The 115,343-nt window shown below is 42.5% G+C and carries 109 protein-coding genes, 2 tRNA genes, 1 other RNA gene and 3 pseudogenes (2 of these 115 only partly in view); 59 read left to right on the top strand and 56 right to left on the bottom strand.

Annotated features, from left to right (window positions below; all coding sequences use genetic code 11):
• The 3 genes in view from purB to DMB45_RS01320 are tightly spaced (at most 44 nt apart) and all read left to right on the top strand, a layout consistent with a single transcriptional unit that may run on beyond the window.
• Positions 1-233, top strand: the end of a protein-coding gene (purB, locus tag DMB45_RS01330; RefSeq protein ID WP_041503841.1) for an adenylosuccinate lyase. Its footprint begins 1,105 nt before the window's first position; 233 of the gene's 1,338 nt are visible here — the last part of the coding sequence; the start codon falls outside the window, past its left edge; its stop codon occupies positions 231-233.
• 44 nt (positions 234-277) lie between these two features.
• On the top strand, positions 278-2,101 hold the full coding sequence (locus DMB45_RS01325) for an ABC transporter ATP-binding protein (RefSeq protein WP_041503842.1): 1,824 nt from the start codon (positions 278-280) through the stop codon (positions 2,099-2,101).
• A gap of 2 nt (positions 2,102-2,103) precedes the next feature.
• Positions 2,104-2,979 (top strand): 7-cyano-7-deazaguanine reductase, encoded by an 876-nt coding sequence (locus tag DMB45_RS01320; protein WP_041503843.1) that lies wholly within the window; start codon positions 2,104-2,106, stop codon positions 2,977-2,979.
• Between the two features lie 47 nt (positions 2,980-3,026).
• Here the strand turns inward: DMB45_RS01320 and DMB45_RS01315 are convergent, their stop codons facing one another.
• The 3 genes from DMB45_RS01315 to DMB45_RS01310 all read right to left on the bottom strand — a co-directional run bounded on the left by DMB45_RS01315 (position 3,027) and on the right by DMB45_RS01310 (position 4,448).
• The gene (locus DMB45_RS01315) at positions 3,027-3,641 is read right to left on the bottom strand and encodes a porin family protein (protein ID WP_041504960.1); all 615 of its coding nucleotides are present in this window, start codon (positions 3,639-3,641) and stop codon (positions 3,027-3,029) included.
• Positions 3,642-3,904: 263 nt separating this feature from the next.
• On the bottom strand, positions 3,905-4,063 hold the full coding sequence (locus DMB45_RS14665; RefSeq protein ID WP_154665525.1) for a hypothetical protein: 159 nt from the start codon (positions 4,061-4,063) through the stop codon (positions 3,905-3,907).
• A 118-nt stretch (positions 4,064-4,181) separates the two neighbouring features.
• Complete coding sequence (locus DMB45_RS01310) at positions 4,182-4,448, bottom strand: TIGR03905 family TSCPD domain-containing protein (RefSeq protein WP_041503845.1); 267 nt, start codon at positions 4,446-4,448, stop codon at positions 4,182-4,184.
• 224 nt (positions 4,449-4,672) lie between these two features.
• Here DMB45_RS01310 and DMB45_RS01305 point away from each other — a divergent pair, with 224 nt between their 5' ends.
• The 10 genes from DMB45_RS01305 to DMB45_RS01260 all read left to right on the top strand — a co-directional run bounded on the left by DMB45_RS01305 (position 4,673) and on the right by DMB45_RS01260 (position 16,719).
• On the top strand, positions 4,673-5,518 hold the full coding sequence (locus tag DMB45_RS01305; RefSeq protein WP_041503846.1) for a PepSY-like domain-containing protein: 846 nt from the start codon (positions 4,673-4,675) through the stop codon (positions 5,516-5,518).
• Positions 5,519-5,700: 182 nt separating this feature from the next.
• A complete protein-coding gene (locus DMB45_RS01300; protein ID WP_052634705.1) occupies positions 5,701-8,484 on the top strand; it encodes a TonB-dependent receptor in 2,784 nt (927 codons plus the stop codon).
• Positions 8,485-8,494: 10 nt separating this feature from the next.
• Positions 8,495-9,694 carry a DUF4876 domain-containing protein gene (locus DMB45_RS01295; protein ID WP_041503847.1) on the top strand — a complete coding sequence of 400 codons (1,200 nt, stop codon included), beginning with the start codon at positions 8,495-8,497 and terminating at the stop codon, positions 9,692-9,694.
• An 18-nt stretch (positions 9,695-9,712) separates the two neighbouring features.
• Complete coding sequence (locus DMB45_RS01290; protein ID WP_041503848.1) at positions 9,713-10,924, top strand: DUF4876 domain-containing protein; 1,212 nt, start codon at positions 9,713-9,715, stop codon at positions 10,922-10,924.
• Between the two features lie 3 nt (positions 10,925-10,927).
• Complete coding sequence (locus DMB45_RS01285; protein ID WP_041503849.1) at positions 10,928-12,457, top strand: DUF6850 family outer membrane beta-barrel protein; 1,530 nt, start codon at positions 10,928-10,930, stop codon at positions 12,455-12,457.
• Between the two features lie 191 nt (positions 12,458-12,648).
• Entirely contained in the window at positions 12,649-13,173 is a 525-nt protein-coding gene (locus tag DMB45_RS01280; RefSeq protein ID WP_041503850.1) for a hypothetical protein, read from the top strand.
• Between the two features lie 167 nt (positions 13,174-13,340).
• Positions 13,341-14,030, top strand: coding sequence for a response regulator transcription factor (locus DMB45_RS01275; RefSeq protein WP_041503851.1), 690 nt, complete (start codon positions 13,341-13,343; stop codon positions 14,028-14,030).
• A complete protein-coding gene (locus tag DMB45_RS01270; protein WP_041504962.1) occupies positions 14,027-15,310 on the top strand; it encodes a sensor histidine kinase in 1,284 nt (427 codons plus the stop codon). Before DMB45_RS01275 ends, DMB45_RS01270 begins: the two co-directional genes overlap by 4 nt.
• Positions 15,311-15,416: 106 nt before the next feature.
• Complete coding sequence (locus tag DMB45_RS01265) at positions 15,417-15,857, top strand: PepSY-like domain-containing protein (RefSeq protein ID WP_041504078.1); 441 nt, start codon at positions 15,417-15,419, stop codon at positions 15,855-15,857.
• Between the two features lie 28 nt (positions 15,858-15,885).
• The gene (locus DMB45_RS01260) at positions 15,886-16,719 is read left to right on the top strand and encodes a PepSY-like domain-containing protein (RefSeq protein WP_041503853.1); all 834 of its coding nucleotides are present in this window, start codon (positions 15,886-15,888) and stop codon (positions 16,717-16,719) included.
• A 270-nt stretch (positions 16,720-16,989) separates the two neighbouring features.
• Here the strand turns inward: DMB45_RS01260 and DMB45_RS01255 are convergent, their stop codons facing one another.
• Genes DMB45_RS01255 through DMB45_RS01245 form a run of 3 tightly spaced genes read right to left on the bottom strand, consistent with a single transcriptional unit; the run spans position 16,990 to position 19,874 of the window.
• The gene (locus tag DMB45_RS01255) at positions 16,990-18,171 is read right to left on the bottom strand and encodes a transglutaminase-like domain-containing protein (RefSeq protein ID WP_041503854.1); all 1,182 of its coding nucleotides are present in this window, start codon (positions 18,169-18,171) and stop codon (positions 16,990-16,992) included.
• Position 18,172: 1 nt separating this feature from the next.
• A complete protein-coding gene (locus DMB45_RS01250; RefSeq protein WP_041503855.1) occupies positions 18,173-19,168 on the bottom strand; it encodes a dihydroorotate dehydrogenase-like protein in 996 nt (331 codons plus the stop codon).
• A gap of 37 nt (positions 19,169-19,205) precedes the next feature.
• Positions 19,206-19,874 (bottom strand): YggS family pyridoxal phosphate-dependent enzyme, encoded by a 669-nt coding sequence (locus DMB45_RS01245; RefSeq protein ID WP_041503856.1) that lies wholly within the window; start codon positions 19,872-19,874, stop codon positions 19,206-19,208.
• 160 nt (positions 19,875-20,034) lie between these two features.
• On the opposite strand from DMB45_RS01245, the gene truA reads away from it, so the two are divergent.
• The 5 genes from truA (at position 20,035) to DMB45_RS01220 (ending at position 24,176) form a co-directional block, all read left to right on the top strand.
• Positions 20,035-20,784, top strand: coding sequence for a tRNA pseudouridine(38-40) synthase TruA (gene truA, locus DMB45_RS01240; RefSeq protein WP_041503857.1), 750 nt, complete (start codon positions 20,035-20,037; stop codon positions 20,782-20,784).
• A 10-nt stretch (positions 20,785-20,794) separates the two neighbouring features.
• A complete protein-coding gene (locus tag DMB45_RS01235) occupies positions 20,795-21,991 on the top strand; it encodes an Lnb N-terminal periplasmic domain-containing protein (RefSeq protein WP_110688377.1) in 1,197 nt (398 codons plus the stop codon).
• Between the two features lie 54 nt (positions 21,992-22,045).
• Positions 22,046-22,118, top strand: a tRNA-Phe gene (locus DMB45_RS01230).
• A 493-nt stretch (positions 22,119-22,611) separates the two neighbouring features.
• Positions 22,612-22,866, top strand: a complete 255-nt coding sequence (locus tag DMB45_RS14830; protein WP_237143267.1) for a hypothetical protein — start codon at positions 22,612-22,614, stop codon at positions 22,864-22,866.
• Between the two features lie 101 nt (positions 22,867-22,967).
• Positions 22,968-24,176 carry an ATP-binding protein gene (locus DMB45_RS01220; protein WP_059026023.1) on the top strand — a complete coding sequence of 403 codons (1,209 nt, stop codon included), beginning with the start codon at positions 22,968-22,970 and terminating at the stop codon, positions 24,174-24,176.
• A gap of 440 nt (positions 24,177-24,616) precedes the next feature.
• Here DMB45_RS01220 and DMB45_RS01210 read toward each other — a convergent pair whose 3' ends face one another.
• Positions 24,617-24,967, bottom strand: a complete 351-nt coding sequence (locus DMB45_RS01210) for a DUF3795 domain-containing protein (protein WP_110688425.1) — start codon at positions 24,965-24,967, stop codon at positions 24,617-24,619.
• Between the two features lie 18 nt (positions 24,968-24,985).
• Complete coding sequence (locus DMB45_RS01205; RefSeq protein WP_110688376.1) at positions 24,986-25,393, bottom strand: pyridoxamine 5'-phosphate oxidase family protein; 408 nt, start codon at positions 25,391-25,393, stop codon at positions 24,986-24,988.
• 283 nt (positions 25,394-25,676) lie between these two features.
• On the opposite strand from DMB45_RS01205, the gene DMB45_RS01200 reads away from it, so the two are divergent.
• On the top strand, positions 25,677-26,474 hold the full coding sequence (locus DMB45_RS01200) for a LuxR C-terminal-related transcriptional regulator (protein ID WP_110688375.1): 798 nt from the start codon (positions 25,677-25,679) through the stop codon (positions 26,472-26,474).
• A gap of 30 nt (positions 26,475-26,504) precedes the next feature.
• Here DMB45_RS01200 and DMB45_RS01195 read toward each other — a convergent pair whose 3' ends face one another.
• Positions 26,505-27,089: a hypothetical protein gene (locus tag DMB45_RS01195; RefSeq protein WP_041503859.1), complete on the bottom strand. Its 585-nt coding sequence runs from the start codon at positions 27,087-27,089 to the stop codon at positions 26,505-26,507.
• A gap of 135 nt (positions 27,090-27,224) precedes the next feature.
• Between DMB45_RS01195 and DMB45_RS01190 the strand changes: the two genes are divergently transcribed.
• The 13 genes and pseudogenes from DMB45_RS01190 to DMB45_RS14975 all read left to right on the top strand — a co-directional run.
• Entirely contained in the window at positions 27,225-29,300 is a 2,076-nt protein-coding gene (locus DMB45_RS01190) for a HelD family protein (RefSeq protein ID WP_110688374.1), read from the top strand.
• 116 nt (positions 29,301-29,416) lie between these two features.
• Positions 29,417-29,617 carry a helix-turn-helix domain-containing protein gene (locus tag DMB45_RS01185; protein ID WP_041503861.1) on the top strand — a complete coding sequence of 67 codons (201 nt, stop codon included), beginning with the start codon at positions 29,417-29,419 and terminating at the stop codon, positions 29,615-29,617.
• A gap of 2 nt (positions 29,618-29,619) precedes the next feature.
• Positions 29,620-29,949, top strand: a complete 330-nt coding sequence (locus DMB45_RS01180) for a HipA N-terminal domain-containing protein (protein ID WP_041503862.1) — start codon at positions 29,620-29,622, stop codon at positions 29,947-29,949.
• Positions 29,950-29,951: 2 nt separating this feature from the next.
• On the top strand, positions 29,952-30,959 hold the full coding sequence (locus tag DMB45_RS01175; RefSeq protein WP_041503863.1) for a HipA domain-containing protein: 1,008 nt from the start codon (positions 29,952-29,954) through the stop codon (positions 30,957-30,959).
• Positions 30,960-31,172: 213 nt separating this feature from the next.
• A complete protein-coding gene (locus DMB45_RS01165) occupies positions 31,173-34,094 on the top strand; it encodes a hybrid sensor histidine kinase/response regulator transcription factor (RefSeq protein WP_181416476.1) in 2,922 nt (973 codons plus the stop codon).
• Between the two features lie 242 nt (positions 34,095-34,336).
• On the top strand, positions 34,337-34,555 hold the full coding sequence (locus DMB45_RS01160; RefSeq protein WP_110688373.1) for a hypothetical protein: 219 nt from the start codon (positions 34,337-34,339) through the stop codon (positions 34,553-34,555).
• A gap of 148 nt (positions 34,556-34,703) precedes the next feature.
• Complete coding sequence (locus DMB45_RS01155; protein ID WP_041503866.1) at positions 34,704-35,987, top strand: hypothetical protein; 1,284 nt, start codon at positions 34,704-34,706, stop codon at positions 35,985-35,987.
• Between the two features lie 12 nt (positions 35,988-35,999).
• On the top strand, positions 36,000-36,482 hold the full coding sequence (locus DMB45_RS01150) for a hypothetical protein (protein ID WP_041504968.1): 483 nt from the start codon (positions 36,000-36,002) through the stop codon (positions 36,480-36,482).
• A gap of 6 nt (positions 36,483-36,488) precedes the next feature.
• Entirely contained in the window at positions 36,489-37,766 is a 1,278-nt protein-coding gene (locus DMB45_RS01145) for an OmpA family protein (RefSeq protein ID WP_110688372.1), read from the top strand.
• A gap of 160 nt (positions 37,767-37,926) precedes the next feature.
• Positions 37,927-38,562 carry a zinc-ribbon domain-containing protein gene (locus DMB45_RS01140; protein WP_237143266.1) on the top strand — a complete coding sequence of 212 codons (636 nt, stop codon included), beginning with the start codon at positions 37,927-37,929 and terminating at the stop codon, positions 38,560-38,562.
• Positions 38,563-38,601: 39 nt separating this feature from the next.
• Positions 38,602-39,363 carry a hypothetical protein gene (locus DMB45_RS01135; RefSeq protein WP_041503869.1) on the top strand — a complete coding sequence of 254 codons (762 nt, stop codon included), beginning with the start codon at positions 38,602-38,604 and terminating at the stop codon, positions 39,361-39,363.
• Positions 39,364-39,607: 244 nt separating this feature from the next.
• Entirely contained in the window at positions 39,608-40,084 is a 477-nt protein-coding gene (locus tag DMB45_RS01130) for a zinc ribbon domain-containing protein (protein WP_200889853.1), read from the top strand.
• A gap of 33 nt (positions 40,085-40,117) precedes the next feature.
• A pseudogene (locus DMB45_RS14975) lies at positions 40,118-40,183 on the top strand (zinc-ribbon domain-containing protein); the annotation flags it as partial.
• A 14-nt stretch (positions 40,184-40,197) separates the two neighbouring features.
• Here the strand turns inward: DMB45_RS14975 and DMB45_RS14820 are convergent.
• Positions 40,198-40,509, bottom strand: a complete 312-nt coding sequence (locus tag DMB45_RS14820) for a hypothetical protein (RefSeq protein ID WP_235375094.1) — start codon at positions 40,507-40,509, stop codon at positions 40,198-40,200.
• 75 nt (positions 40,510-40,584) lie between these two features.
• On the opposite strand from DMB45_RS14820, the gene DMB45_RS01120 reads away from it, so the two are divergent.
• Complete coding sequence (locus tag DMB45_RS01120) at positions 40,585-41,673, top strand: zinc ribbon domain-containing protein (protein ID WP_110688371.1); 1,089 nt, start codon at positions 40,585-40,587, stop codon at positions 41,671-41,673.
• Positions 41,674-41,770: 97 nt separating this feature from the next.
• Here the strand turns inward: DMB45_RS01120 and DMB45_RS01115 are convergent, their stop codons facing one another.
• Positions 41,771-42,559 (bottom strand): NYN domain-containing protein, encoded by a 789-nt coding sequence (locus DMB45_RS01115; protein ID WP_041504085.1) that lies wholly within the window; start codon positions 42,557-42,559, stop codon positions 41,771-41,773.
• A 156-nt stretch (positions 42,560-42,715) separates the two neighbouring features.
• Here DMB45_RS01115 and DMB45_RS01110 point away from each other — a divergent pair, with 156 nt between their 5' ends.
• Complete coding sequence (locus DMB45_RS01110) at positions 42,716-43,573, top strand: AraC family transcriptional regulator (RefSeq protein WP_041504086.1); 858 nt, start codon at positions 42,716-42,718, stop codon at positions 43,571-43,573.
• A gap of 111 nt (positions 43,574-43,684) precedes the next feature.
• Here the strand turns inward: DMB45_RS01110 and DMB45_RS01105 are convergent, their stop codons facing one another.
• Entirely contained in the window at positions 43,685-44,041 is a 357-nt protein-coding gene (locus tag DMB45_RS01105; RefSeq protein WP_041503872.1) for a winged helix-turn-helix transcriptional regulator, read from the bottom strand.
• A gap of 151 nt (positions 44,042-44,192) precedes the next feature.
• Between DMB45_RS01105 and DMB45_RS01100 the strand changes: the two genes are divergently transcribed.
• Complete coding sequence (locus DMB45_RS01100) at positions 44,193-44,720, top strand: DJ-1/PfpI family protein (RefSeq protein WP_041503873.1); 528 nt, start codon at positions 44,193-44,195, stop codon at positions 44,718-44,720.
• A 127-nt stretch (positions 44,721-44,847) separates the two neighbouring features.
• On the opposite strand, the gene DMB45_RS01095 is transcribed toward DMB45_RS01100, so the two are convergent.
• Entirely contained in the window at positions 44,848-45,108 is a 261-nt protein-coding gene (locus DMB45_RS01095) for a hypothetical protein (protein ID WP_146216405.1), read from the bottom strand.
• A gap of 286 nt (positions 45,109-45,394) precedes the next feature.
• Between DMB45_RS01095 and ung the strand changes: the two genes are divergently transcribed.
• Positions 45,395-46,057 (top strand): uracil-DNA glycosylase, encoded by a 663-nt coding sequence (gene ung / locus DMB45_RS01090; RefSeq protein WP_041503875.1) that lies wholly within the window; start codon positions 45,395-45,397, stop codon positions 46,055-46,057.
• Positions 46,058-46,184: 127 nt separating this feature from the next.
• Here the strand turns inward: ung and DMB45_RS01085 are convergent, their stop codons facing one another.
• Complete coding sequence (locus tag DMB45_RS01085; RefSeq protein ID WP_041504087.1) at positions 46,185-46,964, bottom strand: alpha/beta fold hydrolase; 780 nt, start codon at positions 46,962-46,964, stop codon at positions 46,185-46,187.
• Positions 46,965-47,072: 108 nt separating this feature from the next.
• Between DMB45_RS01085 and DMB45_RS01080 the strand changes: the two genes are divergently transcribed.
• Together DMB45_RS01080 and DMB45_RS01075 are read left to right on the top strand one after the other, a co-directional pair.
• Positions 47,073-47,345 carry a zinc ribbon domain-containing protein gene (locus tag DMB45_RS01080; RefSeq protein WP_041503876.1) on the top strand — a complete coding sequence of 91 codons (273 nt, stop codon included), beginning with the start codon at positions 47,073-47,075 and terminating at the stop codon, positions 47,343-47,345.
• Positions 47,346-47,483: 138 nt separating this feature from the next.
• Positions 47,484-47,557 (top strand) — tRNA-Asp (locus DMB45_RS01075).
• Positions 47,558-47,832: 275 nt separating this feature from the next.
• Here the strand turns inward: DMB45_RS01075 and DMB45_RS14815 are convergent.
• The 4 genes and pseudogenes from DMB45_RS14815 to DMB45_RS01055 form a co-directional block, all read right to left on the bottom strand.
• Positions 47,833-47,997 (bottom strand): annotated as a pseudogene (locus DMB45_RS14815) (ribosome small subunit-dependent GTPase A); the annotation flags it as partial.
• On the bottom strand, positions 47,994-48,845 hold the full coding sequence (locus tag DMB45_RS01065; protein ID WP_082027487.1) for a class I SAM-dependent methyltransferase: 852 nt from the start codon (positions 48,843-48,845) through the stop codon (positions 47,994-47,996). The gene DMB45_RS01065 and the pseudogene DMB45_RS14815, both read right to left, overlap by 4 nt.
• A 506-nt stretch (positions 48,846-49,351) precedes the next feature.
• The gene (locus tag DMB45_RS01060; RefSeq protein ID WP_041504088.1) at positions 49,352-50,254 is read right to left on the bottom strand and encodes a hypothetical protein; all 903 of its coding nucleotides are present in this window, start codon (positions 50,252-50,254) and stop codon (positions 49,352-49,354) included.
• A gap of 589 nt (positions 50,255-50,843) precedes the next feature.
• Positions 50,844-51,452, bottom strand: coding sequence for a MarC family protein (locus tag DMB45_RS01055; protein ID WP_041503880.1), 609 nt, complete (start codon positions 51,450-51,452; stop codon positions 50,844-50,846).
• Positions 51,453-51,706: 254 nt separating this feature from the next.
• Between DMB45_RS01055 and DMB45_RS01050 the strand changes: the two genes are divergently transcribed.
• From DMB45_RS01050 to DMB45_RS01035, 4 genes are all read left to right on the top strand, one after another.
• Entirely contained in the window at positions 51,707-52,102 is a 396-nt protein-coding gene (locus DMB45_RS01050; RefSeq protein ID WP_041503881.1) for a hypothetical protein, read from the top strand.
• A 61-nt stretch (positions 52,103-52,163) separates the two neighbouring features.
• Entirely contained in the window at positions 52,164-52,787 is a 624-nt protein-coding gene (locus tag DMB45_RS01045; protein WP_041503882.1) for a DedA family protein, read from the top strand.
• 5 nt (positions 52,788-52,792) lie between these two features.
• Entirely contained in the window at positions 52,793-55,735 is a 2,943-nt protein-coding gene (locus DMB45_RS01040; RefSeq protein ID WP_041503883.1) for a calcium-translocating P-type ATPase, PMCA-type, read from the top strand.
• Between the two features lie 95 nt (positions 55,736-55,830).
• On the top strand, positions 55,831-57,114 hold the full coding sequence (locus DMB45_RS01035; protein WP_110688370.1) for a hemolysin family protein: 1,284 nt from the start codon (positions 55,831-55,833) through the stop codon (positions 57,112-57,114).
• A gap of 54 nt (positions 57,115-57,168) precedes the next feature.
• Here DMB45_RS01035 and DMB45_RS01030 read toward each other — a convergent pair whose 3' ends face one another.
• From DMB45_RS01030 to DMB45_RS01005, 6 genes are all read right to left on the bottom strand, one after another.
• Positions 57,169-57,699, bottom strand: coding sequence for a hypothetical protein (locus DMB45_RS01030; RefSeq protein ID WP_041503885.1), 531 nt, complete (start codon positions 57,697-57,699; stop codon positions 57,169-57,171).
• 90 nt (positions 57,700-57,789) lie between these two features.
• Positions 57,790-58,152, bottom strand: coding sequence for a hypothetical protein (locus DMB45_RS01025; protein WP_146216404.1), 363 nt, complete (start codon positions 58,150-58,152; stop codon positions 57,790-57,792).
• 168 nt (positions 58,153-58,320) lie between these two features.
• Positions 58,321-58,689, bottom strand: a complete 369-nt coding sequence (locus tag DMB45_RS01020; protein ID WP_041503887.1) for a NifB/NifX family molybdenum-iron cluster-binding protein — start codon at positions 58,687-58,689, stop codon at positions 58,321-58,323.
• Entirely contained in the window at positions 58,649-59,263 is a 615-nt protein-coding gene (locus DMB45_RS01015) for a DUF134 domain-containing protein (protein WP_070807456.1), read from the bottom strand. The genes DMB45_RS01020 and DMB45_RS01015 overlap by 41 nt, the downstream gene beginning before the upstream one ends.
• A 121-nt stretch (positions 59,264-59,384) precedes the next feature.
• A complete protein-coding gene (locus DMB45_RS01010; protein ID WP_041503888.1) occupies positions 59,385-59,690 on the bottom strand; it encodes a GNAT family N-acetyltransferase in 306 nt (101 codons plus the stop codon).
• A 151-nt stretch (positions 59,691-59,841) separates the two neighbouring features.
• Positions 59,842-60,699, bottom strand: a complete 858-nt coding sequence (locus DMB45_RS01005) for a bifunctional methionine sulfoxide reductase B/A protein (RefSeq protein ID WP_394341847.1) — start codon at positions 60,697-60,699, stop codon at positions 59,842-59,844.
• Positions 60,700-60,941: 242 nt separating this feature from the next.
• Here DMB45_RS01005 and DMB45_RS01000 point away from each other — a divergent pair, with 242 nt between their 5' ends.
• Positions 60,942-61,547 (top strand): recombinase family protein, encoded by a 606-nt coding sequence (locus DMB45_RS01000; protein ID WP_041503889.1) that lies wholly within the window; start codon positions 60,942-60,944, stop codon positions 61,545-61,547.
• 90 nt (positions 61,548-61,637) lie between these two features.
• A complete protein-coding gene (locus tag DMB45_RS00995) occupies positions 61,638-62,345 on the top strand; it encodes a HesA/MoeB/ThiF family protein (protein ID WP_041503890.1) in 708 nt (235 codons plus the stop codon).
• A 15-nt stretch (positions 62,346-62,360) separates the two neighbouring features.
• Here the strand turns inward: DMB45_RS00995 and DMB45_RS00990 are convergent, their stop codons facing one another.
• Positions 62,361-63,002, bottom strand: a complete 642-nt coding sequence (locus DMB45_RS00990; protein ID WP_041503891.1) for a Crp/Fnr family transcriptional regulator — start codon at positions 63,000-63,002, stop codon at positions 62,361-62,363.
• Positions 63,003-63,137: 135 nt separating this feature from the next.
• Here DMB45_RS00990 and DMB45_RS00985 point away from each other — a divergent pair, with 135 nt between their 5' ends.
• A complete protein-coding gene (locus tag DMB45_RS00985; RefSeq protein ID WP_110688368.1) occupies positions 63,138-63,974 on the top strand; it encodes an ATP-binding protein in 837 nt (278 codons plus the stop codon).
• A gap of 30 nt (positions 63,975-64,004) precedes the next feature.
• Positions 64,005-65,657: a hydroxylamine reductase gene (hcp, locus tag DMB45_RS00980; protein ID WP_110688367.1), complete on the top strand. Its 1,653-nt coding sequence runs from the start codon at positions 64,005-64,007 to the stop codon at positions 65,655-65,657.
• A 141-nt stretch (positions 65,658-65,798) separates the two neighbouring features.
• On the opposite strand, the gene DMB45_RS00975 is transcribed toward hcp, so the two are convergent.
• The 5 genes from DMB45_RS00975 to DMB45_RS00955 form a co-directional block, all read right to left on the bottom strand.
• Complete coding sequence (locus DMB45_RS00975; protein ID WP_041503894.1) at positions 65,799-67,085, bottom strand: glucose-6-phosphate isomerase; 1,287 nt, start codon at positions 67,083-67,085, stop codon at positions 65,799-65,801.
• A 15-nt stretch (positions 67,086-67,100) separates the two neighbouring features.
• Complete coding sequence (locus DMB45_RS00970) at positions 67,101-67,688, bottom strand: bifunctional nuclease family protein (RefSeq protein ID WP_110688366.1); 588 nt, start codon at positions 67,686-67,688, stop codon at positions 67,101-67,103.
• An 86-nt stretch (positions 67,689-67,774) separates the two neighbouring features.
• Entirely contained in the window at positions 67,775-68,983 is a 1,209-nt protein-coding gene (locus DMB45_RS00965) for an L-serine ammonia-lyase (RefSeq protein ID WP_041503896.1), read from the bottom strand.
• 103 nt (positions 68,984-69,086) lie between these two features.
• An RNA gene (rnpB, locus tag DMB45_RS00960) (RNase P RNA component class A) lies at positions 69,087-69,433 on the bottom strand.
• 48 nt (positions 69,434-69,481) lie between these two features.
• On the bottom strand, positions 69,482-70,072 hold the full coding sequence (locus DMB45_RS00955; protein WP_041503897.1) for a YqgE/AlgH family protein: 591 nt from the start codon (positions 70,070-70,072) through the stop codon (positions 69,482-69,484).
• A gap of 71 nt (positions 70,073-70,143) precedes the next feature.
• On the opposite strand from DMB45_RS00955, the gene DMB45_RS00950 reads away from it, so the two are divergent.
• The 3 genes from DMB45_RS00950 (at position 70,144) to DMB45_RS00940 (ending at position 72,461) form a co-directional block, all read left to right on the top strand.
• Positions 70,144-70,725, top strand: coding sequence for a DUF4294 domain-containing protein (locus tag DMB45_RS00950; RefSeq protein ID WP_041503898.1), 582 nt, complete (start codon positions 70,144-70,146; stop codon positions 70,723-70,725).
• 217 nt (positions 70,726-70,942) lie between these two features.
• Positions 70,943-71,953 (top strand): DNA polymerase III subunit delta, encoded by a 1,011-nt coding sequence (holA, locus tag DMB45_RS00945; protein WP_041503899.1) that lies wholly within the window; start codon positions 70,943-70,945, stop codon positions 71,951-71,953.
• A 19-nt stretch (positions 71,954-71,972) separates the two neighbouring features.
• Positions 71,973-72,461, top strand: coding sequence for a D-glycero-alpha-D-manno-heptose-1,7-bisphosphate 7-phosphatase (locus DMB45_RS00940; RefSeq protein ID WP_041503900.1), 489 nt, complete (start codon positions 71,973-71,975; stop codon positions 72,459-72,461).
• A 95-nt stretch (positions 72,462-72,556) separates the two neighbouring features.
• Here the strand turns inward: DMB45_RS00940 and DMB45_RS00935 are convergent, their stop codons facing one another.
• From DMB45_RS00935 to DMB45_RS00890, 10 genes are all read right to left on the bottom strand, one after another.
• Complete coding sequence (locus tag DMB45_RS00935) at positions 72,557-74,176, bottom strand: IS1182 family transposase (protein WP_235375085.1); 1,620 nt, start codon at positions 74,174-74,176, stop codon at positions 72,557-72,559.
• A 188-nt stretch (positions 74,177-74,364) separates the two neighbouring features.
• Entirely contained in the window at positions 74,365-75,648 is a 1,284-nt protein-coding gene (locus DMB45_RS00930) for a hypothetical protein (protein ID WP_041503901.1), read from the bottom strand.
• 21 nt (positions 75,649-75,669) lie between these two features.
• Positions 75,670-75,873 (bottom strand): hypothetical protein, encoded by a 204-nt coding sequence (locus DMB45_RS00925; RefSeq protein WP_041503902.1) that lies wholly within the window; start codon positions 75,871-75,873, stop codon positions 75,670-75,672.
• A gap of 16 nt (positions 75,874-75,889) precedes the next feature.
• Positions 75,890-77,263 (bottom strand): RagB/SusD family nutrient uptake outer membrane protein, encoded by a 1,374-nt coding sequence (locus tag DMB45_RS00920; RefSeq protein ID WP_110688365.1) that lies wholly within the window; start codon positions 77,261-77,263, stop codon positions 75,890-75,892.
• Positions 77,264-77,281: 18 nt separating this feature from the next.
• The gene (locus DMB45_RS00915) at positions 77,282-80,695 is read right to left on the bottom strand and encodes a SusC/RagA family TonB-linked outer membrane protein (protein WP_082027488.1); all 3,414 of its coding nucleotides are present in this window, start codon (positions 80,693-80,695) and stop codon (positions 77,282-77,284) included.
• A gap of 456 nt (positions 80,696-81,151) precedes the next feature.
• Positions 81,152-82,372, bottom strand: a complete 1,221-nt coding sequence (locus tag DMB45_RS00910; protein WP_041503905.1) for an alanine dehydrogenase — start codon at positions 82,370-82,372, stop codon at positions 81,152-81,154.
• A 19-nt stretch (positions 82,373-82,391) separates the two neighbouring features.
• A complete protein-coding gene (gene tsaE, locus DMB45_RS00905) occupies positions 82,392-82,811 on the bottom strand; it encodes a tRNA (adenosine(37)-N6)-threonylcarbamoyltransferase complex ATPase subunit type 1 TsaE (protein WP_041504092.1) in 420 nt (139 codons plus the stop codon).
• A 62-nt stretch (positions 82,812-82,873) separates the two neighbouring features.
• Positions 82,874-83,956 carry an Mrp/NBP35 family ATP-binding protein gene (locus tag DMB45_RS00900; RefSeq protein ID WP_110688364.1) on the bottom strand — a complete coding sequence of 361 codons (1,083 nt, stop codon included), beginning with the start codon at positions 83,954-83,956 and terminating at the stop codon, positions 82,874-82,876.
• Between the two features lie 206 nt (positions 83,957-84,162).
• Positions 84,163-84,666: an O-acetyl-ADP-ribose deacetylase gene (locus tag DMB45_RS00895; protein WP_041503907.1), complete on the bottom strand. Its 504-nt coding sequence runs from the start codon at positions 84,664-84,666 to the stop codon at positions 84,163-84,165.
• 6 nt (positions 84,667-84,672) lie between these two features.
• Positions 84,673-85,224, bottom strand: coding sequence for an NUDIX domain-containing protein (locus DMB45_RS00890; protein ID WP_041503908.1), 552 nt, complete (start codon positions 85,222-85,224; stop codon positions 84,673-84,675).
• A gap of 237 nt (positions 85,225-85,461) precedes the next feature.
• On the opposite strand from DMB45_RS00890, the gene DMB45_RS00885 reads away from it, so the two are divergent.
• Positions 85,462-85,998 carry a hypothetical protein gene (locus tag DMB45_RS00885; RefSeq protein WP_041503909.1) on the top strand — a complete coding sequence of 179 codons (537 nt, stop codon included), beginning with the start codon at positions 85,462-85,464 and terminating at the stop codon, positions 85,996-85,998.
• A 34-nt stretch (positions 85,999-86,032) separates the two neighbouring features.
• Here the strand turns inward: DMB45_RS00885 and DMB45_RS00880 are convergent, their stop codons facing one another.
• From DMB45_RS00880 to DMB45_RS00840, 9 genes are all read right to left on the bottom strand, one after another.
• Entirely contained in the window at positions 86,033-86,344 is a 312-nt protein-coding gene (locus tag DMB45_RS00880) for a hypothetical protein (protein WP_041503910.1), read from the bottom strand.
• Positions 86,345-86,567: 223 nt separating this feature from the next.
• A complete protein-coding gene (aroA, locus tag DMB45_RS00875; RefSeq protein WP_041503911.1) occupies positions 86,568-87,821 on the bottom strand; it encodes a 3-phosphoshikimate 1-carboxyvinyltransferase in 1,254 nt (417 codons plus the stop codon).
• A complete protein-coding gene (locus DMB45_RS00870; protein ID WP_041503912.1) occupies positions 87,796-89,088 on the bottom strand; it encodes a shikimate kinase in 1,293 nt (430 codons plus the stop codon). The genes aroA and DMB45_RS00870 overlap by 26 nt, the downstream gene beginning before the upstream one ends.
• Positions 89,089-89,092: 4 nt before the next feature.
• A complete protein-coding gene (gene aroB / locus DMB45_RS00865) occupies positions 89,093-90,112 on the bottom strand; it encodes a 3-dehydroquinate synthase (RefSeq protein WP_041503913.1) in 1,020 nt (339 codons plus the stop codon).
• 6 nt (positions 90,113-90,118) lie between these two features.
• Positions 90,119-90,829, bottom strand: coding sequence for a M48 family metallopeptidase (locus tag DMB45_RS00860; protein WP_041503914.1), 711 nt, complete (start codon positions 90,827-90,829; stop codon positions 90,119-90,121).
• An 86-nt stretch (positions 90,830-90,915) separates the two neighbouring features.
• Positions 90,916-91,203 (bottom strand): hypothetical protein, encoded by a 288-nt coding sequence (locus tag DMB45_RS00855; RefSeq protein WP_041503915.1) that lies wholly within the window; start codon positions 91,201-91,203, stop codon positions 90,916-90,918.
• A 56-nt stretch (positions 91,204-91,259) separates the two neighbouring features.
• Complete coding sequence (gene aroC, locus DMB45_RS00850; protein WP_041503916.1) at positions 91,260-92,348, bottom strand: chorismate synthase; 1,089 nt, start codon at positions 92,346-92,348, stop codon at positions 91,260-91,262.
• Positions 92,349-92,430: 82 nt separating this feature from the next.
• Entirely contained in the window at positions 92,431-92,979 is a 549-nt protein-coding gene (locus DMB45_RS00845) for an FKBP-type peptidyl-prolyl cis-trans isomerase (RefSeq protein WP_041503917.1), read from the bottom strand.
• A 189-nt stretch (positions 92,980-93,168) separates the two neighbouring features.
• A complete protein-coding gene (locus DMB45_RS00840; protein WP_041503918.1) occupies positions 93,169-94,365 on the bottom strand; it encodes an OmpA family protein in 1,197 nt (398 codons plus the stop codon).
• A 362-nt stretch (positions 94,366-94,727) separates the two neighbouring features.
• Here DMB45_RS00840 and nadB point away from each other — a divergent pair, with 362 nt between their 5' ends.
• From nadB to DMB45_RS00800, 9 genes and pseudogenes are all read left to right on the top strand, one after another.
• Positions 94,728-96,302, top strand: a complete 1,575-nt coding sequence (nadB, locus tag DMB45_RS00835) for an L-aspartate oxidase (protein WP_041503919.1) — start codon at positions 94,728-94,730, stop codon at positions 96,300-96,302.
• Between the two features lie 8 nt (positions 96,303-96,310).
• Positions 96,311-97,156 carry a carboxylating nicotinate-nucleotide diphosphorylase gene (gene nadC / locus DMB45_RS00830; RefSeq protein WP_041503920.1) on the top strand — a complete coding sequence of 282 codons (846 nt, stop codon included), beginning with the start codon at positions 96,311-96,313 and terminating at the stop codon, positions 97,154-97,156.
• Between the two features lie 33 nt (positions 97,157-97,189).
• Complete coding sequence (gene nadA, locus DMB45_RS00825; protein ID WP_041503921.1) at positions 97,190-98,116, top strand: quinolinate synthase NadA; 927 nt, start codon at positions 97,190-97,192, stop codon at positions 98,114-98,116.
• 67 nt (positions 98,117-98,183) lie between these two features.
• The gene (gene pheT, locus DMB45_RS00820) at positions 98,184-100,634 is read left to right on the top strand and encodes a phenylalanine--tRNA ligase subunit beta (protein ID WP_110688363.1); all 2,451 of its coding nucleotides are present in this window, start codon (positions 98,184-98,186) and stop codon (positions 100,632-100,634) included.
• A 583-nt stretch (positions 100,635-101,217) separates the two neighbouring features.
• Positions 101,218-101,739 carry an NUDIX hydrolase gene (locus DMB45_RS14810; RefSeq protein ID WP_041504093.1) on the top strand — a complete coding sequence of 174 codons (522 nt, stop codon included), beginning with the start codon at positions 101,218-101,220 and terminating at the stop codon, positions 101,737-101,739.
• Between the two features lie 27 nt (positions 101,740-101,766).
• Positions 101,767-101,958, top strand: a pseudogene (locus tag DMB45_RS15105) (hypothetical protein); the annotation flags it as partial.
• Positions 101,959-102,330: 372 nt separating this feature from the next.
• The gene (locus DMB45_RS00810) at positions 102,331-102,666 is read left to right on the top strand and encodes a peptidase associated/transthyretin-like domain-containing protein (RefSeq protein ID WP_041503923.1); all 336 of its coding nucleotides are present in this window, start codon (positions 102,331-102,333) and stop codon (positions 102,664-102,666) included.
• 89 nt (positions 102,667-102,755) lie between these two features.
• Positions 102,756-103,439: a hypothetical protein gene (locus tag DMB45_RS00805; RefSeq protein ID WP_110688362.1), complete on the top strand. Its 684-nt coding sequence runs from the start codon at positions 102,756-102,758 to the stop codon at positions 103,437-103,439.
• 15 nt (positions 103,440-103,454) lie between these two features.
• Entirely contained in the window at positions 103,455-106,142 is a 2,688-nt protein-coding gene (locus DMB45_RS00800; protein WP_041504977.1) for a peptidase associated domain and porin domain-containing protein, read from the top strand.
• Positions 106,143-106,254: 112 nt separating this feature from the next.
• Here the strand turns inward: DMB45_RS00800 and DMB45_RS14660 are convergent, their stop codons facing one another.
• From DMB45_RS14660 to DMB45_RS00765, 7 genes are all read right to left on the bottom strand, one after another.
• Positions 106,255-106,470 carry a thioredoxin domain-containing protein gene (locus DMB45_RS14660; protein WP_052634720.1) on the bottom strand — a complete coding sequence of 72 codons (216 nt, stop codon included), beginning with the start codon at positions 106,468-106,470 and terminating at the stop codon, positions 106,255-106,257.
• Positions 106,471-106,484: 14 nt separating this feature from the next.
• On the bottom strand, positions 106,485-108,038 hold the full coding sequence (locus DMB45_RS00790) for a hypothetical protein (RefSeq protein ID WP_041503926.1): 1,554 nt from the start codon (positions 108,036-108,038) through the stop codon (positions 106,485-106,487).
• 162 nt (positions 108,039-108,200) lie between these two features.
• Positions 108,201-108,755, bottom strand: coding sequence for a TlpA family protein disulfide reductase (locus DMB45_RS00785; protein ID WP_235375086.1), 555 nt, complete (start codon positions 108,753-108,755; stop codon positions 108,201-108,203).
• 34 nt (positions 108,756-108,789) lie between these two features.
• Positions 108,790-110,313, bottom strand: coding sequence for a PKD-like family lipoprotein (locus DMB45_RS00780; RefSeq protein WP_110688360.1), 1,524 nt, complete (start codon positions 110,311-110,313; stop codon positions 108,790-108,792).
• Positions 110,314-110,332: 19 nt separating this feature from the next.
• Positions 110,333-111,097, bottom strand: a complete 765-nt coding sequence (locus DMB45_RS00775; protein ID WP_041503928.1) for a DUF4843 domain-containing protein — start codon at positions 111,095-111,097, stop codon at positions 110,333-110,335.
• Positions 111,098-111,121: 24 nt separating this feature from the next.
• Positions 111,122-112,549 carry a RagB/SusD family nutrient uptake outer membrane protein gene (locus DMB45_RS00770; protein WP_041503929.1) on the bottom strand — a complete coding sequence of 476 codons (1,428 nt, stop codon included), beginning with the start codon at positions 112,547-112,549 and terminating at the stop codon, positions 111,122-111,124.
• Positions 112,550-112,575: 26 nt separating this feature from the next.
• Positions 112,576-115,343: the 3' portion of a SusC/RagA family TonB-linked outer membrane protein gene (locus tag DMB45_RS00765; protein ID WP_110688359.1), read on the bottom strand. It continues 541 nt past the right edge of the window; only the last 2,768 of its 3,309 coding nucleotides appear in the window; the start codon falls outside the window, past its right edge; its stop codon occupies positions 112,576-112,578.

Here is a 115,343-nt window from a genome sequence, read left to right as displayed (position 1 = left end):
CGGCCATAGAAGCTGATCTGGAGGAAAACTGGGCGGTCGTTGCCGAAGCCATACAAACGATTTTGCGCCGCGAAGCCTATCCGAACCCTTATGAAACACTGAAAGCCCTGACGCGAACGAATAGTAAGGTGACACAACAATCGATTGCCGAATTTATCGATACCTTAGAGGTATCTCCGGAATTGAAAGAGAAGCTAAAACGAATCACTCCTTCGAACTATACAGGAATCTGAATCATATTACCGGATTGAATCCGGTAATATATAACTCCGTAAATATGCACGATCTACTCACTATATTCAAAAGGTTTATTCCTCCCTATAAACTGAAGCTGACTAAAAGTATTCTTTTCAATTTCCTGCATGCCCTTTTCGGTAGTCTGGCTATCGCTATGCTTATGCCGGTATTGGGAATTATTTTCGACAATCAAAAGGACGTACACGAGCTTGTTCCGTATGCGCTCACCAAGGAGGCCGTCAGTAATAATTTCTATTATTACATCACGCAAATCAAACACGCCTTCGGCCCTTCGACGACCTTGATTTTTGTCGGTCTTCTCGCCGTAATAGCGACTGCTCTAAAAACCGGATTTGCTTATTTGGCAGCCTACGAATTGATCTATATCCGAAACGGCGTCGTGAGAGACATTCGCCGTAAAATTTACAGCAAAATATTATCCCTGCCTCTGCCTTTTTTCTCGGAAGAACGCAAAGGGGATATCATCTCCCGTATGACGGGAGACGTGCAAGAGGTGGAAGCTTCCGTAATGAGCTCCTTGGATATGCTATTTCAAAGTCCAATTCTAATCATAGTATACTTAACAACCATGCTGATCATGAGTTGGCAATTGACCCTGTTTGTCTTTGTCTTACTCCCTATCATGGGAGGATTGATCGGTAAAATCGGTAAGAATCTCAAGCGTCACTCCTGGGAAGGACAAAACAAAATGGGAGAAATATTATCATTAATGGAAGAGACCTTATCGGGATTACGTATCATCAAGGCCTTCAGTGCGGAGAAAAAAATGAAAAGCAAATTCTCGGAAGAGAACGAGTCCTACCGTCGTATCCAAAACCGGCTGATGCGCCGTCGGTCATTAGCCCATCCGGTCAGCGAATTTTTAGGTACCATCGTCATTGTTATCGTCCTTTGGTTCGGTGGATCATTGGTATTAGAGCACCGGGGAGCCTTAGATGCAGAAGCCTTTATCGCCTATATCGCCTTATTCTACTCCATCATAAATCCGGCTAAAAATTTAACGAACGCCTATTACAGCGTACAAAAAGGTTTGGCCGCCATGGACCGAATCGATATGATCCTGGACACTCAACCCTCTATTCAAGAACCGGCAGAACCGCAACGACTCGAAGAGTTTCAAACGAGCATAGAATATAAACAGGTCCGTTTTTCTTACAATGACAGCAAACAGGTACTGAAAAATATCAATGTCTGCATCCCCAAAGGCAAAACGGTTGCCCTCGTCGGTCAATCCGGTTCGGGGAAAAGTACATTCGTGGATTTATTGCCCCGATTCTATGATGTCAATAACGGAGCCATAACTATCGACGGCATCGATATTCGCAATCTGACATTTCACAACCTGAGGGAATTAATGGGAAATGTCAACCAAGACCCTATTCTGTTTAACGATACGATATACAATAATATCGCTTTCGGGGTGGAACAGGCTACGCGAGAGGAGATAGAAAACGCCGCCCGTATAGCCAATGCTCACGATTTCATCCTACAAACCGAACAAGGTTATCAAACCGTAATCGGGGATCGGGGATGTAAACTAAGCGGAGGTCAACGGCAACGGTTAAGCATTGCGCGAGCCGTTCTGAAAAATCCTCCGATCATGATTTTGGACGAAGCGACTTCGGCTTTAGACACGGAATCGGAGAAATTGGTTCAGGATGCGTTAGATAACCTGATGAAGAACAGAACATCTATTGTTATTGCCCACAGGCTCTCCACGATCAGAAATGCAGATCTGATCTGCGTATTCCATGAGGGAGAGATCGTAGAGCGGGGACGCCATGAAGAATTGCTCGCCCTAAACGGCGTATACGCCAAACTATACAACATGCAAAATTTCTGATCATGGAAATTGAAGCCAAAGTACTGGGGCAACAGGTCGCTTATCCCACGGATTACTGTCCGTCGATACTCGTCCCTGTTCCTCGTAGCTTAAACCGGGAAATGTATGACATTCGTCAACCGGAAGAACTTTTTTGCGGTTACGATACCTGGCATGCTTATGAAGCAGGTTTCATCACCCGAAAAGGACTTCCCGTTTGTGGCGTGCTTAAAATCGTATACCCTTCCACCAGCAAAAAATTGGTGGAGAGCAAGTCCCTGAAGCTCTACTTGAACTCCTTTAATATGGCTCGTTTGGGAGAGAACGTTTCCGAGGGGATCAGGTTATTTACTCAAACCGTTCAATCCGACCTGCAAGAATTGTTGAACACCTCCGTTCAAGTCTGTTTTCATGAAAAACTTCCTGATCGCATACCGTTTGATTTTGAAGGTTATACTCTACTGGAAGAAATTCCGTTAAATCAGGAGACAGAGTTTACGGAATACAACGAGGCTCCTGCCTTACTTCGACAGACAATCCAACCCGGGGGAGAGATAAAAGTATATAGCAATCTGTTAAGAAGCAATTGTAAGATTACCAAACAACCGGACTGGGGAACCTTGTACGTCTGGATAAAGGCGCAACAACTGCCCTCTCCCGTTTCCCTGTTGAAATACATCGTCTCTTTACGAAACGAGAACCATTTTCACGAAGAGATATGCGAGATGACCTATAAACGCCTGTGGGACCTGTTTCATCCGGAAATACTTTCCGTCAGTTGTTTATATACTCGTCGCGGAGGCATAGACATATGTCCCTCCCGGGCCAATAGAAAAGAGTATCTTCCCTCGTATTTGCACACTCCGGAAATATTGACCCGAAGAAATCTGAGGCAATAAAAAAACCGATCTCGACGGATCGGTTTTCCTGTTTATCTCGTTCCCGATTAAAATCTCCAACCGGCAGAGAGTTGAAACAATCTATTCTGGTTGTTATCTCCAAACGTATCTTTGTCCATCGCGTTGCTCAACCCTAAATTATAACGGGCCGATACCATCAATCCCATATCGAAATGGTAAGTAGCTCCGAGAGCAAAAGTCAGTCCGACCGTATTTAATTTCCGGATTTTCTCTTTCACGGTAGTTCCTCCCTGCTTAGCCACATGCTTCCCGTTCAACACGAGATCCAATTGAGGACCGCAATCGATACTGAGAGCTTCCAACACGTAGAATTTTGCTAACACCGGGATATTCAAATAATTTAATCTTGATTTTATTTTCACTCCCCCAACCTTATCGCGAGCTCCTTGCCTGGAGTACAATAACTCGGGTTGTAAACCGAAAAAGTCATTGAATTTAAACTCCGCAAACGCACCTACATGAAAACTGAATTTATTATCCATTTCAGAATTATGGACATTAGACAGATTAAAGCCGAATTTCGGTCCGAAATAGAATTCAGTTCCTGTAACACCTTCCACTCTTGACTTAAACATACTTTGAGCGTTTACTGTACCACACAACATAACCGCTACCACCAACATCAATACTAATTTTTTCATTTTCTAATAATTTGTTTGGTTTATTATTTTGAATATCAATTACCTATGCAATAAACACATGGATAAGCGTTGCAAATATATAAAATTATCCAAACAAAAAACAGGCCAACTAAAATTTACTGTTCAGAAAACCGTTTAGGTCAATAAAACAGAGCATGAAAAAAGGAGATCACAATTGTTATTTTTCAGGAAATACGATGAACTTTTTCCTGTTTGACTCCTCAACCCGACTTATCCGGTAGAAGTCTCTCTTCACTTCGATGTTATAAACCAATCATTTTACCGGATGCCAAAACTTCCCGTACCGCGTGACAAAACCCGCAAACCATCTCCGCCCATCCCATCCAAGTGTAAACAACGATACCCGTAATGACGATCAGCAAAAAGATCACGATAAACATTTGATTTCCTTTTAATTTCATAGTCCTTTCGAATTAAGTATATCAAATATCCATCTCTCGCTCCGATCCTTTCTTTCCAGTAAATATATAACAATATTTTTATTTATCCAAATTATTTCTTGGAAATATCTTAAAACTGTTAAATACCATTTATCGGATTTATCTCCTGCAAAGCATTTGCCAATTGATCCGGACAGGATGTCGTTTTCTGCTTACAACATATTCCCCGCAACCTCCGAATAGCTTCCTCCCTCTGCATTCCGCACAACAAAGCAGCTATTCCCTGTGTGTTTCCATGGCATCCTCCGGTAAAACACACGCGAATAATTCTATCATCTTCCAATTCAATAAGAATCTCCTTCGAACAAACCTCAGCTGAAGGAATAAAATGAATCTCTCTTTTCATACAACCATTCGTTATTAACGAGACAAAAATATAATTTATGTCTCGAAGAACAAAAGCAATCCAATTGATTGTCGAAGGTCAAAAAAGCAAAACAGAAAAATGTTCAGGGTAAGTCCGCGTGTCTTAACCCATCACTATAAATTAATCCTTCTTAAAAAAAGCAGAAAAAGCAACTTTTTACAACCATTACAGTAAAACATATAAAAACATAAACAGAAAAAAATATGAAAACAACATTATCGCTTATAATCGTTTTTATGGCTACCATGATAGCCGCGGCAAATACCACATACGATAAACACCGTGTACCTGACCCGAAAATAGTTAAAGCATTCAATGCAAAATATCCCGATGCTATACACGTGGAATGGGAAACGAAATACAACTACTATATCGCCGAGTTTAACTTAGGGAATATTGAGACCGAAGCCTGGTTTACTCAAGAAGGAGTGTGGCAAATGACCCAAAGCGAACTTTCTTATAACTTATTGCCGGAAATAATTAAAACCAATTTCGTTACAAGCGAATACGCTACCTGGAAAACAGAGGATGTAAAAAAGATCGAAAGAGCGGGCATGGAGACAATCTATATTTTGGAAATTGAAAAAGGAGAAGAAGAGATCGATCTTTATTATACTGAAAACGGAATACTTTTGAAGAGAATGTCCCACAGCATGAAGGAGCATTTACCGGATACTCTCCCACAAGCCGTTTTAACTTTTATACAACAAAAATATCCTCAAGCGACGATCGTTGAAATAGACCGGGAAAAAGGCATGCTCGAGGTGGAAATATTTGACAGCAACATAAAAAAAGAGGTAGTGTTCAATGTTCAGGATCAATGGCAAACCACAACCTGGGAGGTTCGTAAAAACAGCGTCCCCGCATCTGTCATGAATACCCTGCAAAAAATGGGTTATAAAGATTACCGGATAGACGACATCTACTTTCAACAGAGAAATAACGGTTCTGAAGTTTATATATTCGAGCTGGAAAAAGGGAATAATGAAATTAAGCTCACGCTCAACGCGGCAAATGGCGAAGTTATTTCAAATATACCTAAACGATAAATTCAAATACTACTGACTTTAGTAAAAAAACTTTCATGTATTCCGGGGGATGACAACATATCTTCCGGAATATTTTTTATCCCGATAAATAGGGATTCGTATCTATCATAATCCCCACAAATAGCGATTGCCCGCCTCTTAGATCCGGTCTATTTTTGTCCATACTAAAAATAGTACATAGGATGATTCATAGATTATGGTTTATTAAGGTGTTTTTGTTACTTCTGCATGTACATTTTTTCTCACTGCTGTCTTTCGCACAAAAAGACAGTGGTGAGTTTAGTTTGCAACTGACGGTAACAGATGCGCGGACAAACGAAAAATTGGAATTTGCCACGGTATCCCTTCGGGACTCAATTCGTAAAAGACAATTTTCCACGATTACGGATACCAAAGGTATGTCCCGGTTAAAAAACATCCCACAAGGCGAATACCAACTTCACATCTCGTTCATAGGTTATCAAAAGCTGCTCCTTTCTCTTGTGCTGGACAGAGACACATCCCTGACCCTCTTCCTGACACCCACCGCAACACAATTAAAAGATATCATAGTCACGGCTTCCGAATCGAGGGGATTGACAAGCTCTTCCAGAATAGATCGCAAAGCCATGGAACTGTTACAACCTTCCAGTTTCTCGGATATTCTGTCATTGATACCCGGACATATGTCCCAAGATCCGGCCCTGGGAAAAGTAAACCTAATCGGACTCAGGGAAATAGGCACTTCTTCCGAACAATACAATACCTCTTCGTTGGGAACTTCTTTTATGATCGACGGGGTTCCCATCAGCACGGATGCCAATATGCAATACGTGTTAGGAAGCTCACAAAGTGAAAAGAGTCATAGTCTCAACATCACGGGAAAAGGTGTCGATATGCGAACCATTCCCACCGACGATATTGAAACGGTGCAAATCATTCGGGGTATTCCTTCCGTAGAGTTCGGAGATCTGACCAGTGGATTGATTAAAATAAAACGTAAAACAGGATATACCGAATGGGAAGCTCGCTTTAAAGCAGATCCGGGCAGTAAACTATTTTATGTCGGGAAAGGATTTTCTACTTCGAATAACTGGAATTTCAATATAGGAATCGATTACCTGAACGCCAAACCCGATCCCCGGAATAACCTGGAAAATTACAAGAGATTCACCACATCTTTGCGAATCTATAAACAATGGAAAACCTCTTCTCACGAGGTCAATTATAACTTAAATCTGGACTATGGAGGATCTTTCGATAATCAGAAAAGTGATCCGGATATCAGTTATCAAAAAGTAGATCGGTATAAATCTACCTATAATCGCATGGCTATCTCCAACCAGGTAGAATGGAAGACAAAAAAAGAACTTTTTATTCGTTCATTTTCCCTGCTGACAGCCGTGAATTATCAAAAAGATCAAATAAAACAAACCAAATTCGTCTCCTTAAACCGGGATACTCCTATTCCTACCCATGACGAAGAAGGTGAATACGACGGGGTATTCCTCCCCTATCAATACACAGCCAACTTATTGGTAGATGGACAACCGATAAATGCGTATGCCAAAGCAACAAGTAATTTTCAACTCTCTACTTATCAGATTACCCATAACATAAAGGCCGGTATCGAGTGGAGTATGGACAAAAATCTGGGTCGAGGACAAGTATATGACCTTGCACAACCTCTCTATCCTTCGATGAGTGCAAGACCTCGTCCCTATAAGGATATCCCGGCTGGTCACGAACTCTCTTTCTTTGTTGAGGATGTTCTATACATGCCCATCAAGAACCATGATTTGACGATCTCGGCCGGTATTCGTTCCCTCTCCTCATTAAACTTGAAAAGTACCTATAGAATGCACGGAAAATTATACTGGGATCCGAGAATCAATATTTTATGGAGCCTTCCCTCCCTCTTTATTAAAGGAGATGCCTTAAAGGTACAAATAGCCGGAGGTATCGGATGGCATACTAAAGTTCCGGTACTGGCTGACCTTTACCCTAACCTGATTTACAGGGACTTCGTCCAATTCAACTATTACCACACGAATGAAACTTTCAGACGAATAAACATCCGGACTTACAAAATAGATCCCACGAATTACGAGCTGGAACCCGCCCGAAATAAAAAGATAGAATTACGGGCAGACCTCTCCTACCGACAACACTTGTTATCCGTCACCTATTTTCATGAACAATTAAATTCAGGCTTCCGGAATTCATCCCGGTTTCGTACATTCGAATATAAAAAATACGATAACAACTCGGTCGATGCCTCCCAGTTACAAGGCCCCCCGGATTTGAATAAAGTAAGTTATATACTTGATACCGTTATATCGTCTTACACTATTACAACAAACGGAAGTACCATACGCAAAGAGGGTATCGAGTTTCAATACTCTTCCCAACGAATCCCTTTTATCCAAACCAAAATAACGATAAACGGAGCCTGGTTCAAATCCATCTACCGAAATAGCCAGCCCATATACAGCAAACCGTCGGTCATCCTCGGGGGAAAAGAACTTCCCTACGTCGGACTCTATAAAGACGACAGCGGATATAACAAACAACAACTGAATACCAATTTTACTTTCGACACCTATTTACCTTCGTTGGGACTCAGTTTTGCCACCTCCGTACAATGTATGTGGTTTTCTAATCAACGGAATATGAAACAAAACGGGATTCCTATAAAATACATCGATATACAAGGTATAGAACACGACTATACCGAAGCCGACAAAACTCACGCCGAACGTCAATGGCTGACCGTCAACTATAACGACATCTTGTGGAAAAAACAGACGGAACCGCTCTATTTTTACGTCAATTTCAAAGCGACCAAAACGTTCAAGGAAAGAGTAAGGTTGGCCCTTTTCGTGAACAAGATGTTGGACTATACCCCGGATTATACCTCCAACGGAATTAAAGTCCGTCGAAATGTTACCCCCTATTTCGGAATGGAATTAAATCTTAAACTTTAAATAATAAATTATGAGACAATTTATCAATCTATTACTTATTATCATCATCTATGGAGTATCTTCCTGCCAGAAAGACGATAATGCCCGAATCACGAGCTTTACAATCAGCCTAAGCACTCCCGAAAACCTGGGAGAAGCGACCCTGTCCGGTATTACTTCTACCTTTGAAAACGTAAATACCGGTAAAAAAATCACGGGAGGCGTCTATAATAACAATCAAATAAACGTTGATCTTCCCGAAGGTTTGTATCACGTGACTATAGAAGGAAAAGTAAGTTATACATGGGAAGATCAATCGTTAACTTCCGACATCAAAGGGTATCAGGAATCCGTAAGTATCGTGGGTGAAAAGAAAGTCGAGACTATCCCGCTTTTTCTTCACACCTCAAAAGCCGATTTTGTGATTTCTGAAATCTTCTTTTCCGGAACATTAACCAATGAAGGCAAACAATACTACGGAGATCAGTATATCAAAATATATAATAACTCGGATGAAATCTTATACGCAGACGGATTGGCCGTCGTTGCCTCCACGTTTTACAACAACATGAAACAGGATATTTCACCGGATATTCGCTCCACGGGTTTAGCCGTCGAGTGTCTTGCCGTTATTCCGGGAAACGGCAAACAATATCCGGTTGAACCTGGTGAGTCAATAATTCTTGCAACCGACGGCATCGACCATAGCCAAGCAACCGGCAATTCGTTCGACCTGAGTCATGCCGATTTTGAATTTTACCAGGACGGAAGTTACGACGGGGATGTCGATAACCCCGGCGTTCCCAACATGATCAATATTTACGGCTTCTTCATGCTCAACAACCAAGGGAATCAGACTTACGCCATAGTCCGCTTACCCGTATCCGCCGAAACCTTCCTGGAAAAAAATAAACACGATTATACTTGGACCTATGTCTATCCCGGAGGGACCTTAGTAAACAATTACAGTGCTTATCAAGTCCCTAACGAATGGATAGTCGATGCCGTCAATCTTTGTCCCTCCAAAGAGTACGAATGGCTCGTGACCGCCCCCTCCGTAGACATGGGATATACCTATGTTTCCGAAAACGCAAGTAATAACGATCGCTACGGGAAAAGCGTCCGACGGAAAGTCTCCGCAACCCAAAAAGATGGACGGCAAATTCTACAGGATACCAATAATTCCAGTGCCGATTTTATACACGGAACAACCCCTTCTTTGAAACAATAACCAACAATCGATAAAATCATGAAAAACAAAACATTCTATTATCTCTTACTTTTAAGCTGTATTTTCGGACTCCACGCGTGCGATAAGGACGATAATATAAAAACGACTGTATATACCTTAAGTTTAACCGCCCCTGACGGATTAAACGACGCCCTGTTATCGGATCTCAACGTCTCGTTTAAAAACACGAACACGACCAGAACGATAACAAGCGGTGATTTTACAGAAAATAAAATCACCCTTTCATTACCGGAAGGATTATATACCGTTTCCGTTGAAGGTAAAATCCAATATACGATGGATCAGAAAGTAATGGAAGGTACGGTAAAAGGATACAAAGAATCGGTTTATATCGCCGGAGAGACGAATCAAGCTACTCTTCCTCTATTCCTGCACGATGCGAAAGCAAACTTCGTGATAGAAGAGGTTTTCTTCGTTGGAAATATTACACCGGAAGGAGATGTATACGACGGGGATCAATACCTCAAGATTTATAATAACTCCGATACTATTCTCTATGCCGACGGTCTGGTTATCCTGGAATCGGCATTCCTGACCTCGACGAAATACGAATACGATCCGGACATTATGTCTACCCATTTTGCCGTCACGGCAGTCTATAAAATTCCGGGAAACGGGAACGAACATCCCGTAAATCCAGGAGAATCGATCCTGATCTGCGATATCGGTAAAAATCATTCACAAACGAACCCCAATTCATTCGACCTGAGCAACGCCGATTTCGAATGGTTTGACGAGGGCACAAACGATGTGGATACTCCCGTACCGAATATGGAAAAGATCTATTGCTCCTCGAAAACCATCTGGACCATGCATAAACAAGGTCTGAAGGCATATGCCATCGGTCGGTTAGGTGTAGACAAGGAGACTTTCCTGCAAAATTATAAATATGATTACAACTACACGATGGTATTGCCCGGCGGAACCTATCCCATGAGTAACAGCGCCTATAAAATTCCGAACGAATGGATCATTGACGCCGTTAACGTAAGTAACGTGTCCCAATACGTATGGAATGTCACGGCCCCGACTTTGGATACGGGATGGACCTATTGTGCCGAAATCAAAAACGACAATGACAGATACGGAAAAAGTATCAAACGAAAGACATTAAGTACAACCTCGGACGGAAGAAAGATTCTAAAAGACACGAATAATTCGACCAACGATTTCGAAGCCAAAGCTACACCGACCTTAAAAAGGAATTAACAGATGAACATGAGCTCTCGTTTAAGTTTTATTCTGATCTTACTCACTTGCTATCTTACAGGATGGGCAAAAGATTCTATTCCCCCGACTGAACGGATTCGAATATATTTCTCTCCGGGAGAGGACTTTGCATCGCAAATATATCGTAATCCGGCCACAAATTATTATTTCAGGGATATAACCTTTTCTGAACTCAGCTTGGGATGGAAACACGAAAAAGCCAATAAACCGCTTATACTTCAAAAGGGGAATGGAGATGAAAGCTTCATGTTTAACGCCTTTTCCTATCTCTCCTTAAAAAAGAACAGCAAGGTGTGGGGAAAAGCCCATTTCTATACCGGTAAGAAAAAAGACATCACTTACAACGAGAGCTCTGATATAGACATTACATACCCTTATATTTCAGCCGATACGTTAGGAGGAAATCTCACTTACGAAGAGTATTTCTTTGCGGGAGGCTATGCCCAGGAAATTCGAAAAATAGTATGGGGTATCTATGCAAACTACCGAGCTCTGATGGAGTATCGCCGGGTAGATCCGCGACCGAAAAACACGACTTCGGATCTGAACGTTTCCGTCGGTATCACCCTAAAAACAAAATCCCGTTATTCCGGGGGAATCGCACTGCATGTAAGGAAGTACAAACAAACGAATCTTATTAAGTTCTTTAGCGAATTAGGAGGTATTAAAATATTTCATGCCAGTGGTTTAGGTATGGATTACAATCGTTTCTCTGGCAACAATACCAACTCTTATTATAAAGGCTGGGGATACGGTAGCAGTCTCACTCTGTTTCCCAAAACAAAACAAGGAATCTTTATCACGGCCTCCTACGATTATTTTACCTTCGAAAAAATTATCTCGGACCTGAATGAACTACCTCTCAATCAATTGACCGAAAATAAAGGAGATATCGAAATGGGATATCGGTTCAAACGGGGAAACCGGGAATGGGGTGTCAAACTCCAAGGGAAGCTATTATCGAAAAAAGGGATTGAGAACTTATTCGGAGATGCAGCCAGTAATATCTATCCTCAAATCGGAGAAGCCAAACAATTCACCCTCCAAAACTATCATGTAGCACTGGAAGCGACATACGGCAAACTTTCTCAAAGCAAGCGGTACCAATGGTTTATCTTACCCCGTTTGGGGATGAATAACACGGAGATGAAATACGCGGATCCGCATCGCCTGATGAGACTCTGTCTCCTCTCGGGAGGAGTGGAATTCCGGTTATCTGCCCTATACAAAAAATCCATCTTCCAATTTCATTTGGAAGGAGAATACAATTACACCTATAACTCCGATCTGCAACTGACGGAGATTGAAGAAAAACAAAAAATGCTTTACCCACTACAAATCAACCATTCCAATCTGTCAGGTAATGGAAAAAACGGTTCGACCTCCATACGTTGGGATCATCCCATTGCCGGAGATAAAGGTATATTTATTTCTCTGCAATACAGCAAGCACTTCCACGCTAATTCCATCCACAACGACGGTGTACAGATAAAGGGAGGACTCACTTTTTAAAATATTATACATGGAAAAAGTAATCGAATGCAAAAATATTACATATGTCATGCGGATAAAGTTCTCTGGTCGCTCGAGGACTTCTATTCGCCCAAGACCCGGAATCGTTCTCTTCACGGGAATCGTCAGATTCATCACGATAACCTTATTAAATAACGAAAAAAATAATGTTTCATCTAATAAATCATACTATGGTAAAAACAATCGCTATTTTAATTTTGGCAGGAACTCTTTCTTATTCTCTAACCTCCTGCAAAGAAAGTCAAAAGACTAAACAAGCAACAACAAGCGTACATACCCAAACGAGCTTGAATGTAGATAGTTTACTACAAGTGGCAAAACAGAAAGTAAACGACACGATCGTTTTACAGGGAAAGGTAAAACATACCTGCAGCAATTCAGGACGCCGTTGCTTCATTACCAACCCGAGCGGAGAAACCACCCTCCGGGTAGAAGCCTCCGGTAATATCAAAGGCTTTAACAAAGAGTTGGTAGGTTCGGAGATACAAGTCACCGGAATCGTGAAAGAACAACGTCTCTCCCAGGAATACATAGACAATTGGGAAAAAAAGATCAAGGAAAAAGAGGAAGAGGGAGAACATTGTGATTCTGAAAGCAATAACATTACCCAAATGAGGGAATGGATGAAAAAAAACAATAAAGATTTTTACTCCATCTACTACCTCCAAGGTATTGATTACGAAATCGTAAAATAAATTCATCCGGTTAGGAAACCCGGTGATTAGAGGATTCTGTGATTAAGTGATGTAATATGAATGATTATTCGTCACACTCACAGAATCTTTTTTGATTTACGACTCTTCTTTTCCAGTTTCTTTCCAAAATATTTCACTATTTTTGTTTGAATAATATATCGTATACCATGAAAATCTTAATTATTGAAGATGAAGAGAATTTACGGGAAGTCATGACAAAATCGTTGGAAAAAGAGCGTTTTGTCGTGGAACAGGCTCCCGATTACCATTCCGCATTATTAAAAATCAATGATTACGATTACGACTGCATATTGTTAGATATTATGCTACCGGATGGAAACGGACTTACTTTACTCGAAGAACTAAAGAAAAACAAGAAAAGAGAAAGCGTTATTATCATATCGGCCAAGGATTCCATAGAAGACAAAGTTACCGGATTGGATCTCGGCGCAGACGACTATTTAGCCAAACCTTTTCATCTGGCAGAACTCAATGCGCGGGTTAAATCGGTCATCCGTCGCAATCAACAAGACGGGAATATAGGCATAGAACTGGCAAATTTAAACGTGTACCCCGATCGGCATACCGTTCAGGTCAACGGTTCGGAGCTGACTTTAAACCGGAAAGAGTTCGATCTGCTCTACTATTTCGTAACCAACCCCGATCGGTTGATCAACAAGACCACCTTAGCCGAATCCGTATGGGGCGATCGTATCGATCAGGCGGACAGCTTGGATTTTATCTATTCACAGGTGAAAAACCTACGCAAGAAAATGAAACATGCCGGAGCGATACCCGAAATAAAAGCTATTTACGGATTCGGCTACAAACTAACCACTCACCCGGAAGAACTATGAAATTACTTCACCACACGCTTGCCCGTCTTTCTGTCCTATTGATTGTAATCCTTTCCGTATGGGCTTACCTGTTCTATCTGAATATTTTAGATGAAATAATGGATGAAACAGACGATACCCTCGAAAACACAAAGGAACTGATCATTAAACAATCCCTCCGAAACGGAGTCGTGACCGGCGAGCATAAGGACGTGATGACACATTATTCCATCAGGGAAATATCCCCGCAAGAGGCCGAAAACTACAAGGAACACTATTTCAATTCCACCCGCTTTTACGAAGTAGAACTCGAAGACGATCCGGTAAGGGTACTCAAAACTTCTTTCAAATCCAAAGAAAACCGTTATTATGAACTGACAATCATGATCTCGACTTTGGAGCAGGACGACATGATCGAAGCCATGATTCAATGGATCATTATTTTATACGTCTCTCTATTGATTACGATCCTTATCGTTACGGAGATCGTTTTTCGCAAGAGCCTACGCCCTCTCCACAAATTATTGAAGTGGCTGGATTCCTTCACCTTGGGAACGAACTGCAAACCTTTAGACAATCAGACTAAAATCAAAGAGTTCAAACAACTGAACACCACCATCGAAAAGATGACCCGCCGAAATGAAGAACTTTATGCACAACAAAGACAGTTCATTGAAAATGCCTCTCATGAGCTACAAACCCCATTGGCCATATGTCAGAACAAATTAGAGATGTTGGCAGAAAAAACAGAAGGCAACGAAGAGATGCTGCAAGAAATAGAGGAGATACAAAAGAATATCGGACGAAGTGTAAAATTGAATAAATCGCTTTTATTACTTTCACGTATCGAAAACGGGCAATTCCATGAAGAGAAAGAGGTTTGTTTCAATACCTTGATTCGAGATACGATAGAAGATTTTTCCGAAATCTACGCGAATAAATCTATCCGGACAAACGTAAACGAAGAGGCAGAACTAATCCGTCCCATGAACGAATCATTGGCCACCACACTCATCACCAATTTGCTAAAAAACGCCTTTCTTCATTCTCCCGAAAAAAGTGAGATAATAATCTCCGTAACCGATAACAGCATACGGTTCACCAATGAAGATACGGACGGACCTTTAGACCGGGAAAAAATTTTCACGCGGTTTTATTCCGGACGTAAAAAAACAGGATCTACAGGATTAGGGCTATCCATTATTAAATCCATCGCTACCCTGTACCGGATTCAAGTTTCGTACCGATACGACGGTAAACACCATTTCAAATTGCAATGGCCTCGCCGAAATTGTAGTTGAAATAATAAATTACCGTTTGTCCTCAAAAAAAATTGGAAAAACACGTTTTTCCCAAATCTTTCCCAAATTCAATTGTTTTTTTGTATCAAAATTAAAAGCAAAAGATATGAAAAAAATTATTGTATTTCTCATCTGTATCCTATGGTTTACCGGAACCTATGCTTACAATGATAAAATAGTAAACGACACGAATGCTCTGCCGGTAAAAGCTCGAAATTTCATAAAGAAACATTTCCCCCGGTCCGATATTTCGCACATGGAAGAAGAGGACGGAATCTGGTTATGGAAAAAATACGAAGTTATTTTAACGGATGGTTTCGATCTGGAATTCGATTACAAAGGAAGATGGACGGAGGTGGATTGTCAAAGACAACCCGTTCCTGTCGATATCATTCCGAAAAAGATTTACCAGTATGTAAAAACAAATTTTAAAGACCAAACAATCGTTTCCATAAAAAAAGAGGATAAAGGTTATGAAATCCAATTACTCAACGGGTCGGAACTGAAATTCGACAAAAATGAAAAGTTTCTGCGTTTCGATGATTAAATAAGCAAATCACTAAAATAATAACATTATGAAAACAAGATTCACTATTTTAATTCTATTGTTGGCTACAACATTAACCGCCACGAGTTGTGACAAGGATGACGATAACAACTACCGGCCGAATGAAAAAGTTATCGGTACGTTCAACTCTAAGTATCCCGATGCTCAACACGTCGAATGGGAGATAAAAAACAATTACAATGTAGCCGAATTCCGGAATAACGGAATCAAAACCGAAACTTGGATCAATTCATCCGGAATATGGTACATGACCGAAAGCGATATTCCGTTTGAGAGTTTACCGGAAGCAGTGAAGACGAGTTTCAACGCCAGCGAATACGCCCAATGGAGAAAAGAAGATGTGGATAAAGTGGAAAGAGCGGACATGGAAACCATTTACGTAATAGAGGTAGAACAAGGAAATCAGGAGATGGATCTCTATTACACGGAAGACGGGAACTTATTCAAAGCCGTACCGGATAACGATTCCGATAATTACCTGCCTACCTCTCTCCCCGAAGAGATAAAAAACTTTATCAATCAAACCTACGATAACGCACCTATCATCGATATGGAAATCGAGCTCGGTTTTATCGAAGTAGAAATATGGGATAACAATCGGAAAAAAGAGGTAATATTCGCGGCCAAAGACAACAAATGGCAACTCACGACCTGGGAAATTCGGGAAAATGAAGTACCGGCAGATATATTAAACCTGATCCGTTCCCGCTATGCCGATTATCTTATAGATGATATCGATTACGAAGAGAGAGCAAACGGCACGAACGTTTATCTTTTCGAACTGGAAAAAGGAAAAGAAGAGCTTCAAGTCGTGGTGGACTCCGAGGGAAATATATTGTAATTAATGTATTCATGAATCAAAATACTCCGCCGAAATTCGGCGGAGTATTTTAATTTCACCCTATCATTCACTATCTGCAATCGTCAACCTGCATTTCCATAAAAACCTATCCCTACCGATGAGGAGTACAACATAAAATATCCCCACAAATAGGGATTGCTACTACCTCCCTATCCCCTTACTTTTGCAAAAGTAGATTAAGGTATTTCGTTATTTCTTTGTTTTGTACCCGCCATTGTTCTGAAACGATGGCGGGTTTCGTTTCATATGTTACCGGAATAACCTCACCTCCACGGGATCGTCCTTCACCTCTACCCTTTTTTCGTATTCCTTCCCCTCATCATCCCAATATTTCAACGTGTATCCTTTATTCTTTTCGACGATAAACTCCAAAACATCATTCATATCCCGAGTCGGACCGGCCGTTCGTCCTCCGCCGACCTGATCGGAACCGCAAAAAATATCGATATTGCCGGCAATTCTGTCTTCCGATTTTTGCGAACATCCGGCATTTTTAAACATCATGACCCGCATCGCCACGTGGTTACCGTCCGATAATTGTTTATCAGCTACTTTTTTGTAGAGATCTATATAACGCTGAGTCACGTTCCATGCCGGAACATAGGTAATATTCTCATCCCAAACCAACGGAAAACTCTCTCCCGTGGACTTAAAGGAAGAAGCAAAAATAGCATGCTCCCGGTCTTCCGGATCGGCTTTACCCGCATCCGCTAAAAACCACGAGCGATTCAGTTCGTTCGGATAATACTCCGTGAAATACCACTCTCCGTCTACCCAAACCTCACACCAATTGTGATTACCGCGATTATCATGCCAATTAGGAGTTCCGGCAATACGGGAAGGGATACCGACCGCACGAAAAGCATCTGTCAACAAGATCGACAAACCGCTGCAGGAAGCCATTCCCTGACGCATGGATTCGGAAGGACTCTGGTCCGGCTTTTCCCGGTTCGTATTGTAATCGACCCTCACCTCATCCCGTATATGTTTATTAACAGCCCATACGGCCTCTTTCAAGGTCTTACAATTCTCCACGTAGGGAGTAAAACGATTGTAAAAATCGGAACGCCAATCATCGCGTTCCTCGTTCAAGCAAGCATAAGGCAATACCTCGTTCAAAAAAATAGAATCAGGTACGCTCTTCGCCCATTCGAAACGATTCCTTGCCTTATAAGCTGACTCCACATTATCCAAAAGGAATTTTCCTTTCATGGAGAGTAGATCCCGTTTCGGCATATACGCGATTAAAAACGCCACTCCCTCCTTCATCTCCGGGGAAGCCTGCTTCAATGCCCAAGCCAATTCGCTCCGATTCGAATCGGCCTTCGCCAAAGCCTCGTCCAACAAAGCGTGATATTTTTCAGGTACACCGTCATACTTGCTGCAAGCCATGCAGATACAACAAAACACGATCCAGCAGATCCTTTTCATCTCAATACTGCTTGTTGCTAAAGTATTTCATGAATTGAGCCCGCTCGTATAAATCCGGATTCTCAATGGAGGAATAAGATAGCTGTCCCCTGTACTCCTCTACCGAATGGAAACCTTTGGATTCCATCCATTCCGATACGAATTGATTGATCTCCCCGATCACCGGAAGGCCTTTTTCGTAAAGCACGGAACAAAGTTGCACGGTAGTAGCCCCGGCCAGTAACATCTTAACCACAGCTTCTCCGCTATGCACTCCCGTGGAAGCCGAAATCTCCAATTGTTTATCTTTCCCGGCCAAGATTCCGGTCCATCTTAAAGTCGTTCTCAGCTCGTTCGCCGTACTGAATACGGAAGCCGCTCCCATTGTCATCGTGTTTATATTGATATCCGGTTCGTAAAAACGATTGAACATCGTTACGGCATTCGCACCATATGCCTTAAGCTTATCCACGAAAGCCGAAAGATTAGTAAAATAATGACTGATCTTCACCGATACCGGAATCTTTATCTGTTTCTTAATGGATTTCACTATATCGAAATAAATATTTTCGACCTCGGCACTCTCCGTAAACTCGTTGACAGGCAAAATAAAGACATTCAATTCCAAGGCATCCGCACCGGCCAACTCTAATTGATGGGCAAAAGTAACCCACTCTCCCCCGCTAAAACAATTGACACTCGCTATTACCGGAATGGTCAAACGACTTTTAGCCGTACGGACCAACTCTACATACTTTTGAATCGTGTTGGAACGAATATAGGCTTTAATATAATCTTCCGCTTCAGGATAGGCATCTCCCATACCGTAACCGGACTTAAATATTCCCACGCTCTCCTCGTTGATTTGCTCCTCAAAAATGGACTTCAAAACAACAGCTCCGACTCCCGCTTTTTCCATCTCTACCATTTTTTCTATATCCGAGGTCAAACCGCAACTACCGGCGACAATAGGGCTTACCAAATCCAACCCCATGTATTTCGTCTTTAAATTTGCCATATGAACAATATTTAATTAATAATGTATGTTACTTCTTTCAATTCCGATACCCGAAAATGGAACTCCCTACTCTGACCATGGTACTACCCTCTTCCACGGCAATCGGATAGTCCCCGGACATTCCCATGGACAACTCTTTAAATGCCGGATCATGGGAGAAATAGTTTTGTTTCAAATCATCGAAAATCGTTTTCAAATGATGAAACTCTTTCCGAATCTGTTTCCTGTCCTCCGTGAAAGTAGCCATTCCCATCACACCCACGATATGTATATTCTTCATCCGGCCATAGTTTTCACTCTCCAACAACTCTTTAGCCTCCGCCTCATCCAAACCGAATTTAGTCTCCTCTTCCGCGATGTGGAACTGCAATAAACAGGGAATCACCCGTCCGTTCTTCTCTCCCTCCTTATTGATCGTATCCAGTAACCTTAAACTCTCCACTCCATGAATCATGGCAACGAAAGGAGCCACGTACTTCACCTTATTGGTCTGCAAATGACCGATCAAATGCCACTCTATATCTTTGGGAAGCGCCTCGTACTTCTCGACTAACTCCTGCACCCGGTTTTCTCCGAATACTCTTTGTCCTACCTTATAAGCCTCTTCGATCGCTTCTACCGGTTTTGTTTTGGAAACCGCAATCAATTTCACCCGCGAAGGTAAATTATTCAATACCTGCTTCAAATGCTCACTAATATCGCTCATCTCATTTCAATTATACATTCCAAACGAACTATGAATTCACAAATATAGCGTAAAAAGATCATAATTTGTTATCGACTATCGACAAAATATAAAAGGCATTCGGATTATTTCAGGGATTTGTACTACTTTTGAAACACAAATCCAAAAACAGGAGCTGAGTATGTGCAGGTATTTTATTGAATTAGCTTACAACGGGAGAGAGTACAACGGCTGGCAAATACAACCGAACGCCCCTTCTGTCCAGGAAGATCTAAACCGGGCCCTCTCTCTCCTTCTCGGACAAGAGGTTAACGTTACTGGAGCCGGAAGAACGGATACCGGAGTACATGCCTCTTTTTTCGTGGCTCACTTCGACAGTCGTACCCCGATCGAAGAGGTATCGGTTCTTACCGATAAATTGAACCGTTTTCTAAATAAAAACATTGCCATCAAACGAATTTATCCGGTAAAAGAGGAGGCTCATGCCCGCTTCTCCGCCCTCTCCCGTACTTACAAATATTATATCGACAAGGCAAAAGATCCATTTACCTATCCGTTCACGTTTCGCATTCGTCCTTTACCGGATATAGACCGCATGAACGAAGCTTGCCGGATACTGTTCGAATACGATGATTTTACCAGTTTTTCGAAACTCCATACGGACGTGAAGACCAATAATTGCCGAATCATGGAAGCTCATTGGAAAGAAGAGAACGGTCAATTGGTATTTACCATAAAAGCCGACCGCTTTCTTCGCAACATGGTACGTGCCATTGTCGGTACTTTATTGCAAGTAGGACAACATAAAATTACACCGGAACAATTTCGCCGGATCATCGAATCCCGGAACAGGGGAAATGCCGGAACATCCGTTCCGGGAAACGCTCTTTTCCTTTGTGGCATCGAGTACCCCGATCTTTTAAAACGCTAAACAAGACTTTATGAAAAATATCCTGACACTCTATCGGACCTTATGGTTGATCCTATGTTTTTCCTTTCCGGCCACAGCTTCAGAAGAGAAAATCACGCTCTCCGAAAAGGCTACCATCAGCATATTGACCTGTGCTCCGGGAAATGAACTCTACTCCCTGTTCGGACATACGGGTATACGGGTAACAGATCCAACCAACCGGATCGACGTCGTGTTCAACTACGGGACATTCGACTTCGATACCCAGGGTTTCTATCTGAAATTCGCCCGGGGATTACTTCCCTATCAACTTTCCATCAGCAACTATTACGGACCTTACGGTTTCCTTAGTGCATACGACAAACAGAAAAGAAGCATCTATTCTCAAACCCTTAACCTCGATTCCATACAGAAACAAGAGTTGATGAATCTTCTGTTAGAAAATTACGAGCCGCAAAACCGCTCTTACCTGTATAATTTCCTGTATGACAATTGCTCTACCCGGGTCCGGGATATCATTGAAAAAAGTTTGGACAACGAGATCACGTGGAAAACACTGGAACAGGACAAAAGTTTCTGGAATCTTTTGGACGAATACCTGCAACGTTCGCCCTGGACCCAATGGGGAATCCATACCATCCTCGGTTCCCCGGCCAATGCCGACGCCACGAACCGGGAGCAGATGTTTTTGCCCGACTACCTGATGTATGCCCTCGACTCGGCATATTATCCCGACGGGACCCGTTTGGCCCAGCCGATAGAAATCCTTTACCAGGCACCGGAACAGGATCATGCGACCCCTTGGTTTCTATCTCCTTTCTTCGTCTTTTTCATCGGCATGGGAGTATTGATTTTCATCTACCAAAAAGCCAAAAGAACTCGCCTCCTCGGAAGCTTGTCCGTACTCTTTTTCGCGGTAACCGGATTAATCGGATGCCTGATCGTTTTTTTAGGCTTTTTCACGAAACATCCTACCACATTCCCGAACTTCAATATCCTATGGGCGAACCCTCTCAACCTGATTGCAGCCTTTTTTATTGCCCGGAAACACACTCCCCCGTTAATTGGCAACTACCTATTGATTTACTTAGGGTTCCTTATCATCGGACTGATCAGCTGGTTCTTTCTGACTCCGGCTGTTTTACCTTCGACACTGTTTATCATTATCTGGATGATCTATTTGACAATCTACACCCGCTATCTTAGACCCAGAATGAAATTTTCTTAAAACACCCTTGCAAATTCAAATAAAACCTCTATATTTGCACCCGCAATGAAAGCTGGTGCCATAGCTCAGTCGGTAGAGCAAAGGACTGAAAATCCTTGTGTCCCCGGTTCGATTCCTGGTGGCACCACGCAAAAGAGAGTCACGAAAGTGATTCTCTTTTTTATTATAGATTGACGATTTTAACTATAGAGCAACTTTCCCTTACGAACATAGTAATTCAACCGTTCGTTTAGTTTCTTAAAATCGCTCTCCCCGATAAGCATTTTAGTTAACAAAAACAAGAAGTAATTCTGATTCGGCATGCTTTAATATCTATCAGGTATATGCACGGCAACCCGATTTTGACCGGAATAATCTTTCCCGTTGGGTAAAGAAAGGGTATCATCCGATTGAGACAGGGATACTTTATCTTTTTTGAATATAAGAGCAAGCCAGATTATTTCCTATATTTCGTCAACAGAATTTATCAACCATCCTATATTAGCCTGCATACGGCATTGGCATTTTACGAAGTGATACCGGAAGTAGTAGTACAAATTGTTAGTATATCATCGTTGAAAACCGCATCATTTAGCAATTGCATTGGAGAATATTCTTATCATAGTGTCAAAGAAAACCTAATGTTTGGTTACGAGTTTAAGCCAATGGCAGACAACCGCACCATCCAGTTTGCCACATCCGAAAAGGCATTACTTGATTTGCTGTATTTTTATCCGTTCTATAACAGCGAACAAGAATTGGAAGAATTGCGTTTGGATGAATATTATCTGAATAACAATTTGAACAAAGATTTGCTGATGGATTATTGCGATAAATTCCAAAGTAGAGCTCTTTTTCATAGGGTAAAACTGCTTCTTAAAACTTACCAACTTTAAGAGAATACTACTTCTTTCATTTTAAATAAAAGATTTCTTTCATTATATCGAAAGATTTCGTATCTTTACAGTGAAAGATTATTCATATTATAGTTAAGAATATGATACGGCAGGAAGAAATAGCTTTAGTTATAGATGCACAGCGGGAAACTTTTTTGAAACGAGATTCCGGTTTCACCCGTGATGCGCTCTCTGAAATACCCGTTGCAGATTCGTTTGCCACGATAATAACCGGAATACGCCGATGCGGAAAAAGTACCTTGCTTCTGCAACTGCTTCGCCGGGATTATCAGGATGCTATATACCTCAATTTCGATGATATACGTCTATCCGGTTTTGAAACCGGAGACCTTGTACGCCTTCACCGGGAAATAGAAAAACGTGGAATAAAAGTACTCTTTTTTGATGAAATACAAACTGTCAAAGGATGGGAAACGTATATCAATCAGCTTTTGCGCGAAGGATACAAGGTATTTATAACAGGTTCCAACGCTTCTATGCTTAGTGTAGAATTAGGAACACATTTAACAGGCAGGCATTTGACTATGGAACTGTTTCCTTTTTCTTATTCGGAATTTATCCGGTTTAAAATATTAAATAGCGGAGAGAACTCCGTAATGGATTATCTGAAAAACGGAGGAATACCCGAATATCTTAAAACCGGAGCATCTATTATTCTGAATGCATTAGTGGACGATATATTAATGCGGGATATAGCTGTCAGGAATAATATCCGTGATGTAATCTCATTGAGGCAATTAACAGCATACCTGATAACGAATATAGGGAATCTCGTTTCTGCAAACAAGCTCGTTGGAATGTTTGATATCAAATCACCGGCTACTTTTCTGGAATATTTTTCATTCCTGAAAGATGCTTATCTATTTGAATTTATCCCCATATTCAGTCATTCATTGAAGGTACAGGCACGTAATCCCAAAAAGATATATGTTATGGACTTGGGAATCTATACGGAAAACGCTATATCGATAAGCGACAATATGGGAAGACGTTTAGAGAATCTCGTATTTTTGCATTTACGCCGGAAATACAAGCATATCTTTTATTACAAAGACCGTGGCGAATGTGATTTCATCACAATGGAAAAGGGTACGGTAAAAGAAGCCATACAGGTATGCCTGACCATAGACGATGAGAATTTTGAAAGAGAATACAACGGTTTGCTTGTAGCCATGCAGAATCTCGGCATAAAAGAAGGAAGTATCGTAACCCTCAACCAAAGTGATACATTTGAGAAGTACGGCATGACAATCAGAATGATACCTGCTCATATGTTTTTTCAAGAATGAGGGTTAGTCAGATACAATTAAAATATATTTGTCGCAAATTTGCAAAAGCAATTGCGCACATGGCAACTCTATTTTGACTGGAATAGCCTTCATTATGCTAAGAAAGGATTACAGAAAACAGTCGATTTGAAGAAGAAGCAAAAAGACTTCGAACACTTACTTTTCAATAAAACAAATAGCGAGAAGATTTTGCGATTTGGGGAATTTGTAGGTTCGTTTACAGAATAATTCGATTCGAAACGTACATTTCGGAATAAAGGAAAGGCGAATTAAAATACCAACATATAACGAATAAAAGAATCTCAATATCTTAATAGTGACACCACTTTTTAAAAATATGCCATAAAAAGATAATTATCCTATTCTTTTACAATATGTTGTGTCATCTGAAACCAGATAAAGAAGTAACCCACTGGATAATTTCAACGAGTTCTCAGGTTTCAGGCAGTCGTCGAAGACAGGAGATTTTCTTTTGCAGCGGGGTTATGCCGGAAAACAGCTCCGACTATCCGGCAATGTTCCAATTCCTTACAGTCGCCGCAAGTTCCGAATCCTTTTTCAGATACACATTTGCGGATTTCACAATAATCGCTGCAATAGGCAAATTTCACCCCGACGGATCGGCATCCCGTACAGTTGATCGTCGCAGCCGTAATCTCCGGGGCATTATTCATTACGCTCCATTTCCGAGCCGTCCTTTCTCTCAACTCATTGTCATTCCTGACCGTGGCGATACGGGCCTCGCAACTTTCGCAATCCAACCCGCAACAGGCTATCAGTCGTTTCGTCATCATCAAAATACAACACATTCAAATCTTCCGATGTACAAACTTGCCATCTATCCAAAACGTAGCGTGATGCCCGGTAAATTTCAACAGAACATAATTCGGGTCCGTTACTCCTCCCGTGAAATGCTCTATAAACCAACCTTGCCAAAATTTCTCCAAAGAGACCTTATCGGTAATAATTTCGACTATCCCTGTCAGGACGACACTGTTCCCGTTTTCGGAAAAACATAAACCGGCTTTCGAATTTCCGGCAAAATCTCGTGTCTTCAATGAATCTTTCCCGGTAGCCATCCACACCTCCGCATATCCTTCCGAATGGATTTTGCTCATGGGAACGGGACGAGGGAATCCCCCATTATTTACGGATGCAACAACAACCGTTTCGCATCGCTTCAACATTTCTGCCGCCTGTTCTTTCAATGTTTTCATTTCAATTGTCTTATTCGTTTGAAAAATAAATTAACCACATACTCTATCATTCCATTGTATAAAAACGACTTTATGAAGAAACGCAGCTTAAAGTAACATCCTCGGGACAAAATATAATCTTCGTATGTAAGAAACTTATGCCGAATACAATTATCTTCGCCTTTAGAAATCGTTTACAAGATACAAATTTGCATTGAATGGCGCAAACCTGCAAAAACGTTATTCGATTATCAATACTAAACTTATTCTTATACTTTTGTTTTTATAAAAGCAGCCGTCGGAAATGAGTACAAAAAAATATGATTTCAGCCATACGAGATCAATCGATACGACCAGAGAAGAGTTATGGGCAAAACAACATTTATCAGCCTCGGATATCGATTACAGCATTTGGGAAAAGGATAAAAATATTCTCCGCCAAATGTCAAAATTTAACCGAAACTGTACCTTTGTCGTCGATGTATTCAAATGCAGATATGCTTTTGCGTCCTCTAATTTTGTCGATATGTTAGGGTACGACAGTCATAAGATCACAACCATTGAGAGACAAGGGGACTACCTGGAATCACGTATCCATCCCGACGATTTGACACGGTTAAAAACGTTACAGGTCCTATTGGGGAAATTTATTTACAGTTTGCCCATCGAACAAAGAAACAACTATTGTAACATATACGGGTTTCGGGTACGTAATGCGAAACAAAAATACATACGGGTGGTCAGCAAACATCAGGTTTTGGAACAAGACCGTAACGGAAAAGCCTGGCTTATCGTAGGTTGTATGGACATCGATCCCGATCAGAAAAAATTCGATCAGGTAGACTGCACCGTATTCGATCTTAAAAACGGAGAGATGTTTTCTCCCTCCGCTTTATCGACACCCTCCGTACATTTGACCCAAAGGGAAACGGAAATATTACGACTGATCCAAAAAGGATCGCAAAGCAAAGAGATCGCAAATAAACTCCATATCAGCATCCACACGGTGCATATCCACCGCCAAAACTTACTCCGGAAACTGGGAGTACAACACTCTATTGAGGCTATTAACGCGGGTATCGAATTAGGCTTACTTCATTAATAATGGAATACACGATACCGGATTACTTATTTATGGCAGCCATTCCACGACGCCCGTGACAGGATGTGACTTTCTCCATCGCTCAAATTCGGCATAATTTTCCACCCCATATTGTAGAACAGCCTGATAATACTCCACTCCCATAATCTTTTCCGTTTCAGGCGTTTCGTATTTCAATTGCAAGATCGTCCGCCTGGCCCGATCGGTCAACACGGCGGAAACACGTTCGGCAACTCGTTCGAAATAACCGTCATACCGGGAGCCTTTCTGGATATGGATCATATCGATCTGCCAAAGTTCACCCTCGGCATCCCGATACCAGGCATGCCACTCCACACAAGATTCTACGGTATGCAACAGGTTGACACACTCTATTCTTTGAATAGAGATATTTTCTGCCAATTGTGACATGGCTTTAAAACTGTCTGACAAAACCAATGGCGAAGAATAGATGTGAAAATCGATATCCCGGTGCTTCATCAGCAATCCCATTCTCAAAGAACCTACCAAATTGACTCGCGCACCGATACTCTCCCATATCGGAATAACACGAGTGGCTTCTACGATTTCCCAAGCCTTCTGCTGATTTTGTTTTGCAATATCGAGGAGATCCATCTTTCTTTATTCGAACGAGTGACAAAAATAGAAAAAAGAGCCAAAATATAGCTATAAATAACTATTTAATACCCGATCGGACCGAACTAACTTTGTCTCCCTTTCAAAACATTTCAATACAATAGTAAAAACTTTATGGTATTCAATAAAACAGAAGAACAGGAAAAAAAGTATTTACAACAGATCATAGGCCTTATAGCGGCCATGATAAATAATACGGACAGATCGGTTAAAGAACAGGTTGATACGTTACAGGAATACAAGGAGTACCTGTGGTCCAATAAAGATATCGATCCACACGAGATTCGTTCCATGAGAGAAAGTATTCTAAATCATTTTGCTTTGGGAGAAAGCATTATTGACAAACGCAAACGATTGGCTAAAATGCTGGATATCCCTTATTTCGGACGAATAGACTTTACAGAAAATAAGGACGGTAATAGAATTACCCCCATTTACATCGGAATACACACATTCTACGATCCCGATAAAAAAATGAACTTAATCTACGATTGGAGAGCTCCTATTGCAAGCCTATTTTACGATCACGAGTTAGGAAAAGCCGTTTATTCCTCTCCTGCCGGTAAAGTAAGCGGAGATATCTCACTAAAACGTCAATACCGTGTACGAAACGGCAGGATGGAATATATGATCGAAAGTTTCCTGACTGTTCATGATGATATTTTACAACGAGAACTAAGTGCCAATGCCGACGACAAAATGAAGCATATCGTTACGACCATCCAGCGGGAGCAAAACCGGATTATCCGCAACAACGAGGCAGATGTACTTATCATTCAGGGAGTCGCCGGATCGGGTAAAACATCTATTGCATTGCATCGTATCGCTTATTTGCTTTACACCCTGAAAGGAAACATCTCGTCCAAAGAGATACTGATCATCTCGCCAAACAAGGTTTTTGCCGATTACATCTCCAACGTACTACCCGAACTCGGAGAAGAGAACGTACCTGAAATCGGCATGGAACAGATCCTTTCCGGCGTGCTGGATAACAAATACAAATACCAAAATTACTTTGAACAGATAACAGAACTACTCGAGGGGGCAGATCAGGATTTTATCGAACGGATACGCTACAAAGCCTCGTTCGATTTTATCGCGCAACTCGATCGGTTTATTCTTTACCTGGAAAATCGCTATTTTCAAGCAAAAGAGGTCAAGCTAACCGAACAGATCACGGTTCCTGCCGAATTTATCGAAGAACAATTCAAACGTTTCAACCGTTCCCCCATACGCCAGCGTTTCGAAGCCATGACCGATTATATAATAGAAAGAATGTACCTCCAATACAACTTCAAAATTGCCGCCGCCGAGAAAAACCGATTAAAAAAGGAGATAAAGAAGATGTTTGCCGGAAACAACGACCTCCAAGTTTATAAGGACTTTTTCAAATGGATCGGGAAGCCGGAAATGTTAAAGGCAGGTAAAAACCGCCAATTAGAATATACGGATTTAGCTCCTTTGGCCTATTTGCACATCGCCTTGTCCGGAAATACCCCTCGGTACAGGGTCAAACATCTTTTAATCGATGAAATGCAAGATTATACCCCGATACAATACAGGGTCATCCAAAAGCTCTACCCCTGCCGGAAAACTATTCTGGGAGATGCGAATCAATCCGTCAATCCTTACGGTTCGTCCACTGCCGACACGATCATGAAGGCATTTGCGAAAGGAGAAGTCATGAAACTCTGCAAAAGCTACCGATCAACTTTTGAAATCACGAATTTTGCCCAGAAAATTCAAACGAATGGAGAATTACAGCCCGTCGAACGACACGGAAAACAACCTGATGTCCTTCAATTTCAAAACATGGAAGATCAAATTTCCGGCATAATCGATTTGATCTCCTCTTTTAGAATATCCGGGTATAAATCACTCGGTATTATCTGTAAAACGGAATTACAGGCAAAAGAGATGATGGAAAACCTCCAGACCCATACCGGTGATATTTACTTTCTATCCAATCAAAGTTCAGCTTTCTTGAAAGGTATAATCGTTACTTCGGCTCATATGGCGAAAGGACTGGAATTCGACGAGGTCATCGTTCCTCAGGCGGACCGTGTGAATTATCACTCGGAAATAGAAAGAAATATGCTTTACGTGGCCGTAACGAGAGCGATGCACAAATTATCACTGACTTATTGTGGTAAACAGAGTGAACTCATTCCCTTATCCCCGAAGCTATAATACCTGCATATAACCATAATCCCAATGACAAGCAAAATACGCAATATATTACGTATTTTGCTTGTTTTAAAATAAAATCTTTGTATCTTCGCATAAAATACGCAATATATTGCACTATGGAGATATTCAAAATTTTACGAAACAGAAGGACCCTGTTGAAAGTTACTCAACAAGATTTGGCAGATATCACGGGTATTAGTCCCCGTACCATTGTTAACATCGAACAAGGTAAGGGTAACCCGTCATTTGCAACATTACAAAAAATAGCTGCCGCATTAGGATTAGAGATAACTGCTGTCGTTAAAAAAATCATTTAATCATGAGAAGAGCACAAATATTCGTCAATAACATTTTAGCCGGTATCTTGACAGAACAAGACGACTATACCTATCTTTTTAAGTACGATCACGATTATCTACTCAATCCTTTATCCACGGCAATTAGTTTGACCTTGCCTAAAACAGAGGAAACATACCATAGCCGGTACCTGTTTTCATTTTTTTTCAACTTATTAGCAGAAGGTGCAAACAAGGCCATTCAGAATCGCCTGTTGAAAATAGATGAAAAAGACTATTTTACACGCCTGATAAAGACAGCCTACACCGACACGATCGGAGCCGTAACCATCAGGGAGATAAAGGAGCTATAACCATGAAAAAGGTTGTAATAAATAATTGCCCGGGAACGCTTGCTGAAGGTTACTCAACTTACAGCACTACTGCAATCAATCGGCTTTTCAACGGAAAGCGGGTCAGTCATTTCATGGACTTTGAATACGATAACGATACAACCGCCCCGCTTATTGCTCGTAACATCGGTCACTCTTCGCTTTCCGGAGCCCAAGAAAAGCTGAGTGCTATAGTAAAAAACGGACATGTCATACTTACGCCGGAAGGCGATCTGGGTACTTACATCCTCAAACCGGTTCCATCGGATAAAAGTCTCCGGTATCGTACCACGATGCCGGCTAACGAACATTTGACCATGCAAATAGCCCGGCAAGTATACAAGATCCCCACGGCCGAAAACGGGTTGATCTTTTTTGCAGACGGAGATCCCGCTTATATTACCAAACGTTTCGACATCACTCCCGACGGATTAAAAATCAAACAAGAAGATTTCTCCTCCATTCTCGACCGCACGGAAGAAAATTCCGGTAAAGCATTTAAGTATCAGGGCTCTTATGATGACATTGCTATAAAGATTCGCGAGCTACTTCCGGCTTGGCAAATAGAGATGGGCTTTTTTTTTCAGTTAATCGTATTCAACTATCTCTTTTCCAACGGCGATGCGCATTTAAAAAATTTCTCCGTGCAACAGACCGTGGACGGGGATTACATACTCACCCCCGCTTACGATTTACTAAATACACGACTGCATATCGACGACACCGATTTCGCCTTAAGCGATGGGTTACTCCCGCGAACCGAGTGGAGCGATATCTATACTCGAACCGGACATCCTTGCATAAAGGATTTCCGCTTTTTCGGCACAAAAATCGGACTGACCGAAAAACAAATCGATAAGATTATTACCCTTTTCACCAATCATAAAGACGAAGTAATACAATTGACTGAACGCTCGTTTCTTGACGACCGGCTTAAACGGATGTACCTGCGCAGCTACGAAGAACGCCTAACCCGATTCCTCCGAGAATAAAAAATATTAATAGGCACCACCCTTTTTCCCGATATGAAAAGAGTACCGTAACTCACATCCAATATTTCTTATCACCCGAATAAATATCATGAATAAACAAAAAACAACATCTCCTTTTATGTTTATAATATAAGATCTTTTATTACAACTTTTACCTGTTTTTACTCTATTATTCACAGAAAAAGTTATCTTTGCAAGAAGATGTGAAAGGATATGCATAATCATTTACTACTGGAACAAGTCTTTACTTCAACGATAAACACGGATAATAAAAGAGTATACATTGCCGGCTATCCGACCGTAAACTTTTTTAAACTATTCAATAAAATAAGATCATACGGCCTGCTTCTCCTTTCATTAACGTTAGTAGCATGTAACCCCTCAAGAGACCATGTCTACACGACAAAAGAGCGGCGGGCTGTCGATAGTACCGTACGGGCAAACCGCTCCTTGGATTCGTTGGAAAGCCTGTTGCAACATTTTTCCGCAGCCAACGATAAAATAGGTATTATTTATACCTGCAAAGAACTCGGCAAACGCTACCGGGAAACAAGCCGTTTCACGGAAGCCATAGAACAACACCGGAAAGGGTTAAACACCGCCGTCGAACTTCACGATACATTGGAAACCATACAGGCACTGAATAATATAGGTACCAATTTCCGCCGTCTCGGGATTCTCGACGAAGCATCCTCTTACCATTATCAGGCTTTAGCCTATTGTGAGCAATACAGCGATAAAAAAAGCTACACGGCTAGAAAAAATCGGGTGGTCTCCCTGAACGGTATAGGAAACGTGCATTTGACATTAAATAACAAAGATGAGGCAGATACGGTCTTTAGAGCAGCTCTTGCCGGGGAGCGGGAATTAAACAGTCCTTTGGGACAAGCTATCAACTACGCCAATTTGGGCGCTATATTCGAATCCCGCAACCTGATCGATTCGGCATGGATGTATTACCGTCATTCATTGGAATTTAACCGTCAGGCAAAATCCAACTTAGGCATTTCATTATGTCATACTCATTTCGGAAGACTTTACGAACAAGCAAAGAAATGGGACAAAGCGCTAGAAGAATACCGAGTAGCCTACGACCTGATGGAGAAAAGCAGCGATCGTTGGCATTGGTTGGAATCCTGTCTTGCATTGGGAAGGGTCAATATATCCAAAGGTGATCTTCCGGCAGCACGGCAATACCTTAAACAAGCAAAACACACGGCAGAAGAGATTCACTCGTTGGAGCATTTGGCATCGGTATATAATTTATACTACCTCTGGTACGAAAAACAAGGTGATTGTCGAAAAGCGTTAGATTACCATTTACAAAGTATCGTATACGCAGATAGTGTAAGTAATACCAAAAACATCAACCATATGCAGAACGTTCGAGTGAAGTACGAACGGGAGAAAAGCCAACGGGAGATGGATCTGGTACGACAAAACTACGAAACCCAACAGCGACTTAAAAATATCGTTATCATTGCCTGCTTATCCGTCTTATTATTAGCTATTGCCGTAATGGTATTTTTATGGTATGCCCTGAAAATGCGTTCCCGCAATCAACGGATGATGCAACAGATGGAAAAGGTACGTACCCATTTTTTTACCCATATCACCCATGAATTCCGAACTCCACTTACCGTTATTCTTGGTTTGGGCAAACAAATACAATCGGGTAAATTGGAAAAAGGAGAAAGTCTCGAATCTTTAGGAGCGATGATTGTAAGACAAGGGGATAATCTATTGGGATTAATCAATCAACTGTTAGACATTTCAAAAATAAAGTCTGCAGTAGGTAAACCGGATTGGTGCACGGGAGACGTGATTGTTTACCTGCGTATGATGGTAGAGAGTTATCAAGCTCTTGCCCGTCAAAAACGCATCGAACTCTGTTTCGTGCCTGCCGAAACAAGTGTTATCATGGACTTCGCTCCCGATTACCTGCGAAAGATCGTACGCAATCTCATCTCCAACGCATTGAAGTTCACTCCCGAAAACGGGAAAATATTCATTACCTCCAAACAAAAAGAAAAACATCTCCTGATCCGTATCATGGATACGGGAAGGGGTATAGCCAAAGAGGACCTACCTCATATCTTTGAAGCTTTTTATCAGGGCGAAAACAGTCAAACGGGTGTCGGAACAGGCATAGGGCTATCGCTGGTTTACCAGATCATCGAGAGTATCGGGGGAGAGATAAAAGTCCAAAGCGCACCGGGCAAAGGTTCCGTATTTACCGTAACGCTACCGATACAACACGATAGTGAAGAGCCATTGGAAGAATGGACGCCGGATTTCCGGATAGAATCCATAACCGCGGAGGTGCTGCCGGAAGAGATGAGCTTACCCGATAAGGAACAAATGAATGATACTCGTCCTGTTATATTGATCGTGGAAGATAATACCGACGTATCCTATTATATCGGCTCTCAACTAAAAGCCCGTTATCGTATACAATATGCCCGTAACGGAGACGAAGGCCTGGAAAAAGTCATGGAGCTAATGCCCGACCTGATCATTACCGATTTAATGATGCCGGGCATGGACGGTTATAAGCTATGCCGACAAATACGAACATCGGAAATATCGAACCATATCCCCATCATCATTATTTCAGCCAAGTGCGAAGAGCGTAATCGTATAGAAGGATTTCAAGCCGGAGCCGATGCTTACTTATATAAACCTTTCAATTCGTCCGAATTGAACGTAAGAGTTGAAAAGTTACTCGAACAACGTCGCCTGATACGTGAAAAATACTCTCTCGCCCTAATTCAAGGAACCGAACAAACAATCAAACTGGTACCGGCCGAGCAAGAGTTTTTGAATAAACTAATCAATATCATCTATGTACAAATGAATACAGGCGAACTCGATGGAGAGACCATTTCAGGTAAGATGTTTATGAGTCGTTCCCAACTGAACCGCAAAATTCTTTCCATCACAGGCTGCAGTACGGCAGCCTATATTCTTCAAATTCGAATGGGAAAAGCCAAACGTCTGTTAGCCTCGGATGAAGACACGCCTATCGGGGAGATTGCCGTTAAATGCGGCTTTGCAGACGTGGCACATTTTTCGCGTTTGTTTAAACAAATGTGCCAAATGACACCGTCACAATACCGGAAAAGAGGAAAATAAAAAACAATTCCGGATTTAGAGATTCAAAGATTCAGTGATTAGGTAATTAGATTTCTATTAACATTTGACTGAATATACTATTTATTATCAGCCATTTATCGTTTCACTATGACACATATCGTCAAATCGTACATTTGGCAATGATACATATGGTCAAAAAGTTGACTAAAATATCCAAACAGGCAATTCTTTTATCTCCTTATTTTGTTTACAGTTAAGTTACCTATTCAAAAACGTCAAGCATGAACGAAGAAAAATCCGATAAACCCAAACTGACTTACGAGGAGGTACAACAAATCATTGACGACCAGCTCAGCAGTATCGAAACGGCAGAGAAAATAAAAAAAATACAAGAAACCAAATGTTTGTCAGCGAGTTCGGTTAAAAGATCCCTGTCGAGAAAAAAACCGAAAAACAGATTCAGGACTTACCTCCGAAAACTGTTTAAGCGCAAATCGTGAAACACTTCAATTACTAACCTATTAAAATAAACTCCTATGAATCAACTTGCCGACAATGTAAAAAATCTTATCTCCTCCAAAAAGCGAGCGGGAAATGATCGGAGACACTCTCGGTTTACCATTGTATCACTTTTAAATTATAGAAGTCATGAAAAAAACAATACCTATTGTCGTCATACTGACTCTTCTCTCCTATCCCGGAACATTAGCCCACGGACAAGGACTTCTTAAGAAAATCAAGCAGAAAGCAGAGAAAGTACTTAAGCAGCAGGAAGAGAAACAGAAAAAACAACAGACGGACACGACCGACGAAAGTCTGTTCTATGTTGACGAATTCGAAAACGAAGAAGAACCCGTCCTGGGGCCCAATTCGCCGGATGCCCCTAAACTCCTTTCATTCACCATCGGTAAAGAAAAAGGTAAATTCGATCATGAAAAGGGAACGATCGAAATAACGGTAGAACGGGACATAGATTTCAATCAGATTGTGCCCTATATGACGGCCACCGAAGGTGCTTCGATATCCCCGAAATCAGGTCAGACTCTTAATTTCAGAAAAGGCGGTTATATTACGGTAAGGGATAAAGAGGGGCGTAAACGCGTTTACGAACTTACGCTCAACATCCGGGGAATGGAAAAAAAGGACCTTCGTACCGGGGTAAAGCAGGGTACCCTGCAAATGCGTAATACGATCCAAGGTTTTCCGGAAATGAAATGTACCTACTATTTTGATCATTACGGGAAGCTGTTCGCCATGATGACCACAATGGGTACAGGGGCAATCTACGATTACGATAAAGGAAGAATCACCCTGCTCTCTGCTGTCCCCACGGTCGAAAAGGTCAAACGAGATGTCGAAAGAGTAGCGAACCTTCAAACCATCGAGCTCAAGGAACCGACCATGAAGGAGCTGGAAAACGCGATGAAAAACGGACTGAAAGAGGTGGAGTTCGTCTACGACATATATGAAATTCCCCATTTAGAGGATAAACTGGAATGTCCCTTGATCAGCAATTACGAAAAAATGCCGCCCGCATTCCTTTCGCTAATGAACGCCCGCAAACTACCCAATACCACGATTGCCGGAAAATCCTGTTTTACCCTGGAGTTTGCAGAGCCGGAAAGCGGAATAAGCATGTTATATTATTGTTGGAATAATATTCATTTCGGGGGAGGAATACGGGGGCTGGCATGGACCCAGGTAGAAAACTTCAGCGAAAGCGTACCCGACGGCATTTTCTTACCCCCGAAAAACTATCGTCCCCGGGCGGAATATCAGGCGGAAATTAATGTCGTAGTCGAAGCAGCCGGAAAAAAACTGCAACAACACGTGCAACCGTTTATGGAAACTCCCGAAGTCCAGGCCCTAAAGACTTTCCTCGAGGCAGAAACGCGAGCGCAAGGTGTCAAAAATGAAATTACTAACCCCTAAATCCATACCGACATGAAACAGATTTTATATACCCTACTCTGCTCGATCATGATCGTCGGAACAATATCCTGCGGTAACAGCAACAAAAAGAAACCGGCATCCGGCGATTTGAGCAGCAAACAGAAAAAAGAGCTCCGTCAACTCGCCAAAAAAATCAAAGTCAAACTGGAAGAAAAAAAGAATCGGATTATCAAAACGATAAATACTCCCTACGGGGATAATTCTACCGTGTACACGTTTGACGGCGATAAGTGCATCGGCTACAAAGAGACGATCGCTTTTACAGACGCGGAAACAGCGAAAAAAACACACGACGGCCTCAAAGAGGTCAACGATCTGTCGCACACCATGAAAAATCTCTCCGTCAACGGCAAGATTTTGAGTTACGAATACTCGCAGGAGACAATCGACGGGATGTATGAAGGGATGACCCGGGCCCAGGTATTGGAGCAAATCAAAAAAGAGATCAAACAGTCCGAAGAATTTTTTAAATAAAAAGTCATGAAAAAGATACTATGTATAATGACCGTCTTGCTCCTTGCCATAGGAACAACGGATGCCTACTCGCAAGGCTGGTTAGAGGAATTAGGTAAAAAAGCCAAAAAGAGAGCCAAGGAAAAAGTGGAAGAAAAAATCAATAAAAAAGTAGACGACACCGTTGACAAAGCTCTCGAATCGGCCGAAGAGGCGATGAAGAAAAAAGAGAAGCAACAAAAAGACTCGATACAAAAAAAAGAGACCGGCAAGACGCCTCTCCCCAAAAACGCCGAGATGGCTTATGCCAAATCGGATTTCGTAAGAGGAGATGTCATCATCTTCGAAGATCTGATGGACGATGAGCAATTGGGAGAATTCCCCTCGATGTGGGACCTGAAGGAAGGGAGTGCCGAAGTGGCCTCGATCAACGGGAAAAAAGCGATTTTCCGTAGCGACAAAGAAAACGGAAGTTATACCATAGCTCCTCTGATGAAGGATGCGAATAATTACCTACCGGAGAAATACACCATCGAGATGGATTTGTGGATGAGCGTGGCAGACAAGAGTGGGGAAAGAGATTACTCTAATCAGTATTCCTACGAGTTGTTTTTTTACGGAGAAGACGGTAATGGCACCGTGGCTACATTGAAGATTAATAATTTCAACGATCCCACCATAGAGTGGCACTATACTTCCACTTCCGGTGCTTATACTTCCGGTGATGCCACGTTGTCCGTAGCTGCCGACGGCTGGCACCACCTGGCCATTTCGTTCAACAAACGGGCTTTCAAAGTCTATCTCGACGGTATTCGCCTGGCCAACATTCCCAATATGACACAAGCCTCGAGTTTTGCGATAGAAGACCCAAATATCAACTCTATCAGTTGGGCCAGCGCGATCACCAATGTCCGCATCGCCGAGGGAGCGGTTCCCCTCTACGACCGGATGATGAGCGACGGGAAATTCATCACCTACGGCATCACCTTCGACGTGGGCAAAGCGACCATCAAACCCGAATCCATGGGCGAGATCAGCCGCATCGTGCAGTTGATGACCGAGAATCCCGACCTGAAATTCTCCGTCGAGGGACATACCGATAACACGGGTAATGCCACCTCGAACCAGACGCTCAGCGAGGCCCGTTCGAAAGCCATTGTCGACAAATTAGTGGAAATGGGTATCGCCGCCGACCGTCTTACCCCGATCGGCAAAGGGCAGACTTCCCCTATTGCCGATAACGCCACCGATGAAGGACGAGCCCGAAACCGAAGGGTAGAGTTCATCAAAAAAGAAGATATATAAGGTATACTAACTTGCATAAACAAATAGCAGGCTTACGGAAAAAGACGGATTATCATGCTTTGTGGGGCGGTATGCTGAATAGTGGCACCCGCCGCTGCACAAATACAGAATTAAAAAAAATCGAAACGAAAGGGCATTGAAAAAGTAATAGACAAGTAGTATGACGATAACCCAAAAGAAGAGCGACGGCAAGGAATACATGAGAACAACCGAAAAAACTCAGATAAATAACAATCTTAAACCTAAAAATATGGCTTATTGCAACAATTGCGGAACACAACTCGCCGAAGGGGCAAAATTCTGCCCCTCGTGCGGAAATCCGGCAGGAGCGACCGCAGCCCAAGAAAACCGACAACAACAGTCCGAACAGCAGTCACGACAAGCAGGACAGCAGGGGCATTCCGAAAACAAATTTGCCGCCGCCATGAACAACGCGGCGGATAACACGGCAGAGTTCGATCCGAAAGACATCGAGCAAAACAAGGGAATGGGCGTGTTGGCCTACCTCGGTATCCTGGTACTGATTCCCATTTTCGGAGCGAAAGACTCGCCTTTCGCCCGCTTCCACGCCAATCAGGGGTTGGTACTATGCATCGCTGCCATCGTGTACGGCGTGGCATACAGTATTCTGACCACGATCATCCTCGCCATATCGTGGCGGCTCTACCTCGTGGTGAGCCTTATCGGCTTGGTAGGAATCGTATTTTTAGTACTGGCTATTATCGGCATCATCAACGCGGTAAACGGGCGGGCAAAAGAATTGCCCCTGATCGGAAAATACAGGTTATTGAAATAATAGCCTTACGATGTTTAACCCTTATTAAATTACAAAACTATGAAAACAAACATTTTTAAAGGTATGCTAATCCTCGTGGGATTACTTATCGTGTCGTCAGCAGGTATGGCACAAGTGAAAAAAGCACAAAAGACGCAAGTGAAAAAAGAAATCAAACAAATTAAACAATTAGACAAAAGTGACTTCCTCAAGAAAAAATCCGTACTCCTAAGAGCACCAAGGATTATTGCTACAGCCGGAGGTAGCATCATTATCGTTCCTTTCGAGAAGTCGACGGACGAAAAGACAAAAAGACAAAACTTTCTGAATCGTTGGGCAAAATACAACTTAGAAGGGGATAACAGCAATCCGGCGGGAAAATATTATCCCACGTGGCGGTATGCAACGGTTCCCTGCAGAGCAGGATATCGCCTGCCGACTTTCGAGGAAATAAAGAAATTATTGAGCGAATACACCATCCACATTAAACAGGATCTTGGAAAGAATCCGGGAGGCAAGAACGGACTTTGGATCGGTATGGATGAAGAGACCTGTAAAAAAGCCGACAAAAATAATTTTAACGGATGCGTGTTCCTGCCGGCTACCAATTTCTATTCCGAACCTTACGGATGGAGTAATACGCTCCAAGATTACGGTTTCTATATGACATCGAGTATTATTAACTCCAATTCAAGGCCCATGCTAAAAGCCATGTGCATTTTTATGGGGTTAAACTTCAATTGTCACGAACATGGTTATATGGCCAGGGAACCGAATTCTCTGTATAAAGATTACCTATTTGTCCGCCCGATAAAAGAGTAACAAAAATCCGGTGAAAGCCCGTCATGCCCATTGAAAGTCAAAAGCCAAAAACGGTAGCGTCAATGCCGCGGACGAAAGGGGCGTTTCCTTCGCCCGGAAATGCCCCGTACAACGAATGAAAACGAATAACATCGATCGGATAACGAAAGGAGGCGATTCCCCGAATATACGGCAAAAGTAAAAAAGAGAAACAGACTAAGGGCTATCAAACCATCGAAAAACACCATCGAAACCAAGAAAAATTATGGGAGATAAATTAACAGGTATAGCAAAAGGGTCGTCCGGTTTCGTACCACAGAACGCCCCCGACGTGAAGATCTTCAATGCGCAAACCGAAATCAGAGAACTGACTGAAAAAATGGAAAAAGCGTATGCCCGGTTGGGACGACAGGTGTATGAATCGGACGGAAGCGAAACCTTCCCCGAGACGAAGACCGAACTGGAACTGTTAACCGTCAACCGCCAGAAAGCCGAACGCCGTTTGCAGGAAGCCCGTGATGAAAAAACCGCTCGCGAGCGAGCAGAGAAAAAAGAGAAAGAAGAGACAATACTCATCTGTCCCGCCTGCGGAGCGGCAAACCCGAAAGGAACCAAGTTTTGTCAGGAATGCGGCATCAGACAGCCTGTAACGGCAACCAAACGCTTCTGTACCGATTGCGGTACGGAAATAGCGGAAGGCAATCGTTTTTGCGGAGCGTGCGGAGTAAAAGTCTCGGAATAAGTATCAACGTATTAATCATGGAGGAAACGAATTATGGCATTTTGTACAAATTGCGGAAAACAAGTAGCGGACGGAGTGAAATTCTGCACCTCGTGCGGGACTCCCATGGCATCCTACATACCACCGACACCACCACCGGCACAGACGGCTCCCCCGCAAGCGGCACCCGTACCACAACAACCCGTGTACGCTGTTCCGGTAACGGGCCGGCAGGAAGAACCCATCTCGACGGGCGAATATATCGGCATTTTCCTGTTGATGATCGTACCGATAGTCAACCTGATTTGCCTCCTCATCTGGGCATGCGGCGGATGCAAAAAGGTGAACAAGCGCAACCTCGCCCGCGCCATGTTAGTATTGATACTGATCGTCACCGCCCTGACCGTTCTGCTCGTGCTGGCAGGCAGTTTACTGTTCGGCGACATGTTCAACGAATTAAAAGAATTAAGCACTCAATTGGAAGGAATCTCCACGCGATAAACAAATAACGAAAAAATACGATGACAATTAAAGAAATTTACCTGAAAACCCTCGTCTTCGGCTGGATAAAATTGGGATTGGGGATACTGAATATCGGGATCGCCCTCCTGCTGTTTGCCCTGTTGATGGGTATCTCCGTACTCTTCGAGAGCAAGGGGAGTGTAGCTATCCTGTTTTTTATCTGGCTTGCCCTCGTCGGCATGATCAATTTCGTATTGAACCATTATATAGGTTATTTAGTGAAAGCGGGCCACGTAGCCGTCATCTCCAATGCTTTCAAACAGGGGACAATACCGAACAATCCCGTGACCGTGGGCAAAGAGATGGTAAAAAAACGTTTCGGGACCAGTAACGTATACTTTGCCCTGGATAAGTTAGTGGCAGGATCGGTAAAGCAATTGCAACGTACTTTAGGGCAATTGACAGACAGCCTCTTCGGTGCTATTCCCGGCATGGACAGCGTAAAGAGTTTAACCAATCTTTTTCTGGACATCTCTTTAGGGTATATCGACGAATGTTGCTTAGGCTATACCTTCTATCAGGATAAACAAAACCCGTATAAAAGTGCTGCCGACGGCGTAGTCATTTATGCCCAAAACTGGAAAACGCTACTAAAGGATTCGACTAAAACAACCGGAGTAGTCATTCTTTCTCTCACGGTAGTGACTCTCGCAGCGTTCATCATTTTTGGGGGCCTATTCCATCTGTTCGGCTGGAGCGGTTTCGTGGCGTTCGTTCTATCGATCTTATTTGCCTGGTCGGTAAAGTACGCCTTCATAGACAGCTGGATTTTAGTGAAGATGATGAGTAGTTATATGCAGGTCGCCCCCACAACGGTCATCACATTCGATTTGTACGGAAAACTGAGCGGATTCTCCGGCAAATTCAAGGAGTTGTTCCGCAGAAGCAGCGAAAGTTACCCTCAACCGAAGAGCGACACCGGACAACCCGCTACAACAACAGAAACAACGCAGGTTGTTCCGGCTGCCGACACTCCCATTCCCCCGAAGGACGCTCGCCGTTTCTGCCCTTCATGCGGCAATCCGCTGACCGAAGGCAAAACATTTTGCGGGAATTGCGGGACACGGATCGGCATATCGCCGGGATAAAGCGGGTCGATTCAGTATGTTTGTTCTGTTAACTGTATATCACTTTTATACCATGCGGCAGAACATGCCTTTTCGCGGACATTATTGCCGCAAAAGCTTATTTCGAATTATCCTTTAATCTTACCAACGGATGATTCAGTCCGTTGACGATATTCTTTATCACCTTGTATTTTTTAATACTTTCCATCAGTTTCGTCAGATTTGAAAAACCGTATGTCCTGGGGTCAAAACTCGGATCAATTTTTCGTAAATTCATTCCGACATTCGCGATATAGGCCTCCTCGTCCTCATTGGTCGAAATTTCAAAAGCCTTATCAATAATATCCCTGGGCAAGCTCTCCCTCGTATTCTTTTCCTTAGCGGGCGGCTCCTCCTGTACCGAACTTTTAGGAGTATTTCTTTTAGTCGCTTTGGGTTTTTGTTCCGCCTCCGCCATTTTTACCTCTTGCTTAATCAAGTTTTCAGAGAAAGTAAATATTTCACAAGATTGAACAAAGGCCACGGGAGTTTTCCTTTCTCCGATACCCATAACAAAAAGCCCTTCCTCCCGGATTCTTTTAGCTAAACCGGTATAATCGCTATCACTCGATACGATACAAAACCCATCGCAATTTTTGGCATGAAGGATATCCATAGCATCGATGATCAACGAACTGTCCGTTGAATTTTTACCCGTTGTATACGAAAATTTCTGAACAGGATTAATCGAATATTCATTGACAATATCTTTCCAACTATTCATCTGAGGTTGAGTCCAATCCCCGTATATCCTCCGTATGGTAGCCTTGCCATACTTAGATACCTCCTGCAACACCTCCTTAATCAACTTTGCCTGTGCGTTATCTCCATCGATTAGAACGGCAATATTAAATCTTTGATTCTTCATATTCATGAACATTTTATACTTTCAAACTTACAATATTTATGTTAATAACCCTAACCATTCACCTATTTTCTTTCCGAGAAAAAACATTTTAGCAAGAACGGACAAGTGGGATGAAGGGGAGTAACATATATTTGTAACGTGAAATACGATTAAATGATGAAACAAAAGAAAACGACACGGGAAGAGTATCAAAAATGCGTGAATACCGTTATAGATTATATCAATTTGCATCTCGGCGAAGAGATCGATGTGAAATCATTGGCCAAAATTTCACATTTCTCCTCTTTCTATTTTCACCGCATCATGACAGCTTTTTTGGGCGAACCCATCGGAACGTTCATCGTCCGGACACGAACCGAAGCAGCCGCTCGCTTATTACGGTACTCCGATTTACCGGTAGCCGATATAGCCTATCGCATCGGGTATTCCACGCCCTCTTCTTTATCTAAAGTATTCAAACAATTTTACGGTATTTCACCTATTGAATATCGAAACAATAAAAATTTTGTCATTATGAAACCAGCCATGATCAGACCGGACTTGGAACTGCAAAAAGAGATCAGAGAGCTTCCCGCTCGAAATGTAATCTATATTCGCCTGTTCGGAGACTATAAACTAAACGATTATTGCGGTACCTGGCTCCGTTTGTTCCAATTCGCCGAAGAACACAACTTACGGGCAAACGATCCCTCCCCACTCTGTATTTATCACGACGACCCGAAAGTTACCCCGGTAGAAAAATTACGGACGGATGTTTGTATGGTATTACCCGTTGCCGCTATCCCAAAAGGAGATATCGGTTCTAAACAGCTTCCCGCGGGACGATACGCGACCTTTCTTTACAAAGGCCCATATAGTAATCTGCAAGCCGTGTACGATACGATTTACGGAAAATATTTGCCGGAAATGGAATGTACACTCCGAGAGGAAGCGAGTGCCGAACGTTACTTGAACGATCCTTCCCGCACCGCACCGGAAGACCTATTAACGGAAATCTATATTCCCGTGGAATGATTGACAATTCTAAACTATAGATTGTAAATTAGAAGATTAGATAATGATGAAATTCTGTGATTCAGAAAATAATCACAGAATCTTTTAATTATTGAATCAATAAGTCTCTTTTTATTTTCTTTTTTCCAATATCCGGGACATATTTTGCATGGCCCAATCCACCAAAGCATTGATATGAGGTATAAGGCTGACTCCCATCGGGGTCAGACTATATTCGACGCGCGGAGGTACCTCCGCGTAAACCTTTCTTCGAATCAGCCCGTCTTGTTCAAGGGTCCGCAAGGTAACGGACAACATTCGTTGAGAGATATCGTCTATCGTCTTTTGAATCTCGTTGAAGCGCATCGTACCGTTAGCCTGCAAAGTTATCAACACCAATACGGACCATTTATCCCCAAAACGACAAAGGATATCCCTGACCGGACAATTCCCCGTAGAATGAAAATTTTTTAATTTTTTTTCGTCCATAAAAACGTAATAATGAATATTAGTTACTTACAGGTAAGTACATTACAAAAACGTTCGTTCTTGTTTATTTCAAATTACATACCTACTTTTGCTTTACAAAAGTAATAAACTTACGAATAATAACTATTATCTCGTTTAAAAAATTAAAATCATGGAAAAGAGAGTCGCCGTCATGGCAGTAAATCCGGTAAACGGTTACGGATTATTTCAATACCTGGAAGCATTTTTTGAAAACAAAATCCCCTTCACGGTTTATGCCGTGGCAGAATCGAAAACAATCAAAACAAATTCAGGCCTTACCTTGGTAACAGACGGCGTAATTGCCGATCTGAAAGGACATTCCGGAGATTATGAAGCATTGGTTTTTTCCTGTGGTGATGCCATGCCCACATTCGCTGAGAATATTTCTAAAAACTACAATCAGGATATGCTTGCCGTTATCAAAGAGTTCGGCGAAGCCGGAAAATTAATCGCAGGTCATTGCGTAGGCGGTTTACTGTTTGATATCGCCGGAATAACAAAGGGACGCACGGTTGCAGCACATCCTTTCGTTCAATCAGCGATAAAAGGAGGCAAAGCCACGAATGAGCCTTATGCCATAGATGGTAAATTATACACGGCCCAAACGGAGAACACATTAAGCAGCCTGATAGCGTTGTTGGTTTCCGTCTTAAAATAGAGAAGTAAGGGGAACCCCTACTTCCCTGCATAATTTCAATACGGCAAATTCTTCTGTCGTTTCAGTAGTAACACTCTATTACAAACCCTACCCACCGAGAGCATTTAAACGAAAGAGCATACAAAGCTCAAATATCCATGCCGCTTTTCTTTTTTAGAGTTTCAAGGGCCCTTTGGTAAATATCAATATAGGTATCCAAAAAAGTTATAAATACTTCCCGATTCTCGAAAGATTCATTTTCCCAATCCCGATTTTTTACTTCCGGCATGTTCAATATTTTCTGTACCTGACTGATCTCAAGCATTATTTCCAATTCCTCAAACGAATAACGTTTGATCCGTACGATCAATGAAATCAGATGTGCCATTTTTTCTTTATAGGTATCCATAACTGTCTCCATTAAAAATTACAACCAACTGACTTTATAAAACAATAACTTGAACCTGTCCAAGCGACCTTTCATTTACCTAACCGCACTTTTACAAAGTAAACAAAAAAAAAGGATAATCATAACTTTTTCACTCTGTTTTCAGAAAATCGGCTCCAATTCTATTGAAAACAAATCTGGCATCTGTTCTTTTCCATAATCTTTTCTTTATTATGATTTGTTATTTATCTTTGCTAACAGTTAATTCTCCCGAAGCTTCAGGAGAGAACATGACAAACGATCCGTTATGAACGTAAAGATAGAAGAGAGCTGGCGTCAACGCCTACAGACAGAATTCGAGAAGCCCTATTTCGAGAAGTTAACCCGCTTCGTAAAAGAGGAGTATGCCAAATACACGATCTTCCCGCCGGGAAAATATATTTTCCACGCCTTCAATACCTGTCCGTTCGACAAAGTGAAGGTCGTCATCATCGGGCAAGATCCTTACCATGAACCGGGACAGTACTACGGATTATGTTTCTCTGTCCTCGATGGTGTCCCCTACCCTCCCTCTCTGATTAATATTTTCAAAGAGATTGAAAACGATCTGGGTAAACCGATGCCCACTTCCGGAAGATTGGAAAGATGGACCGAACAAGGAGTATTACTGATCAATGCCATACTCACGGTCAGGGCCCATCAGGCAGGTTCACATCGGGGAAGAGGATGGGAAGAATTTACCGATGCCGTAATCAGGCATATCAACGACGAAAAGGAACATGTCGTTTTTATGCTATGGGGGGCCTATGCTCAAAAAAAAGGAGCCTTTATCGACAGGAACCGGCATTGTGTACTCACGGCCCCACATCCCTCGCCGCTATCCGCAGACAGGGGCTTTTTCGGGTGCAAGCATTTCAGTAAGGCCAACCGTTACTTCAAAAGTCACCATTTACCGGAGATCGAATGGTAACCCGCCCGGAGACCGATAATCCATTCCTTATCCCCAAACCATGTTTTCATTCCGCAACGATACACCTTTAAAACGTCTACTCTTTGCATTTGCCTTTTTAGTTGATATTGCAACGTAACATTCAGTATTATAATACAATAGACTTCAATAAGTCATAAAAAGATTCGCATACCTCTTCTTCCTTAAAAGGCGAATGACCGCATCGAGGTAATACGATTTTCCGAAATTTTATATTTGCCCGGAACAAAGGTTCGATTACGCCTTCCAACGGATGCGGATCCATCTCCCCATGAATCACATATACCGGACATCGAACACGAGACAATAAATTCTTCCACCTTCCGTCTTTTCGTATTTTCTCCGCCTCCCGCCAAACGGAAGAATACATCTTACCATCGACCGGCAGAATATCACGTTTGTCCTCTTCAGTTTCCCGAAACCGGTAATGATCGCTTTTTACAACCAATCTCTCCAACTCCATCAGAACGTCGTCCCGGTTGTATCCTCGTTCCAACTTACCGACAAGCAAATCCCAATAAGTACCCTCCTCTTCTGAAAGTTTTTTTTTCCGTCGTTCGGATATCAATGAGACATACTCCTCCTCGAAAGGGGCACACCCGACCAGTATCAATTGTTTAACCTTTCCCGGATAGCGAACGGCAAATAACAAAGCAAGCCATGCTCCCCATGAATGCCCCACAAAAAAAAGAGGTTCGTTGGTATAGGTCTCGACCTGTTCTTTTAATTCTTTTATCAACCCGTCAACGGTATATTTAGATTGAATAGGTTCAAGCACGCCCACACTCGACGATAAATTACGGGCTATCGCGGCGACATCTCCCAATGCTCCAGGTCCCCCGTGGACAACGACTACCCGATAAGGCTCTCGACCGTATTTCCTAACCATCAGTTTCTGTATTATTCCCAACAAATATAAACTTTCACAAAACAGCATCCCACTATTTTAAAAATAATTCTATATTTGTAGAGAGAACCGATTAAAAATGAAGGAACAATGACAATGCAAATATGCCAAAGCTGCGGGATGCCCATGAACGCGGATAGTGATTACGGAACCAATCAGGACGAGAGTAAAAACAGAGAATATTGCTGCTACTGTTTTCAAGAAGGTCGTTTTACCAAAAATGTCACGATGGAACAAATGATCGAAGAGTGTGCCGACTACGTGGATGAATTCAATGCCGGAAGCGGACTAAATTATACCCGGGAAGAAGCTATTCAGGAGATGAAAAAATACTTTCCGAATCTTAAGCGCTGGCAAAAATAATTAGCGGAATAATTATTTTCAAGTCATACCGTTCGTGAGTTTCTCTATACAAACAAGAAAAAAGAGACTCCATTTTGGTAGAATCAAAAACAAGCATTATATTTGCACCCGCAATACAAAATTGCTCTTTAAAATTTTGGTGTGGTAGTTCAGCTGGTTAGAATACATGCCTGTCACGCATGGGGTCGCGGGTTCGAGTCCCGTCCGCACCGCAAAAAAACTCTAAGTTAGTTAAAGTAACGACTTAGAGTTTTTTTATAATAAGATACGCTTGCGAAATCATCCGTTTACTTGTCATCGTGTTTTTTCCGTATAATAGATAATCATTTGATCGTTCACGCAAATATAATGGCGGAGGTATTCGAGAAGAATACCTCCGCCATAAAATCGAAATCAGAAATTCCCTTTCCGTTTCTTCACTTCATCCACGAGTTTTAAAAATGATTTATCCTTTTTACGCTTTTCATGCTTCGAAACAGAGAAGCGCCATGCTTCCCGTCAGTTCGCATCGAAACAGCCCATTTTCGGAAATAATCTCGTAACAAGTGCGGTGCACGACGGTCACACGAGCAAGAGTAAGAGCTCTACGCGTGGATTCTTGTTTCAGCCGGTTTAACTCATCGTTCCAACCACACGTATTTAAATCAGTCATAATCCGATCTTTTTTGCAATGTAAAATACATAACCGTAAAACTCCTTATACCGGTAGTACAACCCCTCCTCATAACGTTCAAAAGCAACAAATCCTTCGGCGGCCTTATTGCCGGCATATTTTTTTAAGAATAATTCCCGAACAGAAATCTGCGGAATGTAATAATGTTCCGTCCAGCAATTTTCCGGCAGGACAAAGCTGGCAACAGGAATATAACCGGCTTTCTGAATCTGGGCTATTTTACGGGGAATCGTATCTACCTCCGGATAAGCCTCCATCCAAAAATCACTGATTTCTGCCGGACGTTTCTCGGTGAACCATGATACTTCCGAAACGGCAACATATCCTCCCGGTTTAAGAAACTCTCGCCATTCGTTCAATCCACGCTCAAAGCCGATATGATAAATCGCTCCTTCCGACCAGATCAGGTCCAATTCTTCCTTTCCGAAAGGAAGATTATCCATGGAGCCGACCCTCCCTCTCACTCGATTTTGCAACCCCAATCTCTCGGCATTCCGATTGAAGATACGGATGAAATCTGGACACAAATCCAACCCGGTAATTTGCCCCTGAACTGACCCGGCAAGTGTCATTGTCTGCCCTCCCGTACCGCAACCGATGTCCGCAATAAGGGATTTATCGGTAAGGTTATCTATAAAACTCAATGCTTTAAGAGTTATTTCAGGACTTCCGGGTCCTTGACGTTCTGTATTTGAAAAATAATCACAGATCAAATTATAGTCGAATTCGTAAATAGACTCATTAAACGAGGAGGAAGCAAGTGCGTTCGTCTGGCCGGACATGAGGTCGCCGGAGTTGTTTCCAATTGTTTTATTTTCATTACTCATTATCTGTATGTATGTAGCATACCAGCAAAAACATAACTATGCTTTCATCATTGTACGCAAATTAAAAACTGAAATTATATATAATGGAAATGACCCTCGAAAAGGTTATCCGAGAGCAACGAAAGGACAATCTGTACGGTAAGTGCAGATTGTTTACGACACCAAATCCGATTTATGTAAAATTTTTACCATGTCGTAAAGGTAAGAAATATTTTGTTTGACTAAAAATATATCACAAACAAAAAATCACGGCTAAATATTACCCTGATTATGGATTATACCTCAAAATCGTGCTCTAACAAGCATGGAAGGCCGAATGACATAGTGGCGGCAAAAGCCGGAAGACCCCTGGCTACCAACGACATTATAAACATGTAGCCGAATAACCCGAGCGAGCAGCCTGAGGTATAAACCCATACTTGGGTTAGTATGCTTTGCGGCCTTATACAAAAACGAGATTAGACCCTCTCTACCGAGACTATTGAGTTTCCGCTTCTATCAACATATCACAACAATCCATTGAAACGATTCAATACGCAAAAAATTTCACCCAAAGCCAAACCGCCATTAAAAGCAACCGCATAGTTCTGGATATCGCTCACATCTTCATCGAAATGTCCCAAGCGATCGGTTATCGGTGAAAGAAAAATGACCGGACACTCCGTAGAAACCCTGACTATACCATGGGTAGTCTCGATAGACTTCAACTCGTAACCCAATGGAGCGATCGACTCGAAATGTTGCTTAGCTATCTTATCTTGATTATCGTATTCCCGGTAATCCGTAATATTAATAGAACTTACAGCAGAGAAGCCGGGTAATATTTCACAGGTAAATCCCCAGGTTGCCGGAGCATTGGAAGGCGTGATGAACTTTTTTACGGCAGCAGGTCCGCATTCCCGATTAATGGTATCGAGTAAAGCGGAGCTTATGTGCCCGGTAAGTAATTGTCCATCGTAAGGGGTCTGCAAGTTACTTTCGGGATTATCCGGATGACCGTTATGAATAAAAAAGTTCGTTCCCAAATATACCGATCCGTTTGCCGAAAACCTCGATCCTTCCTCTACCGGATAATTGGCTGTACTCACGCTAATAACCAGTTGGGGATTGCATTTGGCAATAACGGACGGTAAAATCCGATATTTTTCCTCGGAACTGGAACTATTTACTTCCGGAGACATCAGATCCTCGATACACCAAATGGAAATTTCAGTGCAATTCCGCTTATCGGGTGATAAACGAAAAATAGCCCGAGGCGTATCCATCTTATTATCGCCATCCTTGGGGGTATCGATATACTCCGGAAAAGGAAGAGTAATAGGACGTAACTTAGGGTTTGTCAATGCACTCAATACCGGTTCTATTTCCCAATTTTTATTCACCAACACCATAACGATTTGCTTGCTCATAACACCTTTATTTTTAATTATACATTTACTTCTATTCATAACTTTTTCTTTTCGAGAAAAGCAATCCCGATCCACTCGGACCTATATTCCTTCCGCCTCGATAGGAAAGACACATCAGTCGAAACAGAAAACAATTTATCTCAAAACAACATAACAAATTTATTATCAATATCATAAAAACTAAATTTCCAAATATAGAATAAATAACAAACAAGATAAACTTATCACATCAATGAATGTAAAAATACGTAATCAATAATTTGATTGCAAATAATTAAGCCAATATTTATATTATTTTGGAATAATAACAATCAGCATGTATCTATTTTGATATAAAAATAAGGCATATTTCTTTTAAAAAAGAAATATGCCTTATATGACTTCATTCTTTTTCCTCTCGAAAATAGTTATAGAGCTACGTATGCTTCTGGTGTAGATTTTTCCCACGATAGCATTGATGTTGTAATCAGTTCATTGGTATTCCACCACATTGAATCGTTCGAAGATGTATGTAAAAAAGTCATTCCGAGAACGGTGAATGAGTTACGCGGAACGATGACGCTACTTATCTCTGTTCTTAAAAAGTAAATCAAGAGGACAATCCTTTGATAAAAAGAGTAATACCATCAAAAATCATCTGTAGACCGATGGTTGCCACAATTAAGCCGATAATCCGGATCAAGGGATTCATAAAATTATATTTTATCAAAAAATTCCCGATCCGTCGAGCTTCCAGCATAAAAAACAGATTTACTCCCAAAGCAAGAAGGATGGCAATAATGGTAATCTCCCTACCGTATTGTACGGGAAAGGTTACAGCAGCCGTAATCGTAGCCGGACCAGCAATCATGGGAATCGCGATCGGGACCGTTGTCAGGTCGGCAATTTTTATATTTTCATCGACTTTCAGGAAAAATCCCTTCAGCAGACCGGATAAACCGTTATACATCAACACGGCACCGCAGGTAATCTGAAAAGAGTACAGCTCTACCCGAAATACATAACTAAACGTTATCTCTCCCAAAAACAGGAAAAAAATCAAGATCATGGCTGCCGTAATCGTTGACTTGATGGAGATATATCGTAATTCTTTAGGAGAAAACCGCTCTTGCAAGGTCGTAACGATCAAAACTTTTTGGACGGGATTGACCAAAGCCAAAAGAGCGACAATACAACTCAATATCAATTTTACTGTCATAATAATCCTTATTTACGCGAATGACAATTACGTTTGCCTTTTGCAAAGGTAGGGATAAATTACCCATTCCCTATACTTATGTTCAAAAATCATTTAAGCCCACCCTGTTTTACACTTGCAGTTCTCCTCCTTCCCAACCCCTATTAATAAACAAATAAAATTAAAATTAACATAAAGTTCATTTGATAAAATAAAAAGCTATGCAGCAATCCGAAATAATATATTACTTTTGAGATCGGAATTTTACGAAAGCAATGGGAAAGTTTGTATTTTTATACCTGATTATTATTCTATCTTTTTCAGTGACCGATATTTTTTCGGACTCTTTTGAGGGTTCAAAAAATAAAATGGACGAATTGTTCGACTTAGAACAACTCTCCTCGTTAGACTCCGAATCCATTTCCATACATCCCTATTCAGAACAACACGGGATCACGTCAAAAGCAGGTCTAAAGAGTTCCACCAACCGAAGAATCGGTTGGTATAAAACTTCTCAATTTAAATCAATAAACCGGGAAACTATCATTCAATCCAAAGTTTTCTCTTTTCTCGAACGTCTGTCTTTCAAAAGAGAAAATTATATCCATGTGCTCGCGTCTCGTCATATAAACGGATTTTATATTTATTCGCTGAAAAAACTCATCGTATGACAAGGGTTCCCTCTTTTTACGAGCGATGTTGAACATAAGTAATAAGCGAAATAAATGATTTATGACAGATGGACTTCAGACCATTCTCGATTGGTATCTTCAAAATATAAACTATTGGAGCATCATTATGTGTATGACTATTGAAAGTTCCATACTCCCGTTTCCAGCCGAATTGATCATCCCTCCTGCAGCATGGAAAGCCGCAAACGGAGAATTGAACCTGATCGGCATCATTTTGACAGGAAGCGTAGGGGCCGTTTTAGGAGCTCTGTTGAATTACCTTCTTGCCTACACATTAGGTCGAAATTTTATTTATACCTTTGCCTCTACCAAATTCGGTAAATGGTGCATGATTTCAAAAGAAAAAATAGAACAATCAGAACAATACTTTCTCAAATATGGCAACAGTTCTACATTTATAGGGCGGTTGACTCCCGGAGTCAGAAGTTTTATTTCCATTCCGGCAGGTCTTGTAAGAATGCCTTTAAAAAGTTTCATTATCTACACCTTCCTCGGAAGCTGTGTCTGGAACACTCTCCTCGCTTTGGCGGGTTATTTTTTATATTCACAACAGGAGTTATTGCAACACTATTTTATCGAATTAAGTATAATAACCTTAATCATAGGAATAGTCTTTTGGGGATTTTTAATCATACGCGGTATTCGTAACAAAAAAAATAAATAAGCAGCATGGAATCAAAAAAACATTATACAGGTTTAACCGACGCACAGGTGATAGAAAGTCGCCGAAAACACGGGGCAAACATATTGACACCTCCCAAAAGGGAATCCCTGTGGCAAATATTCATCGATAATTTTAAAGACCCTGTCATCCGTATTTTATTGATAGCCGTTTTTCTGTCCGGAGGCATTGCCATCGCCATGTACCTATCGGAAGATGTCATCGAAATCGCAGAAACTATCGGTATTGCAGCAGCCGTATTACTGGCAACGGGAGTTGCGACCTGGTTTGTTTGGGATGCCAACAAAAAATTCGATGTTTTGAATCAGATAAACGACGATACGTTAGTCAAAGTCTTCCGGAATAAAAATGTTCGGGAGGTTCCTAAAAAAGAGATCGTAGTGGGAGATATCGTTATTCTGGAACAAGGAGAAGAAATCCCCGCGGACGGAATCTTACTGGAGGCTGTTTCCTTACAAGTAAATGAATCCAGTCTTACGGGTGAGCCCATGACTGCCAAAAGTGTAATAGAAGAAGAATTCGACCGGGAAGCTACCTACCCTACCGATCATGTTATGCGCGGCACAACGGTAGCCGACGGACATGGCGTCATGGAAGTGACTGCCGTGGGAGACCAGACAGAGTTCGGTAAAGTCGCCGAAAAATCTACAGAAAAAAGCGAAGAACAGACTCCTTTGGACAAACAATTAGAGGTACTGGCAAAATTTATCGGTATCGTCGGTTTCTGCGGTGCAATCGTGACCTTTACGATTCTTTTCATAAAAGGGCTTTTTTTCAACCCGGCGTTTCCTACCCCTTCTTTAGGACAACTGGGACTGATCGGAGCTGTCATTATTACGGCTGTCATCATGTTGGCTAAAGTATGGATACCTGTCATATACGATGTGTACGAATTACGGGGAATAAAAAAAGAGATGCCCGCATCCGTTGAAAAAGGAAGCTGGGGACGATGGATACTGTATGCTTTGACCGCTTTGGTTATCCTGTTGGGTGTCGGATTATTATTCGGGGTAAAACCTTGGGATCCACATGCATGGGTATCTCTGAGCGTAGGTAAAAAGATACTCTCGGCCTTTATGGCTTCCGTCACGCTGATTGTCGTAACTGTTCCCGAAGGCCTGCCGATGAGCGTTACCCTCAGCTTGGCATTAAGTATGCGTAAAATGTTAAAATCAAACAATTTGGTAAGAAAAATGCATGCCTGCGAAACCATGGGTGCTACCACGGTTATTTGCACGGATAAAACAGGTACTTTGACCCAAAATCAAATGACTGTTTACCAAACTAATTTTTACGGTTTGGAAGAACAGAAGACCGGCGATAACGAAATAACCCGGCTTATATTCGAGGGTATTGCCGCCAACACAACGGCTTTTCTCGATTTATCCGAACCGGGAAAAATAAAAACACTGGGAAATCCTACCGAAGCGGCTCTTTTACTTTGGCTAAACCGACAACACACCGACTATTCCGCACTAAGAGAAAACGTCCGCATTATCGATCAATTGACCTTTTCGACAGAACGTAAATACATGGCAACACTCGTGGAATCCTCCCTGATCGGGAAACGTGTATTGTATGTAAAAGGAGCTCCGGAAATTGTTTACTCTCATTGCAAAAACGTACAAACAGCCGGTGGTCTGAAATCAACGGCAGATTTCCAAACGACGGTAAATACGCAATTATCCGAATATCAAAAACAGGCGATGCGTACTTTAGGTTTCGCTTACCAGATTATTGACGATAACGACTCTCATTTCCATGAAGGACGTCTGTACCATACGGAATTAACTTTTTTAGGCATCGTCGCCATATCGGATCCCATACGGAAAGAGGTTCCCGAGGCTGTAAAACGATGTTCCGAGGCCGGCATCAAAGTCAAAATGGTGACGGGTGACACTCCCGGTACAGCAAAAGAGATCGGTTCACAAATCGGTCTATGGACAAAGCAAGATACCGAACGGAATCACATTACCGGCAGCGAATTTGCTCAATTATCCGATAAAGAGGCATTGGAACGCATTCTGGACTTAAAAATCATGTCCCGCGCCCGTCCGACAGATAAGCAACGTTTGGTACAGTTGTTACAGCAAAAAGGGGCCGTCGTGGCCGTCACCGGAGACGGAACGAATGATGCTCCCGCCTTGAACCACGCTCACGTGGGCCTCTCCATGGGTAGCGGTACTTCCGTTGCTAAAGAGGCCAGCGACATTACGCTGTTGGATGACTCGTTCAGCAGTATCGCGACAGCCGTTATGTGGGGACGTTCCGTGTATCAAAACATACAACGTTTCATCCTTTTTCAGTTAACCATTAACGTGGCAGCTTTAATCATCGTGTTGCTCGGATCTCTATTGGGTTCCGAATTACCACTTACCGTCACTCAAATGTTATGGGTAAACTTGATCATGGACACTTTTGCCGCAGGAGCTTTGGCCTCACTTCCTCCCAATCCGGAAGTAATGAAAAGAAAACCGAGAGATTCGAACGCCTTCATCATCGTTCCTCAAATGAGAACGTTGATTTTAGGAACAGGCTTTATATTTGTTATCATCCTATTGGGACTTTTGTACTACCTGTCAAACTACGCCGGAGGCATAGACGCCGATACTCCGGAAGGTCTACGAAATCTAACCCTATTCTTTACGGTATTCGTAATGCTTCAGTTCTGGAACATGTTTAACGCCAAAACCTTTGGAACAAACAACTCCGCCTTTAAAGGATTACTTAAAAGCGAGGGTTTTCTTATTGTGGGATTGGCTATCGTTATCGGACAAATATTAGTTGTCAACTGGGGTGGAAGCGTGTTTAGAACCGTTCCCCTAAGCTGGAACGAATGGATATGGATTACTCTCTCAACCTCTTTCGTTCTATGGACCGGCGAACTATTCAGAGCTTTAAAACGAATAAAAGAAAAAACATTACATTAAAATGAATCTCATAATACATAAACAGTTGTTATATCAAATACGGAATAACATCTCTGCAACAAGATTAAAATCTATTTTTTAATATTACAATTAAAATGGAAATCATCATCATATTAGCCTTGATATTATTGAACGGTATACTGTCAATGTCCGAAATTGCGATGGTATCCGCACGTAAAACCCGTTTGGAGACAGAAGCGAAACGAGGAAATAAATCGGCAAAAACAGCCTTAAAATTAGCTCAGGAACCGGATCGTTTCCTATCCACGATCCAAATAGGTATCACCTTAATAGGAATCCTTACCGGTCTTTACTCCGGGGAGACGTTAGCCAACGATTTTGCTTTACTCCTCTCCCGGATAACACCCCTCGATGCCCACGCCCTGGCTGTTTCCAAAGGAATCATCGTGGTCATAGTGACTTATCTTACCTTAATTTTAGGAGAGCTGGTTCCTAAACGCATCGGTATGAATGCTGCAGAAAAAGTAGCCAAGATCGTGGCTCCCGTCATGACTTTTCTCTCTAAAATAGCCTCTCCTTTCGTGTGGTTACTATCCGCCAGCACAATACTGGTAACGAAAATCCTGGGACTAAAAGAATCCAAGGACGGGAAAGTAACGGAAGAAGAGATAAAGGCTATTATTAAAGAAGGAAAGGACGACGGGGAGGTTCAGGAAGTAGAGCAAGACATCGTGGAACGGGTTTTCAACCTCGGAGACCGGAACATCGGTTCCATCATGACCCACCGCAGTGATTTGGTCTGGTTAGATATTACCGAATCCAACGATCAGATCCGGAAAATCGTAAATAAGCATCTTTATAATATTTACCCCGTAGCCGATTCAAAATTAGACAACATCATCGGTGTCGTCTATTTGAAAGACCTGTTCGGAAAGATTGATTTACCGGATTTCAATTTAGAAAAAATCATCCGGCCGGCTCAGTATTTCCCTAAAAATCAAAGTGTTTACAATGCTTTGGAACATCTGAAAACCGAACACCTGAAATACGGACTGGTCACGGATGAATTCGGAAGCATAGAGGGGATTTTCACCTTGAAAGACATTCTGACGGCTCTTATCGGGGACGTACCCGAAATAGGAGAAGAGCCGGATATCATCCGTAGGAACGACGGCTCATACCTGATAGACGGCCAATGTTCTTTCTACGATTTCCTGGCTTATTTCGACATGGAAGATTTATATCCCAACCATTATTACAACACGGTAAGCGGGCTGATTTTAAAAATTTTGGAACATGTACCTAAAACAGGGGAACAGTTATCCTGGCTATGTTTCGATTTGGAAATCGTGGATATGGACGGGGCCAGGATAGATAAAATATTAGTGAAATTGAACACTCCTCTTTTATCCGAATAACCCTATCGTTCAACGAGTAAATCGAAACTTGCCTTGATTTACTTGTTGAACCCGTCATTTGTAAAACAACTCACAATTCTCAGCCACCTCCGTTTTAGAAAGTTGGTATACTTCAGATACCGGAAAGGGTATGCGGTTACGTTCAACCATCAATTGCACAAAAGCAATGTTCAAAGCCTGATCTACCCAAACCTCTAAAAAAACATCACTATTTTCCTTTGCCTCATACTTCAAAAATTTATGAAAACTTCTCTCCTTCAACCATTGGAAATACTGTTCCATCCCTTCCCGAACAAGTACTACTTTCTTTATTAAAAACACCCCCTTAGATACGGTATAAACATATTTTGCCTTGTTTTGTACGAAAATAAATACTCCTCCGCATACCACACTAAAAGAGAGTACGGAAGCAAACATCAAAAAAGGAGAACGCTGCATTCTTTGAGACAAATAATGAATGGCAACCAGCGCTATAATCCCGATTACGATTAATAAGAGAGGTATCATATAGCCCTCATTTTTCTTTACGACCTTTCCTTGCGTAAGAGATATAATTTGATCTTTTATGAATTTATATTCTTCCATTCTTTTTACATTTTAATTATTTAGTATCACAACAAACATCACCGCACATTATTTTTGTTTTATCCAAAATAATCACGCCATCAGCATTAACTAAATAATCAATTTCTGTAAAAAAAGCAGATAACCGCGTTGTCGACCGCGTATCGAAAGATAAAGAAGAAATTTGGTAGCGAAGGATTTTTTTGTCTGTCTTCCCGTATTGGCAACTATCCCGTTTCTAAAAAAAGAAGGATTTGAATCATACTGTTCCCCTGACTCTGCACCATTTATATGCATTCCCTGCAATATGCCCGAAATCGTATGAATCCCCATCGCCCCCGTCTCTTCATAGCATACTGTTTTTTCCGTTCCGATCTTTAGGTCATAATCGTACCCGCTTACACCTTCTTCTAAAAGAAGTAAGCAAAAAAAGAGAGAGAACAAACTATAAATCCAACCTTGTTTCATGCACACAATCGGACCGAGATTAGGCATTCAAAATTAAAAAAAATTCCATTGTTTTCCTAAATATAATCTATAAAATAAGCATATACCATAAGTCATCGATCAAAAAAAACGAAAAAACAAGAGATGCTGCGATTAGGAGAAAAGATCGAATCACCCAATCGCAGAAACATCCAATCACAGACCGCATTTATGTTCCCCTCCCTCGTGGTGATGACACCCTATTCCAGAATCGAGAACAAAACCTTTCAAATAAGAGTCGGCTAAAACACGGACATCTCCCTTACAACCGCGGAAAACTTTAATACCTTGATTATTCAGTACATTTAAAGCTCCGTCCCCCATGTTGCCTGCCAACATCACGGTTACTCCTTTCTCTCTTAACACGGAGGCAATATTCGATTTACAACCGCATCCTTGCGGAGCTGCAAGCGTCTCCGTTTTCATAATATTCTTTTCTTCATTCACCGTAAAAATGGTGTAATACTCACAATGTCCAAAATGGTCATCCACCACATTGGCTCTCGTCGGAATTGCAATTTTCATGATTTTTTTCTTCTTCTGTTTTTAAAATAAGTTTATGATGAGGCCCGTTTTCCCGTATCATTTTACCGCTACAAGAAGGGCACTTTGTCTCCCGACAAGGCTGTCCCTTAACATGAGGGAGCCTTGTTCCGCAGTGCACACAAATACAATAGGCATCGCTACATAAAGAAGCCTCCGGCTTATTTAATGCCCGCAACTTACTCGACTGGCAAAAACGACAACAGGTTACAGGCTCTTTTTCTACCATAATCTTCCGACAAGTATCACATCGATACCAATAATAATCGATGTGATAATCCCCACCCTCTATAAAAATAACTTTTCCCTCCACCAGGGCAGTTGCTATTGTACGCCGGGCTTTCTCGTATATACGTGTATAAGTAGGCCGGGATACACCCATTTGCAATGCCGCCTTTTCCTGAGGTAAAAGTTCATAATCACTCAACCGGAGAGCCTCATATTCCTCAAACAGCAAAACTTCCGGATCCAGGTCCGTCATGGGCAATCCAAAAGGCTTGAAACCTTCCATCAAAGGAGGATTCTTTATCACTCGGCTACGTTTCGGTCTTGACATAACTCTATTTTGGAACAAAGATAATTCTTTTTATGAACATATGTTCATAAAAACGCCAATTAATACAGATTATTTTTCCATTTTTAAGTCGTGCGAATAGAAAAGGATTTCGCTTCTTTTGTCAATTGACGGGGCAACTACCGGCTCCGGCGTAGTCTCTTCCTATTTTACCGTTATATTCCGGATGTCTTCGCAACCAGACTACCGCGTAAGAACAGGTCGCAACCGGCCGCAAATCATGCTCCGCGGCATAATCATAAATATATTTAACCAAAGCCGCGGCTATACCCCTTCCCCCGATTTCCGAAGGAACCATCGTATGTCTGACATCCAACTCCCCGTTTTCTATCACATAGGTGACATAAGCCACACGGCCGTTTACAACCGTCTTAACCGTACGATTCTCCGTATCATGTATTATTTCCATAACATAAACGATTAAAATTACATGGCAAATATAACGACGACTGACAATCAATGATCACAAATCGTAGAATTTGGAATTAAAACGATTCCACAATTAAACGGTTAAGCTTCCCTCCCGCAGATTTTGCAAGCATTGAAAGAGCTTCTCCTATCTAAAATCGCTTGGTATACCCATGACAATAAGGAAGAGAACCTTTCCGGTTATAGTAATTTTGATGATAATCCTCGGCTGGCCAAAAAGTCGTGGCGGGCGAAACCAGTGTTACGACCGGATAACCTTTCGTTTTCAACCGTTCGATCAATTTATCGGCAACCTCTTTTTGTTGAGGATTCGCATAAAATATTTCGGAACGATATTGTTCTCCCCTATCGGGCCCTTGACGATTCAACTGGGTAGGATCATGGATTTCGAAAAAAAGTTTCGCTAACGCCTCATAGGTCGTTTGGGAAGCATCGAAAACCACTCTGACAGCCTCTGCATGTCTCGTGTTTTTCCGGCAAACATCTTCATAAGTAGGATGATCCGTTTCACCTCCTATATACCCTGATTCTACGGTCAAAACTCCGGGTGCCTTCTGCATAAAATATTCCACCCCCCAGAAACATCCTCCTGCAAAAATGGCCGTATCGGTTTTCAGCTCCCGATCAGGAATAAACTCCATAGAGATCGAATTTACACAGTGCCGGGTATTCTTAGAAGTGAAACCTTCCCCCACAAATACATGTCCCAAATGCGCACCACATCCGGCACACAGAATCTCTGTCCGTCTTCCGTCCGCATCCGTAACCCTTTTTACCGCTCCTTTAATTTCGTCATCGAAACTGGGCCATCCGCACCGGGAATCAAATTTATCTTCCGAACGATACAATGAAGCCCCGCATTGTTTGCACACATAGGTTCCTTTTCCTTTAAAATCATAATATTTGCCCGTGAAAGGTAATTCCGTTCCTTTATGAATTATTACCTGTTTTTCCGCTTCGGTCAATTCTCTTTTTTGTGCCATAACCATATAGTTTGCCAATATCAATACAAGAATCACAATTCTTCTCTTCATCATTGCTATTTCTTCATTACGTTATATTACAAATTTAGTTCAATTTACCCTCAAATAAAATAAACCAGTTTACCATTTCAATTTATTTCAGCAAAATAAACAGTTCTTTTCTTGCTTATGCCCACACAATATGCTCATATTCCTTTCCTTTTTCGTACGTTTGCTCTTTTAATAATCCAAATTTTATCAATTCAATTATGGTAGTTGCATATTTACGAGTAAGTACAAACAGACAACATCTTGAGAATCAACAAGAGGAAATCAAGCGATTTGCGCATAACCGAGGATTGACCATAAACAAATGGTACAATGACATCATTAGCGGTAAAGTAAACAGCAGTGATCGGAAATTAGGAGATATTCTCAGCTCTCTGCAGGAAGGAGATTGCCTGATCGTCACCGAAGTCTCCAGACTAAGCAGGACGCTAATCGATATTATGAATATCATCAACACGTGCATACAACGTAAAATCATCTTACACAGTACGAAAGAAGGGTATACATTCGAAAATAACCTGAACAGTAAAATATTAGGGTTTGCATTCGGTTTAGTGGCTGAAATTGAGCGTAACCTAATTTCCATTCGAACCAAAGAAGCTCTCGCCGTTCGCAAAGCGGAAGGCAAAAAATTAGGACGTCCGATAGGAAGTAGCCCGCAATTAAAATTATTGATCGAAAACAAAGCTAAAATCATTGAAATGATGGACAATAGCATATCTTATAAGAAGATAGCCAAACAATACAAAGTATCCGTGTGTACTGTCAATCGATTTGTGAAATACCACGTCAACGCGGATAAATAGACGTGGTATTCACTTCAAAAAACGAACCGGACGATCTTTTGATTATATTTCCTAATTTTTCTATTTTCGCATCATATATTTAGAGCTATTATGTTAACAGAGCAAGAAAAAGAGCGGTACAATCGCCAAGTTATCCTATCTGAAATAGGGGTGGAAGGACAAGAAAAGATGAAGCAAGCCAACGTCCTGGTCGTGGGAGCCGGAGGACTGGGCTCCCCCGTTCTTCTTTATCTCACCGCTGCCGGTATAGGACATATCGGAATCATCGATAACGATCTGGTATCCGAGTCGAACCTGCAGCGACAGATTCTTTACGATTCGACATGCGTCGACATGCCTAAAGCAGCTATTGCCGAACAAAAACTGGAGAAATTGAATCCTTTCTGTCGTTTCACGCTTTACGAAGCACGTCTTGTTGCTGAAAATGCTTCCGAGATCATTTCCCATTACGATATAGTCGTAGACGCAACAGACAACCTGGCGACCCGTTATCTTATCGACGAGGTATGCAATATACAAAAGAAGCCCATGGTTTACGGAAGCATATGCGAATTTTCCGGACAGCTCTCTGTTTTTCACTATCAAGACGGTCCCTCTTACCGGAAACTATACCCTTACCACAACAACATTCAACACTTCACCCAACCTCTTGGGGTATTGGGAACTCTTCCGGGAGTCATCGGAACCCTCCAAGCCAATGAGGTCATAAAAATCATCCTGGGCAAACCGGAGGTCCTATCCGGCAAGCTTCTTTTGATTGATTTACTGAACATGAACTTTACAAAACTGAATCTTTAGAGCCAAATTCGTTTTTTACCTGTATCGGGTCAACAATTCGCGATCGACGATCCTGATGGTTCGCTTATCCATTTTAATCCCACCCTCTTCGATCAATTCGGCAAGCACACGAGCCAAAGAAGGGCGAGCCACCCCTAATACGTCTGCAATCTCCTGTTGACTGTGTTGTCCCTCCCGTTCTAATAAATAAGCAGCCAAACGTCCCTTCAAATTCCGCAAGGCAAACGAATTCAACTTCCGACTCAGAAATATACTACGATCGGAGATAATCCGTAAAAAATTTTGCATAACAACAGGTTCTTTCTGCATTAAGCCGACAAACTCCTCCTTATTAATAATCAATACTTCACAAGGAGTAACGGTTAAAATATTCACGGGAAACCTGTTATCCGTGGCGAAAATAAAAGCCGGGGCCAACAGACGGGGAGCCTCTATATCCTCTATCGTCACCTGTTTGCCTTCCCCGTTTACCATATGAGTACGTACCTTTCCCTCGTACAATAAATAAAGCGAATGACACAAAGAGTTTTGCAAAGCAACAAAATCATTCGGGGAATAAACGCGTAAAACAGCAGGAGCAGAACGCAAGAACTCCGTCAAACGTTCTTCTGGAAAATTCCGGAAAACAGGACTGGTCAGTAATTTCTCTATCTCCATTAACTCTTCATTTATGCAAATTTAGAATTTCCGACAGATAAAAAAGAAAAATCGACCTGAAAATTCTCTTTTGTAACAAATGTGACAATTATCCTTCTTGCAAGAAACGATCTTTGTAACATAAAAACAAAAAGGATGAAACGTACTATTATCAAAATCAATGAAGCTCTCTGCAACGGATGCGGTCTATGTGTAAAAGGTTGTCACGAAGGAGCCCTGCGGCTGATCGACGGGAAAGCCACCCTTATCAGCGAACTGTATTGTGACGGATTGGGTGCTTGCATCGGAAATTGTCCTCGAGGAGCCATTACCCAAGAAGAACGGGAAGCTGAAAAATACGACGAGAAAGTTGTTATAAAAAGACTGATTCCCAAAGGGGAAGAGGTAATCAAAGCTCACTTGCAGCATCTTTCCGATCACAAACAAGTCGAATTTTTACGGGAAGCTCACGAGGAACTCCGCCAACAAGGTATTCACGATATTCCTATTCGTCCCGTCTCTTCCTCTCCCACCTTTTCCTGTCCCGGGTCAAAAACTCGAAGTTTTGTACCCGGAACCTCCTCGATTGTCGCAGAGAAGGAGGTCGAGAAGGGAGAACTGCGACAATGGCCGATACAGTTGCATCTATTACCGCCGGCCGCACCCTTTTTCCAGGATGCGGACCTATTGGTCGCCGCAGATTGTACCGTTTACGCCTTAGGCAACTTCCACAACCTATTCCTAAAAGAAAAACGGTTAGCCATCGCCTGTCCCAAATTAGACGAAAAAAACGGAATTTACACAGATAAAATCAAAGCCATCATAGACCAGGGAGGTATCAGCACCTTAACCGTCATGATCATGGAGGTTCCTTGCTGTAGCGGATTACTACGCGTATGCGAAGCAGCAAGAGAGAAAGCCGAAAGGAAAATTCCTTTAAAACTTATCAGGGTCGGTATTCACGGAGAGATACGAGAAACCCGATGGTTATAATTTATAATTACATGATAAAACCTTAAAACTATGGAAAATTCAATGTTTTGTTTTCAATGTCAGGAAACGGCTCACGGAACGGGTTGTACCCTTCGCGGAATTTGCGGTAAAGATAGTGAAACCGCCAATACGATGGATTTACTGCTGTTTGTCGTAAAAGGCATATCGATCGTACATAACGAACTACGAAAACACCTAACAAAAGGAGATCAACAGGTAAATAAATTTGTCATCGACGCCCTTTTCTCTACCATTACCAACGCCAACTTCGATCGACAAAGCCTCATCAACCGAATCGAAAAGGGACTACAAATAAAAAGACGGTTAATATCGCTATCCATAGAAAAAAGAGTCGATCTTCCCGAAATAGAAGAGGTTTACTGGGAAGGAACTACCGATACTTTTTTCCCAAAGGAAAAAGAGGCCGGCATACTGAATGAAAAAAACGAGGATATCCGTTCTTTGAAAGAACTTATCATTTACGGCATAAAAGGAATGGCCGCCTATTTAGCACATACCATACGTTTGGGATTCGATGATGAATCCATCCATCGTTTCATTCAAGAAACCCTCGCGGATATAACTGTCCGGAAACTATCCGTAGAAATGCTAACCGCTCTCGTCATTCAAACAGGAGAATTCGGGGTAAAAGGAATGGCTCTTTTGGATAAGGCAAACACCGAACGTTTCGGCCATCCCGAAATAACAGAAGTGAATCTCGGTGTCCGTAAAAATCCCGGTATTTTAATCAGCGGACACGACCTGAAAGACATGGAAGAGTTATTGGAACAAACAGAAGGAAGCGGAATAGACATTTATACCCACGGAGAGATGCTACCGGCACATTATTATCCGGCATTTAAAAAATACAAACATTTCGCGGGAAATTACGGTAACGCTTGGTGGCGTCAACGAGAAGAGTTTGAATCGTTTCGCGGCCCTATCCTTTTCACGACCAACTGCATCGTGCCACCTTTGGCTTCCGCCTCCTACAAAGAGAGGATGTTTACCACGAACGCATCAGGATATCCGGGCTGCAATCACATCGAAACCGACGAGAACGGTCATAAAGAGTTTTCCGAAATTATACGGAAAGCCCGGGCATGTTCCGCACCACTGGAAATCGAAAAGGGTACTATCACCGGAGGATTCGCGCATCATCAGGTATTACAGGTAGCCGACAAGATCGTGGAAGCGGTAAAAAACGGTTCCATCCGCAAATTTGTCGTTATGGCCGGTTGTGACGGCAGGATGTCGAACCGTAATTATTACGCCGAATTTGCACAAGCCTTACCGAAAGACACGATCATCCTCACGGCAGGATGCGCCAAATACCGCTATAATAAATTACAGTTAGGAGAGATCAACGGTATTCCCCGTGTTCTCGATGCCGGACAATGTAACGACAGCTATTCTTTGGCGATTATCGCCTTAAAATTAAAAGAAATTTTCAAACTTCAAGATATCAATGAATTACCCATCGTCTATAACATCGCCTGGTATGAACAAAAAGCGGTTATCGTCTTACTCGCCCTGCTTAGTTTAGGGGTAAAAAAGATCCATATAGGCCCCACCCTGCCCGCCTTTCTATCCCCCCGGATTACCCGGACATTAACCGATACGTTCGGTATCGGTTCGATTACCACGGTAGATAAGGATATCGAGAATATGATATATAGTTGATTCAGATCCGGTCATAAGGTTATTCCGAGCCCCAATCGAACACAAGATTCGGGTGAAACAAGTCCTTCCGACAGGATCATCCTATTACATAAAAACGAGATTCGTAAACGAATCTCGTTTCCTATCTTTTAAAAACAGATTCTACTTGTATCCCGGTTTTCCCAAAAGAGCAAACATATTATTCTTATAGGCTTCCACCCCCGGTTGATCGAAGGTGTTTACTCCCAGAATCCCGCCAGATATACCGCATGCCAGTTCATAAAAATAAAACAGTTGTCCCAAATAGTATTCCGTCAACTCGGGAATCCTGATCTGCATATTAGGAACCCCCCCGTCGACATGGGCCAAACGGGTTCCCAATTCGGCCATCTTATTCACTTCATCCACCCGTTTACCGGCCAAATAATTCAATTTATCCAAATCCGACGCATCACGGGGTATTGGTACCTCGTATTTCGTTTTCTCAATGGAAAGTACGGTTTCAAACAAATTACGCCTTCCGTCCTGTATATATTGTCCCATAGAGTGAAGATCCGTAGAAAAATCCACGCTGGTTGGAAAAATACCTTTATGCTCCTTCCCCTCGCTCTCGCCGAACAATTGCTTCCACCACTCTCCCACGAAATGCAGTTTAGGATTATAATTTACCGTTATCTCCGTCGTATACCCCTTCTCGTAGAGAGCATTCCTCACGGAAGCGTAATCCATCGCGATCTTACGCCCCTCGCCCAAGGCGAAGTTTTGCATATCGCCAGCTCCTTTAACCAAAGCCTCGATATCAAATCCAGCCATAGCGATCGGCAACAAACCTACCGGTGTAAGTACCGAAAAACGGCCTCCCACGTTGTCCGGAATAACAAAAGTAGCATACCCTTCCCGATCTGCCAATGCTCTCAATGCACCTTTTTTCTCATCCGTAATCGCCACGACCCGTTTACGGGCTTCCTCCTGTCCTACCTGTTTTTCCAACATTTCTTTCAATAAACGGAATGCAATAGCAGGTTCCGTCGTCGTTCCCGACTTCGATATTACACAAAGTCCAAAACTCTTATCAGCCAAATACCGTTGAAGTTCATACAGATAATCTTCACTCAAGTTATGACCGGCAAAAACCACCTGCTTGCAACAGTCAAAACTCCCGGACATAGCCTCGATAACGGCCTTTGCACCAAGATAAGATCCTCCTATTCCGATTACGACTATGACTTCTGCACGTGATTTCAGATTTCGGACACAATCGTTTATCTTTCTCAGTTCGTCATCTGAAATTTGTGACGGAAGAGTAAGCCAGCCTAAAAAATCGTTTCCTTTACAAGTACCTTTCATCACTCCTTCCAAGGATAAAACTGCTTTCTGGCGTTGAACATCAATCTCCTTTTCCGTTACAAAATTCAAAACTTTAGCGTAATCAAATTCGATGCGATTCATAGTAAGCATATTAAATTAATCTGAATTTTTCGCTTTTAGCATATCCCTGAAACGGGAGGCATTTTCGTAATCTTCATTTTTTACAGCCTCTTCCATCAAACGGGTCAACTCCTCAACCGACAGCTCCTCGTTAGATTCTGTGATCGCAGGTTCCAGGTCGTTTGCTTTAACCTCCTGCTCCTGCATCTCCTTCTCCGGAACAGAGATAGAGGTCTTTTCCACCACTTCGGGAGTCGTGTATATCGGACAACCGTATCTTAAAGCCAAGGCCACGGCATCCGAAGTACGCGCGTCAATACGCAGCTCTTTTTCCTCTTGTCTGAAAAGTAACTCCGAATAGAATATTCCGGCTTCCCAACGATAAATAAAAACCTCTTCCAAACTTACGTTCAACCCATCCGTTAACCGTTTAACCAAATCATGAGTAAGCGGGCGTTGCGTCTGGAGATGTTCCAATTGTATCGCTATAGATTGAGCTTCGGAAATCCCAATGATGATCGGAATCCGATACGTATCATTTAGATCGGAAAGGACTAACGCGTAAGCCCCTGACTGAGACATGCTATATGATAATCCTAATATTTTTAATCTTACTCTATCCATATCGCCTAAATTATTTCAAACTTCGCAATAGTATCTGACAAACTAACGTCTATTACCCGATTTAGTTTCAAATTTAACGAATAAACTTACTTCCGTATGGGAGCCCGATAGATACGAGCCAATCCTCCCAAACTCGTTTCCCGGTATTTAGCTTGCATATCACATCCGGTTTGCATCATGGTTTCCACGACATCGTCGAAGGAGACCTTATGACGGCCGTCGGAAAACAAAGCGTAAATAGCACACTCCCTGGCTTTTTGAGAAATAAAAGCATTCCGCTCTATACAAGGAATCTGCACGTATCCCCCTACCGGATCACAAGTCAATCCCAAGTTATGTTCAAATCCCATCTCTGCAGCATACTCTACTTGCATGGGTGTTCCGCCCAATATTTGTGCGGCCGCCCCCGCAGCCATGGCACAAGCCGTACCCAACTCGCCCTGGCAGCCGACTTCCGCTCCCGAGATCGAACCGTTTGTTTTTACGATATTACCGATTAATCCGGCCGTCGCCAACCCTTTAATGATCCGACGGTCACTAATATTCTGATCATGCTTTAAAAAGTAAAGAACCGCAGGAACGACTCCGGCAGATCCGCAAGTAGGTGCCGTCACGATACGCCCGCCGCCGGCATTCTCCTCCGCAACAGCCAATGCAGAGGCAAAAACCATCCCCATGTGCCGTAAAGTTCCCGCCGATTGCTGTGCCCGAATATGATAAGAACAAGCTTTCCGCGCCAACCGCAGATTTCCCGGCAACACACCTTCATTCTCCAACCCATTGTGAATCGCCCCAATCATCACCTCCCACACTTCCGCTAAATAATCGAATATTTCAGGTCCCTCATGCAGTTCCACGTACTCCACGAAAGAACGACCTTCCGCTTTACACCAGTTCAAAATATCCGTCATTTTAGTATCCGGATAAACCTCTTCTTCTTTAAAAGTCCCCTTTTCATCCCACAAGGCTCCCCCTCCCACACTATACACTTCCCATGAATCAGTAAGCCCTCCACACACGAAAGCCTCGAACAGCATTCCGTTCGGATGATGGGGAAGCGTTTTCTCCGGCTCCCAAATAATCTCGGTTTTTTCCGGATCATCGATCATTCGTTGAATGGCACTGTCCGTTCCATGTCCGCGTCCGGTAAGAGCCAAGCTACCATATAAAGTTACCCTGTATAAATCCGCTTCCGGATTTTTCTCTTTAAAATACAAGGCAGCACGTCCCGGCCCCATCGTGTGACTGGAAGAGGGACCATACCCTATCCTGAATATTTCTCGAATTGATTTCACCTTATACCCATTTTAGATTTATGATTCTAAATTTCAGATTACAATGCTTTCTATCGATACGATTCTCCGAATGTTTCCTGTAATCCTTTCTCAATCTACAATAAAAAAAAGCAGGCCTGTAAGCCGGGTTCCGTACCTTGCGGTTTCTATCATTTATCTAGTCTGCAGATCTCTCCACAGCTCAAGCGACCTACCCCCTAACATCAGCCGGGCCGGCCTAAGCGTTAGTGTACATGGTCTTGCAACTCGTGAGATGTACGGCTACTCCGGTTACCCGGAATACCGGTGGGCTCTTACCCCGCCTTTTCACCCTTATTCCACGGAGGGAACGGTTTTTTTCTGTTACATTACTATATCCTTTCGGATATCTTCCCGTTAGGAAGCACGATGCCCTATGTTGCCCGGACTTTCCTCTCTCCTTTTCAGGACAGCGATAGAACGGCCTGCTTTTATCATTTCTATTTATTCATCGGACGATTTCGCTTTATCACCCGACGTTCAGTTCATAATAGGATCTTCCGGAAAATTAGCCCAAATCTTATACCTCCCTCCCAAACTTCCCATGGATTGTTCCCACAATTGAGGGTTCGGCAACTGAAACAAAATCTCCGTTTCTATGTCCCCGACCATCCAGGAGTTTTCTTCCAACTCCCCTTGCAGTTGTTTTCCGTTCCAGCCGCTATAACCGGCAAAAAAACGCACGTCACCCGACGTCATTTTCCCCGATTTCAACCACTCGGTGAGCAGTCGAAAATTTCCTCCCCAATAGACTCCCTCTCTTATCATCAAAGCTCCGGACAAACCGCTTTTCCGGTGAATATAATACAATTGATTTCGCTCCACGGGTCCACCTAAGTACACCGGTAACTCAATCCCTTCCAAACCTTTTACCAATTGGGAAGTGGTATACGGTAACGGTTTGTTCAACACAAAGCCAACGCTTCCCGTTTCATCGTGTTCAACGATATAGACCACGGAACGATTAAAATAGTTTCCCTGCAAAAAAGGCTCTGCAATTAAAACCTTTCCGATCTCCACCCGATCACTATTGTGTCGTATCCTAAACAGATCTTGAAATTGTTCTTCCACGATATTCGCTTTAATTAATCAAATATAACCATTAAATTTGTATACCTATGTATCTATGCAAAGATAATACAATGTACAAAATATTCTTCATATTGCTGCTATCTTTATTTATGAACAGCCTTACTTCCGGACAAAGCAAGGTATTACCGGTTATCATCATCCAAAACGACACACTGCCTCATATACAACTGCCCGAAGTATCGGTAATCGTCAGAAAAAGAAATCACAATTACTACGAAAGGCAACATCAAAAACACAATCGGACGGTCTACAATGTTCAGAAAGCGCTCCCGTACGCCAAGATAGCTGCTCTGAAAATCAATGAAATAGAACAAAAGCTAAAAACCATCCACTCCGAAAAAGAGAAAAAAAGAGTAGTAAAAGAAGAGTACAAACAGTTAATGAAAACCTTTAAACAACCCTTGATGAAACTTACCGTCACACAAGGTAGAATCCTGATACGCCTAATTTACCGGGAAACTCAAAATACCTCATTCCACCATATAAAAGAGTACAGAGGTAGTGTAAACGCTTATTTCTGGCAATCCATCGCTTTACTGTTCGGCCATAATCTGAAGGCGGATTACGAGCCCAACGGCAGAGACCGGGAGATCGAAGAGATTGTCACCCAAATTGAAAAAGGAAAACTATAAATAGCCGACAACTAACACATTGTAAAACATCAACTAATTTTTGATCTATAACCTCTATCAATTAAAATAGCACATTGTACCCGTCCCCGTGGGTTATTCTAATCTTGCCATCTTTAAATCGTAAATCTCATAATGGTTTGAGAAAAACAGAAAAAGAGTTTGCCTATTTACTTTAGCCAGGTTCCTATCGGTAATATAAATTTATTACTTTTGTGACATGAAATACGAAGACATCATAGCGGATTTAAAAAAGGAAAATTACGCTCCCATCTATTTTCTAACGGGTGAGGAGCCCTATTTTTTGGATAAAATCAGTGAATGGATGGAAGAACACGTTCTTTCGGAAGACGAAAAAGCATTTAATCAGGTCGTCTTTTACGGAAATGACGTCTCCATGACCACGGTCACCGATACGGCCCGTCGTTTTCCCATGATGTCGTCACGTCAGGTTGTCATCGTAAAAGAAGCCCAGAATATACGGGATTTCGATAATCTACTCCCTTATATCGATCATTTCCAGACAACGACCATACTTGTATTCTTATATAAGAACAAAAAACCGGATAAACGAAAAGGCGTTTTTAAAAAATTAGGAAGTTCTAAAAACTGCGTCTATTTTGAATCTGCCAGACTGTATGAAAATAAGATTCCGGATTGGATCATCGACTATTGTAAAGAAAAAAAATGTATGATCACCATGAAGGCAGCAGGAATTTTAGCCGAAAGTTTGGGAAACGACTTGAGTAAAGTCGCCAACGAACTGGATAAACTCATGCTGTTACTACCCGGAGGAGGAGAAATTAAAGAAAATCTGATAGAAGAACATACCGGAATCAGTAAAGAATATAATACCTTCGAGTTAATCAACGCCATCATTCGGCAGGATCATTTAAAAGCGAATCGTATTGTCAATTATTTTGAGGCAAATCCCAAAAACAACCCGTTGGTATTGACCATAGCGACATTATTTAAATACTTCAGGGATCTATTGACCTTTCATTACCAGAAAAAAACGACCCCGAACCAGCAGGAAATGGCTCGACTGCTCGGCATTAACCCTTACTTTATAAAGGATTACACGGAGGGGAGTAAAAAATATAACGCCATAAAATGCGCTAACATCATTTCATGGCTACGAAAATACGATATGAAATCCAAAGGAGTAGGAAACAGTAATATTTCAGACGGAGAATTACTAAAAGAGCTGATTTTCAAAATCATGCATTGATCATAAAATTTCGGATAACATGAATAAGGCAGTCTTTTTAGATCGGGATGGAACCATCAATTCGGATGAAGGGCACTACTACATATACAAAAAAGAAGATTTCATCTTTAACCCGGGAGTTATTGAAGGAATCAAACGCCTGAACGAGGCCGGTTACCTGGTGATTGTAGTGACCAATCAGGGAGGAGTAGCCAAAGGAGAATACACCGAAAAAGAGGTCGAGCTTTTGCACGAATACATGTGCTCGGAATTGGCAAAAGCAGGAGCCCGCATAGACAAAATTTACTATTGCCCGCATCACGACAGCGTTTCGAAATGCAAATGCCGGAAACCCTCGCCTTATATGATTGAAAAGGCCATAGAAGAATTTGATATCGATAAATCGATCTCGCTTTTGATCGGGGACGGAACAAGGGATATTGAAGCAGCCGAGGCTGCCGGAATCCGGGGTATTAAAATACCTAAGAATAGCGATATCACTCCCGTTATAGATGCCATTTTAAACTAAAATAACATAACTTCAAAATGAGGCTGTCTAACAACGAAAAGTTAGATGGTCTCTTTTTTTATAAACTCATTCCCGCATGGCCTGTAAAAATACGATTAAGCCACTTTTGTTGGAACCAGTGGGTATACGATGTCCATTTTGACTGTAAACTGCCCTTTTGGTGCAAAAAACAGGCGAAAAAACAGCTTTGCCAAAGCTAAGAGTGCAAGTTTTCTCAGATTATGGGCAAGAGCTTTCAATCCAAACTCCAAGCTGACTCCTGCCATCCCCCTGAGCCTGAACCTGCGGAACCCGCCACACTCCTTTATATGTCCGAAGACAGCCTCAGGTTCTATCGGCCTTTTACTTCTATGTCCCAATCCCTCTTCACTCATCAAAAGCTCACGAGCGGCTTGCTTGAGAGAGTTGAGGTTATGGTTTACCTCGATCTGACGGCTTCCCTTCGATTTATGGCATCCTCCCCTCAAGGGGCATCCCGAGCACCGGTTGGCCCGATAGACGCTTATCCGCGACTCATACCCGGAATATGAAATTCTCTTTTCTTTTCTGATGAACTTCAGATGTTGCCCCATCGGACACACATAGTAATCCTGAACAGGATTATAATACATATTTACCGGTAAAAATGGATCGGTCTTGTATTTACGTTTCTGCTCTTTGTGGAACATATTGTATTTCACATAGGGCGTGATGCCCTGACCGAACAGGTACTCGTAATTTTGTTCACTCCCATAGCCCGAGTCCGCCACGATGACCGCACTTTGTTTTCCATACTTACTTTTGAAAGTATCCAGGTAGGGTATAAAGGTTAGCGTGTCGGCTGGACGTTGATAAATGGCATAGTTTGTTATGAATTGATTCTCTGTTGATATTTGCACGTTATAGCCCGGCTTGAGTTGGCCGTTGAGCATCGCGTCCTCTTTCATGCACATGAAGGTGGCCTCATGATCGGTCTTTGAATACGAATTGCGATCTTCCATTATCAACAGAGCTGCCGCATATTTATCCATCTTTGGTATTTTCTCCTCCTCTATCTCCTTCAATGCTTTTTCATCCGCTTTGGAAAGCTTGTCACGGTCTATCCTCTGGCGAATGTTATCGACTCTTTCCCTGAACTGCTCCTCGGTGACGGATGCCTTGACCGGATCTTCTTCGTTTTCCAAGCCGTTGGATTGTTCGATCTGATCCAATATCGCGGTTGTCTTGGCCTTGAGACGCGCGTCATATTTCTCTATTGATTTTCTCCATACAAAAGTATATTTGTTGGCAGCAGACTCGATCTTGGTTCCATCGATGTATTGGACATCAAGCGTTAAGAAGCCCTCACCGTGAAGCAACTCGACCACCTGGATGAAAATAGATTCGAATTTGTCTTTCAACCGCTTTCCCCTAAAATAGTTTATGGTCCTGAAATCAGGTCTGGACATCCCGCAGAGCCACATATAGTTGATGTTTTCACATATTTGTTGCTCTATCTTGCGGGAGGAGTAAACATTGTTCAGATAGGCATAGACCAGTATCTTGAGCATCATCTTGGGACTATAACAACTATTTCCTCCACCCTTATAGCTTTCCTTGATGCCGACCAGGTCCAGACGGTCGATCACGTCGTTCACCACTCTTACAACATGAGTCTTTGGTATTAATTCATCCAAGCTGGGAGGAAATAACAGACTTTGTTTTTGATTCTCTGGTTTTATTGCTAACTTCGCCATCGTTATATGATTGATTTGTAGTTGGTTGTGCAAAACAAATATACAAAATACTTTTCATATAACAAAGGCTTTTCTTCTGATTATCAGTCGAAAAGCCTTATTTTTTATACAAATGGGGACCATCTAAACTTGTTAGACAGCCCCATTTTTTGCAAGTCAAATATCTATTGCCAAACCAACCGATAACTTTACTCGACTTTGGTAAACTGGAATACTAAGGTATAATAATCCGACATCGGATACTCTCCGACAACTTGCCACGGATATTCCGGGTGCGTCGCAACATAATAACATTTTGTTAAAAAGTCCGTCGGAACATAATCGTAAATACGGAGTTCCAATACTTTCCCCTTACGCAAGAGACGCATTCCGACAACTCCTTCCTCTTCGTTTACATTCGCGGCCGAGTAACTTTTATTTACCTTTCCGAATTTCACGGTCATCACGTCCTCATAACTCATCGTTGCCGTCTCGTTCAGACGAGTAGACTCCTCTTTTATAATCTCAACGGAGCAATTCCGCAAGTAGTGGGCCAAATCTCCCGTCACGCCGTCCACGTTCAAGGTATTCCCTCCGGGACCGGCAGACAAGCGAATCACATCCGTAGCATTATTATTCACAGGCAGATGTTCACAATCTGCTCCCGTTTTATCCTCATAGCCTGCCATTCGACGGACAAAAGCCTCATCCGTGAAACCGTTAAACCTCCATTCCCCTTCGATATCTTTAAATTGTGTAGGCCCGCTAACCGTTATTGTTGTAGAAGCATTACCTCCCGCCTCGATAAGACCTCCCTCCTTTATTCTCAAAATAACCTTATCTTTTCCTTCCTCCTTCTTCAAAAAACGAAGCGTTACGACCGCATAGGCTTTCATCGTCCCCATATATAACTCCTGTTTTCCCCCGACAATCTCATAATGTTCGTTTAATACAGCCGTCGACGCGGGATCTATTTCGAAAGGAACATAAACCTCCGTTTTTTTATACATATAATCGTTTCCCCCGACCTTCAGGCTGACGGCTATCTCTTTCTCGGCTTTCAAGTCGCAAGAAGTCGCATTAAAGGAACAACTGAAAACATCCCTTATCTCCACGGGAATCATCGTCACCCGATTATTCCATAATTCATATCCCTCCGCTCCGTTTAAGGCCAAACGAATCTCTCGCTGGGGAGTCACATTCTCTTTCGGCATAATCCATACCGTATCTATCGATTCTCCGGGTTGAAGCGTAAATTCCTTCGTCTCTATCGTATAATCCTCATCTAAAACCGCTGTTCCAGAAATCGTAAAGGGAATCACGACAGTCTCCTTAGCCGGAGTCGATGCTATTAACTCCACGGCCAACGGAGTTTCAGCCTTTAAAATATAAATCGGCCGGCCGAAACTCAATGTCGGCAAATCGTTATCGTCATTCTTGCAACTTAACAGTGACAAGAACAAAATCAGATTATATAATAATATTCTTCGCATACACCTGTATTGTTTTTTAGTTTAATCACCATAAGTTTCATTGTAAATCTCCCGCTTAGCCTGAATCGCATCCCGTTCCGCGTTCGTCAATTTGGCAGGAGTGGGCAAAACAAATTCATTACTAACGTCACTCAGTCTCTCGGGCATATCTTCCGCATCATCGCCACAGGCCGCAAAAGATAAACTTACCGCCATCAGAATTAATATATATTTCATTTTTTTCATCGTGTTGTGCTTTAAATTAATATTTACTGTATTCCGGATTTTGAATAATAGCAGGATTTAAGACAATATCCGACTTCGGAATCGGAAAAGTATAAAGGAATTTCAACGTCTCGTATTTCACACCGCTAACTCCCCACCAAAACTCGGGACGTCCGTTCCGTTTCAATTCGTACCAACGGTCGCCGTTCTCCATGTACAGTTCTTTTCTCCGCTCGTTCAGGATGGCAGCCATAAGAGGAGTTAACGCTTTCCCCATGGCGTCTACTTGTATACGGGCCGCCGCATCTACTGCCGGCAAATTACTCATCGTGTAGGCCACGTAAGGTTCAATCCGGTTTTCCCGCAAAAGGTTCAGGTAATGCAACGCATTATCATTGTCTCCCAAATGAGCATAACACTCGGCTATCACCAAACACATCTCGGCACTTCGGATGGCGAATCGGAGTGTTTTATTGTTTAACAATTTGTTCGTGAAAAAAAGATTATAACGTACATCATTCTCTTTCTCCGTAAACAGGTTGATTAAATCTTCAGCAACGGGACGAGTTTGAGAATAACCGAAATTTAAATCCGTGTAACCTTTTGTCTTTGAAGTTCCGGCCCGTAACAGTTCATTACCGGCCTGTGCCACCTCACTCTTCATCATCTCTTTATACGCTTCCCCTTTGATCAAAGGAAAAGTTTCCAATATCTCTTTGGCGATAGGAATCGCCAAGTCCCATTCCTGTGCCCAGAAATAGGTTCTGGCCAAATAAAACTTGGCTACATTCACATCCAATCGATACTTCTTATCCGTTTGATTCATATCGATTGCCGCTTTCAGGTCCCTCACTATAAAATCAAAGGTTTCTCTCAAGGTCGCCCGCGCAGGTTTTGCTTCCATGTCAAATTTTTCCACGAGCGGGACTCCATTCATCCCGGAGGCTTTCGCTTTATCAAAAGGTTCACAAAATTCCCGCATCAGATTATAATAACACATCCCTCGTAAAGTATACGCCGCAGCCGCAACCTTTTTTCCTAATTCGGAAGACTTATCTTCCATCTCACCCAAAATAATATTACAATCCCGAATTTTCTCGTAAATATATTTGTATCGGCTTGTCATCGAATTGATATCCGTTCCCACGTAAACCTGCAACCGGGAAGATAAACTCAAATCCCCGTCCAGGTTATCCGAATAGCACTCGAAAGACAAGGTCTTCGTATACTCTCCGAACACATAGTAATCACTGGCCTCATCCAGATTACGCAAATAATAATGTATCAAAGAAGAAAATTCTTCCGCTGTTTCGGGAATCACCTCGCTCTTTTTTTTCACATCCAGATATTCCGTACACGAAAGCATTCCCAGAAGTAATATACCCGTAATATATAAATTAATCCTTCTCATATTTTCATTTTTAATCTATTAAAATCCTACACTGATTCCCCACGATACAGAACGCGTCACCGGGTAGGTTGTCCCTGGTGTTTCCGGATCTATACCGGAATAATTCGTGAAAGTGAAAAAATTCTCCAACGACAAAGAGAGATCCACTGACGAAAGTCGCACTTTCCGTATCCATTTATCGGGTAGAGAGTAAGCCAGAGTGATGTTCCGAATTCTCATGAACGAAACATTCTCCAGATAGGTGGCATCCGTAATTTTACTATCGTGAACATTATACTCGTCCAATAACAAACGATCTCCCAAATAATCGATGATCCGGGGATATTTTACCCCTGTCGTACGTTCCGCCGTCCAACGGTCCACCATATCTTTCCGTACATTCAAATGATTACGGTACAAATCGCTGTAAGCGGTCTGCGGTTTTTCTCCCGTTACATAAGAAGTCACTTTACTATAACTTGCAGGAGAGTTGATCTTATCAATAATTTTCGCTCCCGACGAGATTGTTCCCCCTACATTTAAACGAAGATTTCTATAGGAAGCCTGTAAATTGAATCCTCCGGTCCATGGGGCCACGGAAGTTCCCAGGTAAAAACGATAATTATCGACATTTTGCAGATCGCTACCCGTGTATATTTGTGCATCAGGGCGTAACACGTAAGTATATACTCCGTCACGAGGATCTATACCCGTATACCTTCCACCAAATACAGATTCCAAAGGATATCCCTCGAAAATACCGTCACTCATCATCAACGATTCGCTTTGCCTGTCGTATTTAGTCAGCTTGTTACGGTTTAACGAGATATTTCCTCCCAAAGACAATCTGAAGTCCCGACCATTAAGCACCTTCACGTTCAAGGTCATCTCGATACCTTTATTTACGACCGTAGACGTATTAAAAGCCTGATTTCCGAATCCCGTCGAAGAAACGACATCCACTTTCGAAACCAGATCGGTACTTTTCCGGTAGTAACCCTCTACTAATCCGGAGACCCGTTCGTTAAACAAACCGAAATCCAAAGCCAATTTCATGTCCTTCGTTTTCTCCCACCTCAATTTAGGATTGGGGGCCGATGCTATCGAACCTGTACGCAACCCCTGCCAGTAAAGGGTGGTGTAATTTAATACCAACTCCTTATTGACTCCTTTTACAATGTTTCCCGTGTATCCCATGGCGGCTCGCAAGGTCAAGCGATTGACATACGGCAGTAGCGACTGCATAAATCTTTCCTGATCCAGATTCCATAATACACCAAGCGACCAGGTCGGATTAAACTGCTCATCGCTTCCGAAATTATTAGAACCGTCCGTCCGGAAAGTCAGACTTAACAAATAACGATCCATAAAATTATACTCTCCCGAAGCGAAGAAAGAAGCAAACCGGCTCTCATTAGTGTTCTCTCCGGCCAATTGATCCATCAAATCGGCATACTCCGAAGCATCATCCCCGTCCGGATTCGGCGGTATAGGCATCGTGGAATTTCCGGTGACATCGTCATAACCGTAGCGTTTGAAATAAGTCGCTACACTTTTATTTCCGCGTAACTCCGCTCCTGCCAACACCTTCATGTAATGTCCGCCTGAAAATTCATTCGAATAAGTAAACATTCCTTTCACATCGTAGCTATTACTATTGGCCTCGGAACGAGTAATCGACCCGTAAGGAGTCCAGTCGCTTCCACTCTTATTTTTATCAAAGTACAACCTGTCATTATAAGCGGCATACGTATCTTTATTCTTTATATCCGTACTACGGTTATTCGTGTACTCGTAAGAAACCTGTCCGTCGAACCACAGCTTACTCGTAAAATTATATTTCAATTTGGTCCAGATAGAAGAACGGGAATTCATTCCGTCTCCTGAAGTCTCACGCATCTCCCGCAATATGTTAAATCCACCGGTCGGCAGCTGCGGCACATCCGCCCCATAACCGTCACTCAAGGCTCCTAAATTGAAATAGGTCATATCCGGGCGATAACTACCATCCGCATTATAAGGTTTCTCGTAAGGGTTTGCAAAATAAGCGTATTCAAAAGGATCCACGTCCATAGACGAACCGTGAGACTCCTGCCTGGACAAATCTACGCCAAGTCCGGCCTCCACCCTTTTAGTCGGCTTTATATTCAATGTAGCCCTCAAATTATAACGTTCGTAATCCGTCTCCTTTACCAAGCCATTATTCTTATTATACCCGAATGAGACATAGTAGAGGACATTCTCCGCTCCCCCTGAAAAAGAGAGGTGATGCGACATAGAGAACGAATTACGGAAAATCTCATCAAACCAGTCGGTCGTTGTTTTGCCTAACTCGCTGATGTAAACATCCTGCTCGGCCTGACTCATAGGTTCAAAATTTTCCACATCGTCAAAAAATACGTCATTTTTTCCCAATTTATTAGACCGTAACATCCCCACGATGCCGACAACAGGAATATGTTTCGCTTTATTCGCGTAGGCATCGGCAGAAAACTCATCCCATAACTCCTGTTCCCAGACAAGTTTTTCAGAAGAATTCATCAGGTTGGCATCTCTTTGTGGTTTTAATCCGATTGAAAAATTTGCGCCGTAATTTACCCGCATCTTTCCCGCCCTTCCTTTCTTCGTGGTAACGACAATTACGCCACCGGCAGCACGGGAACCGTAAATAGCAGCGGCAGAAGCATCCTTCAAAACGGTCACGTTCTCGATATCGTTCGGATTAATCCCCCCGACTCCGTGAGTAAGAATTTCGTTTAAACTTCCGGATTTTATCTCTCCCGTCGATATCTCCGGTACATCCTGTTGCAGGGGAATCCCGTCAATAACCCACAAAGGATCGGCATCACCGCTAATCGTGCTTGTTCCCCGGATCCGGATCTTTGCTGATTCACCCGGTCGCCCGGAAACTGCCGAAACACTCACCCCGGCCAATTGTCCTTGCAACAACATATCTAAATTCGTCACGGATTTATTAGCAAAAGTCTCTCCAGTAAGAACACCGACAGATCCTGGCGATCGCCGCTTCGTGGTTTCTCCGTACCCGGTGATAACCACCTCTCCCAATTGTTCGACCTTCTCTTTCAATACAATTTTCAAATTCACCTTCGAATCTGTAATCTTCTCTTCCCTTGGCTCCATTCCGATGTAAGAAAATACCAACATCCACTCTTTCTGCTCCGGAACAGATAACTCGAAATTTCCTTTAACATCCGTTATCACTCCCCATATCGTTCCCTTCAACAAGACGGTAACCCCGGGTAAAGCAAGAGAATCTTTATCCATTACCCGTCCTTTCAAAACAACTTTTTTTTCTTCCGGATTTCCCGTTTTCAAAGAGATTCCTGTTGAAAAAACTTCCCCTAATGGGAATAGCATCAAACATACTAAATTCACGACCAACATGAACCCGCATGACCTGAACTGACCATTTCGCTTATCACATCTTTTCATACTTTATATTAATAAAATTAAATAACAGACTGGATTCGGCAAACACGGCGTCATACCATGTATTGTTTTTAAAAATTTTCATCAAAAGTAACAACAATGACAGGATATATAAATCCCCATAAATGGGGATTTATACCACACAACATCCCCTTTAGTAGGGATCGTTCTAAAAAAATAAGATATAATTCACGAAATAAAGAAGGTTAGATCTGAATCCCATTCGCAGGTAAATTTTATAACAAGTAAAGCAACAAAGACTTAATAATATAATATTCAGAACTATACAATTAAAAAATGCTACATACAAATTTAAAAATCAAATGAAGATACTCATCTTTCTCTCCTAAAAATAGCATCACGGTAGAAAGATTCACTCAGATCAAGACATTAAGCCCATTCTCTGCAAACGGACTATTTTTATATCCACAAGTATTTATATAATTTTAAGCACATAAATTAGAATGCAGCCAACAGTAAATCGATATCCCGGGAAATCAATCCGAATTTATCGGCAATGATTTTACGCGTCAACAGGCCATTATATATATATACGCCGTGCCGGAGCCCCGCATCCGTTTTTATTGCATTGCGAAAACCTCCGTTACAAGAGATCTTTTCCATCAAAGGAGTAAATATATTACTATAAGCGATAGACGCTGTCCGGGCTACCCGTGAAGCCACGTTGGGAACACAGTAATGAATGACTCCGTTATACACGTAAACCGGTTTTTCGTGTGTCGTCGGCCCGGAAGTTTCGAAACACCCCCCGTGATCAATAGACATATCCACAATAACGGCACCCCGTTTCATCAGTTTCACCTGCTCCTCGGTAACAGAAACACCTTGATCGTCATCAAAATAACGCAAAGCTCCGATAACAACGTCTGCGGACAACAAAGCTCTATCCAACACGGGTTTATGGAAAACGGAAGTAAATACCCGTTGTTCCAAACAGGCGTTTAACCGACGCAACCGTTCCAACGAATGGTCGAAAACTTTCACGACAGCACCTAATGACAAAGCCGTACGAGCTGCATATTCACCTAAGGTACCCGCCCCTAAAATAACAATTTCCGTAGGTGTGATTCCGGTAATTCCGCCTAAAAAAATTCCTTTTCCGTTCCGGGAATTACTCAGATATTCGCTGGCAATCAGGATCGCCGCACCACCACAAATTTCGCTCATGATACGTACCACCGGATAAAATCCGTCTTCGTCTTTCAGAATATCGAAGCCGATGGCCGTCACTTTCTTATGCATCATCTCAATGATCGCATCTCTCCGCAGTTCAAAGAGCTTCAAGGGAGACATAATGACCTGACGCTCCCGCATATATTCAGCATCTTTCGGACTTACAGGCGTTGATTTCATAATGATATCGGCAACATATACTTCTTCCGGCGTCTCGACAACACGAGCCCCCACATCCGCATATTCCCGATCCGTATAATTTGCCTGAAAACCCGCCCCTCTTTGCACGATAACCGCATGACCCGCATCTATCAGTATCCCGGCAGACTCCGGAGTCAAACAAATCCGATTTTCATCCCGGTCCGTTTCATTAGGCAGGCCTATCACGAATTTCTGCCGCTTCCACTCCTGAAACACCTCTTTTTCCTGAAATACGAACCACTCCCTATCAATCGTGGCCCCGGACAATTTACCAGAGTTTTCCATAGTACGTTATATTTATTTATTACATTCCTTCTACAGCCAATTCCCGGCGTCCGTCCGGCAACTCCGAAAAACGACAAATTACCGCATCTTCAGGTAAAAGCGGCTCGATCATTTCCGGCCATTCGATAAAACAAAGGTTTCCACTATAAAAATACTCTTCATAGCCAAAATCCATTGCCTCTGTCGTATTTTTAACCCGATAAAAATCGAAATGATACACCCGTTTCTCATCCGCCGTAATATATTCATTCACGATAGCAAAAGTAGGCGAAGTCACATCATCTTCCACTCCCAAACAGGCGGCAACAGCTTTTACAAAAGTCGTTTTACCTACTCCCATGGGACCATATAAGGCAAACAACGTACGGTCCCCTGCTCTCTCTAAAAATTCAGCAGCAACCCGATTTAAATCCTCCAACCCGTTTATTATCCAACGCATATATTTCATTTTTACAAGGGACATCCTACAAATAAATTTCGAATGTCCCTTATGGATAAAATTCATCCTTTCGTAACGCGGACTCTTTTAGCCGTAAGATTGACCTCTTCCACGGACTCAACTACCTGACGAGCCAAATCAAGAAATGCCTCTCCGGTAATCGTATTTTCATCTGCCGCAACCGGAACACCACTCTCTCCACCCTCCATGATACTCATCACGATAGGTATTTGTCCCAACAAACGCAACCCCTTCTTTTCAGCCAAAAATTTAGCCCCTTCCTTTCCGAAAATATAGTATTTATTATCTGGCAGTTCCGCCGGAGTAAACCAAGACATATTCTCCACGATTCCTAACACGGGAACAGCAATTCCGGGAGATTCGAACATATTGATACCTTTCACGGCATCGGCCAATGCCACTTGTTGAGGAGTACTTACTACAATGGCACCGCTTAAAGCCACCGTCTGTACCAACGTCAAGTGAATATCACTCGTTCCCGGCGGCAGGTCGATCAACATGAAATCCAACTCGTCCCAATGTCCTTCTTCTACCATCTGTTTCAATGCATTGGAGGCCATCGGACCTCGCCAAACCGTCGCCGCATCGGGATCAACAAAAAATCCGATAGACAGTAACTTAACCCCGTACTTCTCAACCGGCTCTATCAACTCTTTTCCCCCGACCTCTACCATATAAGGGCGAGCCTCCTCACATCCGAACATTTTAGGAACAGAAGGGCCGAAAATATCAGCATCCACCAAGCCCACCTTATATCCCAATTTAGCTAAAGCAACGGCCATGTTGGTAGCCACGGTCGATTTACCGACCCCTCCCTTGCCCGACGAAACGGCTATAATATGTTTAACCTTTTCCAACGAGAGCGGTTTTTCCAAATCATGTACAAAAACAGTCTCTATATCGACGGTCTTATATCCTAACTTCTCTTTCAACAACTGCACGCATTTATTTTTTATAGCATTGATAAACGGATCATTTGATTTCTGAAATACTAACCGAAAACTTACCCGATCTCCATCTGCCTTCATATTTTGTACCATATCCAGACCAACGATATTTTTCGATGTCCCGGGATATTTGATCTCTGCTAATACATCCCGTATTCCTTTTACTATCTCTTGCATATCATCATCAGTTTATATAAATTGTATTCTACAAAATTACAGGAATAAAACCATTTTCCGGCATTTTCAATCCACAAAATCACCCGTCATACGAAAAAGTCATATTAAACAATATAATTTAGAGATCATACAACAGCTTTAACCTCATATCCGGATTCCTCATTCTTATCGCTTGCCGGATACAACTCTCCATCCGGTGAAACAAACTATGACAAAAGCTTCCGGTAAAGTTCGTAATCCGAAAGGCTAAAACAAACCACGTATACTTTTTTAAAATCCGGATGCATACTTAAAAAAGCCCGGATCTCCCGAAGAGCGATCGGGGCTGCCCGTTCTATCGGATAACCGTAAGCCCCCGTACTGATAGAGGGGAATGCGATCGTCTTCAAACAGTTCTCTTCGGCGACCTTCAGACTGTTCCGGTAACAAGCGGCCAATAATTCCGGCTCCCCGTGATTTCCGTCCGCGTATATCGGTCCTACCGTATGGATAACATGACGAGCCTTCAAACGATAGCCTCCGGTTATTTTCGCTTCTCCCGTCGGACAACCGCCCAACGTCCGGCACTCTTCGAGTAACTCTTTCCCGGCAGCCCGGTGGATAGCACCATCCACCCCACCCCCTCCTAACAGGGTACGATTTGCCGCATTCACGATGGCATCCACGTTCAAAGTCGTGATATCGGCTTTAACTATTTCCAATCGCTCCATAAATTCCTATTTTAAATACAATCTATATTCTTGCGGAAGGATCTCGAATATCCGGTCCAGCTCAAAATGAGCCAAACCGTCGTCTTTTTGCTCTAATCCCCGCATCTGCATATATATTTTCAACGCCAACGACCTACACGCTTCTTCGAATACTTGCCGGTGATCGAAAGCCAGAAGCGGCATATCGTCAACCGGATACCAACGGGCCTCCGCCGCATCATCATTTCCCTCTACCCTGTATTCTTCTGGATCGACCAAAGCATAAAAGGCAATGGTGACGGTCCTTCCCCTCGGATCCCGTTCCACGGCGGAAAATGTATGGAATTGTTCTACAAAAATCCCCTTCATTCCCGTCTCCTCCTCCAATTCACGCAAAGCTCCGGTCTCCGCCGTTTCGTCCATGTTTAAAAATCCCCCGGGAAAAGCCCAGGCTCCTTTAAAGGGTTCATTGCCCCGCTGTATCAGCAATACGTTCAGTTTTTCTCCGTCAAATCCAAAAACCACACAATCCGTCGTTACTGCCGGACGAGGATATCGATAACAATATGCTTCTTCCATAACTCAACCTTTTAACTTTCTCTTGCAAAATAGCAATCAATTTTTCCAATAAACAAATTATCGAATCTCATATTAGCAAACTCTTTCCGGTAAAAAACCGCCTTCCGATACGAACACACGCATCAGAACGATACAATTTCATATATTTTCAATTTAATTATACTCTTTTTTTCAAACATTTTATCTCCCGTTCGTATACTACTCTGTCAATCAAGGTTTAATTTTAAAATTCACATTATGAAAAAGATTGAAACACTACTGTTTTTAACCTGTTCTGTTATTGTACTATCCTTATGGTTAGCCGCTTGTAGCGATGACGATAAAAACGAACGAAAGGATTTACTCCAAGGCAGCTGGAATATAAATCAGGCCGTGGCTATTGCTACCCCGGTAGAAAATGCTACCATGACCAAGGAGCAATTAGAAACCGTATTCAACAATTATACATTTTTCGAACAGGGCTCCGAAATAACATTCGTCGATGATACCGTTAAGCTGGTCGCCACTTTCGGAGACGTGGAACTCCCGATGAAATTGCCTTATACATTCGAAAAAGACACACTGACGATTACGGCTGCCGCCTCTCCCACCGTTACCTTTGAGATCAAGGGCGCTGTCGACTTCTATACCTCCCATTTCGAACTAAATCTAACCGACAAATCATACATGAGTATTCTGCAGTTCGTAGTCCTATTGACGCAGGAACCGAATCTACAAAATGCTCTTTCCCAGACGCAACAGGCTCACGCCTCTTACAATCTGGTAAAAAAATAACCGAAAAACGACGAAAGCCTCCCGAAGTCCAACACTACTCCCGGGAGGCTTTCTTAAAGAAAGGAGTATATGCTTTTTCTCTCGTTATGTAAATACTCTTTGGAACCACATAATACGGATCACTCATCTTTTCCTGTTCGATCTCATAACGTCCCGTCTCCAAAAGGTCATTATACTCTTCCCATCTATCCGTAACATATTCGAATATATTTTGCGTCATTCTTAATTCCGCTCCCTCCTTTACTTCCCATTTAAAACGGTTATTTTCTATCCTTAGATGCCTTTCAAGCCGTAATAATGCTTTAAGGTAAATAGCTACATTGTCCCATATCGTACGACTATCCATCAAATCTCCATTAATCCTAAAAAACTGAATCTTTATACATTGCAGGATAAAACGATTTTGAATCTACCACCTCATCATTTAAAACACAACCATCGAGGAATAAAAATGCAACAAAAAAACACTTTAAAAAAACGATACATCTTCATTGCGTCTAATCTATAGATAAACATTAGACGCAATATAACAACATTTACAATGCAAAGCAATGTTTTAATCCAAAATATTACAATTTCAGAAAATCAGACCAAAATGTAGGATAAGATTTGGATACGACTTCTGCCTCGGCAATAATCACAGGTGCGGAACTTCGTAATGCTGCCGTTGCCAAAGCCATAGCCACGCGATGATCGTTTCGGGAAGATACTTCTCCCCCCTTGATTACTCCTCCGGTAACCAACATCGTATCATCGTCGACTTCGATTCGAATGCCCATTTTGGCAAATTCTTCCTGTAAACTCTCGATACGATTACTCTCTTTGTATACCAATCGATGAGCCCCTCGTATTCGACTCGTCCCCGTACATCCGGAAGCCAAGGCGACTAAAGCAGGAAATAGATCCGGACTATCCGTGGCTTCGCATTCGAAAGGCCGCAACTCTTTGTGGGAAACCGTCACGCTATCCCATTTTTCTCCGGGTTCGACGAGGACCTCCGCTCCTACCTGACGCAACACCTCCAATATTTGACGATCGGCCTGTGTCGAATTGATATTCAAATTGGTAATCTTCACCTTACCGGCTAAAGCTCCAGCCACCAAAAAACAGGAAGCACCACTCCAATCCCCTTCCACAGGAAAAATACAGGAATGATATGCTTGCCTTCCCCGTATCTTAAAACAACGGTAACCTTCCCGTTCGATCTCTATCCCGAAAGCCTCAAGCACACTTAAAGTCATATCGATATAGGGCTTGCTTTTCAAATTCTCCACGTATAAGATACTGTCTCTTTCCGCCAAAGGCAACGCCATCAAAAATCCCGTGATTATTTGGGAACTTATGCTTCCGTCCAAACGACATTCACCTCCCCGTAAAGGACCGCAAAGAGTAATCGGTAATCCGCCCGCACAAGTGCGTATATTTACCCCCAACTCCCTTAAAGGAGAAACCAACATCTGCATCGGCCGCTTCAAGACAGAACCGCTTCCCATGATTACCACCTCCCGGTCCAATAAAGCAGCTACAGGGACAATCATTCGGGTTAATAATCCGGACTCCCCGCAAAACAAAGTCAATACACCCTCCCTCTTGCCTCCTGCTCCCGGGATAATCAGGTAATCTGCCCCCATCTCCCTTACCTCTGCACCCCATGTCTTCGCCACGTCAATGGCCCTCTTCGTATCATCGCACAAGGAAACATCACAGAGATAGGTGCTCTCTTCGGCCAACATGGCAGCAATAATTGCCCGTTGCGCGATGCTCTTGGAAGCAGGCACCGCTATCTCTCCGTTTACGTCAATACACTTTACTAATTTCTCCATATATAATCTCACTTACCTCTTCTACATTCCGGTCATTTGTAGATATCAACAGGTCCGCAACCTGCGCATAATCTGACTTACGGGATTCAAACAACTCACCGGCCGCCCTTACCGGATCAGCATACCGGGCCAGCAAAGGGCGAGTCGGGACCTCAATCCTTCCGACACAAATTTCAGGCCGGGCGTAAAGCCATATAACCCAACTGAGTTCCCGTAAACGCAATCTGTTCTCCGGACACGACACCGCTCCTCCGCCACAAGAAATAACAGTAGCTTCCTCCCTTTTCAACAATTCAATCAACACTTCGGATTCTATCTCTCTAAAACGGATCTCCCCATATCGCTTTATTAATGATGGTATCGTCAAACCGCTCCGCCTCTCTATCTCTTGGTCCACGTCCACATAAGGAAGATTCAATCGACCGGAAATCAGAGGAGCTATCGTTGTTTTCCCTACTCCCATAAAACCGACCAAAGAGATATGCAGGGGTTTCTTTCTATTGCTTTCCAACGCTTTTTTCATTCCGTCAATATCCGGATCAGTACCGACAAAACGCCGATAGGCCGGAATTCCCTGATACAACAACCAAGAACGTCCGTCGATATAAGTAACCCCTCTTTTAAACGAAAGATTTTTCAAATAAGAACCCTGATAAACGGCATCCAACACGACCTGCCCCTCTTGTAACCACTCCTCCTTTATCACTTCTATTCCCGCGTATAAAGTGTTCACTATAATTTTTGCGTCCGACATTTCTCCGGATAACTCCTCTAATCCGCAATACCGGCACCCCACAATCTCTGCGACCCCCTTCGCTTTCTCCAAGGTTCGATTCGCTATAACCACGGCTCCACCCTTTACGCGTAAAGCATAAGCAGCAGCCCTTCCGGCACCTCCGGCACCTATCACCAAACACTTCTCTCCGGCAATATCCATACCCTGAGCTTCAATAGCCCCGCCCACTCCATCCACATCCGTATTTGCCAATACACATCCCTCACCCTGTCGCCACAAAGTATTTCCAGCCTGAAGTATCCTTACCGTCTCCGTTTGAGAGGCGTCTCCCCAATTTTCTACAGCTTTAAAAGGGGCGGTTATATTCATTCCCGACAATCCCAATTCCCGAAATAACCGCATAGCCTCCCCGGCAGAAGCCGCCGCCATCCGGAAATAGGCCAAATCACTTCTTCCAGCAAAAGCGGCATAAAATACTTCCGGACTTTTACTGTGTAAAATAGGACTTCCCGTTACAGCAAAATAAAACATAGTACTACAATTGAGCCATCAAACTTTCCAATTCGGCAAAAGAGACAAACTCCTCCTTGCATTGTCCTATCCCGATAGGCAGAATCAAATGGATATGCTCTTTATCCCTCTTTTTATCTTTACGCATGGCATTCAGCAATTGAGAAACCGCTATCGAAGTTCGAATTGGCAAATGAAAAAGTTCCAATAAACGCCTCACCCGCTCGGCTTCTTCTTCTGACATATACCCTTTACAAACAGACAGCCGAGACGCCATACACAATCCGATACTGACTGCCTCCCCGTGAAGAGGAATACCGTTTTTCTCCAAAGCATGTGCAAAAGTATGTCCTAAGTTCAACAGACGACGGACACCCCCTTCTTTCATATCTCGTTCGACAATCGAAGCCTTAATGTTCACCGCCGCCTTCACCAAAACTTCCAAACAAGCCCGGTCCTTTTTCCATGCCGGTTTCACATGTTCTTCCATATAGCAAAATAATCCGGCATCGGCAATCATGGCAGCTTTTACGATCTCTGAAAAACCAGCCGCATATTCCCTATCGTCCAAAGTATCCAAAACCTCCGGATCGCAGATAACAAATTCAGGCTGGTTAAAGACACCGAGTATATTTTTATAACCGTGATAATTTACCCCGTTCTTTCCTCCCACACTCGCATCCACCTGTGCAAGCAAAGTGGTGGGCACAAAACCGAAACGACATCCTCTCATGTAGATAGAGGCCACAAAACCGGTAATATCACAGACAATTCCTCCACCGAATCCCACGATAAAGGTATTTCGATCCGCTTCCAGACGTATCAACTCTCCGGTAATTCTATCTATAGTCTCCCAGCTTTTATGTACCTCTCCCCCTCTAATCCGGATCACTTCATAATCCCGTAAAATATTTTGATAAATAGAATAAACGGACTCTTCAGTAATCACAATTACCTTCTGCCCCGGAGGTAAATACTTTCGTAAATGTACTATTTGTTCTCCGATAACGATTCGGGAGTCCTGTATGAATATTATATCTGTCATACTAAATTATATTCTAGTATTGTATTTTCGTAATTGTTTTCTCGATTCGCCATAATCAGGACAGACCCGTTTTACCAACGCCCAAAACCTGTCCGAATGATTCTTCTCTATCGTATGGCATAACTCGTGCAAAATAACATAATCAATCAGCACGTCCGGTAGTTTCATCAACTTGATATTAAGACTGATATTGTCTTCTCCAGAACAGCTTCCCCAGTTCGAAATATTGTTCCGAAACGAAAGTTTACCGTATTTAAAACCGTAACGATCGGCCAATTCCCGTACCCTGCCGGGCAAATACCTACGACTTTCCAATCTATATACTTCGATTAGAAAATTTTCGATATAAGGAGCAATCCGCTCATAAGGTGTCTGAACCGGAACAAATAGATGGATCTCATCGCCATCTATCCGGTAAGAAGGCACGCTTTCGCTACAAGAACGTACTTTCAAGATATGAAACTTAGTTCTTATCTCCGTATTTATTCCTAAGCCGACTCCCGTATCCTTCTCATATACTTTCAATCTCGAAAATTGTTCTTTTATCCATTCTTGCTGGGATACGACAAAGTCCTTGGCCATCCTTTCACTCACCCCATAAGGAACATTAACCCACACCCCTCTTCCCGGAGCCATCTTTATGGATAAAATCTTAATATGCAAACCCCGTCTCACTTTGACTTTTCCGATTCCGGGTATCTCTATTTCATCTTTCATCCTCCCCCTTCATATACACGAAAACGATTCTCTGTCGCGGAGAATCCGCCATAGAGAACCGTCCACGTTTATGTATTTTTTATTGCTTACCCCTTTCGAATCGTTTCACTCAAACGGGTAAAATGTCCGTCTACCGTTTTCAACAAATCGATAGCAAGCCCTTTAAAATAGGCGTGCTTCTCTTTCTTACCCGCAAATTTCTCCCGGGTATTGATTTTATTTCTCATTTGATTCCGATAATCGATAACCGATTGTATTATATCAACAACTTCTGCCTCGTGTTCATCGGTCACGGCATTGTAATTCATACAATCTTCGATAACTGCAAAAGTCAAATAATCGACATCTTTCTTTAATCTTCTTATACTTGCCATAACAATATGTATTTAAATTTGAATCAAAAGTACGAAACGAATCCGTCTCTTACAAACTATTTTTCAAAATTAATCAACAAATGGCCTTCCAACATCAAATCCAGCACCGCCATCGCGGCCATGGCTTCAACCACAGGAATCGCCCGGGGAACTACACAAGGATCATGCCTTCCATTTGCCTCTATTACCGTATTTTCTCCCCGCGTGTTAACCGTGTCTTGCCTCATTCCAATTGTAGCCGCAGGCTTAAAAGCCACGTTAAAATAGATATCTTCTCCGTTTGAAACACCCCCTAAAATACCACCCGCATGATTTGTTTTCGTACGAACCGCACCGTCTATCTCCCGGAAAAAATCATTATGCTCGCTTCCCCTGAAAGATGCAGCCCTAAATCCCTCTCCGTATTCAAATCCTTTCGCCGCGTTTATACTCAACATATAGTAAGCCAAGCGAGCCTGCAAACGATCGAAAACCGGTTCTCCCACCCCCACCGGCACCCCGCGTACCACGCAAGATACGATACCTCCGACAGAGTCTTTTACCCGCTTCACCTCCCGGATTTGCCGAATCATCTTTTCCGACACATCAGGATCGGGACACCCTACCGCACTCTCCATCACCCGGTTCAAATCCAACTCCCGGTAATTCTGTTCCACACATACCGTACCGATCCGAGAGGTATACCCCTGTATGGAGATCCCCTGTAACGCCAGCACTTGCCGGGCAATAGCACCCCCGACCACCCGGGCTATATGCTCTCGGGCCGAAGCCCTTCCTCCTCCCCGGTAATCCCGTACACCATATTTTTTCAACCAGGTATAATCGGAGTGAGAAGGCCGGTACACCTCTCTTAACACCTCATAATCCTCACTTCTCTGATCCTCGTTACGAACTAAAAAGCCGATAGGCATCCCCGTCGTGACCCCTTCCCAAATCCCCGAAAGGATCTCTAACCGATCCCGTTCGTTCCGTCCTGTCGTCAGGTCCGATTGACCGGGCCGACGACGATCCAACTCTTGTTGTATTGCCTCGACAGACAGACGCACTCCGGCAGGACATCCGTCCACCACACCGCCTATCGCTTTTCCGTGAGACTCCCCGAAGGAAGTCAACGTGTATAATTTACCGATTGTATTCCCAGCCATACGATTTGTTTTAAGGTCTCAAATATAAAAAAAGAGAGAATCGTTTCCAATTCTCCCTCCATTTCAGATATCTTCTAAACGATCAATGACAACATCCGTCACTACAAGAGTGTCCCGAGTCGCATCCTCCCTCGGATCCGCATCCGTGACATCCCCCGCACTTGGAAGAATGCAGTTTTTCCAATTCTTCATCCGTCGCATCCCTCACGGCCAATACCTTTCCTTTAAAATAGAGATCTTTTCCGGCTAACGGATGATTAAAATCCATCTTCACGTTCTCGTCATCCACTCCGACAATAACACCTTCCAAATGGCGTCCCAAACTATCCATCATAGGTAAGGAATTCCCTACAGTCAACTCCTCCGGTGAAACTTCTGCAAATATATTTTTAGGAAGGTCTACGATCATATCCTGATTCACTTCACCATAGGCATTCGCCACCGGAATTTTGAAATCAAAAGAATTACCCGTATTCAAATCCAAGAGATTCATCTCGAAATATTCTAACGTTTGACCTTGCCCACAAATGAATTCCAATGGAGTATCAGCATCAGCCATTTCCAAAATCTCCCCATTCGGTTCTGTTCTCAACTCATAGCTTACGCTCACAAATTTATTTTTTGTAATCATCTCATAGTTTTTTAATTATTCATTCGCAAAAGTAGGATTTTTTACCTGAAGAACAATATATATTCCGTTTAATATCCTACAAAATAATAAATATCCGGAAAACATTCAGTACAAGCATTTATAGAAGCCATGTATTCAAATGTTTTCCGGATATTTCACGTTGTCCAAAGTCGTGGCCGACGAATCGTGTTATTCGACAATAGCGACACGATTCAATTGGATATCGCCATTGTACAAGCCGTCAACGCCACCCATACCGATTACTTCCAACTGATTCGGATTCACTCCGAACTTCTTAATCAAAGCATCGGCTACATTACGGGCTCTCTTTTCACTTAACTTCTGGTTGTAAGCAGGCGTTCCGGTTGCCTTATCCGCATAACCCGTTACTTTATATTTCTTATTCGGATTTTCTTTGATAATTTCCGCGTAATATTTCAAATTGATCATCTCTTTAGCCGTAATATTGGCCTTATTGATTTTAAAGAAAATAGCCAAAGGAGCGGCTTTACTCTCTTTCGCAACCTGTACGGCTTCCTGTCTTGCTTTTGCACGTTCCTGAGCTAAAGCATCCTGCAACTGTTGCGCACGTGCGGTCTGTTCTGCCAACAAAGCTTCCACGGCTGCTAAATCGGCCGGAGAGATTCCGGTAGAGATGATTTCAGCCTTTTTCTCTCTTCTGAATTTCCGTTGATTAAACTTATAGGTAAACCCGGCAGAAACGCCAAGGATTCCTTCTCCCCGGCTACCGCCGACCTCACCGTCGAACTTCTGAGGAACCAAAGAACCTTTAATCTCCACGTTGAAATCAAAAGCATCCGATAAACGGAATTTATTGATCAAACCGCCAACAAACATAAAATCGGTCGTTCCATCCGACTTACAACCATGTATCATACCGAATCCAGCAAAAGGTATGGCCTCATAAAAACGATCGGTACGATAGCCTCCTATCCAGTTAGATAGATTTAACAACCCATCCACATGAATATTGAACTGCTGCCACTTTTGTTTGTAAAGTCCTTCGCCTTTATTGGAAACTCCCTTCGCGTAAATATTATTCGGGTCATTCGTCAATCCTCTCAATGTAAATCCTCCGGCTTGTACACGGGCTCCCAAAGTGGGAACAATCCATTTTCCGATTGAAAAATCAAAAGTCGGCGTAATCCGTCTTCCGAAATCCTCTTTGGAATCAAATTCCCCGAAATAAACCTGCCCACCGGCACTTATAGAGATAAACCAATTATCCCAGAACCGATTTGTTACAAATCCACTCCATGAAGGGGCTTGTTCTTTCTCCTTCACTTTTACTTTCACTTCTTCTTCCTGTGCAGTTGCGATCAAAGGCATAACTGCAACCAATAGCATAAATAGAGTCTTTTTCATCTTCTTTCATTTATTTTAGTAACTTGTATTTTTTCAAAGTCTGACTGCCGTCATTCTTTCGAACAACAAAAATACGAAACTTCACCCTCTAAATGTTACATACCGAAGTGTCAGAAACACTTTTTTGTCTTGTTTTTAAATTAATTTAATTAATATTACCCAACAGGAAACATATTTTAACACAAGTAACCCCGAAGATTTCACGAATTAATCCAAACGATAAAACTCTTCACTCTTCCATAAATCATGTTCCTAATTTCGCCCGCTGAAATAAATAAGAGATATTCCTTCAATATGCTCTCATTTTAATTTGTTACACACAAAATAATTTAATACTTTCGCATCAATTTACATGAATCAAAATGTGTAGTTACGATTATATCATTGTCGGAAGTGGTTTAGCGGGTTTGTATACGGCTTATCGGGCCTCTCTTTACGGGAAAGTAGCCTTATTGACTAAATCCAATATAAGAGAAAGTAATTCATACTTCGCACAAGGGGGAATCGCTGCCGTAACAGACGAACACGACGCCCCGTCTTTTCATTTTCAGGATACGATTACAGCCGGAAGAGGACTTTGTGACTATCCCGCCGTTAATATTCTGGTAAACGAAGGCCCCCGGAGAATACAGGAACTTATCGACGAGGGGATGCATTTCGATACGGAGAACGGAACCTTGGCTCTCGGCTTGGAAGGAGGACATCACCAAAAACGGATTTTACACGCGGGAGGAGATGCCACGGGAAAAATGATCACGAATTTCGTCATCGACAAAGTAGAGCATTGTCAGAACGTAACCGTTTTCGACAATCATGCCGCAATCGATTTACTGATAGATGAACACGGATGCTATGGAGTACGTTGTTGGGATTTCAACGCGAACCGGGAGGAAATCTTTACCGGAGACAATATCTTTTTAACCTCCGGAGGAGCCTCTGCCATCTACAAGCGTACCACCAATCCCCACTCGACGATCGGAGACGGGTTGGCTCTCGCCTATTTCGCCGGATGTGAAATTGCCGACATGGAGTTCATTCAATTTCACCCCTCTGCCATATATACGCCCACGGGAGAAGCTTACCTCGTAAGTGAAGCCGTCCGCGGCGAGGGAGCCCATTTGCTCAATCAACAAGGAGAAAGATTTATGGTGGGTAAACATGAATTGGCCGAACTGGCTCCCCGAGATATCGTGGCCCAATCCATATTCGAGCAGATGCAGAAGCATCATCAGGAATTCGTGTACCTGTCTTTGAAACATTTAGATCCTCAAAAAATAAAAAGACGTTTTCCGAACATATTCGAAAAGTGTACCGAATTGGGGATAGACATGACCGATCGCATACCCGTAGCTCCGGCAGCCCATTACACGGTCGGAGGAGTAAGGACGGACGTGGCGGGACGTACGAATATCCCCCATCTCTACTGCTGCGGAGAATTAGCTTCATCGGGAATCATGGGAGCAAACAGATTGGCTTCCAACTCCCTGATCGAATGCCTCGTATTCGGCAAACGGGCCGTGGAAGATTCGATAATGAACAAAAGAGTACACCCCTTCCCGGTCATCACTTCTCATTTTAAATTATTGCCGGAAAAGCAGAATGCTTACCTGGAACTGAAAAACAAGATCGCCGACATCATGACCCGAAATGCAGGTATTATCCGGACCGAATCAGGATTACGACAAGGACTCGACGATTTAAACGAATGGCTGTCGGCGCAAACTTTCGAAAAGAACGAATACTATTCGACAGTGAGTAAGAATCTGATCTATGTTGCCAAATTGATCATACAATCGGCTTTATACCGCAAAGAGAGCCGCGGAGGTCACTTCAGGGCAGACTATCCCGCTCAGAACGACCACACCTACGCGTGTCACATCATTCAACAATTGAATCGCGAGATTAAAAAATCTCCCGTAAACTTAAACATGAAATAACTAAACATATGCAAAACGATAGCCTCATTGAACGATTAATCGATCTCGCCATCGAAGAAGACATCTCCACGGGAGATATCACGACCAATGCCATTATTCCGAGTCACTCCAAGGCTACTGCCGAAATGAAGGCAAAAGCAGACGGAATCGTTTCCGGGTTGGAGATAGCCCGAAGGGTATTCGAACGATTTGAAAAAGATATCGTTTGGAAGCCGTTGGTAAGCGACGGCACCCCCGTGAAAAAAGGAGACATCATCCTGCGCATTAAAGCCAGTTATCGCACCCTGCTATGCGGAGAACGTCTCTCTTTGAATATCCTGCAACGGATGTCCGGAATCGCCACCGCAACAGCACGATACATGAAGGAGTTATCCGGAACGCACACCCAATTATTAGATACCCGAAAGACGGCTCCCGGATTAAGACTATTGGATAAAATGGCCGTTCATCAAGGTGGCGGAACCAATCACCGGATGGGGCTTTACGATATGATCATGTTGAAGGACAATCACATCAAAGTAGCGGGAGGAATCCCCAACGCCGTAAAACAGGTGCGAGCCAATCTACCGCTAAGTGTCAAATTGGAAGTGGAAACGACCAACTTAGAGGAAGTACAACAGGCCATCGATTGCGAAGTCGATCTCATCATGCTCGATAATATGAGCAACGAGATGATGGCCAAAGCCGTAAAAATGATTGCCGGAAGAGCCAAAACGGAGGCCTCCGGAAACATGAGCATTCCCCGGTTGAAAGAGGTGGCCGCGACAGGTGTGGATTATATCAGTGTCGGAGCCCTGACCCATTCGGTAACGGCTTTGGATATCAGCATGAATATCATCGGCGATCAAAAATAATTTCATTATCTTTGATTCTCAAAAGGAAAAATTATGACAACGACAGAGATCATCGACAAAATAAAGCAGCTAAAAGCAGAAAAAAACGCTATTATTCTGGCACATTACTATACCCGGCCCGAAGTTCAGGATATTGCCGATTATCTGGGAGACTCCCTCGGCTTATCCCGCATGGCAGGGAATACGGACGCCGACCTTATTGTTTTCTGCGGAGTTCACTTTATGGCAGAAACAGCCTCTATCATCTCGCCGGATAAAAAGGTATTAATTCCTGCCAAAGGAGCAGGATGTTCTTTGGCTGAAAGCGTGACAGGTTATGACCTTCTACAATGGAAAAAGGCAAATCCCGACGGCTTGGTAGTCAGTTACGTGAACACGACGGCAGAGGTAAAAGCCTATACGGATTATTGCTGTACTTCATCCAACGCGTTAAAAGTCGTGCAAAGCCTCCCAAAAGATAAAAAGATTCTTTTCGTCCCGGACAAAAATTTAGGAGCTTACATTCAAAAAGTAACCGGAAGAGAGATGGAAATCTGGAACGGAGACTGCTGTGTCCACGATAAGATAGACGCGGATATGGTATTGGAAAAATTAGAACAATACCCGGAAGCCGACGTATTGATTCATCCGGAATCTTCCTGCTCGGCCGACGATCGTATTCTGGACCATCCGCGGGCATACATGTACTCCACGGCAGGTATTATCAAGCACGCAAAAGAATCGCCCAAACAGCAATTCATCATCGCTACCGAATTGGAAACCATACACAAGTTACAACAAGATAATCCGACGAAAGAATTTATCCCGATCCATCCCAAAACCATTTGCGGACAAATGAAGAAAGTGACTTTAGAAAGCGTTTGGGAAGCATTGGAAAAAGAGCAGTTCGAGGTACGGGTCCCGGATGAGTTAAGGGAAAAAGCCTGGTTACCCATCCAGCGCATGCTGGAGATTGGATAACGCAAAAGAGTTCGTGATCCCGATACGATCACTCAAGCATTTAATAACTTAAACACAAAATGGCAACATGAATATATCACTGAACTGGTTGAAAGACTATTTGAAAATCAACCGCAACACGGAGGAGATTTGTAAGATTCTGACAAGTATCGGCCTGGAAGTAGGAGGCTACGAAGAATTCGAAGCGATAAAAGGAGGTTTGAAAGGATTAGTCGTGGGACACGTACTGACGTGTGAGGCGCATCCGGATTCTGACCATCTTCACGTGACCACGGTCGATCTCGGACATGGAGAACCGGAACAAATCGTATGCGGGGCCCCAAACGTGGCGGCCGGCCAGAAAGTGGTCGTTGCAACCGTCGGTACAACCCTGTACAAGGATGACGAAGAGTTTGTCATAAAGAAATCAAAAATCAGAGGGATCTCTTCCAACGGTATGATATGCGCCGAAGATGAAATCGGCGTCGGCACGGATCACGCAGGTATTATGGTCCTTCCGGAAGATACTCCCGTAGGCATACCTGCCGCCGACTATTTTAATATTTACCGCGATACCACGATAGAAATAGACATTACGCCCAACCGAATTGACGGAGCTTCCCACCTTGGAGTCGCCCGCGACCTGGCAGCCTACCTGCAACAAACGGAAGAGATCCGTTACACCTTGCCCTCCGTAGATGCCTTTAAGGCAGACCGTACGGATTCTTCTATTTCAATACGTCTTGAACGCCCTGAAGCTTGCCGGCGTTACGCGGGAATTTGCATAGAAGGGGTAACGGTAAAGCCCTCTCCGGAGTGGTTACAGAACAGGATGAAGGCGATCGGCTTACATCCGATCAATAACATCGTAGACGTCACCAACTACATTCTCTTCGGTTTGGGACAACCACTTCACTCTTTCGACAAGGCTAAAATCAAAGGAGACGAGGTCATTGTCAAAAGCGTTGCGAAAGGCACTAAATTCATCACGTTAGACGGAGTGGAAAGAGAGTTGCATGAAGACGACCTGATGATCTGTAACCGGGAAGAGCCCATGTGCATCGCCGGAGTTTTCGGTGGTTTGGAAAGCGGTATTTCGGAATCTACTACCGGTGTATTCTTGGAAAGCGCCTGTTTTGATCCTGTTTTCGTTCGTAAAACAGCCCGTCGTCACGGTTTGAATACGGATGCCTCTTTCCGGTACGAGAGAGGAACAGATCCCAACATCGTGATTTATGCTTTAAAATTAGCCGCCTTACTGATCAAAGAGGTAGCCGGAGGGGAAATCACCTCCGAGATCATCGATATTTATCCCGAACCGGTAAAAGATTTCGAGGTAAGCATAAAATATGCCCACGTAGACCGTTTGATCGGTAAAAAGATCGAACATGAAAAAATAAAAAAGATATTGCGGGCATTAGAAATCAAAATCGTAAAAGAAGAGGAAGAAGGAGTGTTGTTAAATGTTCCTCCTTACCGGGTAGACGTGAGAAGAGAAGCCGACGTCATCGAAGATATCCTGAGGATTTACGGGTTCAATAACGTGGAAGTTCCCGCAAAGGTAAATTCCACGCTCAGCTATTCGGAAAAACCGGACGATTTCCGGTTAAAAAATCTGATATCCGATCTATTGGCAGCCAACGGATTCAACGAGGTGATGAATAACTCCCTGACTAAGGCGAGCTATTTCGAAGAAACGGAAACTTATCAACCGGAACACACCGTCATGCTGTACAATCCGCTCAGCTCAGACCTGAACGCGATGCGTCAGACTTTACTTTTCGGCGGACTGGAAAACATAAGCTACAACATCAACCGCAAAAACAACAATCTGAAATTATTCGAATTCGGCAAGTCATACACCTTCCATAAAAAAGAGGGGATCGACAATCCTTTGAAACAATACAAAGAAGAAGACCTGTTGGCTTTGTTTATTACCGGTAATAAAAATAACCTGAATTGGAACGCCAAAGAGACAAAAACGGACTTTTTCTATCTGAAAGGGTATTGCGAAATGATCCTGAATCGATTGGGGATCCACCCGGATCACCTGAAAACGGAAGAGACCGACAAAGATATCTTCAAAGAGGGATTGATTTACAAGATGGGAGACAAACCTATCGTCTCCATGGGAATACTTAGCAAACTGCCTCTGAAAAAAACCGATGTAAACCAGGAGGTCTATTATGCCGAATTCTCGTGGGAAAATATTTTAAAAGCCCTGAAAAACCATAAGATCACCTTCGTCCCCATGCCTAAATTTCCATCGGTGAAACGCGACTTGGCCTTGTTATTGGATAAACAGGTCAGTTTTAAAGAGGTTAAAGAGTTGGCTTTACGGACAGAGAAATCTTTACTGAAATCAGTCACGCTCTTCGATGTATACGAGGGTGAAAAATTAGGAAACGGCAAAAAATCATACGCTGTCAGCTTCACTTTATTAGACGAAGAGAAAACGCTCACGGATAAACAGATTGATAAAATCATGAACAAATTGATCGGTGCCTACAAACATCAGTTTAACGCTGAGATTCGATAACCTACACGGCAGGGAAATCCCTGCCGTTTTTTTCAATTATTTGATCATGGCTACATACAAATCATTGCTTCCCTCCTTTCTTTTAATCGTCGCTTATTTTATTGCAGACGAATTCTTCGGCCCTAAGATCGGATTGCTCGCGGCCATCGTATTGGGAGGAGGCGAATTTTTGTATGCTTTATTGAAGGACAAAAGGGTTGACAAACCTATTCTGTGGAATACCGTTCTATTCATAGTATTGGGAATTTTGTCCGTACTCTCTGAAGGAAGTTCCTTAGAAAAGTTGCAACCGGCCATTGTCGAGGTAGCCCTAACCCTTTTATTGGGTATATTTGCCTTTTCCAAGGCCGATCTCACGCACACCCTACCAGCCCCCTATAGACGTTCCGTACAAATTACCCCGGAACAACAAGATGCCATGCGCCGCATGATCAAATTCCTGTTTTATCTATTAGGAATACACACTTCAATTGTATTTGTCTCAGCCTTTACAGTCTCCGAATCAGTCTATTCATTCATTAACGGCCCGTTATTGTACCTGTTGATCGGATTGTTTTTCATTACCCTGTTTGTCAAAAACAGAATACTTGCCAAAGCGGCCCGTTACGAAGAGTGGCTACCCGTGGTAAATGAAAAAGGGGAGGTAACCGGCAAAGCCACTAGGCGCAGCTGCCATTCCGGTTCCAAATTACTCCATCCTGTCGTTCACCTTCATCTGATCAATTCGAAAGGAGACCTCTTTTTGCAAAAACGGAGCCGGAAAAAAGACCTTCTCCCGGGGATGTGGGATTCGGCCGTAGGAGGCCACGTGGGATTCGGCGAAAAAATAGAAGAGGCTCTAAAACGGGAAACATTCGAAGAGTTGGGAATTCGCCAGTTCAAAGCAAGATTTTTAGGTTCCTACGTGTGGGAATCCCTACAAGAACGAGAATTGGTTTTCTCCTTTCTTTCCACCTCACATGACCCGATCGACATCCATAACGATGAAGTAGAAGAGGGCCGTTATTGGAGCCGTCAAGAGATAGAAAACAACCTGCAAAACAACATTTTCACGCCGAACTTTATTCACGAATATTCCCGAATGCTAAAGAACTGTCCGGCATAATCCTGAGAATCAGTAGCCAGGACACAAAGATACCGCTTTACCCATACCAAAGGAGAAAAAGAAGTTGAAGTCGCCTTGTTGGAGGCTGAACACGGTTGGGTATCGCTCGAAACATATCAGTTTCGTGCCGGAAAGGCAAAAATCACCTTGTCCGGACAAGGTCCCGATCGCTATCAATACATGTACGCAAACGCAGTAAAATGGGTAAAAGTCGAATAATCGTAAAAACCTTACAGAATATAACATGAATAAAAAATAAACACTTCCGTTTTGTCATACGGTCATTCCCTTGAAAAATCTCTATAACAAATAATATATTCATCTAATATTTATATTATATAAATATAAATTAACTTTCATTATTATTAAATTCAAAAAAATAACACCATATTTACATAATATTTTGTATTAGTAAAATTTATACACATTAAATTGTTTAAAACAACAAAAGACAGCACAGATAATATAAAATTCGATCCGCCATAAACAGGCGTATGCCAGGCGTTTCATCTTTTAATAGATAGAAAATGAAGAGTACAATCATTCAAGTCCCAAATAAATCAATATTTACTAAACCTAAAAAATCAATTTATGAGAAAATTTCTGAAAAACTTGGTTCTTGTAACAATTCTGTTTACAGGTATGTCTTTCACTTCGTCAGAAAAATCAATAGAAAGAGCTAAATCGGTAATGATAACAGTCCTTGTTGTCGATAACCAATCGAACCCAATTGAAGGTGCCACCGTATGGATAAATGATATCCTTCATACAAGTGACACCAGCGGAGAAGTTATGGAAGAGATGAGGATAGGAGCAAATGTATCCATTGAAGTAGAAAAAGAGGGATATCACAAGGCGACCACGGGTTTTACCGTAACTGCCAATGAAAATGACAACGTCATAGTCGTCATATTAAATCAAGTATAAAAACGAGAAGTGTTCGACGAAATCTTCTGACAAAACAAAACGTCATTCCTTTTCGTCGAACCCTTGTTTAATCCAAAGATATCGAAAGTATGAAAAAGATACTATTCTTGCTGATGTTCTGGTTGGCTACCGCAAATATCTCGGCACAGCTGATTGTCTTGAAGGCAGGACCAAACTACAATATTCCCGTTACGATCCGCAGAATAGCCGTTACCGTTACGGATGCCCAACGCACATCAGACAAACGATTGCACTCACCCGCAACCGAAGTATGGTTAACCATTGACGGAGAAAAACACAAATGCAAATTCGACAAATACAATAGCAAGTATGACATCGATTATATTCCCGACAGCATGGTTATCGAAGTCAAACACCCGGGTTACAAACCCGCAAAATATAATTTCTACAAAAAACTGTATACCGATAGTTCCCAACCGTTGTTAGGCATATTTCAAATCTATATGACGAAAGAGGGAGACACTGTAAACTATATCAACACATTAAACAACAAAATAGAAATCTCCATAAACAATAAAATCACGGCTTTTAAGATGGACACCTACCGGAAACCGGGAAAATTCGATACCTCCTCAAACACGATAGCGATACTTTCCCAAATGCCTGAAATCAATATTAAACCCGGAAAAGAAGAGTGGGAATACGAGTTATATTACAACGGAGCATATATCCGCAATATTATAATTAACGGAAATTCGGGAAACTATGAATATGAAATCTACAAGTTAAGAAAAAGGAAAAGATCAAATTAACCCTGCCGCAAAATCATGAGACAACTGCTGCTATTTATCATTATATGGCTAATATCAATTTCCTCCCAAGCACAAATCATCAGTAACGGAACCGCAGCGGGAAACTTCTCTTACGCAAGAACCTTTCAAGTTAGTGGTAATGTGGTCGACACGGCAAATCACGCTTTCATACCTTTTGCCCATCTTACTTTTATTTCAGGAAAAGATACTACGCGAATGGCTGCTAATCAACGCGGCCAATTTATTTACGAAGGACGAATTACGGACGAGATGGAAATCCGGGTTACCTGTATAGGATACAAACCGGTAAACACAAAATATTATCCTAAAAAACAAGGTATCCGTATTTCGATCGTCATGGAAATCGACGTTCAAGAAATCAACACGGTAGTCGTTACCGGCAACACGATTGCAATAATCTCCAAAGGAGATACGATTCAGTATAACGCAACAGCATTCAAGACATTGGAATCCGATTGGCTCGAATCGTTAATAAAAAAAATGCCGGGATTAAAATTAGACAAAGAGGGATTAAAATTCAACGGAGAACCCGTTCGCATACGCATAGACGGTAAGGCCATATTCGGAGAGTCCGGTATCGACGCATTGACAAACATCAAAGCAGACAACGTAGAACACATCCAAGTATACGATATCGAAAACGAAGAAGATAAAAAAATCGGGATGAAAAATCCGCGAAAACACAAAGAGATGAATGTTAAGACTAAAAACAAGGCTGATATTTATCGTAATAGTGATATCACAGCAGGTTCAGGTCAAAATCTTTCCAAAGGACACTCACTTTACAAAACGAAATGGGATATCCAAGGTCGTTATCACTATTTTTACGAAAAAGAACGATTCAAATTAGACGGACTCCATAATAACCTTCCCCGGAAAATAGCCGACGCACCATCGGAGTCACAACTTAGTACCGTCTACTTTACCTATGAAAATGAAAAAAACAAAAAACTGAAGTACTATACGACAAACACATTTCATAACGACGAGAAATACAATATAAAATCCACGACTCAAGAGTATTTTCCCACTAAAGATTTTAATTCGCGTACATTCAACAATGCACAACGCGACAAACACTTCCTTTCTTCGGGAAAAACAAAACACAGGATAAACTTAACCATAGGAGATATTTCGTGTGAAGGTGAATTCGCCTATGAATTTTCGAACAGTCGCATGAGAAAATACAATAACTCAACGGTAATACTCGACGCAAATACAGTGGCAAGCACCTCTGTTAAAGATTATAACAAAATACAAGGTTCCAATTTCTCCGGTAAAATAAGGATAGCTGAAATACGTGTCGGAAAATCTAAAAGAATTTTTATTACTCCGACTTTACAATTCGACCTCTTTCCCAAAGACGCAAACGGCTGGCGAATGGATACTTTACTATCATCAACGAACCGAATTTACATCGACAATTACGGTAAAGAACGCAATACCCACGTTAACGGAAGTATTATGATTATGGGACGACTTTTCCCTCTTATAAATACACAATTGAATTATTCCATTCGTTATACCGATATCAGTGCATGCCGTACCGCAATAGATTTATTCACCGAAAATATCGATTCCACAAACACCTTTGACTACACGATACACACGCTAAAACAAAATATAGCGACATTTCTTACTTATCAAGGAAAAAAGACATCGGTTTCCTTATCGCCAGGCGTCTCATTCTTTCATCGTACACACAACGAACATTTCCCTCAAACAATTGAAACACCCCAGAATTACTGTTTTTTCGAACCCCAATTTCACTTTAGCTATCGTTTCTCCAACACGACCAACGTGAAAATAGAATATTTCTTAAACCACAATATGCCATCCATCGAAAACATACGAGGTACTATCGACAATGCAAATCCTTTAATTCTTCAGGCAGGCGATCCTAATTTGAAAACACCGACAGCCCATTCCGTTAGATTTACCTTGAATAGTATGAACATTCGGGCAGCAAGTTCGATAAGTTTACAAATAGAAAGCAATGTTACCCACAACCCCATCACATCATCGAGCCAATACTTCACGGAGAACACCTATCTCCCGAAATACGACTACACGGCTCTCAAAGGAGCTACACTTTACACCCCGACTAATGTCGGTACGGAATCACGTCTTTACCTAAGGGCTTTTTACAACAAACTTCTCAAATTACTGCAATCAAACTTAAATGTATCATTAAACTGTGAATACTTAAATATACCCCAAATAAGTCAAGAAAAACGCAATGACATAGAAACCAAATCGGGCAGACTGAACATTTCCCTAAAATCCAATTTTTCCCGACGCGTAGAAATCACAATAGGAGGCGGCGGTTCTTTAAACTTACAAGAAAATTCTACGGGCAATAATAGCAAACTGGTAGGATGGAACACTCAAAACAGCATACGGGCAGACATAACTAAAAAGTATCGTCTTACAGCCCTCTATAATTACTCCTACCAGAAAGACAAAAAAGGATACGGACAAAAAATAGATTACCAGGAACTGAATGCCACTTTAACCCGCAAGCTCGGTAAAAAAGGATCTATCGTTATAGGCGCATACAATCTTTTGGATTCCGGATCAAAACTCGGCCTGAGAATGTACAACGATTATATTTCGCGTACGGACGACTATCGTGCGGGACGCTACCTGATATTTTCATTCAAATATGTTTTTATAGAATAGGTCCTCTCCGGATTCACGAGTACAAAAGTAGGATAAACCCGTACGCCTAATTTTTTTTAACGCCAGCCCCTCCCCTTTCTCCATATCGTACTTCACGCAAACAAATTTAGAATTAAAAAATCTCCCATTTTTTCCAGCGGAAAATATTATCTGTCATATACTTACACGGACCACACCAGAAGGTATAACAGTCCATAAACACCACTTTCTTCTCCACCTTCGCTTTTGCCATAACCTCATCAAAAGTCAAATGCTCGAAGTTCACTCCCTGCCCGAAAGCAACAACTCCACCCACCAAAAAGCTAACCATAAAAATAAAATTCTTCATACTGCAATCTTCTTTTAATCTTTATCCGTAGAAAGCACGATCGTATACGTTTGATCCGGCTCCCAATAGGTCCTATAAATAAAGATGAAATTTTCATCCAATTCGATATCTCCGTCAAAATCCAACTCTTTAGCCAAACGGGGATTTTTCAACCGTTTGGGGAAGAAATAAATAAACGGTAAACGTCCGACTATTTGTTTATTAAACATACCCGGATCCTCTTGGAAACGAGCCCCCTCCATCTCCTGTCGTTTGTAATGTTCATCCGTCCGTACGGTAATAATATATCTTTTACCCTTTTTCACGGTATTCACCGTGTAGTGCACGTCTTCCGGTTTTCCATCCAGTTTGGCTTCCCATTTCGGATCCCCGTAATAGACGAAGATATCCCGTTCATTCAGGTAGCCCATCTGATCCAAACTGATTCCCTGTCCGATCTCCCGCATCACCTGCTCTTTTTGTTCCAAATAATCCTTCGTCACATTTTCCGTCAAAGGATAGTCGATCTCTACAAGTTTAGGCGTGTTATCCCGCAAACTACTCAAGATAAATTGTTGGTTCAGATAGACAGCTTCGCTAAAAGAGAATCTTCCCGGATTGGCCATCCAGAGTTTCCAAGTTCCCCAAGCAGCCTGACCGTGCCAACGGGAATAGACATAACCGGCCCAACCACTCACATCTCCGTCTTTTAAGCAAGCCAATATTACATCAGCAGCTTCAGACATCGCTCCGCTATAAGAGCCCATTCCTAAAAACACCCGACAAGCCTTTAAATCCGAAAGGCGGATATCCTTCTCTCTCTGTTTTTCAAATCCGACATAGAGACGCCCTTCACTCCCTCTCAAATAATGATAACAAAACCTCAAATCTCCGTTTTGAAAATTTGAGGTACTAACAATAAAACCCGGATTCAAATTCCGATATTTCTCCGCAAATTTACATGAAACATCCTCAAAAGGTACGGTATCAATCTTTATCGTATTCTCTCTTTGTCTATCCGTCCATGTAGAATAAAAAGTCCCTGCTTTTTCACGACCATACTCATCCTTTATCAACTTTCCCCAGAAGAAATCGTCAATATATACGCTACGTTCAAAACAGGAATACTTTTCAATTTTCGCCCCGATACTCATGGCTGTCTTAACGGTCAAAGGCTTCTCCGCATTCCGAATTAATTGCAAAGCACCTTCCGCATCATAGCCGGTAACAATCCCCCACAAAAAATCCTGAAACACATCATCATCCATCCCACGACTCAATTTATGCATTCTTTGAACATATTCCCGGGTAATCTTTTCCGGTTTCTCCACCAACGCCACGTACCGGGGAAAAATCATTTTCAATTGTTCCGCCACCTCTTCCGGATGTTCTTCGAAAATAACAACTTCCGCATGGTGTTTCTCTTTTAATTCATTAATAACATTCATCCATTCACTATCTTGTGCCAATGCACGGTTGACCACCACGGCATATTCATTCGGACTTGCCTGCTTTGTTTGAGCGATCGATAAATCATGCCCCAACGATAATATCACAAAAGAAACAATAATACACACAACTCTTTTCATATTCAATACGTTTATATCCTCTTTATTTTAACCACATTATCCATGTACTCCGATTGATATATTTCCGGAACACGGTATACTTTTCTCTTTTCATCGATAACCGAATCCACTTGTGAAGCATGACTATTCACTTTATAAATCCGGTAATCCGATAGGACACTCTCATATTCCTTTCAATGATTTTAGCGTTTTTTCCGTTTCCGGATCGGAAGGACGTGTCATATTCATATTGATAATGTGCCCTTTTTTATCCAACAGGATAAATCGGGGAATAGAAGTCACCCCGTATAATTCCAAAAAACGCTTGTTGCCATCAAAATTCAACTGTATTCCGGTCATGCCGCTCTTTTTCACGAATTCCTTCCATAATTTGAAATCCGTATCCGTGGAGATACTCACGAAAACAATTTTTTTCCCGTGCATTTTTTTCTCCAACGCCTGCAAGTGGGGAACTTCTCCCAAGCAAGGGCCGCACCAAGTCGCCCACAGATCAATATAGACATATTTTCCTTTCAGGCTCTTCAACGAGAGCGGTTTCCCATTTACATCTATTGCCCTGAACTCCGGAGAAGGATCTCCCGGTTTCAATTTTCCCGAGATCTCCGCTTTTCTATTTTCCTGTCCTGAGGACACAGTACCCTTTCCTGCCATAACGTATGCTTGTACACCCATCGTCAGACAACAAATCAACATGAATACATTTTTCATTTTCATCATATACCATTTAAATTTACATACAATACAATCAACATCATCCGGCTGATTTATAAAAAACCTTCACGGGTCTATCTGCCACATTCGGGTAACTTTTCACTACTTTTTGATTCACGATATCATATACCAGCACACTCCCTTTCAATTCTCCGATAGCCCGGGGGTTCCACACGCCGATATAGAGGTAAAGTCGGTTCGTACTTGCTTCAAGTGAAGTTATCTCTCCTTCTACAGATAACACTGCATCCGCTTCTACTGGCAACGGTTGAACTTCCGCATTCCCCTCGACGTATTTCCACCGATATAATTTCGAACCGTTATTGTAAAAACATACGCCTAAATTATTATGTGCCATAACCATTGTCGACTGCCCCGTCAGAGTCAACGGATCTGATATCTCATACGATTTTTCTTTCGGATCGTCGAAAGCGGTAAAACTCATCCCGCTTTCCATAAATTTTGTAATTCTGACCCGTGAAACATTGGTTTTATCCGTCGCAACCGTCCACAACTCAGACATACCGCCACGTTCCTCAGAAGTCCTTCCGGTCAGATTCAAGACGTGATATCCTTTGAAAATATCTCTGGAATTTGACGTAAACGTCATCATCCCAAAGAACATCGAAAATATACAATCCATTCGCTCACGCCGATTATCCATAAAGTATAAAAATGCATGCAAGTTTCCCGGAGGTAGCGCTATTGCCCATTTGTCATAAACCGCCTCGGCAGGAAAAATCTGAGAATCCTCGTAGAGAAAGTAATTCAAAGGATTAAGTCCTGCTGCATTTCCGCGATCCGGCATCACATAAAGTGTTGCAGGATCCCCCGGATAGGGCCCCTTGAATCCCGTTACAACAGCCACCGGTTTTATCCGGGGAAGTTCTTGCTTGACATCGAATATGTAAAGCAAGTCGAATGTTTTGTTGTCGAACTGGTATATCTTTTGACTTTTGCGACAAGTTAAATACAATACGGATCCGCCCCTCATATTCCCCGAAGTAGCATCAGTCGGATCGTCGAGCACGATCTCCGGATTTACAGCCTCTACTGCTCGCGTTTTAAATTCCGATTCCACTCCTTGCCAGACATCACTCTCCTGACTCGTACGCAAGAATGAAGTTCTTCCTTTCCCTTGCTCGTCGGCACTCAATACAAATAATCCCTCGATAAACGCAGTTCTCACGAAAACCCGGTAATTATACATCTTGCTGACGTCACCGTTACTCACCCGCAGTCGAACCCGGTACTCGCCCAACTCGCGGAAAGTATATTGTAATTCGGGATCGTAAGAGATGTATTTCAGGGAATCTTCATTACTACCTTTCTGAAGAGACGCCCTCCATTCGTAGGTCAACTCTTTTTCACCCATGGTCTGTGTAATCTTGGGTGCCGGAATTACAGTTTGCGAACCGTAATCCGTGTAAAAAGAGTCCTGACCCACCTCAAAATTAATCTCCGATAAGGGAATATAAGCCCCCTCGGACTTGTCGTCGATACACCCGTTTAACAGATAAATGGACAAAACGGATAACGATAAACATTGTAATATATATTTCATACGCTTAAAATCTTTTTAATTAATATTGAGGTTCGGGTATATTTACATCGGCATCCGGATGCTCCTGATAATAATCGTACAAAGGACGGATAATATATTTGTGAATTGCAATTTTGTTATTATACCAAAACTGATAGCCACTCCATTCAAGATTTGGTCCGAATTGCGTTGTCAAACGCTCGTACATGACAGGATTCTTCTGTTTCACTTCATGAAAAAAATGCATAAACATATAAGCTGCCTGTTCCGTGTAATTTCCCAAATCACTATCGCTCCACCACCAGGGTTTCGGAGTTGCCGTGATACTGATGAAAAGCAACATTTTCGTGTAGCGTTTTTCAATGGGAACAACACTGAAATCATCCGTTTCCACCAACTTGAATGCCAACACGACCGGACGTTCCCGTAGTTCGGGATCTTTGTTTTTAAACAAAGTGATATAACGTGTACTCCTGATCTCATCCCGAGGGAATGTATCGATTTCTCTCAATCGATAGTGAATGTCAACACGGGCAGTCGTCAGACTGTCGATAACCTCTATCCGGTAAGAACGCACGTAGGGTTTCGGCATTCCCATCACCTGTAGGTAGAGCGGATAATCGTACTTCTCCTCGGGAGCCCCGGAGATAAAACTATAGTAGGCGGAATCTCCGCTATTCATGTAGATGTTGTCTTTCTTTCCCGTGTCGTATTGCAAATACTCCCGGTCGCACCCCGCACAATGCCAGAGTACCCACAGTATCCCCAACCATTTAAGCTTGCCCCATAATCTGTTTGTATTCATAATCTTTATTATTTATTATTTTTACTACTCTTCTTGCCGGTAATCAAACTCCTCGTTCGGTATCGTAAGCGTATACCGCTCGTCCGATCCTTTTACCGTTTCGGCGCTGGCAGGCAGATAAAGGTCCCGGTTCTGACGCTTCATGTTGTACCACTCGTATCCTTCGCCGAAAAACTCCCGGAACCGCTCTTCATTCAGCTCTTGAAGGGTCAATCGTTGTCCGGCCTGCAAGCCTACTCTTCCGCGATTCTCGATCACCAGATTGAAATAGGCTCTCGCTTTTTCCGGATCTTTCTCCAGCAAAGCTTCTGCGGCGATATAGTACATTTCCGGTATCCGGATCAAAGAGAATCCGGTTATTCCTCCGAATTCGGGAGCTCCTTGATTGTTGTATGCATCCTCGTCAAGAAATTTCAGAAAGTAAGTATTGGGAGTCTCCCAACTTGGCCTGTATTTTTTCTCTCGAAACCAATTTCGCCTCAAGTCCATAACACTACCGCTCGATTCGTAAAAATCCAAAGCATCCGCACGAGGCAACAAACCCGAGTTCTTGTAAAAATCCTCTCCCATACTTCCGAAAGGCATTCTTTGGTATATACCCCATATTGTCTCATCTTGCGCCACGATACTCGCCAACATGTTCTTTACATTCATTTGGGAAACTACCTTGTATTTTTTCGTTTCAATCACTTTCTCCGCGTAAAGACAAGCACTATCAAGGTCTCCCCTCATCCAGTACACGCGTGCGAGTGTCGCCCGTGCCGCATCCAAATTGAAATGCAGTTGTCTATTTTTTAAAAAAGTTGTTTTACCGTCATCCTCCAATTTCTCCGCCTTTTCTAACGAAAGTTCCGCTTTTTTCAAATCCGAAAGAACGGCTTTGTATACCTGTCCCACGGTACTGAAAGGTGTCACCCGGTTTCCCCAGGTCGTCACGTACGGTATTGCCCGTGCCTCCGGCTTCGACCCGATATGCGGGGCAAACAAACGCAATAGGTCGAAATGAAGGAAAGCGCGTATGCCTAAGGCTTCTCCCCGGTAATAATCGAAATAGCGATATTTTCCGGGAGCCGCTTTTTGCAGATTCGTCAAAATATCATTAATTTGTGCAATTGCGGCATAGGTGGATTTCCAAATAACAGCATACTCATCCCGCGCTCCTTTACCTTCGTGCATGTAGTTGTTGATTTGCCCGGAACCCGAATTCAGATCGGTTTGGTTTACTTGCCAGGCATGAGTCAATAACTCCGGGACAAAGTAACGCATCTGCCTCCCGTACATATTTTGTCCCCCGATTTCGGCATAAGAACCGTACAAGGCATCCTCGCATCCCTCGGCAGTAGAAAACAGATCGACATCTTTGATATCCGATTTGGGTTTCACGGTCAGAAAATCTTCACATCCGCAAAGGAACAGACATGTCGTCCAAAACAATACTATATATCTTTTCATGATCATCTTTTTTATTGTTACATTCATTAAAACGTCGGGCTGATCGTGAAATTGAATCCCCGCATATAAGGATAGGCGGTTCCCCGTTCATATTTCACGCTGGAAATTCGCAAAACATCGGAAAACGTTACCCCGACCAATAGCTTTTGCAACCCGACTCTTTTTACCCATTTCGGATTGATATCATACATAATTCCCAAAGAAGAGATATAAACTTCATTTTTCTTCTCCACGAACCGTTCCGAGTGTATGAACGTATTCCGGGATACATCGTCAATTCTTGCATAATCCACGATATCACCCGGCTGTTCCCACCGCAGGGTGAAAGTTCGTTTATCGACGTTTCCCCTCGGATCGATATTCTCGATTTTACCTGCCCGGGTTGTATTGTATATGTATCCGCCGAAGGTAAAATTCATCGCCATGTTCAAGGAGACCCGTTTATAGGTGAAGTAAGTACTGAGACTTCCCTCGAATTTTGGAATCGCACTTCCCAGCGCCACCTTGTCCCGCGGGTCGTATTCAAAGGTACGGGTTCCGTCCTTTTTGATAAAGATCTCCTGACCGGTTGCCGGATCTATACCCAATGAACGTACCGCATAAATAGCTTCCGACGATTCTCCCTCTTCCAATTGAATTTTAGGAGCCACGAGGCCCGTAGAATCCCTATTAACGTCGTTATTCCGTTTCAAAGCATTACTGATCTTCTTGATCTTATCCCAGGTACGACTATTGTTGACGGAAACCCGCCAGGCCACATCGTTCGTGCGGATTATTTGTGCGGAAACCGATACTTCATACCCTTGGTTTACCTTCTCTCCCAGGTTGTCCATCGTGTTTTCCATGCCGACGGAAGGGGGAAGATTGATGGAGAGCATCATGTCCTTCGTGTTCTGCCGGTACAGGTTAAGTGAGATATCCAGACGCTCGTTGAACAAAGAAATATCCGTTCCCAGGTTCCAGTCCAGCACCCGTTCCGCCTTCAGCTGGTCGTTTCCCATGGAGACCACGTGAGCTCCCATCGTTCCGTAATACGCGTACTCAATGGAGTATTTATACATATTATAAGGTCTGATATTCGCAAAATTGCCGTTCCCAAGGTAACCGAGACTTCCCCGTATCCGAAACAGATTTACCCAGGAGTCTTTCAAAAAATTCTCGTTATGCACATTCCACCCGGCTCCGACGCTCCAGTAGGGAGCGTACAAATCTTTCGCCCCGTAATTGGAATTCCCCGTAATCCGGTACAAACCGTTCACAAAATAGCGGTTTTTCACGGTAAGGGTCATGTTTCCATACAAACCGAGATTGGCATTGATCTGCTCGCCTCCCGAAGGCGCTCCGTCCGGATAGCGGGCGGCAAAATTAATGTCATTCAATGCCGGACGCAAAAATCCGATACCGACAAAAGAGAAATTATTCGTCCGGTTTTTAGAAATATTGGCTCCCAGATTCACCGTTAAAAGTGAAGAACCCTCCTCGTTCAAAGACAAATTGTAATTGACCGTCCCGTTGAAATTCCAGTTTTGCCCCCGACTTCCGCTGATTGCATAACTTCCTTTACGTAAAGGGTCGAACTCTTTATAAAACATCGATAATTCCGGAGAGTCAAATTTTTCGTTTTGCGAATCTGTCCAATCATAAGAGAAAGTCCCGTTCAAATATAATCCTTTAAATACGTCCCATCTTACACTCACGCTATTACTGAAACGTTTCGACATCTCATTGGCAAAACTATTGGTTGTCGCATCGTACAACGGATTTCGTCTATCATACGACAACAATTTATTCCATTCCCCGTACTCGTCTTTCGGTACATCGTAAGGATTTATGACAGCAAAATCGGAGAAACTCCCGTACGGGGAGGTCTTCGAATCCATTTTCGACCAGTCCGAACGGAAACTTACCGATAATTTATCATTGTAACGATACGAAAAATAAAAACCGAGGCTATAATTCTGCCGGAAATCTCCTCTCATCACCCCCCGAGTATCCCCGTAACGAAGATTCACGCTATAATCGATGCCTCCCCCGCACCCGGTCATATTTAAAGAATGATTGAAAGACCAACTATTGCGCAGAGGTTTGGAAATCCAGTCCGTATTCACGCCCGCATTCACTCGTTTCAATCTCTCGTAATAGATTTCATCGTATTCTCCCGTCACAGATTTATATAATCCGTATCGTTTTTCCAACTCCAGTTTTTGTGCCGAATTACAGAGGTTGAAAGAAGAAACATCCGGGAATTGTACGTTCGGAACAAAATTATACCGCACCCTCAATCTACTGTCTGTTACCTTTTTCCTGTTTACCACGATTACTCCGTTGGCAGCCCTATCCCCGTACATCGCCGTGGCAGAGGCATCTTTCAAAACATCCACCCGATCAATCTCAAACATGTCCATGTCGTACAATTGCTCCAGAGAGATCTCCACTCCGTCCAACATGATCAGCGGGCGATTCAACCCTATCTGCCCACTGGCCGAAAGTGAGGAGGTTCCTCGAATAATAATCTCCGGAATATGGTTCGGATTGGCACCTTGTTCGTTATTTTCCACGATACGCATACCCGGAACCAATGTAGCCAAAGCCTGTACCAAATTGGTCTGAGACATCTTCAGAATATCTTCCGATCTGATGGTCGTCACGGCTCCCGTATAACTATTCCGACTCTGGGTAAACATACCGTTGACCACCACCTCCTCTATCAACTCCACCTTCTCTTCCATAACCACGTTCAACGGCTTTTCATCCTTCAGTGCAATTTCCTGCTTTTTCATACCTATAAACGAAA

The sequence above is a fragment of the Sanguibacteroides justesenii genome (assembly GCF_003204205.1).
GTDB classification, from domain to species: domain Bacteria; phylum Bacteroidota; class Bacteroidia; order Bacteroidales; family Marinifilaceae; genus Gabonibacter; species Gabonibacter massiliensis.
This window is presented reverse-complemented; position numbering and strand designations above follow the sequence as displayed.

What these genes read in the sequence shown, in the direction of transcription:
- DMB45_RS01115 (WP_041504085.1), bottom strand. Translation starts at nt 42,559, where the DNA reads ATGAAGAATCAAAGATTTAATATTGCCGTTCTAATCGATGGAGATAAC.
- DMB45_RS00995 (WP_041503890.1), top strand. Translation starts at nt 61,638, where the DNA reads ATGTTAACAGAGCAAGAAAAAGAGCGGTACAATCGCCAAGTTATCCTA.
- nadA (WP_041503921.1), top strand. Translation starts at nt 97,190, where the DNA reads ATGACAACGACAGAGATCATCGACAAAATAAAGCAGCTAAAAGCAGAA.
- DMB45_RS01105 (WP_041503872.1), bottom strand. Translation starts at nt 44,041, where the DNA reads ATGGACGAAAAAAAATTAAAAAATTTTCATTCTACGGGGAATTGTCCG.
- DMB45_RS01050 (WP_041503881.1), top strand. Translation starts at nt 51,707, where the DNA reads ATGGGAAAGTTTGTATTTTTATACCTGATTATTATTCTATCTTTTTCA.
- DMB45_RS00925 (WP_041503902.1), bottom strand. Translation starts at nt 75,873, where the DNA reads ATGAAAAAAATGAAATATATATTAATTCTGATGGCGGTAAGTTTATCT.
- DMB45_RS01155 (WP_041503866.1), top strand. Translation starts at nt 34,704, where the DNA reads ATGAAAAAAACAATACCTATTGTCGTCATACTGACTCTTCTCTCCTAT.
- DMB45_RS01120 (WP_110688371.1), top strand. Translation starts at nt 40,585, where the DNA reads ATGACAATTAAAGAAATTTACCTGAAAACCCTCGTCTTCGGCTGGATA.
- DMB45_RS00950 (WP_041503898.1), top strand. Translation starts at nt 70,144, where the DNA reads ATGTACAAAATATTCTTCATATTGCTGCTATCTTTATTTATGAACAGC.
- DMB45_RS01035 (WP_110688370.1), top strand. Translation starts at nt 55,831, where the DNA reads ATGGAAATCATCATCATATTAGCCTTGATATTATTGAACGGTATACTG.
- truA (WP_041503857.1), top strand. Translation starts at nt 20,035, where the DNA reads ATGTGCAGGTATTTTATTGAATTAGCTTACAACGGGAGAGAGTACAAC.
- nadB (WP_041503919.1), top strand. Translation starts at nt 94,728, where the DNA reads ATGTGTAGTTACGATTATATCATTGTCGGAAGTGGTTTAGCGGGTTTG.
- DMB45_RS01030 (WP_041503885.1), bottom strand. Translation starts at nt 57,699, where the DNA reads ATGGAAGAATATAAATTCATAAAAGATCAAATTATATCTCTTACGCAA.
- DMB45_RS00895 (WP_041503907.1), bottom strand. Translation starts at nt 84,666, where the DNA reads ATGGAGCGATTGGAAATAGTTAAAGCCGATATCACGACTTTGAACGTG.
- DMB45_RS01145 (WP_110688372.1), top strand. Translation starts at nt 36,489, where the DNA reads ATGAAAAAGATACTATGTATAATGACCGTCTTGCTCCTTGCCATAGGA.
- DMB45_RS01010 (WP_041503888.1), bottom strand. Translation starts at nt 59,690, where the DNA reads ATGGAAATAATACATGATACGGAGAATCGTACGGTTAAGACGGTTGTA.
- tsaE (WP_041504092.1), bottom strand. Translation starts at nt 82,811, where the DNA reads ATGCGTTGGATAATAAACGGGTTGGAGGATTTAAATCGGGTTGCTGCT.
- DMB45_RS01020 (WP_041503887.1), bottom strand. Translation starts at nt 58,689, where the DNA reads ATGAAAATTGCAATTCCGACGAGAGCCAATGTGGTGGATGACCATTTT.
- DMB45_RS00910 (WP_041503905.1), bottom strand. Translation starts at nt 82,372, where the DNA reads ATGGAAAACTCTGGTAAATTGTCCGGGGCCACGATTGATAGGGAGTGG.
- DMB45_RS00940 (WP_041503900.1), top strand. Translation starts at nt 71,973, where the DNA reads ATGAATAAGGCAGTCTTTTTAGATCGGGATGGAACCATCAATTCGGAT.
- nadC (WP_041503920.1), top strand. Translation starts at nt 96,311, where the DNA reads ATGCAAAACGATAGCCTCATTGAACGATTAATCGATCTCGCCATCGAA.
- DMB45_RS00770 (WP_041503929.1), bottom strand. Translation starts at nt 112,549, where the DNA reads ATGAAAAGATATATAGTATTGTTTTGGACGACATGTCTGTTCCTTTGC.
- DMB45_RS01150 (WP_041504968.1), top strand. Translation starts at nt 36,000, where the DNA reads ATGAAACAGATTTTATATACCCTACTCTGCTCGATCATGATCGTCGGA.
- DMB45_RS01205 (WP_110688376.1), bottom strand. Translation starts at nt 25,393, where the DNA reads ATGAAAACATTGAAAGAACAGGCGGCAGAAATGTTGAAGCGATGCGAA.
- DMB45_RS01085 (WP_041504087.1), bottom strand. Translation starts at nt 46,964, where the DNA reads ATGGTTAGGAAATACGGTCGAGAGCCTTATCGGGTAGTCGTTGTCCAC.
- DMB45_RS01210 (WP_110688425.1), bottom strand. Translation starts at nt 24,967, where the DNA reads ATGACGAAACGACTGATAGCCTGTTGCGGGTTGGATTGCGAAAGTTGC.
- DMB45_RS01095 (WP_146216405.1), bottom strand. Translation starts at nt 45,108, where the DNA reads ATGGATACCTATAAAGAAAAAATGGCACATCTGATTTCATTGATCGTA.
- DMB45_RS00810 (WP_041503923.1), top strand. Translation starts at nt 102,331, where the DNA reads ATGAGAAAATTTCTGAAAAACTTGGTTCTTGTAACAATTCTGTTTACA.
- DMB45_RS00880 (WP_041503910.1), bottom strand. Translation starts at nt 86,344, where the DNA reads ATGGATAGTCGTACGATATGGGACAATGTAGCTATTTACCTTAAAGCA.
- DMB45_RS01315 (WP_041504960.1), bottom strand. Translation starts at nt 3,641, where the DNA reads ATGAAAAAATTAGTATTGATGTTGGTGGTAGCGGTTATGTTGTGTGGT.
- DMB45_RS00920 (WP_110688365.1), bottom strand. Translation starts at nt 77,263, where the DNA reads ATGAGAAGGATTAATTTATATATTACGGGTATATTACTTCTGGGAATG.
- DMB45_RS01060 (WP_041504088.1), bottom strand. Translation starts at nt 50,254, where the DNA reads ATGAGCAAGCAAATCGTTATGGTGTTGGTGAATAAAAATTGGGAAATA.
- DMB45_RS01290 (WP_041503848.1), top strand. Translation starts at nt 9,713, where the DNA reads ATGAAAAACAAAACATTCTATTATCTCTTACTTTTAAGCTGTATTTTC.
- DMB45_RS01325 (WP_041503842.1), top strand. Translation starts at nt 278, where the DNA reads ATGCACGATCTACTCACTATATTCAAAAGGTTTATTCCTCCCTATAAA.
- DMB45_RS01250 (WP_041503855.1), bottom strand. Translation starts at nt 19,168, where the DNA reads ATGGCAAATTTAAAGACGAAATACATGGGGTTGGATTTGGTAAGCCCT.
- DMB45_RS01220 (WP_059026023.1), top strand. Translation starts at nt 22,968, where the DNA reads ATGATACGGCAGGAAGAAATAGCTTTAGTTATAGATGCACAGCGGGAA.
- DMB45_RS00860 (WP_041503914.1), bottom strand. Translation starts at nt 90,829, where the DNA reads ATGAAAGATGAAATAGAGATACCCGGAATCGGAAAAGTCAAAGTGAGA.
- DMB45_RS01235 (WP_110688377.1), top strand. Translation starts at nt 20,795, where the DNA reads ATGAAAAATATCCTGACACTCTATCGGACCTTATGGTTGATCCTATGT.
- DMB45_RS01130 (WP_200889853.1), top strand. Translation starts at nt 39,608, where the DNA reads ATGGGAGATAAATTAACAGGTATAGCAAAAGGGTCGTCCGGTTTCGTA.
- DMB45_RS01190 (WP_110688374.1), top strand. Translation starts at nt 27,225, where the DNA reads ATGGTATTCAATAAAACAGAAGAACAGGAAAAAAAGTATTTACAACAG.
- DMB45_RS00785 (WP_235375086.1), bottom strand. Translation starts at nt 108,755, where the DNA reads ATGATGAAAATGAAAAATGTATTCATGTTGATTTGTTGTCTGACGATG.
- DMB45_RS00775 (WP_041503928.1), bottom strand. Translation starts at nt 111,097, where the DNA reads ATGAATACAAACAGATTATGGGGCAAGCTTAAATGGTTGGGGATACTG.
- DMB45_RS00915 (WP_082027488.1), bottom strand. Translation starts at nt 80,695, where the DNA reads ATGAAAAGATGTGATAAGCGAAATGGTCAGTTCAGGTCATGCGGGTTC.
- DMB45_RS01255 (WP_041503854.1), bottom strand. Translation starts at nt 18,171, where the DNA reads ATGAAAAGGATCTGCTGGATCGTGTTTTGTTGTATCTGCATGGCTTGC.
- DMB45_RS00840 (WP_041503918.1), bottom strand. Translation starts at nt 94,365, where the DNA reads ATGAAAAAGACTCTATTTATGCTATTGGTTGCAGTTATGCCTTTGATC.
- DMB45_RS01265 (WP_041504078.1), top strand. Translation starts at nt 15,417, where the DNA reads ATGAAAAAAATTATTGTATTTCTCATCTGTATCCTATGGTTTACCGGA.
- aroC (WP_041503916.1), bottom strand. Translation starts at nt 92,348, where the DNA reads ATGGCTGGGAATACAATCGGTAAATTATACACGTTGACTTCCTTCGGG.
- DMB45_RS01065 (WP_082027487.1), bottom strand. Translation starts at nt 48,845, where the DNA reads ATGAGTAATGAAAATAAAACAATTGGAAACAACTCCGGCGACCTCATG.
- DMB45_RS01260 (WP_041503853.1), top strand. Translation starts at nt 15,886, where the DNA reads ATGAAAACAAGATTCACTATTTTAATTCTATTGTTGGCTACAACATTA.
- DMB45_RS14665 (WP_154665525.1), bottom strand. Translation starts at nt 4,063, where the DNA reads ATGAAATTAAAAGGAAATCAAATGTTTATCGTGATCTTTTTGCTGATC.
- DMB45_RS01080 (WP_041503876.1), top strand. Translation starts at nt 47,073, where the DNA reads ATGACAATGCAAATATGCCAAAGCTGCGGGATGCCCATGAACGCGGAT.
- DMB45_RS14830 (WP_237143267.1), top strand. Translation starts at nt 22,612, where the DNA reads ATGTTTGGTTACGAGTTTAAGCCAATGGCAGACAACCGCACCATCCAG.
- DMB45_RS01295 (WP_041503847.1), top strand. Translation starts at nt 8,495, where the DNA reads ATGAGACAATTTATCAATCTATTACTTATTATCATCATCTATGGAGTA.
- ung (WP_041503875.1), top strand. Translation starts at nt 45,395, where the DNA reads ATGAACGTAAAGATAGAAGAGAGCTGGCGTCAACGCCTACAGACAGAA.
- pheT (WP_110688363.1), top strand. Translation starts at nt 98,184, where the DNA reads ATGAATATATCACTGAACTGGTTGAAAGACTATTTGAAAATCAACCGC.
- DMB45_RS01110 (WP_041504086.1), top strand. Translation starts at nt 42,716, where the DNA reads ATGAAACAAAAGAAAACGACACGGGAAGAGTATCAAAAATGCGTGAAT.
- DMB45_RS00800 (WP_041504977.1), top strand. Translation starts at nt 103,455, where the DNA reads ATGAGACAACTGCTGCTATTTATCATTATATGGCTAATATCAATTTCC.
- DMB45_RS01000 (WP_041503889.1), top strand. Translation starts at nt 60,942, where the DNA reads ATGGTAGTTGCATATTTACGAGTAAGTACAAACAGACAACATCTTGAG.
- DMB45_RS01320 (WP_041503843.1), top strand. Translation starts at nt 2,104, where the DNA reads ATGGAAATTGAAGCCAAAGTACTGGGGCAACAGGTCGCTTATCCCACG.
- DMB45_RS01300 (WP_052634705.1), top strand. Translation starts at nt 5,701, where the DNA reads ATGATTCATAGATTATGGTTTATTAAGGTGTTTTTGTTACTTCTGCAT.
- DMB45_RS00985 (WP_110688368.1), top strand. Translation starts at nt 63,138, where the DNA reads ATGAAACGTACTATTATCAAAATCAATGAAGCTCTCTGCAACGGATGC.
- DMB45_RS01160 (WP_110688373.1), top strand. Translation starts at nt 34,337, where the DNA reads ATGAACGAAGAAAAATCCGATAAACCCAAACTGACTTACGAGGAGGTA.
- DMB45_RS00855 (WP_041503915.1), bottom strand. Translation starts at nt 91,203, where the DNA reads ATGGCAAGTATAAGAAGATTAAAGAAAGATGTCGATTATTTGACTTTT.
- DMB45_RS01045 (WP_041503882.1), top strand. Translation starts at nt 52,164, where the DNA reads ATGACAGATGGACTTCAGACCATTCTCGATTGGTATCTTCAAAATATA.
- DMB45_RS00805 (WP_110688362.1), top strand. Translation starts at nt 102,756, where the DNA reads ATGAAAAAGATACTATTCTTGCTGATGTTCTGGTTGGCTACCGCAAAT.
- DMB45_RS00890 (WP_041503908.1), bottom strand. Translation starts at nt 85,224, where the DNA reads ATGGAAGAAGCATATTGTTATCGATATCCTCGTCCGGCAGTAACGACG.
- DMB45_RS01015 (WP_070807456.1), bottom strand. Translation starts at nt 59,263, where the DNA reads ATGTCAAGACCGAAACGTAGCCGAGTGATAAAGAATCCTCCTTTGATG.
- DMB45_RS14660 (WP_052634720.1), bottom strand. Translation starts at nt 106,470, where the DNA reads ATGAAGAATTTTATTTTTATGGTTAGCTTTTTGGTGGGTGGAGTTGTT.
- DMB45_RS01165 (WP_181416476.1), top strand. Translation starts at nt 31,173, where the DNA reads ATGCATAATCATTTACTACTGGAACAAGTCTTTACTTCAACGATAAAC.
- DMB45_RS00935 (WP_235375085.1), bottom strand. Translation starts at nt 74,176, where the DNA reads ATGGCGAAGTTAGCAATAAAACCAGAGAATCAAAAACAAAGTCTGTTA.
- DMB45_RS00930 (WP_041503901.1), bottom strand. Translation starts at nt 75,648, where the DNA reads ATGCGAAGAATATTATTATATAATCTGATTTTGTTCTTGTCACTGTTA.
- DMB45_RS00870 (WP_041503912.1), bottom strand. Translation starts at nt 89,088, where the DNA reads ATGTTTTATTTTGCTGTAACGGGAAGTCCTATTTTACACAGTAAAAGT.
- DMB45_RS01055 (WP_041503880.1), bottom strand. Translation starts at nt 51,452, where the DNA reads ATGACAGTAAAATTGATATTGAGTTGTATTGTCGCTCTTTTGGCTTTG.
- DMB45_RS01175 (WP_041503863.1), top strand. Translation starts at nt 29,952, where the DNA reads ATGAAAAAGGTTGTAATAAATAATTGCCCGGGAACGCTTGCTGAAGGT.
- DMB45_RS01180 (WP_041503862.1), top strand. Translation starts at nt 29,620, where the DNA reads ATGAGAAGAGCACAAATATTCGTCAATAACATTTTAGCCGGTATCTTG.
- holA (WP_041503899.1), top strand. Translation starts at nt 70,943, where the DNA reads ATGAAATACGAAGACATCATAGCGGATTTAAAAAAGGAAAATTACGCT.
- DMB45_RS00790 (WP_041503926.1), bottom strand. Translation starts at nt 108,038, where the DNA reads ATGAAAAGAGTTGTGTGTATTATTGTTTCTTTTGTGATATTATCGTTG.
- DMB45_RS01270 (WP_041504962.1), top strand. Translation starts at nt 14,027, where the DNA reads ATGAAATTACTTCACCACACGCTTGCCCGTCTTTCTGTCCTATTGATT.
- DMB45_RS00970 (WP_110688366.1), bottom strand. Translation starts at nt 67,688, where the DNA reads ATGGATAGAGTAAGATTAAAAATATTAGGATTATCATATAGCATGTCT.
- DMB45_RS00845 (WP_041503917.1), bottom strand. Translation starts at nt 92,979, where the DNA reads ATGATTACAAAAAATAAATTTGTGAGCGTAAGCTATGAGTTGAGAACA.
- DMB45_RS01135 (WP_041503869.1), top strand. Translation starts at nt 38,602, where the DNA reads ATGAAAACAAACATTTTTAAAGGTATGCTAATCCTCGTGGGATTACTT.
- DMB45_RS00885 (WP_041503909.1), top strand. Translation starts at nt 85,462, where the DNA reads ATGAAAAAGATTGAAACACTACTGTTTTTAACCTGTTCTGTTATTGTA.
- hcp (WP_110688367.1), top strand. Translation starts at nt 64,005, where the DNA reads ATGGAAAATTCAATGTTTTGTTTTCAATGTCAGGAAACGGCTCACGGA.
- aroA (WP_041503911.1), bottom strand. Translation starts at nt 87,821, where the DNA reads ATGGAGAAATTAGTAAAGTGTATTGACGTAAACGGAGAGATAGCGGTG.
- DMB45_RS00780 (WP_110688360.1), bottom strand. Translation starts at nt 110,313, where the DNA reads ATGAAATATATATTACAATGTTTATCGTTATCCGTTTTGTCCATTTAT.
- DMB45_RS01305 (WP_041503846.1), top strand. Translation starts at nt 4,673, where the DNA reads ATGAAAACAACATTATCGCTTATAATCGTTTTTATGGCTACCATGATA.
- DMB45_RS00900 (WP_110688364.1), bottom strand. Translation starts at nt 83,956, where the DNA reads ATGCAAGAGATAGTAAAAGGAATACGGGATGTATTAGCAGAGATCAAA.
- DMB45_RS01140 (WP_237143266.1), top strand. Translation starts at nt 37,927, where the DNA reads ATGACGATAACCCAAAAGAAGAGCGACGGCAAGGAATACATGAGAACA.
- DMB45_RS01200 (WP_110688375.1), top strand. Translation starts at nt 25,677, where the DNA reads ATGAGTACAAAAAAATATGATTTCAGCCATACGAGATCAATCGATACG.
- DMB45_RS01195 (WP_041503859.1), bottom strand. Translation starts at nt 27,089, where the DNA reads ATGGATCTCCTCGATATTGCAAAACAAAATCAGCAGAAGGCTTGGGAA.
- DMB45_RS01245 (WP_041503856.1), bottom strand. Translation starts at nt 19,874, where the DNA reads ATGAGCGATATTAGTGAGCATTTGAAGCAGGTATTGAATAATTTACCT.
- DMB45_RS01310 (WP_041503845.1), bottom strand. Translation starts at nt 4,448, where the DNA reads ATGAAAAGAGAGATTCATTTTATTCCTTCAGCTGAGGTTTGTTCGAAG.
- DMB45_RS14820 (WP_235375094.1), bottom strand. Translation starts at nt 40,509, where the DNA reads ATGTCGCCGAACAGTAAACTGCCTGCCAGCACGAGCAGAACGGTCAGG.
- DMB45_RS01185 (WP_041503861.1), top strand. Translation starts at nt 29,417, where the DNA reads ATGGAGATATTCAAAATTTTACGAAACAGAAGGACCCTGTTGAAAGTT.
- DMB45_RS01280 (WP_041503850.1), top strand. Translation starts at nt 12,649, where the DNA reads ATGGTAAAAACAATCGCTATTTTAATTTTGGCAGGAACTCTTTCTTAT.
- DMB45_RS01275 (WP_041503851.1), top strand. Translation starts at nt 13,341, where the DNA reads ATGAAAATCTTAATTATTGAAGATGAAGAGAATTTACGGGAAGTCATG.
- DMB45_RS01100 (WP_041503873.1), top strand. Translation starts at nt 44,193, where the DNA reads ATGGAAAAGAGAGTCGCCGTCATGGCAGTAAATCCGGTAAACGGTTAC.
- DMB45_RS01285 (WP_041503849.1), top strand. Translation starts at nt 10,928, where the DNA reads ATGAACATGAGCTCTCGTTTAAGTTTTATTCTGATCTTACTCACTTGC.
- DMB45_RS01005 (WP_394341847.1), bottom strand. Translation starts at nt 60,699, where the DNA reads ATGGTTATGGCACAAAAAAGAGAATTGACCGAAGCGGAAAAACAGGTA.
- DMB45_RS00975 (WP_041503894.1), bottom strand. Translation starts at nt 67,085, where the DNA reads ATGAATCGCATCGAATTTGATTACGCTAAAGTTTTGAATTTTGTAACG.
- aroB (WP_041503913.1), bottom strand. Translation starts at nt 90,112, where the DNA reads ATGACAGATATAATATTCATACAGGACTCCCGAATCGTTATCGGAGAA.
- DMB45_RS01040 (WP_041503883.1), top strand. Translation starts at nt 52,793, where the DNA reads ATGGAATCAAAAAAACATTATACAGGTTTAACCGACGCACAGGTGATA.
- DMB45_RS00990 (WP_041503891.1), bottom strand. Translation starts at nt 63,002, where the DNA reads ATGGAGATAGAGAAATTACTGACCAGTCCTGTTTTCCGGAATTTTCCA.